At 58.5% G+C, this 94,374-nt stretch carries 83 protein-coding genes and 1 pseudogene; 32 read left to right on the top strand and 52 right to left on the bottom strand.

All coding sequences use genetic code 11. The features are described 5' to 3' along the window. Window positions 1–60: 60 nt before the first annotated feature. Window positions 61–384: a hypothetical protein gene (locus C437_RS12890; RefSeq protein WP_049919787.1), complete on the top strand. Its 324-nt coding sequence runs from the start codon at window positions 61–63 to the stop codon at window positions 382–384. A 117-nt stretch (window positions 385–501) separates the two neighbouring features. Here C437_RS12890 and C437_RS12895 read toward each other — a convergent pair whose 3' ends face one another. The 4 genes from C437_RS12895 to C437_RS20190 form a co-directional block, all read right to left on the bottom strand. Beyond that, the gene (locus C437_RS12895; protein WP_004517403.1) at window positions 502–1,338 is read right to left on the bottom strand and encodes a CPBP family intramembrane glutamic endopeptidase; all 837 of its coding nucleotides are present in this window, start codon (window positions 1,336–1,338) and stop codon (window positions 502–504) included. Window positions 1,339–1,686: 348 nt separating this feature from the next. Further along, window positions 1,687–2,073, bottom strand: a complete 387-nt coding sequence (locus C437_RS12900) for a DoxX family protein (protein WP_049919788.1) — start codon at window positions 2,071–2,073, stop codon at window positions 1,687–1,689. Between the two features lie 75 nt (window positions 2,074–2,148). After that, complete coding sequence (locus tag C437_RS12905; protein WP_004517405.1) at window positions 2,149–2,730, bottom strand: VIT1/CCC1 transporter family protein; 582 nt, start codon at window positions 2,728–2,730, stop codon at window positions 2,149–2,151. Between the two features lie 6 nt (window positions 2,731–2,736). Continuing rightward, window positions 2,737–3,027: a DUF211 domain-containing protein gene (locus C437_RS20190; protein ID WP_004517406.1), complete on the bottom strand. Its 291-nt coding sequence runs from the start codon at window positions 3,025–3,027 to the stop codon at window positions 2,737–2,739. Between the two features lie 353 nt (window positions 3,028–3,380). On the opposite strand from C437_RS20190, the gene C437_RS12915 reads away from it, so the two are divergent. After that, a complete protein-coding gene (locus tag C437_RS12915; protein WP_004517407.1) occupies window positions 3,381–4,277 on the top strand; it encodes a universal stress protein in 897 nt (298 codons plus the stop codon). A gap of 117 nt (window positions 4,278–4,394) precedes the next feature. Continuing rightward, on the top strand, window positions 4,395–5,009 hold the full coding sequence (rdfA, locus tag C437_RS12920; RefSeq protein WP_004517408.1) for a rod-determining factor RdfA: 615 nt from the start codon (window positions 4,395–4,397) through the stop codon (window positions 5,007–5,009). Between the two features lie 75 nt (window positions 5,010–5,084). On the opposite strand, the gene C437_RS21290 is transcribed toward rdfA, so the two are convergent. The 11 genes from C437_RS21290 to C437_RS12970 all read right to left on the bottom strand — a co-directional run bounded on the left by C437_RS21290 (window position 5,085) and on the right by C437_RS12970 (window position 19,410). After that, window positions 5,085–5,363: a DUF7576 family protein gene (locus C437_RS21290; RefSeq protein ID WP_074654928.1), complete on the bottom strand. Its 279-nt coding sequence runs from the start codon at window positions 5,361–5,363 to the stop codon at window positions 5,085–5,087. Window positions 5,364–6,919: 1,556 nt separating this feature from the next. Further along, window positions 6,920–8,353 carry a dihydrolipoyl dehydrogenase gene (lpdA, locus tag C437_RS12925; protein ID WP_004517409.1) on the bottom strand — a complete coding sequence of 478 codons (1,434 nt, stop codon included), beginning with the start codon at window positions 8,351–8,353 and terminating at the stop codon, window positions 6,920–6,922. Then, window positions 8,353–9,873, bottom strand: coding sequence for a dihydrolipoamide acetyltransferase family protein (locus tag C437_RS12930; RefSeq protein ID WP_004517410.1), 1,521 nt, complete (start codon window positions 9,871–9,873; stop codon window positions 8,353–8,355). Before C437_RS12930 ends, lpdA begins: the two co-directional genes overlap by 1 nt. A gap of 1 nt (window position 9,874) precedes the next feature. Continuing rightward, a complete protein-coding gene (locus tag C437_RS12935) occupies window positions 9,875–10,891 on the bottom strand; it encodes an alpha-ketoacid dehydrogenase subunit beta (protein ID WP_004517411.1) in 1,017 nt (338 codons plus the stop codon). After that, window positions 10,888–12,036, bottom strand: coding sequence for a pyruvate dehydrogenase (acetyl-transferring) E1 component subunit alpha (gene pdhA / locus C437_RS12940; protein WP_049919789.1), 1,149 nt, complete (start codon window positions 12,034–12,036; stop codon window positions 10,888–10,890). The genes C437_RS12935 and pdhA overlap by 4 nt, the downstream gene beginning before the upstream one ends. A gap of 682 nt (window positions 12,037–12,718) precedes the next feature. Then, the gene (locus tag C437_RS12945; protein WP_049919790.1) at window positions 12,719–13,423 is read right to left on the bottom strand and encodes an ABC transporter ATP-binding protein; all 705 of its coding nucleotides are present in this window, start codon (window positions 13,421–13,423) and stop codon (window positions 12,719–12,721) included. Beyond that, entirely contained in the window at window positions 13,420–14,247 is an 828-nt protein-coding gene (locus tag C437_RS12950) for an ABC transporter ATP-binding protein (RefSeq protein WP_004517414.1), read from the bottom strand. The genes C437_RS12945 and C437_RS12950 overlap by 4 nt, the downstream gene beginning before the upstream one ends. Then, window positions 14,240–15,547 carry a branched-chain amino acid ABC transporter permease gene (locus C437_RS12955; RefSeq protein ID WP_004517415.1) on the bottom strand — a complete coding sequence of 436 codons (1,308 nt, stop codon included), beginning with the start codon at window positions 15,545–15,547 and terminating at the stop codon, window positions 14,240–14,242. The genes C437_RS12950 and C437_RS12955 overlap by 8 nt, the downstream gene beginning before the upstream one ends. Further along, window positions 15,544–16,641, bottom strand: coding sequence for a branched-chain amino acid ABC transporter permease (locus tag C437_RS12960; RefSeq protein ID WP_004517416.1), 1,098 nt, complete (start codon window positions 16,639–16,641; stop codon window positions 15,544–15,546). The genes C437_RS12955 and C437_RS12960 overlap by 4 nt, the downstream gene beginning before the upstream one ends. Window positions 16,642–16,904: 263 nt before the next feature. Then, window positions 16,905–18,023, bottom strand: a complete 1,119-nt coding sequence (locus C437_RS12965) for a pyridoxal phosphate-dependent aminotransferase (protein WP_004517417.1) — start codon at window positions 18,021–18,023, stop codon at window positions 16,905–16,907. Between the two features lie 187 nt (window positions 18,024–18,210). Then, window positions 18,211–19,410, bottom strand: a complete 1,200-nt coding sequence (locus tag C437_RS12970) for an ABC transporter substrate-binding protein (protein ID WP_049919799.1) — start codon at window positions 19,408–19,410, stop codon at window positions 18,211–18,213. A 1,174-nt stretch (window positions 19,411–20,584) separates the two neighbouring features. Here C437_RS12970 and C437_RS12975 point away from each other — a divergent pair. The 5 genes from C437_RS12975 to C437_RS12995 all read left to right on the top strand — a co-directional run bounded on the left by C437_RS12975 (window position 20,585) and on the right by C437_RS12995 (window position 26,338). Further along, window positions 20,585–22,288, top strand: a complete 1,704-nt coding sequence (locus C437_RS12975; protein WP_004517419.1) for a thiamine pyrophosphate-binding protein — start codon at window positions 20,585–20,587, stop codon at window positions 22,286–22,288. Window positions 22,289–22,349: 61 nt separating this feature from the next. Then, window positions 22,350–23,312: an NAD-dependent epimerase/dehydratase family protein gene (locus tag C437_RS12980; RefSeq protein WP_004517420.1), complete on the top strand. Its 963-nt coding sequence runs from the start codon at window positions 22,350–22,352 to the stop codon at window positions 23,310–23,312. 113 nt (window positions 23,313–23,425) lie between these two features. Then, complete coding sequence (locus C437_RS12985; RefSeq protein ID WP_004517421.1) at window positions 23,426–24,694, top strand: M24 family metallopeptidase; 1,269 nt, start codon at window positions 23,426–23,428, stop codon at window positions 24,692–24,694. A gap of 91 nt (window positions 24,695–24,785) precedes the next feature. After that, window positions 24,786–25,790, top strand: coding sequence for an LLM class flavin-dependent oxidoreductase (locus tag C437_RS12990; RefSeq protein ID WP_004517422.1), 1,005 nt, complete (start codon window positions 24,786–24,788; stop codon window positions 25,788–25,790). Between the two features lie 164 nt (window positions 25,791–25,954). Continuing rightward, window positions 25,955–26,338, top strand: a complete 384-nt coding sequence (locus tag C437_RS12995) for a PaaI family thioesterase (protein ID WP_004517423.1) — start codon at window positions 25,955–25,957, stop codon at window positions 26,336–26,338. A 345-nt stretch (window positions 26,339–26,683) separates the two neighbouring features. Here the strand turns inward: C437_RS12995 and npdG are convergent, their stop codons facing one another. Beyond that, window positions 26,684–27,355 carry an NADPH-dependent F420 reductase gene (gene npdG / locus C437_RS13000; protein WP_004517424.1) on the bottom strand — a complete coding sequence of 224 codons (672 nt, stop codon included), beginning with the start codon at window positions 27,353–27,355 and terminating at the stop codon, window positions 26,684–26,686. Between the two features lie 132 nt (window positions 27,356–27,487). Further along, window positions 27,488–28,849, bottom strand: coding sequence for an NAD-dependent succinate-semialdehyde dehydrogenase (locus tag C437_RS13005; RefSeq protein ID WP_004517425.1), 1,362 nt, complete (start codon window positions 28,847–28,849; stop codon window positions 27,488–27,490). 104 nt (window positions 28,850–28,953) lie between these two features. On the opposite strand from C437_RS13005, the gene C437_RS13010 reads away from it, so the two are divergent. Continuing rightward, entirely contained in the window at window positions 28,954–29,673 is a 720-nt protein-coding gene (locus C437_RS13010) for an EthD domain-containing protein (protein WP_170832141.1), read from the top strand. Between the two features lies 1 nt (window position 29,674). Next, window positions 29,675–30,259, top strand: a complete 585-nt coding sequence (locus C437_RS13015) for an HD domain-containing protein (protein ID WP_004517427.1) — start codon at window positions 29,675–29,677, stop codon at window positions 30,257–30,259. Window positions 30,260–30,811: 552 nt separating this feature from the next. Here C437_RS13015 and C437_RS13020 read toward each other — a convergent pair. The 4 genes from C437_RS13020 to C437_RS13035 all read right to left on the bottom strand — a co-directional run bounded on the left by C437_RS13020 (window position 30,812) and on the right by C437_RS13035 (window position 35,517). Further along, window positions 30,812–31,870 (bottom strand): glucose 1-dehydrogenase, encoded by a 1,059-nt coding sequence (locus C437_RS13020; protein ID WP_004517428.1) that lies wholly within the window; start codon window positions 31,868–31,870, stop codon window positions 30,812–30,814. A gap of 452 nt (window positions 31,871–32,322) precedes the next feature. Continuing rightward, window positions 32,323–33,069 (bottom strand): IclR family transcriptional regulator, encoded by a 747-nt coding sequence (locus tag C437_RS13025; RefSeq protein WP_004517429.1) that lies wholly within the window; start codon window positions 33,067–33,069, stop codon window positions 32,323–32,325. Window positions 33,070–33,123: 54 nt separating this feature from the next. After that, the gene (dgoD, locus tag C437_RS13030; RefSeq protein WP_004517430.1) at window positions 33,124–34,272 is read right to left on the bottom strand and encodes a galactonate dehydratase; all 1,149 of its coding nucleotides are present in this window, start codon (window positions 34,270–34,272) and stop codon (window positions 33,124–33,126) included. A gap of 237 nt (window positions 34,273–34,509) precedes the next feature. After that, a complete protein-coding gene (locus C437_RS13035; RefSeq protein WP_004517431.1) occupies window positions 34,510–35,517 on the bottom strand; it encodes an SIS domain-containing protein in 1,008 nt (335 codons plus the stop codon). Window positions 35,518–35,758: 241 nt separating this feature from the next. Here C437_RS13035 and C437_RS13040 point away from each other — a divergent pair, with 241 nt between their 5' ends. The 4 genes from C437_RS13040 to nagZ all read left to right on the top strand — a co-directional run bounded on the left by C437_RS13040 (window position 35,759) and on the right by nagZ (window position 40,802). Continuing rightward, the gene (locus tag C437_RS13040; protein WP_049919791.1) at window positions 35,759–37,126 is read left to right on the top strand and encodes an extracellular solute-binding protein; all 1,368 of its coding nucleotides are present in this window, start codon (window positions 35,759–35,761) and stop codon (window positions 37,124–37,126) included. A 250-nt stretch (window positions 37,127–37,376) separates the two neighbouring features. After that, a complete protein-coding gene (locus tag C437_RS13045) occupies window positions 37,377–38,237 on the top strand; it encodes a carbohydrate ABC transporter permease (RefSeq protein WP_004517433.1) in 861 nt (286 codons plus the stop codon). Window position 38,238: 1 nt separating this feature from the next. Continuing rightward, window positions 38,239–39,156 (top strand): carbohydrate ABC transporter permease, encoded by a 918-nt coding sequence (locus C437_RS13050; protein WP_049919792.1) that lies wholly within the window; start codon window positions 38,239–38,241, stop codon window positions 39,154–39,156. Between the two features lie 98 nt (window positions 39,157–39,254). Continuing rightward, window positions 39,255–40,802: a beta-N-acetylhexosaminidase gene (gene nagZ, locus C437_RS13055; protein WP_004517435.1), complete on the top strand. Its 1,548-nt coding sequence runs from the start codon at window positions 39,255–39,257 to the stop codon at window positions 40,800–40,802. A 39-nt stretch (window positions 40,803–40,841) separates the two neighbouring features. On the opposite strand, the gene C437_RS13060 is transcribed toward nagZ, so the two are convergent. After that, a complete protein-coding gene (locus C437_RS13060) occupies window positions 40,842–41,546 on the bottom strand; it encodes a PIG-L deacetylase family protein (RefSeq protein ID WP_004517436.1) in 705 nt (234 codons plus the stop codon). 44 nt (window positions 41,547–41,590) lie between these two features. Further along, on the bottom strand, window positions 41,591–42,808 hold the full coding sequence (locus C437_RS13065) for an aminotransferase class V-fold PLP-dependent enzyme (protein WP_049919794.1): 1,218 nt from the start codon (window positions 42,806–42,808) through the stop codon (window positions 41,591–41,593). Between the two features lie 131 nt (window positions 42,809–42,939). On the opposite strand from C437_RS13065, the gene C437_RS13070 reads away from it, so the two are divergent. Beyond that, window positions 42,940–44,070 (top strand): ABC transporter ATP-binding protein, encoded by a 1,131-nt coding sequence (locus C437_RS13070; protein WP_004517438.1) that lies wholly within the window; start codon window positions 42,940–42,942, stop codon window positions 44,068–44,070. Window positions 44,071–45,100: 1,030 nt separating this feature from the next. Next, window positions 45,101–45,853: an IclR family transcriptional regulator gene (locus C437_RS13075; RefSeq protein ID WP_049919795.1), complete on the top strand. Its 753-nt coding sequence runs from the start codon at window positions 45,101–45,103 to the stop codon at window positions 45,851–45,853. Window positions 45,854–46,112: 259 nt separating this feature from the next. Here the strand turns inward: C437_RS13075 and C437_RS13080 are convergent, their stop codons facing one another. From C437_RS13080 to C437_RS13100, 5 genes are all read right to left on the bottom strand, one after another. After that, window positions 46,113–46,835 (bottom strand): ABC transporter ATP-binding protein, encoded by a 723-nt coding sequence (locus C437_RS13080; protein ID WP_004517440.1) that lies wholly within the window; start codon window positions 46,833–46,835, stop codon window positions 46,113–46,115. Continuing rightward, entirely contained in the window at window positions 46,832–47,596 is a 765-nt protein-coding gene (locus C437_RS13085; protein WP_004517441.1) for an ABC transporter ATP-binding protein, read from the bottom strand. The genes C437_RS13080 and C437_RS13085 overlap by 4 nt, the downstream gene beginning before the upstream one ends. After that, entirely contained in the window at window positions 47,589–49,613 is a 2,025-nt protein-coding gene (locus tag C437_RS13090; protein ID WP_004517442.1) for an ABC transporter permease, read from the bottom strand. Before C437_RS13090 ends, C437_RS13085 begins: the two co-directional genes overlap by 8 nt. An 8-nt stretch (window positions 49,614–49,621) precedes the next feature. Further along, entirely contained in the window at window positions 49,622–50,869 is a 1,248-nt protein-coding gene (locus C437_RS13095; RefSeq protein WP_004517443.1) for an ABC transporter substrate-binding protein, read from the bottom strand. A gap of 131 nt (window positions 50,870–51,000) precedes the next feature. Continuing rightward, the gene (locus tag C437_RS13100; protein ID WP_004517444.1) at window positions 51,001–53,850 is read right to left on the bottom strand and encodes a penicillin acylase family protein; all 2,850 of its coding nucleotides are present in this window, start codon (window positions 53,848–53,850) and stop codon (window positions 51,001–51,003) included. 173 nt (window positions 53,851–54,023) lie between these two features. Here C437_RS13100 and C437_RS13105 point away from each other — a divergent pair, with 173 nt between their 5' ends. After that, window positions 54,024–54,494 (top strand): VOC family protein, encoded by a 471-nt coding sequence (locus tag C437_RS13105; protein ID WP_004517445.1) that lies wholly within the window; start codon window positions 54,024–54,026, stop codon window positions 54,492–54,494. A gap of 59 nt (window positions 54,495–54,553) precedes the next feature. On the opposite strand, the gene C437_RS13110 is transcribed toward C437_RS13105, so the two are convergent. Together C437_RS13110 and C437_RS13115 are read right to left on the bottom strand one after the other, a co-directional pair. Beyond that, window positions 54,554–56,605, bottom strand: coding sequence for a primary-amine oxidase (locus C437_RS13110; RefSeq protein WP_004517446.1), 2,052 nt, complete (start codon window positions 56,603–56,605; stop codon window positions 54,554–54,556). A gap of 102 nt (window positions 56,606–56,707) precedes the next feature. Then, a complete protein-coding gene (locus C437_RS13115) occupies window positions 56,708–57,034 on the bottom strand; it encodes an EthD domain-containing protein (protein ID WP_004517447.1) in 327 nt (108 codons plus the stop codon). A 112-nt stretch (window positions 57,035–57,146) separates the two neighbouring features. On the opposite strand from C437_RS13115, the gene C437_RS13120 reads away from it, so the two are divergent. Continuing rightward, complete coding sequence (locus C437_RS13120; RefSeq protein ID WP_004517448.1) at window positions 57,147–57,917, top strand: IclR family transcriptional regulator; 771 nt, start codon at window positions 57,147–57,149, stop codon at window positions 57,915–57,917. Between the two features lie 105 nt (window positions 57,918–58,022). Here the strand turns inward: C437_RS13120 and C437_RS13125 are convergent, their stop codons facing one another. Both C437_RS13125 and C437_RS13130 read right to left on the bottom strand, forming a co-directional pair. Next, the gene (locus tag C437_RS13125) at window positions 58,023–58,835 is read right to left on the bottom strand and encodes an enoyl-CoA hydratase/isomerase family protein (protein WP_004517449.1); all 813 of its coding nucleotides are present in this window, start codon (window positions 58,833–58,835) and stop codon (window positions 58,023–58,025) included. Next, window positions 58,832–59,716, bottom strand: a complete 885-nt coding sequence (locus C437_RS13130) for a 3-hydroxyacyl-CoA dehydrogenase family protein (protein ID WP_004517450.1) — start codon at window positions 59,714–59,716, stop codon at window positions 58,832–58,834. Before C437_RS13130 ends, C437_RS13125 begins: the two co-directional genes overlap by 4 nt. Window positions 59,717–59,814: 98 nt before the next feature. Here C437_RS13130 and C437_RS13135 point away from each other — a divergent pair, with 98 nt between their 5' ends. Next, complete coding sequence (locus C437_RS13135) at window positions 59,815–60,957, top strand: thiolase family protein (RefSeq protein ID WP_004517451.1); 1,143 nt, start codon at window positions 59,815–59,817, stop codon at window positions 60,955–60,957. Window positions 60,958–60,966: 9 nt separating this feature from the next. Here the strand turns inward: C437_RS13135 and C437_RS13140 are convergent, their stop codons facing one another. Both C437_RS13140 and C437_RS13145 read right to left on the bottom strand, forming a co-directional pair. Beyond that, the gene (locus tag C437_RS13140; RefSeq protein WP_004517452.1) at window positions 60,967–62,403 is read right to left on the bottom strand and encodes a zinc ribbon domain-containing protein; all 1,437 of its coding nucleotides are present in this window, start codon (window positions 62,401–62,403) and stop codon (window positions 60,967–60,969) included. Next, window positions 62,400–63,572: a thiolase domain-containing protein gene (locus C437_RS13145; protein ID WP_004517453.1), complete on the bottom strand. Its 1,173-nt coding sequence runs from the start codon at window positions 63,570–63,572 to the stop codon at window positions 62,400–62,402. Before C437_RS13145 ends, C437_RS13140 begins: the two co-directional genes overlap by 4 nt. A gap of 132 nt (window positions 63,573–63,704) precedes the next feature. On the opposite strand from C437_RS13145, the gene paaK reads away from it, so the two are divergent. After that, window positions 63,705–64,994 carry a phenylacetate--CoA ligase PaaK gene (paaK, locus tag C437_RS13150; RefSeq protein ID WP_004517454.1) on the top strand — a complete coding sequence of 430 codons (1,290 nt, stop codon included), beginning with the start codon at window positions 63,705–63,707 and terminating at the stop codon, window positions 64,992–64,994. Window positions 64,995–64,997: 3 nt separating this feature from the next. Here the strand turns inward: paaK and paaI are convergent, their stop codons facing one another. Next, window positions 64,998–65,393, bottom strand: a complete 396-nt coding sequence (paaI, locus tag C437_RS13155) for a hydroxyphenylacetyl-CoA thioesterase PaaI (RefSeq protein WP_004517455.1) — start codon at window positions 65,391–65,393, stop codon at window positions 64,998–65,000. Between the two features lie 101 nt (window positions 65,394–65,494). Here paaI and C437_RS13160 point away from each other — a divergent pair, with 101 nt between their 5' ends. Beyond that, window positions 65,495–65,953 (top strand): MaoC family dehydratase, encoded by a 459-nt coding sequence (locus C437_RS13160; protein WP_004517456.1) that lies wholly within the window; start codon window positions 65,495–65,497, stop codon window positions 65,951–65,953. 147 nt (window positions 65,954–66,100) lie between these two features. After that, window positions 66,101–67,552 carry an aldehyde dehydrogenase family protein gene (locus C437_RS13165; protein ID WP_004517457.1) on the top strand — a complete coding sequence of 484 codons (1,452 nt, stop codon included), beginning with the start codon at window positions 66,101–66,103 and terminating at the stop codon, window positions 67,550–67,552. Between the two features lie 112 nt (window positions 67,553–67,664). On the opposite strand, the gene paaE is transcribed toward C437_RS13165, so the two are convergent. From paaE to paaA, 5 genes are read right to left on the bottom strand one after another with little or no spacing between them, the layout of a single operon-like run. Further along, on the bottom strand, window positions 67,665–67,832 hold the full coding sequence (gene paaE / locus C437_RS20655) for a 1,2-phenylacetyl-CoA epoxidase subunit PaaE (RefSeq protein WP_004517458.1): 168 nt from the start codon (window positions 67,830–67,832) through the stop codon (window positions 67,665–67,667). Further along, entirely contained in the window at window positions 67,829–68,263 is a 435-nt protein-coding gene (gene paaD, locus C437_RS13170; RefSeq protein WP_004517459.1) for a 1,2-phenylacetyl-CoA epoxidase subunit PaaD, read from the bottom strand. Before paaD ends, paaE begins: the two co-directional genes overlap by 4 nt. Next, window positions 68,256–69,089, bottom strand: coding sequence for a 1,2-phenylacetyl-CoA epoxidase subunit PaaC (paaC, locus tag C437_RS13175; RefSeq protein WP_004517460.1), 834 nt, complete (start codon window positions 69,087–69,089; stop codon window positions 68,256–68,258). Before paaC ends, paaD begins: the two co-directional genes overlap by 8 nt. Further along, entirely contained in the window at window positions 69,089–69,616 is a 528-nt protein-coding gene (locus C437_RS13180) for a phenylacetic acid degradation B (RefSeq protein ID WP_004517461.1), read from the bottom strand. The genes paaC and C437_RS13180 overlap by 1 nt, the downstream gene beginning before the upstream one ends. 5 nt (window positions 69,617–69,621) lie before the next feature. Beyond that, window positions 69,622–70,563, bottom strand: coding sequence for a 1,2-phenylacetyl-CoA epoxidase subunit PaaA (gene paaA / locus C437_RS13185; protein ID WP_004517462.1), 942 nt, complete (start codon window positions 70,561–70,563; stop codon window positions 69,622–69,624). Between the two features lie 106 nt (window positions 70,564–70,669). Here paaA and C437_RS13190 point away from each other — a divergent pair, with 106 nt between their 5' ends. Both C437_RS13190 and C437_RS13195 read left to right on the top strand, forming a co-directional pair. Next, complete coding sequence (locus C437_RS13190; protein WP_004517463.1) at window positions 70,670–71,326, top strand: helix-turn-helix domain-containing protein; 657 nt, start codon at window positions 70,670–70,672, stop codon at window positions 71,324–71,326. 59 nt (window positions 71,327–71,385) lie between these two features. Beyond that, window positions 71,386–72,147, top strand: a complete 762-nt coding sequence (locus C437_RS13195) for an enoyl-CoA hydratase/isomerase family protein (RefSeq protein ID WP_049919797.1) — start codon at window positions 71,386–71,388, stop codon at window positions 72,145–72,147. Here the strand turns inward: C437_RS13195 and C437_RS13200 are convergent. Then, window positions 72,144–73,019 carry an amidohydrolase family protein gene (locus C437_RS13200; RefSeq protein WP_004517465.1) on the bottom strand — a complete coding sequence of 292 codons (876 nt, stop codon included), beginning with the start codon at window positions 73,017–73,019 and terminating at the stop codon, window positions 72,144–72,146. The genes C437_RS13195 and C437_RS13200 overlap by 4 nt on opposite strands. Before the next feature lie 216 nt (window positions 73,020–73,235). Between C437_RS13200 and C437_RS13205 the strand changes: the two genes are divergently transcribed. Together C437_RS13205 and C437_RS13210 are read left to right on the top strand one after the other, a co-directional pair. Further along, complete coding sequence (locus C437_RS13205) at window positions 73,236–74,069, top strand: HpcH/HpaI aldolase/citrate lyase family protein (RefSeq protein ID WP_004517466.1); 834 nt, start codon at window positions 73,236–73,238, stop codon at window positions 74,067–74,069. 42 nt (window positions 74,070–74,111) lie between these two features. Continuing rightward, the gene (locus C437_RS13210; RefSeq protein WP_004517467.1) at window positions 74,112–74,834 is read left to right on the top strand and encodes a class I SAM-dependent methyltransferase; all 723 of its coding nucleotides are present in this window, start codon (window positions 74,112–74,114) and stop codon (window positions 74,832–74,834) included. A gap of 41 nt (window positions 74,835–74,875) precedes the next feature. Here C437_RS13210 and C437_RS13215 read toward each other — a convergent pair whose 3' ends face one another. The 8 genes from C437_RS13215 to C437_RS13250 form a co-directional block, all read right to left on the bottom strand. After that, on the bottom strand, window positions 74,876–75,340 hold the full coding sequence (locus C437_RS13215; protein ID WP_004517468.1) for a MaoC family dehydratase: 465 nt from the start codon (window positions 75,338–75,340) through the stop codon (window positions 74,876–74,878). A gap of 3 nt (window positions 75,341–75,343) precedes the next feature. After that, the gene (locus C437_RS13220) at window positions 75,344–77,062 is read right to left on the bottom strand and encodes an acyl-CoA carboxylase subunit beta (protein WP_004517469.1); all 1,719 of its coding nucleotides are present in this window, start codon (window positions 77,060–77,062) and stop codon (window positions 75,344–75,346) included. 2 nt (window positions 77,063–77,064) lie between these two features. Further along, window positions 77,065–78,849 (bottom strand): acetyl/propionyl/methylcrotonyl-CoA carboxylase subunit alpha, encoded by a 1,785-nt coding sequence (locus tag C437_RS13225; RefSeq protein WP_004517470.1) that lies wholly within the window; start codon window positions 78,847–78,849, stop codon window positions 77,065–77,067. Continuing rightward, window positions 78,849–80,015 carry an acyl-CoA dehydrogenase family protein gene (locus tag C437_RS13230; RefSeq protein WP_004517471.1) on the bottom strand — a complete coding sequence of 389 codons (1,167 nt, stop codon included), beginning with the start codon at window positions 80,013–80,015 and terminating at the stop codon, window positions 78,849–78,851. Before C437_RS13230 ends, C437_RS13225 begins: the two co-directional genes overlap by 1 nt. A 45-nt stretch (window positions 80,016–80,060) precedes the next feature. Then, window positions 80,061–81,743 carry an acyl-CoA synthetase gene (locus tag C437_RS13235; protein ID WP_004517472.1) on the bottom strand — a complete coding sequence of 561 codons (1,683 nt, stop codon included), beginning with the start codon at window positions 81,741–81,743 and terminating at the stop codon, window positions 80,061–80,063. Between the two features lie 170 nt (window positions 81,744–81,913). Continuing rightward, entirely contained in the window at window positions 81,914–83,317 is a 1,404-nt protein-coding gene (locus C437_RS13240; RefSeq protein ID WP_004517473.1) for a UbiD family decarboxylase, read from the bottom strand. Continuing rightward, a complete protein-coding gene (locus C437_RS13245; RefSeq protein WP_004517474.1) occupies window positions 83,314–84,819 on the bottom strand; it encodes a UbiD family decarboxylase in 1,506 nt (501 codons plus the stop codon). The genes C437_RS13240 and C437_RS13245 overlap by 4 nt, the downstream gene beginning before the upstream one ends. Window positions 84,820–84,822: 3 nt before the next feature. Continuing rightward, a complete protein-coding gene (locus C437_RS13250; protein WP_004517475.1) occupies window positions 84,823–85,317 on the bottom strand; it encodes a hypothetical protein in 495 nt (164 codons plus the stop codon). Window positions 85,318–86,236: 919 nt separating this feature from the next. Here C437_RS13250 and C437_RS13255 point away from each other — a divergent pair. The 4 genes from C437_RS13255 (at window position 86,237) to C437_RS21240 (ending at window position 91,492) form a co-directional block, all read left to right on the top strand. Next, on the top strand, window positions 86,237–87,424 hold the full coding sequence (locus C437_RS13255; RefSeq protein ID WP_004517476.1) for an orc1/cdc6 family replication initiation protein: 1,188 nt from the start codon (window positions 86,237–86,239) through the stop codon (window positions 87,422–87,424). 219 nt (window positions 87,425–87,643) lie between these two features. Next, a complete protein-coding gene (locus C437_RS13260) occupies window positions 87,644–88,393 on the top strand; it encodes a helix-turn-helix domain-containing protein (RefSeq protein ID WP_004517477.1) in 750 nt (249 codons plus the stop codon). Between the two features lie 60 nt (window positions 88,394–88,453). Beyond that, window positions 88,454–90,874: a heavy metal translocating P-type ATPase gene (locus C437_RS13265; protein WP_049919798.1), complete on the top strand. Its 2,421-nt coding sequence runs from the start codon at window positions 88,454–88,456 to the stop codon at window positions 90,872–90,874. Window positions 90,875–91,084: 210 nt separating this feature from the next. Then, the gene (locus tag C437_RS21240) at window positions 91,085–91,492 is read left to right on the top strand and encodes a DUF7475 family protein (RefSeq protein WP_004517479.1); all 408 of its coding nucleotides are present in this window, start codon (window positions 91,085–91,087) and stop codon (window positions 91,490–91,492) included. Window positions 91,493–91,961: 469 nt separating this feature from the next. On the opposite strand, the gene C437_RS21295 is transcribed toward C437_RS21240, so the two are convergent. The 3 genes and pseudogenes from C437_RS21295 to C437_RS20195 form a co-directional block, all read right to left on the bottom strand. After that, entirely contained in the window at window positions 91,962–92,168 is a 207-nt protein-coding gene (locus C437_RS21295; RefSeq protein ID WP_449271428.1) for a helix-turn-helix domain-containing protein, read from the bottom strand. Between the two features lie 18 nt (window positions 92,169–92,186). Continuing rightward, a pseudogene (locus C437_RS21300) lies at window positions 92,187–92,678 on the bottom strand (helix-turn-helix domain-containing protein); the annotation flags it as partial. A 148-nt stretch (window positions 92,679–92,826) separates the two neighbouring features. Then, window positions 92,827–93,171, bottom strand: coding sequence for a cytochrome ubiquinol oxidase subunit I (locus tag C437_RS20195; protein WP_139175316.1), 345 nt, complete (start codon window positions 93,169–93,171; stop codon window positions 92,827–92,829). Between the two features lie 302 nt (window positions 93,172–93,473). On the opposite strand from C437_RS20195, the gene trxA reads away from it, so the two are divergent. Next, window positions 93,474–93,884 carry a thioredoxin gene (gene trxA / locus C437_RS13285; RefSeq protein WP_004517481.1) on the top strand — a complete coding sequence of 137 codons (411 nt, stop codon included), beginning with the start codon at window positions 93,474–93,476 and terminating at the stop codon, window positions 93,882–93,884. 218 nt (window positions 93,885–94,102) lie between these two features. Further along, entirely contained in the window at window positions 94,103–94,327 is a 225-nt protein-coding gene (locus tag C437_RS13290) for a YgaP family membrane protein (RefSeq protein ID WP_004517482.1), read from the top strand. The last annotated feature ends 47 nt before the right edge of the window (window positions 94,328–94,374 follow it).

A 94,374-nucleotide genomic window follows, 5' to 3' on the forward strand; every position in this document is an offset into this window, starting at 1 on the left:
CCTCAGTTTCGAGCCCCGGAAGTAGACACGTTTTTACTGACCAATTGCGGATTTTGTATCATGGCGGTAGATAACAATCGGTGTGAAAGCGGCTGTGCTGCCACGCTACCCGATGTTGTTCCGTTCAGCCTCTCTCATGTGACACGACAGAGTTGGGAATTAGGCACGCGCTCTGTGCAGGATGAGCAAACGACAGCGCTCGGGAAATGGTCCTATCAGGCCGGGCAGTGGTCCCTGTCACTGTTTGCGGTAACAAGCGAGACCGCCATTATCCGTATCCAGACACCAGTCGGTCGAAAGCGGTATTACGGGGCGATTCAGTCAGAGCTCCACACAGCTATGCAAGAACTCGAAGCGAGCGCAGCCTGGCAGAAAGTGATGTGAGTCCTGACGACACTACGGACCTGTTCCTCTGGAACGGATTCCGTACAGGAAAATGGGTGTCGCCTTGACGAAACTATAGACGAGCCAGTTAGCAGTCGAGTCTGAAAGGTGTACGCATCAGTCAGGCTGGCCGAGCCCTCCCGCCTGTCCTAGCCGCTTCGGCCCCGAATACACGACTACAACGATAGTGGTGGCGACGAGGAACCCGACCATTGCGAGGCTCGCCGGATCAGAGTCAAGAACAGGGAACATTCCATGGGTCCAGTTCCACGAAGTGTGCATGAGAACCACCGGAAGTAGACTGCCGTTCGTGCTGTTGTACACCCAGGTCATGAGCACAGAGAGCAACGTGATAGCGACGGCGAACCCAAGGAATGGATTGTCGTAGTAGATCGTCTCGCTCGGGATGTAGAACAGAGGGAGATGCCAGACTGCCCAGACGAGTCCAACAGCGAGACCTCCGCCGAGTGGCGTAAGCTGTTCTTGGAGCGGATCAAGGAGGTAGCCACGCCACCCGAACTCTTCTTGAACTGGCCCGCCAAGCAGGAGGATCCAGACGAACGCGATGGGGAGAACAAACGGTTGGTCCGCCCAGGGAAACGTCGGTGTCGTCCCGGTAGCGACGGCTACTACGAGGGCGCTGCCGACGAGCACTGGTGGGAACAGCAAGGCGATGAGAACCCAGCGCTTGCGATAGTCGAGTCGGAACGCTCGGACAGCGAGTCGCCGCACTCCCCTGAACCCGTCGGCGTAGACGACGACGAGAAGCGCAGCGACGGTTGGACCGAACGCACCCAAATCCGGCAGGACCTGCACACCCACATCGGCACCCTCTGCGAGAAGGACCTTCAGCCCCCAAAACCCCCACGACCACGCGAACGTCAGGACGAGAAACGTGGCTATGCCGCCGGTGCCGACCTCCCTGGTGTCCGATTTCCCGCTGACTCGTGTCATGTCACTAATAATATATTACACACAGTATAATATGGGTCATCGGTCCTCGCGTGCCGGCAAGTCGGCTATTTACCGGCAGCCAGTGATCCAGTAAGAGGAATAGTTCCACACGATGGCTGCCGAAACTACGCAAATTACTGTTTGTATGGTCTTCAGCAGTGACAGCCGCCGAATCACATGGTTACGTAACGGCTGAAGGCCTATCAGAGATGTTGGTCGTCGGTATCGGGGCTGGGCTGTTGCTTAGATTGTTGGCGACTCTTCTATCTTTCTCGGCTGAAGCGAGTCGCCATTGACGCCAAGCTCGTGACGAACTCGCCGTGGTTGGGCGATGGGCGTTCGCCACGCTCAGTCGGTGTACCAGTACGCCCAGAGAATCAACACGCCCTGAAGCGGCAGCCGCGCCCAGCGGACCAGCGCAGATGGCTGGCCGCCACCCGTTCCATCGATGGTGACCATAGAGACAGCCATGTAGATGTTCGCGGGAAAGATCGCGACGAGCAGTGCAATCGTCGCCCAAGCGGCGTATGAGCGCGTCTGCGGCACCAACAGGCCGAGCCCGACACCGACCTCGGCGACGCCGGACAGATACACCAGCGCAAGCGGCGCCGGCAAAACCGGCGGCACGATCTGGACGTATAGCTCTGGCACGACGAAATGCAATATCCCAACAACATACAGGAGCGCCATCACGTAGCACAACGGTCGTTTGAACTGCCGCAAGCCAACACGCATCTGTCAGTGTGTAGGTCGGGCAGTAGAAAGGAAGTTGGGATTTGGACTCCAGTGGGAAAACAGAGGAGCGGCCTCTCATCCAGGGAGAAAGAGATTGAGGATTGCCACGACTACGCCAGCAAGTCCCATTCGAGCGGCAGCCACGTACCACCGCTGGCCCGAAATCGAACCCATGTAGGCACCGAACGCACCCAACACACCGACGCCCAGGCCGACCGCAATGAGTGCCGCCTCCGTCATCGTGACGACAGTCCCGGCGACAAGGAACGGCGTCAGCGGAATCAGAATCCCGACAAGCGGCCCCAGCCCGCTCATGATGGCGTGAACGAACCGGGCACCGCGCTGGTTCCGCTGTACGCGGGTATCATCAAGATCTGTGAGCATCGCTTGCTCGATACGTCTGATTTCGGCTCGAGTTTCGGCACGTTCGATTTCCCACACGCTCCAGACCGCAGAGGTCCCGAGTCCGACTGCTGCCCCCAGTCCAATTTTGATCACAGTGCCTCCGTCAGAGACCCCCGAAAGGACGGCCCCGACGATGATGCCAATGCTCGTGAGCGTCCCGTCGAAGCCGTTCGAAATGAAGTATCGACGAGAGATTGCAAGGACATCTTCCTTTCCAAGCAGGCGCCTGAAGAACTGTCGAATGGACGCCACAGCGAATCAGCCATCCTGTAACGTCCGTCGATCCGTGACAACGGCGTCACCGCAGGCAACCTGGTCGACGGAGTGTACTGACCCGCCGAGGTTTTCGATCGTCTCATCGATCGCCTCGAAGTCCAGATCGTCGCCTTCGAACGTGAGCTTGACGTTTTGCACTTCCTGATCCAGTTCAATCAGGGACGCTGTTGCTCCATCGACACTCGCAATTTCGGCCAGTTGATCGGTGAACGTCAGTAGCGGTGGGTCGTGTGGTTTCAGGACATCGATAACAAGGCGTCGGACTGCTGCCATATCTCAACACGCGAAGGGTTATGGTAAAAATGTGTGCCAAGACCACTCCGTCAGCGCATCAACTCTATAGAGACCCGACAGCAGTACTGTACATTCTCTATCAGAATAGATGTCAAGAACCGTCAGCAGGCGAGATGTTATTAGATCTCACTGTGTAGTTCGTCGAACAGCGTCTCTGGACTACCATGCATCTGAAACGACAGCGAGCCGAACAGTTTGCTACGCAGACGATGATACAACAGGGGCTCAGAGGCCACAGTCACAACGGGAGGACAAATAGAGCCTTCCACCCACCCCACGACGGTCTCCGTTGCCCAGATAGCTGACCGGGGTTCAACCAAGCGACTACCAGCATGTACGACACCATCCTGTTCCCGACTGACGGGAGCGACGCCGCAGAATCGGTTCTTGAATACGCGCTACAGATCGCAGTCGAGCACGAGGCGACAATCCATATCCTCAACGTCGCTGACACTGGCCACGACAGTGCCACCACGGTTCGTGAAGAAGTCGTCGACGTTCTCGAAACAGAGGGAGAGCGCATTGTGGCAGAAGCCACACAACGCGCGAAGGACAGCGGCGTTCCAGTTGTCTCTGCAGTCCTTCAGGGTGACCCACACAGGACGATAGTCGACTACAGCGAACAGTCCGACAGTGACTGCATCGTCATGCCGACACACGGGCAACGTGGGATCAAGCGAATCCTCCTCGGAAGCGTCACCGAGCGTGTCATCAACACGGCGACAGTGCCCGTCGTTGCGGTCAACCCTGCCAAGGATCGGTCACTCGCGTATCCGCCAAAGCACGTCCTCGTCCCAACGGATGGCAGTCGTGGCGCAGAGCTCGCAGTGACACAGGGGATTGCCGTTGCAAAAGCGACGGGGGCCACACTCCATCTGCTCCACGTTGTCGAGACCGCCGGGCTCGGGCCCGAGACGCGCTCTGGCCGAAAGGAGGGGGAGTTGACTGATCGGGCGAGCGAAATTGTGGCGGAGGCGACCGAGAGGGTCGAGGAAGCGTCGCTTGACTCGGTCACCACAGCCATCGAATACGGTACCCCTTCGAAGGTGATTTGTGACTACATAGACGAGAACGAGGTCGATCTCGCGATGATGGGGACACACGGACGGACGGATTTCAGCAGGTACGTCATGGGTGGTGTCAGCGCCAAAATCGTCCGGACGTCCCCAGTTCCAGTGGTGTGGGTGCGCGAGCCCGACACTGAATCAGATGAGTCGGTCGAGTTGTGAATCTGCCAGCCTATCCTAGAGTACGGGTCACATAACGCTTCTGTGCGTACTGGTCCCCAACGGAACTCTCGATATGCGGGAGTGTTTAGTAACCATAGACACCACGTAAATCGAATCATGACCACAGATGACTCACAGCCCGGAGGGGGGACGAGCAAAGTCGATGCCGTGATTCAGAAATACGATCTTGTCGGGATGGGTGCAGAGCTCGAAAGTCGGTGGGTTGGCGACGAGGGCGAAGAGCAAAGTACCCGCGACCTTGCTGACTATTTCAATCAGTCAGTGCTCGAATCGGCCATCGAAGGGACTGACGCTCCGACACTAAGTGGCGATATCCAACAGGTCTATCAGTCACTCAGTGAAGATGACGCCGACGCCCCGATCATACGCTCTCGCCTCGAACAGAGCGGCGTCGATATCGAATCTGTGATGGCTGACTTTATCTCCCACCAGACAGTGTATCGCTACCTCACGAACGACCGTGGCGCGGTCAGACCTGAGCAGACGCCCGGAGAGCGGAAAAAAAGCGCTATTGACAGAATACAGCGCCTCCGGGGGCGAACCACCGCTGTAACAAGACAAACTATCGAGAGTCTAGAAAAAAACGACGCCATCTCGGCAGGCGAGTTCAACATCATCAACGAACTGCAGGTGCTGTGTGAGGACTGTGGCCGTAGCTACGATATTGTCGCGTTTCTGGAACAAGATGGCTGCGACTGTCAGTCCGCATAACGGTATCTGTACGTATTATCACAGACAGCCCGGACAGCAGTCCCGTAAGCACACCTGTTCCACGACGGACAGCAGTCAGCCGAGCCTCGGGAACCGGTCGGACTTACAGTCGACACTGCAGAACGCGTATTCCGTGACGTTACCGGAATTATCTCTGGTAGTCACATTTCGATACTGGACGTTTTCACCGATCGGTGCTCCACAGTGATCGCAGTGTCGCGTTGCAATCGAGTTAACCACGACCCTGATAGATTGGCTCTCAACGCTTTCGGGGACTGCACTTCGCGCTTGGTCCGCGTTTGCGATATCTGCTGGTTGTTGGCTACGATGCTCCTGCGTGTTTTGTGCGTTCATGATGTTGCTGAGTGTGATTTGTCGTTGGTGTCATAGCGCTTCGTAGGGTGGGTCGTCTCGACCCGAAAACCGTCGGCTGGTGCTCTGGAGACCAGCCAAGACTGACGTTTTCCACCTGTGTGCCGGCGTTTGCCCGCACTGTGATGGTCTACGTCAGTTTAAAATGTAAAAAATGTAAAACTAGATAGAGAGCAATCCGCACCGATCAAGTGCCGGGACAGCGGGCTTGCCTTCCAAGCCGTACGGTTAACGCCCGGGTTCATGCAAGTATCTTTAATGGATGTACACTTAACGATTCTGTGAGTGATATTCACACTCACCAATTACCTGCGTCTGTAAGCGACCCCCTCTCAGTAGCGGAATTGCTGTATACTAACCAAATGATTAAATACGACAGTTAATCATATAGATGTATGATACCGGGTTCTCGGACGACAGAAGCGTCCCAGAGAACGAGAGATGCAGTGGCTGTAGAGACTGATTATACGTTTTAATCCGACATATCCGGTGGCCCACCATACCCTGGGCAGTAACCCGGAATCGGTGGTAAACGTCGGGAAGCCGTCCATCGCTACGCCGGAGATGTGTTCCAGTAAAACGAGCCCTCCACCTGTCAACAACGAATCGATACAAACGATGAAGGGAGAAACTGAGGCAGAGCAGCCACTAGCAACCGGTCGTTGCAGCATGAATACTAGCAGCAACACAGCCGCTGCCGAGCTGATTATTCAAAACAAGTCAACGCGAGTCTTGGTTGGCGGGTCACCGAGCTACCGCTGTGACTACTGTGGACAGGTAATCAGCGAGCGGATGAGATACAGTGGAGTTACGATACGAGACTCGGCCGGAAATATAACGGAGCATTTCTTCTGCGAAGAGGAGTGTATGATATCTCAGTATCCCGACATTTAACATATATGTTTAGATCGATATCAGCACAAGCCCTATATATACAAAGCTATCGAACACAATATGATATCTTCATATTTTAGCTGACGCTGTGGAAAGCCAAATAGCAGTACATCTAGGAGTATAAAACAATATCTGAGTATTTGGCTGAGATAAAAGCTTGGGTATATGTATATTACCCGTTTTGTTTGGACACTCACTTTATTTTCTCGTTCTGAAGAGTTGTCTGATATATAAATATTCTCAGTGTATTAATATGCAACAGTACAGAATAAGGGATGGGTTTAGGTGTTTCCACAATCCATGCCACCACATGACATACTATAATGGAAGTAAGGGTATCCTGTACAAAGAACTGCCAACAGACGCACCGAGACCTGAAAAAGAAGAAGACAACAAACTGAGCACCAGTGACGGTGGCGCAACGCAAACGGTCGCAAACGACTGACTCTGGTTCATAGCCGGTGTCCGCCGGCGAACCTATATACAGTCGGTATGATGAAAGGGCAACGTAGAGTCCTCTCAGTGACTATCTGCTCTGAAGTTGCAGTTTTGAATTAGCAGACAATACCATATCGGCCATAATTGGGTGGAGGCTTTCGCAGTTTGGTCGTAAATAAAGAGACGGATGTCTCAATGTGGTTCAGTTAGTTTTGTCTGTGTATCGCCTTTCCTCTTGCACTCTGTGCGGCTTCCATTATCGATTCACTTAATGTTGGATGCGTATGGACAGTGGACCCGATGTCCTGGAGCTTAGCACCCATTTCGATCATTGCTGCGATTTCTGCAATCAATTCGGCTGCCTCCGGCCCGACAATCTGTGCACCGATTACACGTTCAGTTTCTTTTGCAGCGACGATTCGGACAAAGCCGTCCGTCCGGTTTGCGGTTAGTGCTCGTCCAGATGCCTGAAACTGGAACTCACCGGTGAGCGGTGCGACACCTTCATTTGCTGCTTCCGCTGCCGTCAGCCCCACAGTTCCGATTTCCGGATCGGTAAACACGGCAGCCGGGAGTGCCTGATAGTCGACCGCAGCGGGTTCACCAGCAATGACTTCCGCTGCAACCTCTCCTTCTTTCGATCCCTTGTGCGCGAGCATCGGTTCACCCGCAACGTCACCGACCGCGAAAATGTGCTCCTTGTTTGTCCGGCACCTGCTATCTGTTGGAATGAACCCCTGAGAACTGGTTTCGACGCCAGCGGCGTCGATACTGAGGGTGTCAGTCACCGGGCGCCTGCCGACGGCAACAAGTATTCTGTCAGCGGTGAGTTCTATATCGCTATCATGTGCCGCCTCTTCCGTGGGGACAGCAGTCAGAACGGCCTCATCGCCCGACTCCACCCAGCTGTCCGCAGTGTACCCGAAATGGAAATCCACACCGATGTCCTCCGCTCGCTGCCTGACTATCGAGGCGATGTCTTCCTGATAGCTGGGAAGCGCCTGTCCGAGCATCTCAATAACCGAGACGTCGCTCCCAAGTCGGCTAAAGACAGTCGCTAGCTCCATGCCGATGTATCCAGCTCCGACGATTGCGAGTTCGTCTGGCACTGTGTCGAAGTTCAGAGCGCCATCTGACGAGACAATACGCTCATCATCGAAGTCGAACCCCGGAATTGCAACCGGTCTGGATCCCGTCGCGATGATGCAGCGTTCGAATTTCAGCGATTCAGACCCCTGTCCTTCACCCTGGTGGACGATTCTGACCTTGTTTTCGTCGGCAAATTCGGCAGTCCCTCTCAGCAGGTTCACACCAGTTGCCGTACACAGTTGCTCGATACCGCTCGTTAACTGGTCGACGACGCCGTCTTTCCAGCTCATCATCTCGTCGAGTGCGACCGTTGGGTCCGCGTAAATCCCCAGTTCCTCCGCGTTGCCGGCCTCTGATGCCAGTTTTGAACCGTGTATCAGCGCCTTAGAGGGGATACAGCCTCGGTTGAGACAGGCTCCCCCGTACTCTCCCTTTTCAACGAGCGTGACATCGAGGTCAAGCTGTGCAGCGCGGATTGCGGCGACGTATCCGCCGGGACCCGCACCAATAACCAGTACGTCAGTCGACGTAGTTACATCTCCGACGACCATTATTCTAGTAGTAGCAGGTTTGGATTTCGCAGGTATTTCTGTACGGAGTTCGTGAACTGTGCAGCGTCTGCACCATCAAGCACCCGATGGTCGAACGACAACGATAGTGTCATAATATGTCGAGGTTCTATCGTCTCTTCACCATCAGCTTCGACGACCCGTGGCTTCTTCTTGATTGCACCCAGTGCCAAAATAGCGCTCTCCGGCTGATTGATTATCGGGGTGCCGTACTCCCCGCCGATTCCGCCGATGTTCGAGATGGTAAATGTCCCATCACGCATTTCCGCCGGCGAAAGACGCCGTTCTCTGGCTTTCTGGGTCTTTTCGTTGGTTTCCGAGGCAACTTCGAACAGGTCTTTCTTATCGACGTCCTTGACAACGGGAACTAACAGCCCAGCATCAGTTGCCGTTGCGACGCCGATATTGTAGTACTGTTTCTCGACAATCTCTTCGTTTGCTTCGTCGAGGGAGGCGTTTACCTGTGGGTTCTTTTTGAGGGCCGCGGCACATGCTTTCATAACGAACGGCATATACGTCAGTCGAGTACCGTGCTCCTCGGCCTCCTGTTTGAGGGTCGAGCGAGCGTCGACCAGAGCGGTAACATCAACCTCGTCCTGATGGGTGACGTGTGGAGCCGTGTATTTCGACGACGTCATCGCCGATCCAATCGTTTGCCTGATCCCGTTGTATGGCTTCCGAGATTCCGGGCGCGCTGGATCGTCTGTTGCTGCGCCCTCGGCTAGCGCTTCTCCATCCGTTTTCTGTGCCTGCTGTTGTGCCTTTGCGTACTCCTGGACCGCTTCCAGCGTGACAAACGGTTCGCCGTCCTTTTGTTCGTCGGTGGGGACGGTATCGAGATCTATTCCTGCCTCCGCTGCAATATGCCTGGCTTTCGGGACGGCAACGGTCGTTTCCCGGTCTGCTGTGTCGCCAGTCTGTGCCGGACTGACAGACTGCGCCGAGGCCGCCTCCCGGTTTCGTTGCGTCGGGGCAGCGGTCTGTTGAGTTGAACGGTCCTGAGTCGCGGGGTCCGCTCCCGCGTGCGCGCGAACATCGGATTTGGTTATCCGTCCCGAAGACGAGTCCGCGATACTGGAAATATCGACGCCCAGCGAGCGGGCAAGACGACGCACAGACGGCGAGGCGGGGATGTGGACGCGCTGTGTCACTTCCGGGTCTGACTGCGTATCGCTGGCTGGCTGTGCTGTGGCTCCGATAGTGGATTGCTGGCTGGTGTCCGCAGTGGTGTTGTCTGTCGACGCTGTTTCAGCTCCGTCTTCATCCTCAACCCGAAAGACAATGATCACATCACCGACTGGGACGGTCTCACCTTCACCAGCACGGAGTTCTTCGACAACGCCGTCGACGGGTGATGGAACATCAACGACGGCTTTGTCGGTCTCGACTTCCGCTACCGGCTGGTCCTCCGAAACAGAGTCGCCCGGCTCGACACGCCAGCGTAGCAGTTCGCCCTCAGCGACGCCTTCACCGACATCGGGTAGTTCGAATTCGCGCACCATGTTAGAAATCGACTGTTTCGCGGATTCCGTCCTGAATACGGACGGCCTGTGGCAGATAGTAATCCTCCAGCGAATGGAGTGGCATGGGGGCATCGAAGCCGGCGATTCGTTTGATTGGCGCTTCCTGATGTACGAGCGCTTCTTCCTGAATTGTCGTTGCGATTTCCGCTCCTAATCCGCCAGTCTTCGGTGCTTCGTGAACAATCGCGGCTCTTCCGGTCTTTTTGAATGAGTCAGTGATCGTCTCTATGTCGAGTGGGGACAGAGTCCGCAAATCGATGATTTCGGCATCGATGCCATGTGATTGGCTGAGATTCTCCGCGGCGATCAGGGCAGGCCGAGTCATTGCCCCCCAGGTATAGACTGAGATGTCGGTCCCCTCCCGCCGGACAGCAGCCTCACTCAGGGACACTTCATACGGCTTCGTTGGGACATCCTCACGAAAGGCGCGGTAGATCAACTTCGGCTCCAGGAAGATGACTGGATCCGGGTCGTGGATGGACGCCGCCAGCAGTCCCTTTGCATCGTAGGGCGTGCTTGGCGAGACGACCTTGAGGCCGGGCTCGTGCACGAAGAACGCTTCCTTCGACTCGGAGTGGTGTTCTGGGGCCCGGATACCACCGCCGTACGGAGCCCGTATCACCATCGGCACCGAATACTGGCCCTGACTACGGCTCCGGAGGCGGGCAGCGTGACTGACAATCTGGTCGAAGGCAGGGTACATGAAGCCCATGAACTGCATCTCGGGAACAGGCTTCATCCCGGTCTGAGCGAGTCCGATCGAAGCCCCGATGATTCCGGCTTCTGCCAGTGGCGTGTCGATGACGCGGTCTTCGCCGAACTCTTCGTAGAGCTGGTCGGTTGCTCTGAAAACACCGCCGTTCTTGCCGACGTCTTCGCCCAAGACGACGACGTTGTCGTCCTGTGCCATTTCAGTGTACAACCCGTCCTGTATCGCCTCCACGAGAGTGAGACGCTGGGCATTTTGCCCAGTCTGCGTGCTGGCTGTCGAGCTCATTCCAGCACCTCCGAGAACGCACCGTCATCGTACTTCTCACGCAGCCGGTTCAGTTCGTCCCGCTGTTCTTCGAGTCGCGCTGGAACCTCGTCGTACACGTGCTCAACGATATTGTCCGGACTCGTCTCCGTCTGCTCCGCCGTTTCTATCGCTTCACTAACCTCTTGTTCGATTCGGTCTTGGATCTCACTTTCGAGAGCTGAATCGAGAATGCCCTCGTTGTAGAGATACTTTTCAATCCGGTCCACAGGGTCACGGTCTCGCCAGGCTTCTTCCTCCGATTCGTCTCTGTAAACGGACGGGTCATCCGCGGTAGTGTGTGCACCAAAGCGATACTGAACGGACTCGATGAGCGTCGGCCGTCGCTCACCGGGATCTGGATTCCGGGCTTTTTCGAGTGCCTCACTGGCGACCTTGTAGACCGCAAGCGGGTCCAACCCGTCGACTCGCACGCCGTCGATGCCATATGCCTGTGCCTTTTCAGCGATTGTTTCGCTCGCGGTCTGTTGCTCTCGGGGGACCGAAATCGCCCATTGGTTGTTGTTACAGACGAATACAGCAGGGACATCGAACACCCCAGCGAAGTTCAGCCCTTCGTGGAAGTCTCCTTCGGAGGTCGCACCATCACCGAGGTGACACAGGACGGCCGTATCCGTTTTTCCCTGTAGCTTGTGTCCCCAAGCCATTCCCATGGCCTGTGGGACTTGGGTTGCAATCGGTATGTACTCCGGCATCACGTTGACGTCTTCCGGAATTGCGTATCCTTCCCGATAACCCCGCAGTGGCTCGAAGAGGGATTCCAGTTCCATCCCGTGGGCGTACTTCGCCGCGTGCTCTCTGTAGGTCGGGAACAACCAGTCTTGTTCGGCAAGCGCCAAGCTCGTGGCGACCTGTGACCCCTCCTGTCCGGTCATTGGTGCGTACGTTGCCAGTCGTCCCTGTCGCTGAAAGCTAATCGCCCGCTGGTCAAAGTGACGAGCGAGCTTGATAGTCTCATACAGCTCAAGTAACTGCCTATCTGAGAGAGGTGGGACAGAGGCCTGCGGTAGTACGTTGCCTTCAGCATCCAGTACCTGTACCAGGTCCGAATCTTGTCTGACGGGCGCTGGCAAGTCCGTGTTTCCTGCTTCGTTTTTCATGTTCATTGTTTTCGATGATGTTTTCGTATTCGACAGACGCTCCCTCGACAGACCCTGATGACCCGAACAGCCGCTGGTTACGGCTCCCCGAGCGAGTTCAAGGCTGGCGTTTTCCACCGGACCACAGGGACCACCTGTGCGCCAGCGGTCTACGCCAGTTTAAATGTCGAAAATCGAAAAGATGTAGCTGTGGCGGAGGGCAGTGCCCAATCCATTAATTGCCGGGACAGCTGACCTGCAGGGCAGGCGGTAGGGTTCGAGCCCGGGTGCATATGTGGAGTCTGACATGGTAGATACTTATTGTTTGTGCGGCACTCGTTCACACGACACAGTGGCTATCCCGGTGTGAACGGTGATGTGTGTCGGCACAGAGCGGCGTGGATGTGGCGGCAAATGTAATTTTATTGATGTTTGCAGCCATGGCTACAATTTGTGAGAGTATCGGTACAACCGTCATGCAGACACTCTTACCGACGGTACGATAGTGCAAGCAGTTGTCTGGAACGAGGCGTGTAAAATGACTGCCACCTAGATGGAGGCAGGCCGGCAGCGTCCAAATGTGTTCGCCAATTATGCGGCCCATCGAAGAGTCAACGACATATGCAGACGCAACAGCCCGTGGAGTAATTCGTGTGGGAGTATGCCTGTGACAAAACACAGCCACCAAGCCAGTGTCGGGATACAGGAGCTACCCGCCGAGAAAATCCTCGCGGACCTGTTGGTCGTTGAGGAGTGCCTCACCGCTGTCTTCGTGTCGGTTCTGCCCCTGTACAAGTACATAGCCGCGGTCACACCGGCGCAATGCCTCTTTGGCGTTTTGTTCGACGAGGAGAACTGCGGTACCGGCGTCGTTAATCTCATCAATCCGGTCAAACATCTCATCGACGAGATCCGGTGCGAGGCCTGCGCTGGGCTCGTCGAGCAGTAACAGGTCGGGATCAAGCATGAGCGCACGGCCCATCGCCAGCATCTGTTGTTGCCCCCCTGACAGTGTCCCTGCTTTCTGCTCCGACCGGGATTCCAGTATCGGGAACCGGTCGTAAACCGCCTGTAACCGTTCCTCCGGGAACTGGTCCAGCGTGTATGCACCCATCTTGAGGTTCTCGGTGACCGTCAGCGGCTCGAACACGTTGTTGCTCTGGGGAACAAAGCTCAAACCGTACGAGATTATCTCTTCCGGTTGTTCACCGGCGATGTCCTGCTCACCGAATACGATTTTCCCACCCATGTACGTCGTCAGTCCGAACACTGATTTCATCACAGTGGATTTGCCTGCACCATTCGGGCCGACGATGGTGATGTACTCACCCTGTCCGACCTCCATGTCGACATCTGTGAGAATCTGCAGATCACCGTAGCCGGCGTCCAGTTGCTGCACTGATAGTAAGCTCATATTGTCACCTCTTCTCCGAGGTATGCATCGAGTACTTTATCATTGTTTTTCACTGTGTCCGGTTGGCCCTCTGTGAGAACACTCCCCTGGTGCATCACGATGACCGTATCGCAGTTATTCATAATGACGTCCATGTCGTGTTCGACGAAGAGGAAGGTGTAGCCCTGCTCTTTGAGCGTATGCAACCGGTCAATGAGTTTCTCCTCAAGCGTTGGGTTGACTCCTGCAAGCGGTTCATCTAGCAACACCATCTCGGGATCGGTCATGAGCACACGCGCCATCTCCAGCAGCTTCCGTTGGCCCCCTGAGAGATTGCCGGCGGATTCGTGCGCGACGTGTTCTATCTCGAACAGTTCAAGCATTTCCCAGGCCTGTTTTCGGAGCGCCTTCTCCTGCTCGACGACCTGTGTTCTGGCTCGCGGGAGGACCGCCCGCCAGATTGCTTCGCCGACCTGGTTCTGTGGTGCCAGCATCAGATTTTCCAGCACGGTCATCTCCGAGAGCTCCCGTGCTATCTGGAAGGTCCGTACGAGACCCTGGTTTGCAACCTGATCTGACCGATACCCCGTTATCTCCGTGTCGTTGAACTCGACTGCGCCCCCGTCCGGGCGTTGCACACCGGTAATGAGGTCGAACGTCGTCGACTTGCCTGCACCATTCGGACCAATCAGGCCAGTGATCGACCCCTTTTCGACGTGGAAAGAGACGTCAGCGACGGCGGTAATACCACCAAACGTCTTTCGCAGGTTCTTCACTGTGAGTATCTGCTCTTGCTGTCCGTTCTGGGTCTGGTCCCTCTGTGCTGATTGTACGTTCTTACTCATAGTCGTCCTCGCGAGTTTCCCGTTGCGAGAGGTCAACGCTTGATGCGATTGCTTTTCGGTGACCGAGCAGGCCATCCGGATGCCGTTGCATAAGATACACCAGAACGATACCTAGCAGCATAAGCCGGAGCGCAGAGATGCTCACGTCCTGCACGGAATACGCCAGTAACGGTATGACATCACCGGAGCCTAACTCGACGATGGCCGCGACAAGCGTATCGGGAGCATTGCTGAGCTGGAGGGACTCCGCTACGACCCGGCGGATAAACGAAGGGCCTTCGAAGAGCAGACTCGCGAATAGAGCACCGCCGACAATACTCCCCGTTGGCGAGCCAGTCCCGCCGATAAACAGCGCAATGAAGATGTAAAACGTCTGTATCGGTTTGAACATCCGTGGTGAGGCATACCCCCCAGAGAGACGCCAGAGGATAGCAATCAGGCCCATGAGCGCACAGCCAAGCGCGAACGTCTTGATCTTGAACAGGCGCGTATCCTTCCCCAGCGCCTGCGTGACCTGCTGGTCCTCGCGAATACTCTTGAGGACGCGTCCGAAAGGTGACTTCCCGATGCGAACCATCAGCCAGTACAGGAGGCCAAGACAGAGGCATAACACGACCACGTACGCCCAGCCGATGACTAGCGTCTCCTCAATTCCCAGCGGTTCCACGGCGCTGAATATCGCCGCCCCGAGAGCGTTGGGTGCTGGGGCTGTTGCGGCCGGGTCCGTGTAAAAGAGAATCCGGATCGGATTCGATGGCAAGGACAGCCCCGTTGCGCCGCCCGTCCCGAATGCAACACCGGCGATGCGGGTGTTTGCGAACTCCGGCGCACGGAGTGTGAGGCGGACGATTTCCGAGAATGCGACAGTGACGATTGCAAGATAATCGGCACGGAGTCGGATCGCAGGTAACGCAGCGAGGCCACCGATGAGTCCAGTCACGAGTATTGCACCCAGAATCGCAACCGGGAGTGGTAGCCCAAAGCCAGGCGGACTGGCCGTCACCGGAGCGGTCAGTATCCCCATCGTGTACACACCGATTGCCATGAACCCTGCTGCACCGAGATTGAACAGGCCCGCGTATCCCCACTGGAGGTTCAGCGCGAGCGCCAACATGGCATAGATCGCTGAAAGGAAGGCGACACGGCGGAGCGTGTTGACCGTGCCATTCAGCTGGAACCCAAGGACGACGCTGAAAAGCGCGTACAACCCCCCGATAGCGAGGGCAAGAGCGATAAGCAGGCGCACGTCATTGTTGCCGAGCCAACCCTCAGCCCGCGCCTGAATAGAGCCTGTACTCATGCCGTCGTCCTCCCGCTGAACAGCCCCGACGGACGCACGAGCAGCATGACGATCATGAGAACGAACGCCGCAGCCAGGAGGAAGCTGGCTGGAATCCAGACGAGCGCGAGTCGGCTCGCGATGCCGAGAATGACACCGCCGACCATTGCGCCGTAAATCGAACCGACACCGCCGAGGATGACCGCTGCGAACACCAGTAGCAGCAGGTCCCACCCCATTGTTACTGTGAGCGTCCCCTGCTGTAATGCGATAAGAAAGCCTGCACACCCGGTAAGCCCGCCGCCGATACCCCACGTGAGTTTGACGACGCGCTCTGTGGGGATGCCCGTGACTTTTGCGAGGTCTTTGTTCGCAGCCATTGCACGCATCGCCGTACCGATTTTAGTGTACTGGAGCAGAACGTGGGTGGCAAGCATCAGGAGTGCGGCGACGAGGACCAGCGTAATCTGGTGCCCGCCAAAGGTGACGCCTCCAAGAGTAAACTGGGGGACGTTCCCGCCTGTCAGTCCGCGGCTGTCGGTCAGGAACGAAAAGGTGAGGAAGTTACGAAGGAACAGTGCGACACCGACGCTAGCAATCATCAGCGTCACACCGTCGGCGCTACGCATCGGCTTGAAAACGATTCGATCCAGCAAAAGCGAAAGGGCGGCTGTCAGGACCGCAGCGACCAGTAGGCCAGCCAGCAGGGCCAGTGGGGTATTGACGACGTTTATTCCAAGCTCGTTCGAACCGACCGCGATTGGGCCGCCGATGAGGACGAGCGCTTCAACGGAGAAGTCACCCAGCCCGGCAATCAGAAACGCCGTCGCCCACCCGGCGAACGCACCGCTCGTAATCAGGTCGCCGTGGGCAAAGTTCGCGAAATTGAGGATGCTGTATGTCATCGAGAGGCCGACGCCGGCCAGTCCAAGCGACATCCCAAGCACCAGTCCGTTCCAGAGATAACTCACGAGATCTGTGGCGGTAATTGTTCCAGTTCCTAGCTGTCGAAAGATATCGAAGACGAGAAACACGCCGATAACCGCGAATACAACGAGTACTGGGCGGTTATACACTATATTCTGTCCACGGCTGTAGTAGTCTCGTGCCGCCATATTTCTGTGCTCTGTACCCAGTGTTAAAAATCTTGATGTAAAATTGTCATAGAATCCGGGAGAACCGAAGACGCACACCAATTTCGTGCTAGTATCACACAGGGCAACATTCCACAAGTATGGGCCATCATATGTGAATCGGACAGGTTTTCTCTTGCAGGTGCCGATAACGAGATTATACCCCGTCACGGACCCGGACCCGCGACGAGAGATATGAGCCCACCTATCCGAAAGCACAGTCAAGCACGAATCTCAGTGGTACCCTACAGCGAATTCGTGACCGTTCGCATCACTTCCAGCGCCGATTTCAGTTCAGTTGTGCTTGTGGCATACGAAATGCGTGCTTGCCCACTTCCACTCGGCCCAAACGCCTCGCCAGGGACCACGATGACATCGTTGTCCAGCATCTTCTGGGTCCACCCTTCCGGGACGTGAGGCATCGCGTAGAACGCCCCCTTGGGGACCGGCGTGTCAAGGCCGATATCCTCCAGCCCATCGAGAAGGACGTTTCGTCGCTCCTCAAAGGCCGACACCATCTCTCGAACCGGTTCCTGTGGGCCAGTCAGCGCCGCTTTAGCTGCGTACTGTGAGGGAGCACTGGCGCACGCCTGCACGTACTGGTGGACTCGAAGCATCCGCTCGATTCGCTCCGAACTGGCCGCCACCCACCCGAGCCGCCACCCTGTCATCGAGTACGTTTTCGAGCACGCACTGGCCTGAATGACCCTGTCGGAGCTAGCGAACTCCGCCGGCGAATGGTGCTCACCATCGAAGACAATCTTCTCGTACACCTCGTCGGAGAGGCAGATGATCTCGTGCTCGTCCGCTATCCGCGCGAACTCTGCCATATCCCGTTTCGATTGCACTGCGCCGGTGGGGTTCGCTGGACTGTTAACGATAAACAGCGACGTGTTGTCCGTGATGGCATCCTCGACAGCAGCGGGGTCAAGGGTCAGGTCGTCTCTGAGCTCGACCCGCTTGGGTTCGCCGCCGGCAAGTAGTACCAGTTGTTCGTAGGCCAGAAACCCGGGGTCGGGGCAGATCACTTCGTCACCTGACTGGACGTGGGCCTCGATTGCGACGTGGATTGCCTCGCTTGCGCCGGCAGTGGCGATGATATTTTCGGGCGGTATGTCCTGCCCGTTATCGGTGGCGTAGCGTTCACTGATGGCCTCTCTGAGTTCTGGAATCCCCTTGTTGGACGTGTATGAATCACCCATCCCATCCTGAATCGCATTCATCGCTGCCTCCCGGGCGTGTTCTGGAGTGGGGAAATCAGGCTGACCGAGACCCAGATTTATTGCGTCTTCGCCTGCCGCCTCGAAGACTTCTCGGATACCACTGATATCCATCTCTTCGACGCGTGCTGCGTACTGAGACATCAGTTCAACCATATAATGGTATTTGATTATAGTCTTTTGGTTGTGTGATACTGTCTATCTTGACGGCCTTGCCACACAGTATGTTGAATAGTATCTACCTGAGTCATGGCGATGTCACAAGCTCTTCCCGGATGGCCGTCTCTGAAAGGGACGCAACTGGGAGTGAGAAAGCCCAATGGTGTTCTCGTTACACTTCGACCTGCTCGATGTTCTCTGTGCCGTTCGCTGTGTACCTGAAGTAGTTGTACACGGCGCTGGCGAGGTCACCATTCTCGTCGAACTCGACTGGGCCTGAGACGCCCTGATAATTGATTTCGTTCCCGTCGGCCGCCAGTGAAACACCAGCGCCCAGATTTTCAGGTCCGACCGCTTCGCCACCAGAGTCTGTGACCGCTCGCATTTGATCGCGGATTGCAGTCCCATCATCTTCACCCGCTGCCGCGCGTGCCAGCATGAGGACTGCCGCCGCATCAAACGACTGCTGATTGAACGGCCCCGGTGCAGAGCCATACTCCTCCTCGTATGCCGATCTGAAGTACTCGATCCCTGGACCGGCCGATGACGGATTGGTCCCGCGGACGTTTGTCATATCGTGTCCCACGTTCCCGGGTAAGTCATCGGCCCTGAGGCCGTCCGGGACCAGAATGTCCATGTCCGCTCTGTTGAAGTTCTCGTAGAAGTTCCGGAAGATCTTGGTCCCGCTCTCGGGGTAGCCAATAATCACGAGCGTCTCCGGGTCACCGTCAAGGGCGTTTTGCAACTGTGATGTGTATGAGGATCGACCCGCCGAGTACGAGACCTGATTTAGAACCTCACCACCGTACTCCGACTCAAACGTCTTGGTGAATCCGTTCGACAGACCGTTCCCGTACGCGTTGTTGAGAAAGAGGATAGCTGCACTCTCTTTCTCACGCCGTTCGGCCGCTATCTGTGCCAGCAGCGACCCCTGTAGCTTGTCTGTCGGCGGCGTTCGGTACACAAAATCGTTGTCTTCGAGCGAGGCGACATCAGGCGACGTCGCCGATGGTGAGCACATCACCGCCTGATTTGGAATCGCGACGTTCTCGGCGACCTGCAGTGTCACTGACGACGCTAGCCCCCCACAAATCATCGGATACCCGCCGTTTATCAGAGCTTCTGCGCCACTCACGCCTCGGCTCGGTTTGGTCTCCGTATTCTCGAACTGCGTATCGACTGAGAACCCGTTGTCCGCGTCCTGGACCTGCTTTACAGCTAGTTCTGCTGCATCCCGAATCGCAGGACCCACCTCGGACAGACCGCCTGTTACTCCCATTAGGATACCCATGCTGATGGTGTTCTCGCTGCCACCACCATCTGCCGAACAGCCTGCAAGGCCGACAGCGCCTGCGGCACCAATGCTCTTCATGACAGTTCGACGGCTGACTGTGTCGTGCATCGCAACACTCCCCATGACACAATCTTTCGTGATAAACGTTATTATGAGCCGTAGCAGTTCTGCCCAGAGAAGAAACGGGCCTTGCGAGGGGCTGAGTCAGGCACAGACAGCGCTCGGGCTGTTCCGAGTGGCTACTGTATTGGACGGGCCGCGGACGATTCTGTCTGGTACCAAGCGTACAGATACTCGGAAAGCTCTCGTCTGAAGTACCGCCTTTTCCATACTGTCATGTCCGTGGCGCGTCAGCGTCGATACTCGTTCGAACCTTACGAACGGTGTCGGAGGCAGGTGTCACACACAGTTCATGTCCTCTACAGTGTGATTCTGACCCTCACTGGCACGGATACTCGTGACACGGATTCTGATCCTTCCGTGCAATCACTTGCGGTTGACTGCGCTCTATACCGGGCGTGCAGAACGCTTCTCGTATCGGTGCTCAGTCTCGGATCGGCGATTTCCTGTCATCCCCGCTCGGATAGGGGACCGTCCGGGCGGGTCCGGTATATAAACATCTTGTAGTGTGTACGGGTTCGAACTAGTAGAACAGACAAGCAACCACGTTCGCTGTGACCTCGAAGAACGAGTGGCTCTACCCCGGGCAAAGACAGTTCGTTGACCTATATAATCAATCTGTGGTGAGAGTACAGAAAGAGTCTACGTGCCCATATTGTTACACACATATGCTTGTAACACTGTCCATGATTGTCGGGTGGGTGCTGTTACAACAGTACCGCTGTAATCAGCCGATGGCTGTGTCCAGCGATATGGGAGACAGGCGTCCGACGCAACGGATTCAATCGAACGTAGAACCGCGTTCCCGGCGATTAATACAATTTGTCCGTGTACGCTCGATAACTCTATATCATATATGTTGAAATATATTCTGTCCAAGTTAGCAGAACACCGCTTTTAGAGAGAAACGGGAAGCACAGGCCACAAAGTGACTGATTGTGTGAGATTCCGGTACTGCTGGCTGATCGAATTACTTGAACAACGTAACAAGCCAGCTGGTTTCGAATGACCCCGAGTGTCCGGCTCCCCACTCATGACTGCTGCAACGTTGCACCCCAAACTCTATATCTTGGGAGTTACCCACAGTGGGACGTAGCGCACCAATCGAGAATGACACCCAAATGTACTACTCATGACTGAAACAGGAAAGCGCCTTGTCGAAGAACTGGACGAGCAAGGCGTCGAGTACGTCTTCGGATACCCCGGTGGTCGTGCTATCGAGATTCTCGATCACGTACCGGACGCCGACGTCGAGATGGTCCGACCACGCGATGAGCGCGAAGCCAGCGTCATGGCCGAGATGCACGGCCGACTTACCGGCAATCCCGGGGTCCTCGCGGGACAGGGACCCTGGATCGGGAGCCTCGGTGCAATCGGCCAGATGGAAGGAAAGCTCGCTTCGTCACCGATGGTCGTTATTACCGAGGCCAGCGAGCGCGGCGACTATTCCACGCTTGCGCCGTACCAGCAGGCCCGCGGTGACTACGGTGGGCTTGACCTTCCGTCAGCGCTCGATGCCTACACCAAAGAAAACTGGTTCCCGCGCTCTCCGACGGAGACGGTACGGAGCCTCCAGCTCGCGTTCAAACACGCGACAGCCGGCCGGCCCGGCCCAACAGCGATAATCCTCGACGGCGACGCCGTCACCGAGGAGGTGCCCGAAGATCCGATTCCGCCGGTCTGGGACGGCCACGATCAGGTGCAAAACTGGGACTCGCGACCTACCGGCGAGGATGTCGAGACGGCGATTGCCGCACTTACCGACGCCGAGCGGCCGGTCATCATCTCCGGCAACGGCGTTCACGCCGCCGACGCCTACGACCACCTCGAAACTGTGGCAGAAGCGACTGATGCCGTCGTCACTACCTCCTATCTGGGCAAGTCGACGTTCCCCGAAACCCACGAACTGGCTGCAGGCGTTATCGGCTCATTCGGGCACGAAGGGGCAAATCAGGTCGTCAGCGAAGCAGACGTCCTTCTCGTCGTGGGCTGTCGGATGAACCCGATGGATACGAACTGGCAGTCCCCGGAGTTCATCCGGCCCGACGAACAGACCATCATCCATGCTGATATCGACACACGCAACGCTGGCTGGGTCTATCCCGCAGATGTTGCACTCATCGGTGATGCCGCACAGAGTCTCGACGACCTGGCGGCGAACCTCCCAGAGAGTGCTGGAAACGACTGGGCACGCGACCGTGCGGCCGCAGCGCAGGAGTCGTTTTACGCCCCCAGATGCGAGTCAGATGCGTCGCCGATCAAGCCACAGCGTGCGGTCAAAGAAATCGAGGCTGTCGTTGATTCGGAAACGATTGTGACCGCCGACTCCGGCAACAACCGGTTCTGGTTGCTGAACTACCTCCAGACACCGGACACCGGGACCTACTACGGCAGCGGTGGCGTTGGCGCGATGGGGTGGGCAACGCCGGCAGCAGTGTCAGCCGCCATCACGACAGAGAAGGATGTCATCGCCGTCGCCGGCGACGGTGGCTTCACGATGACAATGACCAGTGTGGAGACGGCCGTCGAGAACGACGTCGCGCCCACGTTCGTCGTCCTCAACGACACCAGCCTGGGGATGGTTCGGCAGATGCAACACGAAGACGGTGACATCGCTGGCGTCGAGTTCCACGACACCGACTTCGTGAAAGCGGCCGAGGCGTTCGGCGCTGAAGCGACGCGTGCCGTGACACCCGCTGAACTCGAAGACGCACTCGCCGACGGGACCAGCGCCGACGTCCCGTTCGTCATCGACGTTCGCATCGACCGTGACGAAGAGATGGTCGAGACCCTTCAGTCGTCGTTCTACAAAGAAGTCGGCGGGCTCCACGAATGAGGTCCACGACACGGTGTCGCAAAGAATATAAATCAGCCACGGAACACACATTGATATAACAATGACAGATACGACAGTGCTCGTCACTGGCGGAACCGGCTTCCTCGGCTCGTATGTGGTCGAGGACCTCATCGAACACGGCCACGACGTCGTCGCCTACGACCTCTCGACGGACGACCATATCCTCTCGGAGTTGGGTGTCGCCGACGACGTGACCATCCGGCGCGGTGACGTTTCGGAGGCGACAGACGTGATTCGTGCTGTCAAAGAGACCGGGACGACACATATCGTTCACCTTGCAGCACTCCTGACGAACACAGCACGGGACAACCCGCGGGCCGGTCTCGATGTCAACATCAAAGGGACGAACAACGTCTTCGAGGCCGCACGTACCCTCGACGACCAGATCGAGCGCGTCGCCTGGGCCTCCAGCGCCGCGGTGTACGCGCCGCCGCACAACTACGCTGCCGAGTACGTCGACGAGAGCGAACTCGTCTATCCCGACACGCTCTATGGCGCGACCAAAGAGTACAACGAACATCAGGCCCGGGTCTACCACGAGGACTACGGCGTTGACCACGTCGGGCTGCGTCCGACAGTCGCGTACGGCCCCTACCGAGAAACCGGAGGGTCGGCATTCCTTGCAAACATCATCGAAAAGCCGGCACTCGGCGAACCGTTCAGCGTCGAGTACGGTGATCAGGTGATCGACTGGCAACACGCACGCGATATCGCACAGGCGTTCCGGAAAGCCACGTTCGTCGACGAGGAATCGCTCAGCCAGCGTATCTACAACGTCCGCGGCGTCCTCGCGACGATTCGTGAAGCCGCCAACGCTGTCCGGGAGATCGTCCCGGACGCCGATCTCGATGTGTCCGACGAAGGCGAACTCCCGTGGACTCAGAATCTCGATATGACTGCTGCGCAGGACGACCTCGGCTACGAGGTCGAGTACGGCCTCGAAGCCGGGTTCCGGTCATACATCAACACACTCCGGGACGAGAACGGCCTCGAACCGCTCTGAGACACGAGTCCCGCCGGCGGAGCGTAGTGCATCTTGTGGGTTGGCCCGTTTTTCGCTCAGTGCTCCAGAGTGACCCCAGTGTTTGATTAGGGACCTCGCTGTACGCATAGGTGATGTACGAGCGCGACTTCATGGAAGGAACGCGTGGCACCATGGCCGTCGACTGGGAAGAGCGAATCGACGTTCAGCGGATGCGGCGCGAGCGCAAAGAACGAGCCCTCGACCGACTGCAGGACTCAGGACTGGGGTCGATGCTGCTGATCAATGACCCAAACGTTCGGTACGTCACTGGGCTGGCGATGACCGGGGGGAGCGGGGCAGACCACTACACGCTCTTGACCGAAGACGGCGACGTGGTCCACTGGGACACTGCTGACCACGCATCAAACCAGCGGTTCAACTGTCCCTGGCTTGATGACATTCGGTATGCCTGTCCGGGACTCGGAAACGTTCCCCGGGCGTCAGGCAGCGCCTCCGCGCGTGACTGGCTCAAAGACAAGATGGCCGAGACAGTGTACACCGCCATGGAGGAGTACGGCGTCGACCGGGAGCCGATGGGCATCGACGTGGGGAACGGGACGCTCATCGAGAAGTTCGAAAACCGCGGCGTCGATGTCGACACCAGTGCGGCGACTGATATCATGCTCGACGCGCGGAAGATCAAAACCCGCGACGAGGTCGAGTGTCTGCGACAGGTCGCTGCAATCTGTGAGGCAGGCTTCCAGAAGATTACAGAGAGTGCAAAACCGGGCAAGCGGGAATCGGAAGTCTGGGGCGATGCAGTCGGCGAACTCTGGGGCCACGGCGCAATGGCCCAGGGCGGGTACGTGACCTCCGGTCCGAACACCTGGCCGAAACACCAGGCGAACACGACAGACCGAATGATTCGACCGAACGACCTCGTCTACGCAGATTTCTACAACATCGGCTATCTCGGCTATCGCTCCTGTTACTACCGCACGTTCAGCATGGGCGAACCGACGCAGGCACAGAAAGACGCCTACGAAAAAGCGCGTGACGACCTCTACGACGTCCTCGAACGGATCAAGCCGGGGGCCACGACCGACGAAATCTGCAAGGGGTTCCCCGACAGGGACAGCGAGCATATGGACTGGTACGACGCAGACGAGTTCTGGCAGATGACGACCAACCACTGGGCGCACGGACTGGGGCTGCAGCTGTATGAAACGCCGCTCATCTGGCGCGGACTCTCGCCGGACCACCCGATCGAAATCGAGGAGGGCATGACGATGGCTGTCGAGACAATGCAACCCGCGGAGCGGCAGGGCGTCCGCGTCGAGGAGATGGTTGTCGTCCGCGAGAACGGCGTGGAAATCCTCAGTGAGTGGCCCGTTTCGGAGATCACTCGGATCGACTACTGAGCTGACGGGCGAGCACCGCGGCCGGGCTCATGTACTGTTCGGTTGCCACTGCGTCACTAGCATTAAGTCGGTCGCGCCGTAACAGGAATTTATGCAACTGGGAACAGGCCTGTTTACCTGTCAGCAGCGCCCGGACGACGACCGCGAAACCAGCGAGATTTACGACGAAATGCTCGAACTGGGTGAGGTGATTGACAACGCAGGGCTCGATAGCGCCTGGGTCTCAGAGCATCACTTCCTCGACGACGACTATCTGTCGGGCGTCACACCGGCGCTTGGCGCGTTAGCTGCAGTCACCGAAAACATCGAAATCGGGTCCTGTATCGCACTCGCGCCGCTGTATGACTCAGTCCGGCTCGCCGAAGATATCGCAACAGTGGATCAGATCTCCGGTGGCCGAACGACGCTCGGCCTGGCAATCGGGTCCAACGTCTCCGAGTTTGACGCCTTCGGGATTCCCGACGACGAACGGGCCGAACGACTAGCCGACACGGTTGATACGCTTCGCGGTGCCTGGTCTGACGGGCCGCTTGCTTACGACCCGGAGTTCCACAACATCTCGTCGGACATCACTGTGACACCGAAGCCCGCACACGACGTTCCGCTCATGCTCGGTGGGGCGTCGCGGCCTGCCGTCCGGCGGGCCGCCCGGACCGCTGACGCGTGGTGCGCCCCGTCGTCGCTGTCAGTCGATGGCGTCCGCAAGCGTGTCGAGGACATCCGTAACGTCCGTGACGACGAGGATATCGAGGGCGATTTCCAGGTGTATGTCCTTCAGCACGGGTTCGTCGGTGACTCCCGTGAGGACGCATGGGAGCAGATGCGTGACGGCTACCTCTACATCCAGCGCCGGTACGAGGAGATATTCTCCGGCGAGACGGTTGCGGAACTGGATGAAGACCGCAAACAGGAGCTCAAGGAACAGGCTATCTTCGGGACACCAGAACAGGTCGCGGCTGAGCTGGAGACGTACCGGGAGGCGCTGGGCGATGACATTCACTTCATCTTCCGGACGTATCATCCCGGAGCCGGAACGCAGGAGATGGCCGAGTGCATCCGGCGGCTGGGTGAAGAGGTGCGGCCGATGGTCAAATAGGGGCTGACACGCCGTGTCGGTGACTGCTGCGACGCCAGACGCAGTCCGGCCGGAAACGGTCTCGACAGGGCGGGGGCAAGCGATTCTCTGACCGTCGCCCGTGGGTTTCGGACCCGGGGAACACCAATACTTATTTCCCCAGGTGAAGAACCGAATTGATGAGTATGGACATCGAAGCATTCTTCGAGAACATGCCGTTTGCCGACCTGCTCGATATCGAGATAACCACCGTCGATAACGGGCACGCCGAAGGCCACATCGAAATGCGCGAGGAACTGTCCTGGAACGAGGAGCAGATAATGGCCCACGGCGGCGTGACGTTCACCCTTGCCGACACTGTTGGTGGGGCCGCTCTCGTATCCCTCGTCGAACAGCCGGTGCCGACCATCGATATGCGTATCGATTACCTCGAAGCCGGAACAGGTGATCTCCGAGCGGAAGCGGACGTGGTTCGCAACGGCGGTGACGTCGGCGTCGTCAATGTCGAAGTGTACGCCGAGGATGGTGCACAGGTCGCGGATGCACGCGGCGTCTACAAGACCGGGTAGCCCGACTGCGGCAACTGCACAGGTGCCACGCACTGCCACAGTCGACGGTCCCGGTGTCAGACCGACGCAAGACAATCGAGGAGGGACACGACGAACCGACCGGGACGTTACGGGAGTCGGGACAGTACTTGGCAAGCCGGTCCGTCCGCGTCGACGCCGGTGTGTCGACTCACCCCCGGAAACCCAGTCACCAAAAGCCGTTCGGCGAATCGTTCAGAGCGTCCACGAGGGCACAGAACTGCGGGCCTGCCCAAGACTGTGCAGCAACAGACAAAAGCAAGAGCGCAATTGACCGCACGACGAGACGATTTGAACTGTGGCGAAGAGTGGAGGCGTTGCCGGCGTTTAGTTGAAAGTCACACCGACATCGTGCATCCCCTCGTTGTATCGGGCGATGTTTATCAGCAGTGGCGTCAGACTCTCCACTTCCGCGGCGTTCGAAAGCGGCCCAGCAGGAATCGGTCGGACGCCCGCGAGGTCAGCAGTCAGCGTCACGACCCGTTCACTAACCGCCGGGTCGTCCGCGACGACCAGCGTATCCACATCGAGCGTGGCCTCTAGGTCCGCCAGCCGGTCCGCTGCGAGATTGTGGAACGCGCCCGCGACTGGAACCGAATCAGGGGCCCGCTCTGCGACGAACTCGGTAACGCTGCCCGTCGACGGTGGTCGGTAGTGAAGTCCATCCTCGTCGCCGCTCATCCCGACAGCAGGGCTAATAAGCAGTTGGTCCGAAAGCACGTCATCCGCAGTCAGTGCTTCAACTGTATCGCCGACGTGATGTGGTGGAATGGCCAGAATAACCACGTCTGCACCCGCCGCGGCACTACTGTTGTCTGCCCCGTTGATTGCACTCTCGATACCATGAGCAGAAAGCTGCTCTTCGTACGCCCTCGCTCGCTCACTGGCTTTTGCAGCGTCCCGTGAGCCGACCGTAATCGTATGCTCTGTATCGGAGGCAAACCGCATCGCAAGTCCTTCGCCAATATCACCAGTACCGCCCAGTATGGCTAACTCCATGCACTCGCATAACGCCCCTTGAGATAAGAAGCTTTGTTCTGTCACGCGAACGCTGGCTCCCGTAGCTGCTGCCAGCAGACAAGAGCCGAACGCGGCAGCAATAGCGGACTGTGCAGTTGTAACCGCGGACGGTTATTCGGTCCAGACCGTCTTTTTGTTGACGAACTCTTTGATTCCCATCTCCGAGAGTTCACGGCCGTAGCCGGCGTCTTTGATGCCGCCGAACGGAACTCGCGGGTCTGATTTGGTCATCTCGTTGATGTAGACACAGCCCGCCGAGATGTCTCGTGCCAGACGCTGGCCGCGTTCCCGGTCTGCTGTCCAGAGGCTCGCACCCAGCCCGAAGCGGGTGTCGTTTGCGACTGTGATCGCTTCGTCGGCATCGGCGACCTCATAGACGGTCGCCACTGGTCCAAACGTCTCCTCGGTGTCAGCGGGGCACCCTGAGGGGACAGCAGTCAGTACTGTCGGCGGGTAGAACGCACCAGTCCGGTCAAGCGGCTCGCCCCCAGTCAACAGCGTGGCACCGGCGTCGACGCTGGCCTGTACCTGCTCGTGGAGTTCGGCCATGAGATCAGGGTCGGCCTGCGGGCCGACATCGGTTTCTTCGGACATCGGATCGCCGACGGTGAGGTCTTCGAAGGCAGCGACGAGCCGGTCAACGTACTCCTCATAGACATCTGTGTGAACGATAAATCGCTTGGCGGCGATACAGGATTGGCCGCCATTTAGTGTCCGAGCTTGTACCCCAGTCTCGAGGGCCGCGTCGAGGTCTGCGTCATCAAGGACAATAAACGGATCAGATCCACCCAGTTCCAGCACGGTCTTTTTCAGATGCTTGCCGGCCGTTTCGGCGACGGCACGGCCAGCCGGGCCACTTCCGGTCAGCGTCGCCGCGCGGACACGGTCGTCTGCGAGAATGCCGTCGACATCACTTGATCCGACCAGCAGCGTTTGGAACGCGCCCTCGGGATACCCCGCTTCGGCAAACACTTCTTCGAGCGCGAGCGCACACCCGGGGACGTTTGAGGCGTGTTTGAGGAGGCCCACGTTCCCAGCAGTGAGATAGGGCGCGGCAAAGCGAATGACCTGCCAGAACGGATAGTTCCAGGGCATCACTGCAAGCACTGGCCCGAGCGGGTCGTGGACCGTCTTTACTTCCGTTCCCGGCGGACTGGGGTGGTGTTCATCGGAGAGATACTTGTGTGCGTATTCGGCGTAATGGTCACACGCCCAGGCACACTTTTCCACTTCAGCGATGGCTTGCGTGATTGGTTTACCCATCTCCCGGGTCATCAGTTCAGCGTACCGCTGTTTGTTCTCCCGTAGAACCTCACCGGCGTTTACAAGTAACTGCTCTCGTTCGCGCAACGGAACGTCACGCCATTCCTCAAACGTCGACGTGGCACGGTCTAGCTTTCGCTCGACTGTGTCATCATCATCAGGCTCGTACACGTGTAGCCGCTCGCCCGTAGCGGGATTGACTGCCTCCATATCGATTCAGTCTTCGGCGTCACGGATACATTAATCTTTACTGACCCAAGTTTTCTGACAGTTGACAGCGTTAGCTTTTATACTCATAGGTCAGAAACATGTTGATGATGTACAAGCACGTAGCCCTGTTAGTCAGACAGAGCGGCATGTCTCACGAGGAGTTCGTCGACTACTGGCAGACCAACCACACGCCAATCGCGAAGGATATCGAGGGCGTCGTCCGCTACCAGCAGGTCCTTCCAACAGAGCCAGCACACGCTGAATTCGATGGGCTAGCAGAGCTGTACTTCGAGACACTTGACGATCTGCACGAGGCGCTTGGCAGTCCCGGCTCCCGGGACTATGACCCAACGAAAGAGGTCGCCACAGAGGCCCGCGAGGACGTGAATAACTTCCTTGCTGTCGAGGAACGGCCGCGTATCATCGGTGAAGAGATCGTCCAGAAAGACGAGGTTGGCGGTGACACTGATGGCCTCTACAAGCACTCGGCGTTTCTCGTCCGACAGGACGACATGACACACGAGGAGTTCATCGACTACTGGCAGACCAACCACACTCCAATTGCCCGCGAAATCGAGGGCGTCGTCAAGTACAATACGGTCATCCCCACTGATCCCGAAAACGCCGAGTTCGACGGTGTCGCTGAGCTCTACTTTGACGACCTCGAGAAGCTATACGACGCGCTCGGCAGCGAGGGGTCCCGAGATTACGCTCCCGACAGAGGGAAAGCGAAAGCGGCCCGCGAGGATGTAGATAACTTCTTGGCTATCGACGAGCGCCCCCGGTTTATTGGCCAGGAACAGCTCGTCAAGGACGAGGGGTAGTATGCCTGACTACGAGGCGCAGGTCACGCAGGCGTTCCCGGAACTCGACTACATCACGTCGGACGATCTCCGCAGCGAAGTCATCGAGGCGTGGACACTCGCACTTGATCGGGGTGGCTGGCGCGACATCACAGATGTTCCCTACGCCTGGAACATCCACGAAGTGAACAACGTCAGGCACGTCCGCGGTGTCACCAGAATCGCACGAGAAACTGCTATCGAACAACGGGAGTTCCACGGTGCAGACCCCGATATCGACGTCATCGTGGCGGCGACGTTACTGCACGATGTCGGAAAGTGCTATGAGTACGTCGACTTTGTCGAGGACGAGATGCTAATCGATCCAGAGCCCAAGTATGCAAGCGAAGAAGTCCCACACTCTCTGTCAGGCTATGCACTTGCTCACGAGGTCGGGTGTCCACTGGCTGTCCAGCGGGCGATTCCCCACTTTATCGGCGAGATCCCGACACGGACGTTGGAAGCCGAACTCGTCAAAAGTGCAAACTCCGCGTCCTCGAACGCGATTACACAGTCCACGATGGGGATTACGCTTCAGGAGTGGGTCGATGAATACTCACAGACGTAGCCGGTAGCAGGAGCGACAGCGGTCCCTGCCGAGGAGTCGACCGATGAATTAGTACTCCGGCGATTACCGGTCGTCGTGGTGCTATCCAAGGCCTTCCAGAGTTCACTGGTAGCTGCAAGTTCGAACAAGCGAGGGTCCCGCCGCTCGCAGATCAAGGCGGTCGAGCGTCACGGCGTAGCGTATCAGCTGCCCGTAACAATAAATCGAGACCACAGTGTCAATCCTCGAAAGCGTTCTCAGGAATCGACGAGGCGATAGGCGTGCCCTCAGCGGTGATACTGTCGACCGCTTCGAGCGGACTCTGATGGACAGCGGTATGTGAATGCTGCGTACGCATGCGGTTTTGAGATGTTCGATTACGCTTTCCTTGCTCAGCGGAGATCAATAGCTAAACCTATCGCAGGTATATCCAAAAAGTGATCGCTCAGCATATAGGTAGCTCTACGACAGCTATTCACGTCCAGAAGGTAACTGAAATAATTATTAATAGAGAAATGTGGTTGGGATACCAGTATTTGTGTCAAATATGAATCTATAACGGCTTGACCTGATTTATACCCTGAAATCTACGTACGATTTGATAGTATCCGGTGTATCTTCAAATGCATCCGCAAACTCCGACACCGGGCACTGGGTCGTCATGATAGACGGAAGGAACCAGTCCGGATATTCTGCCAACGTGTCACGGGCACGTTGGTAATGCCGGATATTCGAATTTACGCTCCCGAGCAACGCTTTGTTCTGGAGAACCAACTGCCTGTGGAGGGCCCCACCATTGACGGAGAATTCCCAGTCGTCGGGGATACCGAGAAGCACTCCGACCCCGTTTGCATCGAGTGCCTCTATTGTTGAGAACGCGTGTTTTGCGTGCCCCGTCGCCTCGAAAACCAGGTCCATCGGCTCGTAAACTGTGGGGATCTCATCCACAGCCGTCTGCTGAGAATTGATGTACGTGGCCCCCAGTTCCTCGATAATGTCGATGGTCGGATCTGGTCTTTCACGGCGGCCGAGACAGTACGTTCGCTCACACTGATCTGCAAGCATCGCCAACGTCAGTAGGCCTAACGGTCCGTTTCCAAGGACAAGTCCGGCAGAATCCTGCCACTCGAAGGTCGACCGTGAGCGCTGTGCCAACTCGAGTGCCTTTTCTGCATTGCTGATCGGTTCGACCAGAAAGCCGACGTCCGCCAGCGATTCTGGGAGTGAAACGAGAAACGATGCAGGTGTGGTGAAGTACTCGGACATATAGCCGTGCGCCCCCGAAATTCCCCGTTCCACATACTCACCGGGGGGTGCCATATCTGGCTCGTTATTCTCGAAAAACCTGCTCGGTGTGTTTGCGGGCCGCCGGACTGTGGGGACAACAATATCTCCTTCATTCAGTGCGGTCCCGTTTGGAGACTCGACGACACCGACGGCCTCGTGGCCAAGTATCTGGTAATCGCTGCCCTCAGGAAACGCATCGTGTGATCCAGATAACACCTCAAAGTCCGTTCCGTCGATACCAACCCGGAGAGTCTTCACGAGCACTTCTCCCTCGTCCGGTTCCGGACGCTCGATATCAATCAGCTCTGGGCGAGTCTCTCCCTGCTTGACGGCGATTGCATGCATTGTTCTACGTGTCCCCTAACTGGAGTCCACCACGCATCGACATTTGAATGTTTCGACCAGTAGCCAGCGGCTCTCTATGCAGTTTCGCATTGTGAAAAGCTACCGGTGGTGGAACCATGATGAGCGATAGGAGCGAGCAGAAAAGCGGGTCGAAGGAAAGTCGTCACAGCGCCCCTGTACCACGAGATGTGCAGGTCAGGAAATAATCAGGTCCATATGCGCAGTTCTCCATAACAAGTGTACTGTTGTTATAGTTCGTGTCAAGTAATTCATTATATTTTCGCTTAAAGAAATACTCTATCTCGAATGAAAGTTTTAATTGATATTTGTATTAGCTCCGCTGAAATCAGCGTCGATCAGAGACACTCCCAACTGAGCGAGCCGTACTGAGCATTGCCGATTACACGTTGTCCTGAGGCCGCACCTATGTACAGGAGTAACTATCGGTCGGCTCAGATCTGCTCCGCATTGAGTTGCCTGACGGCACTAAGGATCATTCCTGGGACATCCTCCTGTAGCCGCTTCCCGCTCAGTCGCTCAGCATGTCCCGCTACGTACACAGCTGCAGTTGTGGACTGGTCCTGAATCGGGACCGCGACGCAGTTTACGTCTGGATACTGCTCACGGCGCTCGAACGCAATACCTCGGTCCCGGATATTATCGAGTTCGGCAATGAGTGTCTCGCGGTCCGTAATCGTGTTTTCGGTCAGTGCAGGCAGCCCAGTATGGTCTAAAATGGTAGTAACCTCCTCCGATTCGGTTGCTGCGAGGATTGCTTTTCCCGGAGCACTGCAGTGAAAACAAGGGGAGTTTACGTGTCTCGGTGAGTCGTCGACGGCGGTATGATAGACATCGGCGATTTGCTTTTCGTGCTTGATAACCAGCCCGGCCGACTCGCCAGTTGTCGCGGAAATCTGGTCAATCTGTGGTTTTGTGTCCTGATAGACTGATGTCTGTGACTTAACGTGTTCGCCGATATCGGCGAACTGCACCGTAAGCTGATAGTCGCCTGTGCTCTTTGTAACGTAGCCCGACTGCAACAGCGTGTTCAGATGTTTGTATGTCGTACTCCGAGTGTAGCCGAGTTGCTCTGCCACCGCTGAGACGCCACGCGGCCCGTCGGCGTCTCTGAGCACCTCAACAATGGCAAGCGTCTTCATCGGCGCCGAAAGTGTCGCTGTCTCGGTATCGTTTGGCATACGATACCCACACTCGTCCACAGTTTAAGTTTTTTTACTATTGTGAAACGACGGCTACCAGTCGGCGACGCTCCCATCTTCGTGCCGCCATATCGGGTTATGCCAGTCGAGATCGGCTTCTGACTTCTCCCGAACCACGTCCAGTGCGACATCGATACCCAGTCCCGGGCCGTCAAGCGTCTTCAGGTAGCCGTCGTCGAACGCGAACGGATTCGAATTCAGCAGATCATGCGCGGGGCTGGTCGTCTCAGAGTGAACGTCGAACCCCTGATCCTGTACTAACAGATTCGGGACGACTGTATCGACCTGAATCGACGCAGCCAGTGCAATTGGACCCAGTGGGCAGTTCGGCGCAATAGCGACATCGTGTGATTCAGCCATGTTCGCCAGTTTGACCATCTCTGAGATACCGCCTGCGTGAGAGACATCGGGCTGAATCACATCAATTGCCCCGGTTTTGAGGAGGTCTTTGTAATCCCATCTCGAGTACAACCGCTCGCCTGCTGCGATGGGTGCGTGGGTCTGAGCGGCAATGTTCGGTAGGTGTTCGATGTTCTCGGGGAGTACTGGCTCTTCAATGAACATCGGCTCGACGGATTCCAGGCGGTTGGTAAGAGTCTTCGCCATCGATTTTGATACTCGACCCCTGAAATCGATCCCGAGATCTACCCGGTCGTCAACCGCCGCTCGAACGTGCTGAATTCGTTCTGTGATCTCATCAAGCGACGCCCTCGTTTCGATGAATCGCGTCTGGTTCGTTGCATCCATTTTGAGCGCGGTGTAGCCAGCCTCAGCTAACCGCGTCGCTTCTGCAGCGACATCCTCTGGCCGGTCACCGCCGATCCATTTGTACACTCGCACTTTGTCTCGACTTTTGCCACCCAGCAGTTCGTACACGGGTGCACCGAAGTGTTTCCCCTTGATATCCCAGAGTGCTTGATTGATGCCAGCAATCGCAGACATCAGTATCGGCCCCCCGCGATAGAATCCGCCACGGTACAGCGCTTGCCAGTGGTCCTCAATTCTAAACGGGTCCTTCCCGATGAGGTACTGGTCCAGCATCTCCTCGACTGCCGCTCGAACTGTCTTAGCCCTGCCCTCGATGACAGGCTCACCCCAGCCCAGAAGTCCGGTGCTGGTTTCTAGTTTCAGGAAGACCCAGCGGGGAGGGATTTCGAACAGTTCGTATCCGGTGATTTGCATACTGCTGCGTCGTATCCGGAGGGTGATTAACCTTCATCATCTAATCAGCATAATTCTGTGCCGGCCGGGTCTGGATATCGGTTGTGTATATATATATCATAATTTCCGACATCGGTGGTGGAGATCTACATACTTGGGATGCTAGAGAGCGGAGAATATGGAATAGGCCAAGGATGAGTGCGTAGCACTCGGTGTCAGGTGCTGTGTGTCGTGCGCTGGGATAGTCGATGCAGTCCACTACCCCAGTGCACTCCATTCAACGTGTTTCGAGAGTTCCGGTGGATCATCTGGATTGTATCCTTTCTTGACGGCCGTCTTGTACGTGAGCGACTGCAGAATCTTTAACGGCACTATCGGGTGGTCTGGTGAATGAGTGGGGAGTTCAATTGAGATGTCTCCATCATAATCGCTCGCCGGCCGCTTCAGGACAATTGTGGTGACTCTGGCGTCACGTAGTTTTGAGACGACCTCACTGGTCAAGGATGACTTCGACTCTTGGGTGGCGATGACGAGCGCCGGCTCACCGGCGGCATTTGCGATGGGGCCGTGGCTGATTTCGGGTGTCGGGAGTGGTGTCGTATGCAACAGTGCACCTTCACCGAACTTCGTCGCGGCCTCGCCTGCAAGCCCATATTCGATCCCCTGTCCGAGAGTGTAGAGTGTCTCGGCCTCTGCAAGGACACCGACTGCTGCCTGGAAATCCTGATCGATAACGGTCCGGCATGTGCGTTGTAGCTCGCTCGGTGGGTGCTCACTATGTCTGCTTTCCAGCAGCGAGAACGTCAGCATCAACGCGGCGTCGACTGTTTTGGTGGCAAGGACTGCCTTTTCGGTCCCTGCCGGCGTGACAAGGACCTCGTCCACGACTGAGCCTAGCGTCGACTCCTCGCTGTTTGTGATACCAATAACGATCGCACCACAGTCTTTTGCTCGCCGAGCGGCTGTCACAGTTTCAGTTGTCTCGCCGGACTGGGAGTAGGCGATGACAGCCGTTCGCTCAGTAATCGGCGGACCGGCGAACAGGTACTCTGACGCGGCGTATGCAGTCGCATCGATGTCACTCTGGAACGCCGCATACTGACCGATCACACCGGTCCAGTATGAGGACCCACAGCCGATGAAGTGGACCCGGTCAGCGTCTGCAATACGCATCCGTGGTTCAGAAATGGCATCTGGGCTCAGCTCGAAATCATGTAGCTGGTCGATACCCGAACGAATCTCATTGTACACTGCGTGTGTGGTCATATTTTGATGTTCATGGGACCGCACCGTAGTCAGTTGTTTCAACGACAACGCTGGCAGAGGCACTCCCGGTAGCCGGTACTTGTCCGACGGTAGCTTCTCTGCGAGCACTTAGATTACTGATTGATTATAGTGGGATATAAACTATACGGTAGGTGTTCCCGATGGTACGTTGCAAGCAGTATCAAGAACATTATCCTAAACAATTAATTATATATACTACATGCGGCGTTGGTGATAGCATATGCCAGACAGTAGTGTGCGGAGTGGCAAGCGACGTCGTTTCATCAAAAGCGCCGGAGCGGCAACGGTGACGCTGCTTGCAGGTTGTGGAGGCAGTGAAAGTTCGGAGAGTACCCCCGGAGATGGGGGAGGTGACGAGAGCGGGGCAAGTACTGGGGCGCAATCGAACAAGATAACCACCCTCACAGTCCGCCACTTCGTCAATGATCACATCGAGACGTTCTATAAGAAACACAATCCGATACTGAAGAAAGAACACGGGATCAACGTGGATTTCGAGACGATGGGCTGGGGCGTCGCTCGCAAGAAGCAAAACAACAGTATCTCCACCAGGACCGGTCCGGATGTCGAGGAGATCGCATCAACGTGGATGCCACAACAGGTCAATTCCGACGGCTGGATGGACCTCGAAGCGGCCGGCGTCTCGCTACCGACCGACGAGATCTACGATTCGCCGCTTCAGATAGGCAAGTTCGACGGTGTCCGTGCCGGATTCCCCTGGTTCTGGGGACCCCGTGGGCACATTTATTATAAGTCGCTCTTCAAAGAGGCTGGTATCGACGGCCCGCCATCGACCTGGGATGAACTCGTGAATGATGCGACAAAGTACAATAAGCAGGCTGAGAAGTGGGAACAGGAGGGGTACAACACGAGATATCTGTTTGGCATTCCCGGTGCGAACAACTGGGCAGTTGTCCAGTACTATATGATGCTCATCTGGCAAAACGGTGGGAGCGTGATTGACGGGTCCAAGGCGACGTTTGACAGTGACGCGGCGGTGGAGGCGCTGAATTTCTACAAGGATCTGTCCACAGCGCACGGGGCATCTCCACAGGCGTCAGTCGAGTGGAACGGTGTTGCACGGAACAACGCGTTTAGCAGCAAGCGCATCGCCTCTACGTGGCAGGGGCTCAGGGTCGCCAACAATATCGACGCCGAACTCGGCGTCGGTAGACCACCTGCCGGTCCCCGAGGAGAGTCCTCAACCTTCTTCGGAGTGAATCTCATGGGCATCCATCCGTGGACAAACAAGAAAAGCGAAGCCGCGACGTTCATCGAGTATCTGATGCAGCCGGAAGTCAACGCGGAACTCGCGAAAGGGTCTGGCTTCTTGCCGACAATCAAGAGTAGCTTCGAGCAAGAGGCCTTTCAGGGTGAGCTGTATCAGTCCTTCAGTGAAGACGTGCTGAACAATACAAACGCCAAGACAGCGCCGCAGGTGGTAGGATGGGGTGATGTCTCCGGAGCGATCAAAGGGGCTGTCACGAAGGTGCTCACGAAGGCAGCAACAGACTCTTGGTCCGACGGTGATAGCCGGAAGGCACTCCAACAGGCTGCGATGCAGGCAGAGAACGCTCTCCAGAGCTGAATCTCGACGGCGGGTCGGTCCGCTGTGTGACGCCGTTCAGCCAGTCAGATACCTTTCTATTCTGTACCGATACAGCGGTACGCCGCTGCCGTGCAGAACGGTTAAATACATAGCATAATAATCGATTGGTATGCTCCTGTCCGCGTACCAGCGAGTCAGACGTCGGCTCCCAGCAGTTCATATCCCGTACGTGAGCTCATTACCAGCAAGCCAGCGGTTCGGGCTCAAGCTCATTGCTCCGGCCCTGGCAATGATGCTGCTCGTTCACGGGATTCCCGTCATTCTGGGGTTCGTTATGAGCTTCTATGAGTTCCCATCGCTCAGATATACCGACTGGTTCCGTCCCGAGACGTTCGTCGGACTTGCCCACTTCATGAAGGTCTTCCAGAAAGACACGATCTATGGTGCACAGTTCTGGAACTCGCTCAAGGTCACAGTTCTGTATACGGTTGGTTCGGTGATAGGGACGTACGTTCTTGGACTCGTCACCGCGCTCACTCTGGATAAGCAATTTCGGGGCAAGCTCGTAGCGAGGACCGTAATTCTGCTTCCGTACGTGACGCCGGTTGTCGTCACGCTTCTTACCTGGCGGATGATGTTCCGAAGCGATACCGGGGTCATCAACGCCTTACTCCGACAGGCCGGACTCATCGAGGGGTCCCTGTTCTGGCTGCTGGGCCCAAACTCGCTGTATGCGATAATTATCGCGAACGTCTGGCGGAACTTCCCGTATGCGGCAATCATGTTGTACGCTGGACTGCAGTCGATTCCTGAACAGTTGTACGAGGCTGCCGAGATAGATGGAGCCGGTCGATGGGGGAAACTTCGGTATGTCACACTGCCACAGTTGAAGCCCGTCTCTGCCGTCATTCTACTGCTGTTGATCCTCTGGACCTTCATCAACTTCCCCGTCCCGTACATTCTGCTGGGCGGGTCACCAAGTGAGTCAGGGAACGTACTGATGTTACTCATTTACTCCTTTGGGTTCAAGCAGAGTGCGTACGGAATCGGGTCCGCACTCAGCGCGATGCTGTTCCTGTTCTCGATGACCATCGCATACGTCTATTACAAGCGCGTTGTGGCGTCAAGCTACGACGGAGGTACTATCTGAGATGCTTAGTTCGCTCATGGCTGCTGTTGGGTCAGAGAAGACACTCGTCCCTGACGAAATGCGACTCACTGCGGACGGTAAAGAGCTCGTGTACCAGCTGCTCTGGCGCTCCGTGCTCATCCTGATTCTGATATTCGCGATATTCCCCGTCTGGATGATGTTCACGACATCGTTCAAAACCCGCACTGAAGTGCTACAGCTCGGGCTCGACATACTTCCGACAGACCCCTATGTCCAGAACTACTTCCTGATGTTCCAGCGATTCCCGCTTGTCGATTACTACGTTAACAGCCTGATCATTTCGAGTGTGACAACGGTCCTCTCGCTGCTTATCGGTGGACTGGCTGCCTACTCGTTGTCGCGGTATGAGTTCCCCGGCAAGGAGAAGTTCGAGATGGGAGCACTCGCAACCCAGATGATTCCGGGCGTACTCATCCTCATCCCGATGTTCCTGTTGTTCATCTTCATGGACCAGTCCCTGAACATTCCGATGAAAGATACGTACCATGGCATGATATTCCTCTATACGACGTTCACCGTCCCGTTCACCATCTGGATGCTGCGTGGGTACTTCGACGCGATTCCGACCGCACTGGAGGAAGCCGCACGAATCGACGGCTGTACACGGACACAGGCCCTGTTCCGCGTCGTAATGCCGCTTGCAGCACCGGGCCTGGCCGCTACTGGAATGTTCGTGTTCCTGCTCGCATTCAATGAGGTGCTTTTCGCGTCAGTGCTGGCGACTGACAGCGTCACGCCGTTCTCCATCGGGATTCAGAACTTCCAGCAGCAGGATCAGACGATGTGGGGCCAGATGATGGCTGCCTCGACACTCGCCGCGGTGCCATTGCTCGCGATCTTCGTTGTGTTCCAGCGGCAGATCGTTTCTGGGCTAACATCCGGGAGCGTCAAACAGTAACCTCGGACAGATTTTTGTGGTGGTTCGCGGCCGCAGACGTAGTTTTATATCCCCAGCACATCGGATGTTGTTATATGCAGGCGCAGACGGTAGCGAGTATGCCAGTAGCACAGAAAGTCGGCCAGTTATTCATGGCTGGCTTTGATGGCTCCGAGCCGACTGATGGGGTGTTGGAACTGATTCGTGAGTACAACCTCGGAAACATCATTTACTTCGCCAGAAACATCACGTCGCCAACACAGGTGGCAACACTCTCAGCGGAGTTACAGTCGGAAGCCACAGCAGTTGGCGCTGGTCTTCCGCTGTTCGTCGCCACCGATCAAGAGGGGGGCGTCGTCTCACGTCTCAACTGGGGCACGCAACTGCCGAGTCAGATGCTCATTGGGGCCTGTGATGACGACGTGATGGCCCGGAGGGCAGGTGCGACCGTCGGGCGAGAGTTACGGAGTCTCGGGATCAATCTGAACCTCGCGCCGGTCCTCGATGTCAACAACAACCCAGACAACCCCGTAATCGGTGTCAGATCCTTCGGGGAAGATCCAGAGCGTGTGGCCACGCTGGGCACAGCCATGGCTCAGGGCCTCCAGTCTGTGGGTGTCACAGCCTGTGGAAAGCATTTTCCCGGCCATGGCGACACAGCAGTCGATTCACATCTCGATCTGCCGGTAGTTGCCCACGAGCGGTCCAGACTGGAACGCATCGAGTTCGCACCGTTCAAAGCAGCAATACAGAGCGGCATCGACGCGATTATGACAACACATGTCGCATTTCCGGCCATAACCGGCAGCAAAGAGCTGCCGGCGACGATGTCGTCAGCTGTGCAGACAGCACTTCTTCGCAAGCAGTTAGGATTTGATGGGGTACTCGTTACGGACTGTCTTGAGATGGATGCGATTGCTGAAGGCGTCGGCCCCGCCGAAGGGGCTGTCCGTGCAATCGAGGCGGGGTGTGACATAATCACTGTTTCGCATACACTTGAGCGACAGCGGGCGGCGATTGAGGCCGTGCTTTCGGCCGTTCGGTCGGGGCGGCTTACCGAGGAACGAATCGACCGGTCGCTGTATCGCATCCGGCGTTGTAAACAGCGACGGCTGGGTGAATCTGAGACTGTCGAAGTGCCGGAGTGGCGTCGCTGTGCGACCGCGTCGAAACAGCTCGCAGCTGAAATCGCGGACTGTGGGATAACACTCGTCAGAGATGACAGCGAGACACTACCGTTCGATACGTCACGTCCGCTACACGTGGTCAGCTTTGCCGGGACGCGAGGGTCGCCCGCTGAGGACGAGCGTTACGACCCAGAGGTGGTCTCTACTGCGCTCAGAGAGGTCGGCTTCGAGGTTACGACACAGATTATAACTGGGGACGATCCAATCAGTATTGAGGCAAAAAACGAACAGATGATAGCTGTCAGTTACGATGCACGGGCTACCGAGTCACGAGCAGAGGCACTCCAGAGTCTCAGTCAGCATCACGACCAGTTGGCTGTCCTTGCTGTGCGGAACCCATATGATCTCTCTATCTGTCCGGATACGGTTACGTTTTTGACGACGTACGACTATTCGCCAGGCGCAATTCAAGCGGCGGCAAAAACACTGGCAGGGAACGTCGAACCAACGGGGACGCTGCCGGTCACGGTTCCAGAATGAGGGGTTTACACCGACAGTGTTCGGGCGGTCGCCGGAACGCTATCCGAGAAATTCCTGTGCGGACTCATGTAACGGGACGAACCCCTCCGCGCTCCGGGCACCAGCCTGCTTACCGAACACGAGGTTCTCAGCGCGAAGTCCGTCGATGAGGTTGTCGAACTCAGCATCGATGCCGCCGTGTTCGACAAGGAACTCCACCTGTGACTCGTGTTTCCTGATCGCTGTGACCTTTTGCTCGAGATACCCATCGATATCGATGAACAGGGATGGGGTAAACTCCGATGTCGGCTTGCCGAAGTAGTAGATATTATCGGGGTCACAGGGCTCGAAATCCGTCTCAACGAGGGGTAGCGAAGCCATGTAGTACGCGTCGGTAACTAACCGTGACGTCGCTCGGTGGTCTGGATGTAGATCGTCTTTATAATGCGTGAGGATGATATCTGGGTCATACGCCCGGATGACATCCACCATCTCGAATCGGTTCTCAAGGGAGTAAGTGACACGTCCGTCTCTGAACCCGAGAAACGCGACTTCTGACGCGCCCAACACTGCACCGGAGGCGCGAGCCTCCTGTTCACGGACGCTCGCGACCGCTTCCCGTGAGTCCGTTCGCAGCCCGCCGTATTCGCCGCGGGTCATGTGTACAATACTGACCTCGTCGCCACGTTCAGCGTGCTTTGCTATCGTACCGCCACAGAAGACATCTGCGTCGTCTGGGTGAGCAACTACTACGAGGACATCCATGGTATGCTATAGTATTGTAAGTTATTATTTATATTTTTTCTTTATTACAGATGGGTGAGCAGGCGGTCGATGACGTACGCAGCACCGTCTTCATCAAGACACATCGGGTTGAGAACAATCGCTCCCTCGTCGATACGGTCCTCACCGACATATACGCGGGGATCATCACGCTGTAGTTCCGCTACCAACGCAGCTGCTGAGAGAGTGGATTGTGAGTGGCTTATGTCCACAATGACCCGGGGAGCAACACTCTGCTCACCGCCGGCGACAACTGTGGTCGCCACGCCCGCTGCCTCGAGTTGGCTCGCCATGCTCTGGGCGAGATCCTCCCACTCGGCAACCAGTGCTTCCTGATCCTCCTCAATGAATAGGTCCAGCGCGCGAATGAGGCCGACAAGTTCCTCTTTGCCGACCTTGAGTGACCGTCCGATTCCCTGTCTGGGAACCCCGTCGAATCGGTCCGTATGGATAAGCGAACTGGGTGGGTTCCACACCCGGCGGTCGACGTGCATATCCTGATGCTGCACAGCGATTGAGCGGATGTACCGGCGTTTACCGGCGACGATACCTGTCGTCTGTGGGCCGCGAATCCCTTTGCCACCACTGAACACGACCATGTCTGCTCCCTGCTCGATGAAACGAGAGAGGTTCGCAATGGGAGGCACCTCTGCGGCAGCGTCGACAATCACAGGAATGTCGTGTCGGTGTGCAATCTCTGTGACAGTCGAGAGTTCGGGCTGTGTGTATGCTTTCTGGACATACGCAACCCCAGCAGTGTTTCCGTCGATGGCGCTTTCGATTTCCCAGGGTTCCACGTTTGTTGCGCCGGTGCCGAGATGGTAATCGTTTGTTCCGACATCGACGATATTTGCGCCAGCCGCTCGCAGCGCGTGGTCGTATCCTGTCCGGTGAGTTCGAGGCATCACGATGTCGTTTGGCGCGTCTGTCGGATGGGGTAACTCCGACATCGTCTTCGGGTCGTCCCCTGCAATCGCAGCGGCTGCGGCCAACAACAGGCCGGCTTCAGCACCCGGCGAAACGTATCCGGCTTCCGACCCAGCGATTTCAGCGATTTGTTCTGACGCCCGTGCCTCTAACTCACTCAACTGGACGAATTCCTTGGCAGCGGCACGCATAGCTTCCGCAGCTTCCTCTCGGATGAGGCTGCCGCCAATTCGCGTTTTTGTGCCCGCTGCGTTGATGACCGGCGTGACACCGAGCTGACGATACACCGACTCTGACTCTGTTGTAGATGGAACCATAGTTGTACGCTTGTCATTCCCGCTAGCGCTATATACGAACTCGAACTCCCTCCAAGTATATGAAAGATTCCCATCTATGATCGAATAACACAAACTATTATATATCTCTGTAGAACAATAACAGGTATCCCATGGCACAGTTAGAGCTTGATGGCCTTGTCAAGACATTCTCCGACGGAAGTGATGAGGTCGTCGCTGTCGATACGGTGAATATGTCGCTGAATGACGGTGAGTTCCTGGTACTGGTCGGCCCATCCGGGTGTGGGAAATCCACGACCTTGCGGATGGTTGCCGGGCTTGAGACGGCAACTGAGGGTGATATTTTGATCGGTGATGAGTCTGTTATTGGCAAGGAGCCCCGTGAACGTGACATCGCAATGGTGTTTCAGAACTACGCGCTCTATCCACATATGACCGCAAAGGAGAATATGTCGTTTGGGTTGAAGATGACGACAGATCTGGATACAGAAGCGATTGAACAGCGCGTAGCTGAGACAGCCGAGATGATGGGAATCAAGGACCTGCTTGATGACCCACCAAAGGAGCTGTCTGGTGGCCAGCAACAGCGAGTAGCTCTTGGGCGGGCAATCGTTCGGGACCCGGCAGTGTTCCTGATGGACGAGCCGCTGAGCAATCTGGACGCCAAACTCCGGACAAAAATGCGGACCGAACTAAAGCGCCTCCAGAACGAACTCGACGTTACGACTATCTATGTCACCCATGATCAGACAGAGGCCATGACGATGGGCGACCGTATCGCTATTCTCGACGACGGAGTGTTACAGCAGGTTGGTACACCACTGGAGTGTTATCACCGTCCAGCCAATCGGTTTGTCGCCGGGTTTATCGGGTCGCCCTCGATGAACTTCATCCAAGCCGCCGTCGAGGACGGGTCGCTAGTGCATCGGGAATTTACTTACGCGCTGTCTGCCGAGACCGCCGCCCAGCTTGACGGGTACGAGGACGTCGTTCTCGGTGTGCGGCCTGAAGATATTCAGCTCAGCACCGCGACGGGGCCAGAGCAGACAGTTACCGCGACTGTCGACGTCGTCGAGCCGCTCGGGGACCTGTTTCATGTGTACGTGACGATTGACGGAAAGCAGTATACGGTTACTGTCGAGGATGGGGCAGACCTCAGAAATGGACTCACAGTCGGACTGAAGTTCCCAGAAGACACGATCCACCTCTTTGATTCGGCCACCGGCACCGCGATCAAAAACAGTGAAACGAAAATCGACGAAGAAAGTCCAGTTGCAGCCTGACTTTTCACAGTCTGTACCGATTGGGAGGACGTGAGTCACGAAGACGAGCAGTGGTTGCTGGTGACAGTGACGACTGAAGGGTGCGCAGTCGAATCCCAGAGACAGAACTACCGACCGTATGCGCTGATAGATGCTTCCACAGCATTCAATATTCGCTTTCTGCGGGCAAGTTCGAGAGTTTATTTCGTAATGTGACACTCATACGGACAGCCTTCAGGAGTCGGTAGCAGGCCGGAGTCGCTTGCCAGCCGAACTGCTATGAGTGGGAGGCGTCAAGATTACAACCATCAACTGTTTCGTAATACGATATCGGCGACAATTCAGATAACAGGCGTACAAACATTACCGGAGTGGGCAACTTGTCCTGCCACTCTTACTAAACGCGCAAGCGCAGCAGAGAACCAGACCCAACCCTGACTGGTATTCAACAGGTATGAACAGCTTTCAGTGTAGTCCAGATTGTTTCGTGACAAGTACAGAGTTCCCAAACCACAGACGACCAACCACAATATAACAGACGTACATATGTTAGTATTGCCAGTATCGACCCGAAAGTCGCCGATAACAGGAGCGGTATTTGATTGAACTACCACCGGAAGCGTCTGCGCTTGTCCACGGAGAGTGCTGAACCCAAACAGGGCAGGTCGAAGTGGACCGGACCACCGTGGCAGGACTAGTCGCAATTAGCGACGGTATCCTCGCTATGCTTTCATCACATTTCGTCGGCCAAGACTGGATTCAACTCTATTGAACGCAATAGTAGACCGTAAAGATACCAGCGTGCGGTAGCTGACCGACCGGAACGAAACCGCCGGGACCGGGCCGCACTACTCCGTTTTTTCATCGCGGCACAGCAGTAGCGGACACGTGGGCCGGAAAGTGGACGCACAGGTGATTGTCGAGTCCTGTGTTAGTGTAGCATGATATGATCGACCCAACAGCGATTGGACGACACCGGGCAGAACAACTTACGGGCAATGAATTCAGTCTGATTGAACAATTTTATAAACATTTAGCCGAATATACGCGTATGACAGGACAAGGCCCGATAGAGTCCGCCGAGAGAGTACTGGACATTATTGAGGCACTGAAAACAGAGCAGGCGCTCGGCGTCACCGAGTTGGCAGAGCGGGTGGGGATGCCCAAGAGCACGGTCCACGTCCACCTCTCAACTCTCAAGAGCCGAGGCTACGTCGTTCAGGACCAGAACAAGGCGTATCGGCTGAGTTTGCGGTTTCTGGACGTTGGGATGAAAGTCCGTGAGCGACAGGAAATGTATCAGGAGGTTAGGCCGAAACTGAATGAGATAGCTGCCGAAACTGACGAAAAGGCATGGTGGATCGTCGAAGAGAACGGAAAGGCGGTCTTTTTAGCAAAGTCACTCGGCAGTCGAGCGATTCAGACAAACTCACAGATCGGCCAGTACACCGAACTGTACAGGCTCGCTGGTGGCATGGCAATCCTCTCAGTGTTGCCGAAACACCGACGGGAGACAATCCTCGAAAGCTACGACTATCCCCTCCCCGACGGTCGAAACAGAGCGGAGCTCGAAGCAGAACTCAACGAGATTCAGGACCGCGGCGTCGCCTACGGTATTGACCAGTTCCTCGAAGGCGTAGCCGGTGTTGGTGCACCACTGGTAGATAACGCCGGCAACACGTACGGTGCTATCAGTGTTTCGGGACCAGCGAACCGACTGGATTCGGAACGCATCGAAAACGAGCTGACCGGACTTATTCGTGGGATATCCGGCGAGCTGCAGGTGAATCTCTCCTATCAGTAGTTCGACTGACTCGAACACCGCTTATCTCGGCGAGACACCCGTGATACCGTTTGAATCACGTACAACAGGGCTCTGGACGGATAATATCTGGTTCAATAGAGTAGAACGAATCGTGTGAAACGTACACATCCGAATCAGCGCTATCACTCAGTGTATGGACCTCAAACAGTGGTCGGGGGACACTGTAGCGAACGGGACCACTGTACCAGACAGTCGTATAGCCGAGGGTTGAGTCGTTGTCTGGCGATTATGACGAGAGTCAATCAGTGACGCCGACGCCGAGATGCTGGTCAAGCACCTCCTCGTTGTCCTGAATCTCTGCCGCAGTTCCCTCGTGGACGATCTTGCCCTTTTCGAGGATGTACGTATACTGTGAGACCTCCAGTGCAACCGGGATGTTCTGCTCAACGACCAGTACTGTGATACCCTGATCGTTCAACTCAAGGATAAGGTCCTCTATCTGTCGGACGACATAGGGTGCGAGCCCTTCCGTCGGTTCGTCAAGCAACAACAAATCCGGGTCAGCAGTCAGGGCACGACCGACCGCAAGCATCTGTTGTTCACCACCTGAGAGGACCGAGCCGTCCTTGTGTTCTCGCTCCGCGAGGTTCTCGAACATATCCAGTACATCGTCAACTGACGGCCCAGCAGGTGATTCAGCACCAATCTCACCCATTCTGATGTTCTCCCGGACAGTCAGTTCGGGAAAGATACGTCGTTCTTCGGGAACGAACCCGATACCGCTCCGGATCGTCGCCTCTGAATTACGTGTCGTGATGTCCTCACCGTTGAACGTGATTGACCCACCAGTCGGAGTGATATTGCCGACGATTGAACGGAGCGTCGTCGTCTTGCCGACCCCGTTGCGGCCGACCAGCGACACGACACTCCCCCGTTCGACGTCCATTGAGACGCCCTGTAGCACCTCAGTCATGCCGTACCCGGCCCGGACATCTTTGAGAGACAGTAGCGGATCAGTCATTCTCGAACACCACCGAGGTACGCATCACGGACGTCCTCGTTGTTTGCAATCTCTTCGGGTGTTCCGCTTGCGAGTTCTTCGCCGCGGGTGAGGACGGTAATCCGGTCCGAAACACGCATCACGAGGTCAATGTCGTGTTCAATAAGCATCAGGGACTGGTCTGCAAGAACAGTGTCGATAAGATTCATTGTGGCCTGTGTTTCTTCGCTACTCATTCCGGCGGTCGGTTCATCGAGCATGACGAGGTCGGGATCTGTCGCCAACACGAGCCCCAGTTCGAGTCGTCGCTGGTCGCCGTAGGCCAGGGCTTCTGCGTGCTCGTCAGCCCGATCTTGGAGACCAATCTGGTCCAGCACTGTCTCAGTTTGCTCGGAAATCTCCTCAAAGCTGTTCTTGTTACGGAACAGCGCCTCGCCCGGGTTGATCCCCTCGCTATGGACGGACTGGGCTGCCAGACGCACGTTTTCCCGAACACTGAGGCCGCCGAACACATTCGTGATCTGGAACGAGCGCCCCAATCCACGGCCAACTCGTTCGTGTGGAGCAACGTCAGTGATATCCTCACCTTTGAAGCGGACGACTCCCGCTGACGGTGACAGCGCGCCAGTGATGAGATTAAACGTCGTTGTCTTCCCGGCCCCGTTTGGCCCGATGACACTCCTGAACTCACCATCTGCAACCGACAACGACACGTCGTCGACGGCGGTCAGTTTGCCGAACCGTTTCGTCAGTCCGTCTGTTTCGAGGACAGTCTCAGTCATCGCTTCTCACTTCCGTCTCATCCATGTCAACAGCACCGTCCGCGTTGTTGGCCGTCTCCAGTCGCTGTGCAACAAGAGACGGAATCGATACGATACCGCGTGGGACGAACAGCACGAATAGAATAAACAGTGTTCCAATGATAAGCCGCCACTGGTCGGTGTACGACGAGAGGAATTCTTCAGCCCCGAAGAAGACACCAGAGCCAATCATGGGACCGTACAGTGTGCCCATCCCACCGAACAGCGCAATGACAATGACCTCACCAGAGTGGATCCAGTTGAGTGTCTGGTCCGGTGAGATGATGACAGTCGACGGACTGACAGCGAGAAGCCCGCCGGCCAGTCCAGCCATACCGCCGCTGATGACAAACGCTCGGCGCTTGTATCTGTTGACGTCGTACCCGATGAACTCCGCTCGCTCTTCGCTTTCCCGGATCGACTGCAGGACACTGCCAAACGGCGCGTTCATCATGCGGCGAGCGAACAGGAGCGAGAGCACGGCAATTAGCAGGGCGAGATAGTAGAACACGAACTGCTGTCCGACCTCGTACCCCAGAAGGCCGAACTCGATGTTCGAGAGTGCCGCTCCGACGCCGCCGAGTCCAAGGAACGCTTCGAAGCCGAGCAAGCCGTCGCTCCCGCCGGTGAAGTCGAACTTGAACACGGCACTGTAGAGCAACTCCGCGAACGCCAGCGTAATCATTGCGAAGTACACGCCGGAGACGCGAATCGAGAGGCTTCCGACGATCCAGGCCAGGATTGCACAGAGGAGAATAGCCCCGAGTAACACGACAAAAACCGACTGCGAGTAGTGCAACATCACGAGCGCAGCGGTGTATGCACCGACGCCGTAGAACATCGTGTGCCCGAGCGGCACCAGTCCGGCGTATCCCATCACGATATCCAGACTCAGGGCGAAAATGGCCCAGATGAGGATCTCATTGAGGACGACAAGGTAGTACTGATCGCCCATGAGCAGAATCGCCACTGGCGCGACTGCGAGTGCGACCACGGCGATTCCGCCGAGCCGGACCCGTGTGCTGTCTGCCAGTATCCCGCCGTAGCCGCCGACGAGAAGCTCACCTTCGCCCTCTGATTCCTCACCCCGTGTTCCAAACAGCCCTTGCGGTTTGACGAGCAACACTGCGATCATAAGCAGGTACACGGTCAGCCCTTCGAGATTGGGAACACTCAGCGTTGTATCACCGAACGTGGCAAGGACACTCCCACTGTAGGCCCGCATCAGCGTCTGGACGACGCCGACGAGCAATCCACCGAAGACGGCCCCTCTGAAACTACCGAGGCCACCGAGAACGACAACGACGAACGCCGGAATGATGACGCTGTTTCCCATCCCGGTGTTCACGTTCTGGTAGCCGCCAAGGACGATTCCGGCGACGGCAGCCAGTGCCGCACCGACGCCAAAGACCAGTGTGTAGTACTGGTCGATATCAATACCGACGTTGCGGACCATCTCACGGTCCTGAGACCCGGCACGGATGATCATCCCGTACTTTGTCCGGTTCAGTAGGTACCACGTCACGACTGCAAGCAACGCCGCAAAGGCGATCATGAAGTAGTTGTACACGGACACCTGGACGCCCAGTATGGACACTGGTTGGCTCAGATACGCGGGGACAGCTAGCTGTCGTTGCTGTGTCCCCCAGATCAGACGGATGCCGTCGTTGATGACGAGTACGAGCCCGAACGTCAGAAGAATATGATACAGCGGGTCCCGGCCATACAACGGTCGGACAGTCGTTCGCTCGATAGCGGCACCGATGAGACCGACGACGACCGGTGCGACCACTATTGCGACCCAGAATCCAATCCCAGCACCGAACGGCGCGATGATGCTCAGGGAGAGATACGCACCGAGTGCGAACAGTTCGCCATGGGAGAAGTTGATTACGTCCATTACGCCGAAGATGACTGACAGCCCGGCGGCTAGCAGGACGTAAACCATCCCCAGGGTGAGGCCATTCAGCAGTTGTTCTATGAAGTCGGCAGCGACCATTGTGCTACCTACATCTCACAACCGAGGTCACTGGCCGGTGGCAGCGTCTCCGACCCCGGGACCTGCTCGAGCAATTCGACATCCGCTGTATCACCGTCGCCCTCGACGAGCTCAGCCATCCACGTTGGGTTCGTGGCCTGATGGTCGCTCTCTCGAAGCGTAATGTCTCCCAGGACTGTCGTGAACGTGCCGCCCTCAAGTGCGTCTCGGACATCTGCCGGTTCGGTACTCCCAGCTTTGTTCATTCCTTTCGCCATCAACCGCATCGAGTCGTAGCCGACACGGGCGAAGTTGCCTGGCTCTCTGTCGTTTTCGCTGGCGTAGGCCTCAACGAATGCCGGATTGTCACCGGTGTCGAGCGAGGGGTCGTACCGAGCGCCGCCGAAGGTACCGACACTGTTTGCGCCGGTTCCAGCACGGACACTCTGGAACGTCTGGGTCGGACCGACAACAGCCATCTGGTCGGTGAGGCCCTGATCCGCGGCCTGGTTGGTGAAGTTCACCAGGTCACCGCCGGTCATCCCCAGAACGACCACGTCAGCGTCAGAGTTGCTGATCTGCGTGATGAACGAGCCGTAGTTACTGGCACCCAGCTCGGACGTTGATGTCCCGACCTCAGTGTAGTCGTCGCTGGCGGCCTCCATGCGCCTGCTGGTGCGGTTGTACACCGAGTCGCCGTACGCGTAGTCCGCATAGTGGAACCAGACGTTGCTCCCCAGATTATTGACTGAGTAGGCAGATATGGCCTCGGCAATCTGTGCAGTGTTCGTTTCGAAGCGGAACACCCACTCGTTGCAGGCAGACCCAGTGATCGGGACTGCTGCGCCGCCGGGGAAGTAGATGTGCTCCGACTGAGCGGCGAAGTCGTTCAGCCCGAGTGCAACGGAGCTGGAAATCGCACCGAACACGAACTCCGCCCCCTCTTCCTGAACAACGCGCTGTGCCTCGGACTGTGCGGCTCCGGCCTCGGTCTCCGTGTCGCCCGTCACCAGCTCGAACTCGAAGTCGTAGTTGTCGTTGTTGTTGATTTCCGTTACGGCGAGCTCAGCCCCAGTTCGCTGGCCCGGCCCGAGAGAGCTGAAGGGGCCGGTCATCGGGTTCAGGCTCGCAACGGTCACAGCACCGTCGCCGCCTGTGGACCCGCCCTGACAGCCAGCGAGGCCAAGCGCGCCGACCGCGCCGGCGGCGGCGAGGAACTGTCTCCGTGAACGGTCGATGCCCGCACTACTGTCTGATGAAGTACCTTCGCTCGACATAGGTTCATTATCTATTGTTAAGCAAATCGTATTAAAGCCTTGCCCCATGTCGGCGTGTCGCTCGCTGTCCGCACCCTTCAGGCTCAGCAGTATCGCGTCTCACCGCTTCTGTTCCGTACCCGCCGTCGTGGCTAGCGAGCCGTGTCGTCCTGTCTGTACAGCCACGCCAGCGCAGTCCCGAGTACTGCGGACACCCCGGTCAGTGTCGTGAATCCGGGGCCACTGGCGTCCGTTCCGGTATTCACCGCCGTCGCTGTGTCCGCGCGCTCTGTCTCAGCAGTCGTCGCCGCCGTACTCGTCACGGTGCTCTCGTCTGTCTCAGTGCCCTCACTCGTCAGCGTGTCATCGGTGCCACCGTCAGACGGACTCACTGCCCTCATCAGCGTCCGTGTTGCCGTTGTTGCAGACTCGATATCTGCGTCGGCGAACAACAACTGTTTGTACTCGAAATTCTCGAACATCGCCAGCTGGTCGTCGTAGTGTTCGCCGGTCGTGTCGTCTGGAGCAACGTAGCCGTCGTTGCCGGGCGGGAGAATGTTCTCTGCCTGCGGGTCGTCACTAAGCTGGACGAGGTGATTCTCGGTCCCGCGGTTCATCAGCGCCGTGTTCCCCGCGGACGTGACACCGATAGGCATCCCGAACAGCGCGAGGTTGTCGAACTCGTGAAGTGCTGCCGCACGCCGCCAAGTTCTCGGGTCGCCGTCGTATCGCTCGGCGAGTTCGTCCACGGCGGTCCGGAACGCGCTGACCAGCGCATCTGTGATGTCGCCGTCAGCATACTCGGCCTGCGTCGACAGTGCTGTCTCCGCTGAGTTGAGGACTCGCATCAGGGTGCCGCGGCCGTAGTCGTAGCCGAGGAAGTACGACGCCGGACCGTATGCGCTCCCGAACGTCTCGCTGAAGACTTCCTCTAAAATATACGGGAACGTTGCATCCCAGATGGTGTACCCGGCAGAGTGGCGTCCCTCGTTGTCTTCGCCGTCAGCCTGTGCAAAGTGGTCCCACGAGGCCAGTTCGTCGCGTGCTTGCTGTTCGGTGTCGGAGAGGTCTGCGTCCGCAAGCGCATCAAGCAAATGGTCTTTGTACCGAATTGAACGCAGATCAGTAAAGGAGATATCGTAGATAACAGTCTTCAGGAAGTCGTAATCGACTGCCCCCTCCTGTGCTAACCGCTGCTCGACCAGATTGATGATCCGTTGCACGCGGTGGTCGGTCGACCACGAGTAGCTCAGGTCGCCGTTGTTCCACTCCGGAGCGGGTTTGTTGTTCCACTGGGCCGAGTAGCCCGGGTCGGGGTTGATGGCGTAGGGCACGTCGCCATCAGCCGCACGCAGGTAATCCTCAGCTGTCAGTTCGTACTGCGTCCCGTCAGCGGGGAGCCGTGTATCCCAGTCGACCGATTCACTGTCCGGATACCGACCCAGATGAACGTACGCGATGTCACCGTCTTTGTCTGCCCACATGAAATTCAGCGCGTAGTCACAGCGCTGTGCTGACTCCCGGAACTCCTCGGCGTCCGTCGCAAACTGACATTCGTAGTAGGCCCGCCAACAGTTCATATGCCGGCCGGCGTATGACTTCGTCTGTGCCAGTGCTTCCCCGCTGTCAGGATCCCACTGTGTCACAACGCCGTGGCGAGTGAACCGTTCAGTGTAGGTTACGTCCTCGCCGTCGGCGACAGTGATTGTCCGCTCAGCCGTTTCGACCTCGTACTCCGCACCCTGAAAGGTGTACGTGTCCGGACCCGACGAGTTGGTCGTGATCGACTCCGTGAACATCTGGATGCAGTTGTCGATCCCGGCGGTCGAGGTCATTGCCCCGTTTCGGTTGTGGCCGAACATGATGAACGGATACCCGGCAACCGTGACACCAGCGACGTCGAAATCCGGGCCGTGCAGGCTCGCCTCGTACATTATCGAGGGTGTGTTGAACCCCATCTGTGGCCCGCCCATCAGTAACGCATCGCCACTGGACGTGATATCACCCTGAACAGCGAGGGCGTTGCTGCCGTATTTGATCGGGAGGCCCAGGCTATCGAGCCCGGAGGCGAGCGTTCGCATCCGATCCATCTCTGCCTCGTGCATCCCCTCAGCGTCAGTTGGGGGCGCGTAGTCCCCGCCAGTCACAACATTGCTCGGTGTTACGGACGGGCCGCTTGCGCCACGGGTCACCCTGCGTGTCTCCTGTCCCCCGGCCACGTCGGGTGTCGGCCCTGTTCCCACATCAGTATAGGAAGGGGAGTAGCCATCCGACGGCTGGACCGTCGAGGTCGGGCAACCAGGGTCGTCGCCCCACTGCAGGTCCTCGAACAGCTCCATCGCACGCTGTTCACTACCGGTCTCCTTCGTGAGTGCGTCGAGAACTGTCGCGCTGAGCGTCTCGAGCTGGAAGCCGCTGAAATACGCCATGCTGGCGACGAACATTCCAGCAGCGTCTGTCGTAGTAAACTCCTCGGGCTCGAACCCGTGCTCCTGAAACGCCCGGTGGAATTCCAGCTCCTCGCTCTCACGGACCTCGGTAATGTACCGATTGATGCCGTCTGTAAACGCCTGCAGGACCGCTCGCTGGGCCGCCGTCAGCTGTTCGGCGGCCTGCTCGTCGAGTGACGGCTCGCCGGCCGTGTTGCGCCGCGCCTCGATATCGAACTGGACCCAGTCAGTGTCCTCATCACCCGCACCGAGGACTGCCGCGACAGTCCCATCATAGTACCGCCGGTACAGTTCTAGCTGATAGAGTCGGTCTGCTGCTGTTGCGTATCCGAACCCATAGAACGCCGGCGCGCGGCTGTCAGCGTCACGCGCGTAGATGTGGGGAACGCCGTGGTCGTCCCGTCGTATCGTAACCGTGACATCGTCTTCCTGCGCGTACGCCAACTCCGTCTCGACGGCACCGATGCCGGTCATGCCGGTCACCGCCGCGCCTGTCTTCAGAAGCGTTCGTCGCGAGAGATGCTGCCACGAGTGCTGGTGCTGTGCTGGCATCCCGTAGGTGACAGTCTGGATATGTAATAAATATTTGGAGATATTTTTCGTGAAGGAGGATGTGTGCCTGCGCAAATCCCGTTCTGGGACCCAAGTCACGCTGAACCGGGCAGAATACCGACGCTCAGCACCCGACCCAAGCATATAATTGGGAGCCTCCCACAGTCCTCGCTATGTCACAGGAGACACCGGTCCGTGTCGACCATATCGGAATCGCTGTCGAGGACATCGCCGACGCTGAGCCGTTCCTGTTCACACTCGGCTGTCGGAAACTCATCGAAGAGTCCGTCGACGGCCGGTTTCGCTGGGCGCAGTACGACTTCGACCGGGACGCGTCGCGGCTCGAACTTATCGCACCGGAAGCACCGGACACGTTCCTCACATCGTATCTCGACGACCACGGCCCGGGACTACACCATGTCACGCTCGAAGTGGCATCTGTTGATGCAGTGACAGCGGTCATAGAGCACAATGGATACAGCGTCGTCGACTACCGCGAATATCAGGACTGGACTGAGGCGTTTGTGTCCCCCTCGAACCCGACCGGGGCGCTGTTTCAACTGTTCGAGTATCACGACAGCTACGATGCTGACCGGCCACCTGCCGGGCAGCTCTACGTCGATGGCAGCCGACTCGATGGCTGACAGCTGCAGCGGTTCGCTCTCGGGAAACGCGTCAGGCGAGAACAACAGGTAGTGCGCTCTCAGTCGTCGTCAGCAGCCTCGCCCCTGCTTTCCGGCGTCTCGTCGTCGAACTCATCGCGTGAAGGGACGGTGTGGCCTTCGTTGATAACGTGCTCGGGCGGTACGTCAAGGGCTTCCGACTGGCCGAAGAAGTTGTCAGGGGTTAGCTTGAGATTGGCCATCTGTACCGGCAACACCGGCCAGTCCTCCGGTCGCGTAACGTGGTTTTTCCCGAGCGTGTACCAGACGACGAGGTCTTCATCGGTGAGGTCGCGGTCCGCCTCGGTCCAGACCGGGAGCCCCGCGGGGCCTTCAGCCTGATTCGGGTAGTCGCCGGCGGGGAACATCTCGTTCTCGTCGTGTGGGGTAACCCAGAGATGGTTCTTGACGAAGCCGGAGCGCCGAATGACGCTACTGTCGTCCTGCTGGGCGGCTTTGACGTTCTCGTGGGGTTCGATACGGTACCCGACCTCGTTGTCCAGGCGGTTCGTCTCGGTTGGGTTCGTGACTTTCCAGTAGCGCCCGTCGAGCGGGTTGATAAGCCGCTGTGCCTCCTGTTCACTCTCTAACTGACGCTCTTCCGCGTAGAAGGCGTTGCCACCCGGGTTGGGTGTTTCCGCCGATGGGTCCGCGTGCGGACTGAAACCTTGCGGCCCACTCGGCACCGTCTGGTTCTCGACTTCGTAGACGTTGTTCTCGGTCCCGTCGATGTCGAAGTCCAGTCGGAAATTGAAGAAGTGCTGGTGAATTGGGGCTTTCAGCTGAGGTGCGACTAGCTCAGAATAGCCTTTGACGTCCTTGTTTTTCGGTGCCGCGGAGACGTTATCGATGCCAGTCAGGCGTACCTGCACCTGCACGGAGCCGTCCTGATAGAAGTACCAGTAGAAGCCGTAGTCGTAGTTGCCGACAGCGGCGATGAACGAGACGACAAGGCGACGGTTACGGCGGGATTCGGCGCTCTCGGTGCGCCAGTCGGAACGTTCCCACAGCAAACCGTAGTCTTCTTCGTGCATACAGATAGCGTTGGGGAGGACATTGACAGCACCGTCCATCGTGTTCATCACCGCATCGAAGTAATGCATATAGCCCAGACAGTCACACCGCTTCTCCAGGGACTTCGCCATCCGGCCGATGTTGTACTCGCCGGCGTCCATGGCGTTTTTGAACCGGTCGTTCTGATCAGGCGTCCCGTATGGGACGGACATTTCAGCAAGCGATGCCCGGTGCAGAATCTTGCGGAACTCCCCGTCATCGTTGTAGCCGACGTTGTGCAAGACGAGCCCCTCACGCTGGGTCCACCCGACCCGGAACTCCCAGTTTTGCCACTCGACCCTGTGACCGGACACGTCGAACGACGGCCCGTCCGGCTGCACAACGTCGTACGGTTTCAGGTCGTCCCGCAGGTCAATGTCCGCCTCGCGATATGCCATCTCCTCGGGTGGCAGCGGGTGGTCTTCATCCGGCGGCCCGTTATCCACGACCTCGACGACAGACATCTCGTCTAAGTCGACGTAGACGTGCAGGCCGGTAACTGGCTTGGCGTAGCCCTCGTCGCCGTCATCCGCACTCGGTCGTACGTACGTCAGACCGTGAGCAAGCCGACGGTCGCGGTCGATGTGTTCGGGAATGAAGTCGTACCCGACCGACCACGGGTCAACCATGGCTCGCTCGGTGTCCACAACACCCCGGTCCTCGAGAGCGGCCTGCCACTCCTCGTGTGCTTTCACCGTCTGTTCACACTCGATGAACTCCTCGATAGCGATGGAGGGCTGTGCGCCTTCGATGTGCTCGACCGAACTGATCTCCTCAGCTTCGAGCGAAACGGTTGCTTCGTACGTCTTCCGCTCTGGGCTGTCGCGGATGACCGCGAAGGCCTGCCGTTCGATCTCCCGCCCATGTTCCTCGTGGGCAGTGATGGCGTCTTTCGACGGTTCATCGAGTTCGATTTTGACGATGCGTGCGCCATCAGTGAACTCACTCGTACTGGTCAGGAGGTCACCTGCGAGTTCAATCTCGTCCGGAGTGAGCGGGTCGAGTGGGTGACCGACCTGTTCTTTGGGTTCGGTTGCCATGCCTGTGATTATCTGTGTAACAGAATTATTAGTATTTTACTATTTATACACAGGTTACACTATGAGGGGTGAGAGTGCTACAGAGGCGAGAACGGGACTGTCTCAGTCGGCTCTCTCGTCTAACTGGACCGTCTCCTCGACAATAAGCCGGGGACCGGCCTCCAGATCGATGAACTCAGCCGCGTCGGCCTGCACCCGCTCGGCGAGGTCGGAATCGAACGCCTCGCTGAGTGCGTCCATGTCCTCGAAATAGAGTTCGAGCACGCCGTCGTAGGCCGCTCGCTCCGGGTCTGTCGGCACAGATGTCACGTAGCGTTGCAGTCCCGGCAGATCCTTCGCCAGCTCCGAGTGGTCGCCTTGCCATCGGTCGGCGAACTCCTCGTGAGTGTAGCCATCTCTCCGGACGAGCAAATCGACGATTTTTGTCATGCGTACACCACGTCGACTCGGAGTGGCTTTTAGCTGCCGGTCTGACAGGGCCGCCACTGATTCAAGCTACTCGAACAAAACACTTGTAAGCCGATTAGTCATGTGTGTACGTATGGCAATCCCGCCCGCTGTCAACAGGCCGGTCGGAACAATCGAGAGAGCAATCGAGATCATGGAGTATCTCAAAGCGCACGACACGGCCACGGTGTCTGAAATGACAGCCCACCTCGACTGTGCGAAGAGTACAACGCACAGATATATGAAGACACTCGCGGCCAATAGCCTCCTCGTCGAGGACGACAACGAGTATCAGCTCGGGATCCGCTTTCTGGACTACGGCGAAGTGGCGCGGAACAAGTACCGGCTCTACGACGAGGCGAAGCCGAGAGTCGACGAACTTGCAGAGGAGACTGAGGAGAAAATCTGGTGTGCAGTTGAAGAGCACGGCCGCAGCGTCCACATCTACGGCGCGCAGGGCAAACACTCGGTACAGACGTACGCCCGGGTCGGCCACCGGAACTATCTCCACCAGCACGCCGCAGGGAAGGCGATACTCGCACACCTTCCGGATAGCCAGATCACAGAAACAATCGACAGACATGGCCTGCCCGGCCGGACGCCACAGACCATTACCGACAGGGACGAGCTCTGGGAGGAAATCGAGGCGATACGTGACCGCGGCTACGCGTTCAACTTTCAGGAGTCTGTGGAGGGACTGCACGCGGTCGGTGCGCCGATTACGGACGAAAACGATACTGCCATCGGGGCGATCAGCGTCTCCGGCCCGGCAAGCCGACTTGAGGGCACGATTCTCCGGGACGAACTGCCGACGCTGCTACTGGGCGTCGTCAACGAGATCGGGATAAACATGGCCCATCCGTAAGGCCGGCGGCGCGGTTCTAGCGGAGCAACGGGACGTTTTCGAGCTGTGTTTCGCTGGGCATGGCCGCAACCGAGCGGGGTTCCCCGTTCCGGGGACAAGGCACGCTCACTCGCTGGCCCACTTCGGCTCTCTGTCTTCGAGGAACGCGTCGATTCCTTCGTCCTTGTCGCCAGTTGCGAACAGCTGTGCGAACAGTTCAGCCTCGTACTCGATGCCGGCTTCGAGGTCCATGCGGGAACTGGCACGGACGGCTTTCTTTGCGAGTTCGAGTGCTGCGGGACTTTTCTCGGCAATCGACGACGCTATGTCGTAGACCCGCTCGTCGAAGGAGTCGTCGTCGTGGACCTCGTCGACGAGGCCGATGTCGGCGGCCTCCGTCGCGTCGATGAGTTCGCCGGTGAGTATCAGCCGCATCGCGTGGCCTTCCCCGACCAGACGCGGCAATCGCTGTGTGCCGCCACCGCCGGGCATGATGCCGAGGTTGATCTCCGGCTGGCCGAACTTCGCGTCCGTGTGCGCGATCCGGATGTCGGCCGCCTGAATCAGCTCACAGCCGCCGCCGAGTGCGTGCCCGTTGATGCGAGCGATGACCGGCATCGGACACTCGTCGACGTGTTCGTAGACCCGGGGCCGCTTACTCGCCTCCCGTTGCTCCAGCATATCCCGCTCGCGGAGTTCTGTCACGTCCGCACCGGCAACGAATGCGCCGGTGTCTGCCGCGCCAGTCAACACGACAGCACGGACGCCACTGTCTGGGATTGCGTCGAAGACCTGTTTGAACTCCGACCGCAACTGGCTGTTGAGCGCGTTTCGGGCCTCCGGCCGGTGCAACTCGACAGTGGCGACGTTCTCGACGCGGTCGCCGACGCTCACCGAAACCGTTTCACAGTCCGCCGCGGCGTCGGCGAGGTCCGTCATGCGTCCCCCCAGTCGCCGCTGGTGCCGACGATGTCGCCATCCTCCCAGACGTAGAACCCCTCGCCGGATTTCCTGCCGAGTTTGCCCGCACGGACCTTCCGTTTCAGAATCTGTGGCGGGCGGAACCGTTCACCGAGTTCCGCACGCAGGTATTCGAGGATGTCGAGTCGGACGTCGAGACCGACGACGTCGCCGAGTTCGATCGGTCCCATCGGGTGATTGTAGCCGAGTTCCATGGCGGTATCGATGTCCCCCGGTGTTGCAACGCCCTCCTGTACCATCCGCATCGCTTCGACGCCCAGCGAGACACCGAGCCGGGAGGAGGCAAAGCCCGGTGCATCAGCCACCTCCACCGGTGTCTTATCGATCCCGTGCACGAACTCCCGAGCACGCGAGACCGTCTCGGTACTCGTCTGTTCCGCGACGACGATCTCGACGAGTGCCATGATGTGTACCGGATTGAAGAAGTGGAGGCCGATAGCTCGTTCCGGGTAGTCAAGAGCGCTCGCTATCTCAGTCAGTGACAGCGAGGAGGTGTTTGAAGCGATCAGCGTCGCCGGGTCGACGTGGGATTCGACCTCGGTGAGCGTCTCGTGTTTGATCTCCATGTCCTCGGGGACTGCTTCCAGAACAAGATCTGCCCCGGTCACGGCCTCCTCCAGCGACGTTGTTCCAGTGAGGCGGTTTAGCGTTGCCTCGGCCGTGGACTCACTCACTTTCTCCCGGGCGATACCCTCTTGCAGATTCGACTCAATGGCGGCCAGGCCGTCATCGACGATATCCGCCTCAATATCGCGGAGAGAGACGTCGTGACCGGCCATTGCCGACACTTGAGCGATACCGTGGCCCATGGTACCGGCGCCTAGAATGGCTACGTGCATCATTTCTCAGCACAGTAGCAAAGGATAAAAACGTTGCTTGCATCTCACCCCAGCGTGACCTGTATTTATTACAGCGGCCACGATAGGAGTCGGTGAGGATGACTGCTTCCGACTCGCAAGCCGTTGTTGTCGACGCCGTACGGACGCCACAGGTGCCGAAGGATGGCGCACTGGCCGGGACACATCCCGAAGACCTCGTCACCACGGTGCTTGCTGCACTCGGTGACCGGACCGGTGTCCCGGCCACCGAGTGGGACGACTTCCGACTCGGGTGTGCAAACCAAGAGGCAGCGCAGGGCCGAAACCTCGCCCGGCAGTCGATACTCGCCGGCGGGTTCCCTGAAACGGTGCCCGGAGCGACAACAACCCGATTGTGTGGGTCGTCGCTGACAACACTTGTTGACGCCGCTCGCGCCATCGAGACGGGTGACGGTGAAGTGTATCCGGTCGCCGGCGTCGAGCACATGAGTACCGTCCCCTTCTCGGACTGGCTCCATCCGGCTATCGAACAGCGGTACGACCCCGACAGGCTGCCGATGGGACAGACGGCCGAAACCATCGCCCGTAACCACGATATCAGCCGTAAAGCCCAGGATGAGTTCGCGGTGCGGTCACACGAGCGTGCGGTCACGGCGATGGAAGACGGCCGGTTCGACGCAGAGACCGTGCCAGTCCACGCCGACGAGACAGCGGTCGAGAGCGACAAAACACCGCGAGCAGACACGTCAGCCGAGCAGTTGAGCGAACTCCCGACGGTGTTCCGCGACGACGAGGCAGCGACGGTCACGCCGGGGAACGCATCACCGCTGACCGACGGCGCGGCCGGGATGCTCGTCACCTCGGCAGCGTACGCAGACCAGCACGGTCTAGACATTCTTGGGCGGGTCAAGACGCGCGCTGTCGCCGGTGTCGATCCGCTGGTCATGGGTCGGGGACCGATCCCGGCGACGCGTACCGCGCTAGACGACGCCGGCCTGACAATCGGTGATATCGACCTCGTGGAGCTCAACGAGGCCTTTGCCGCGCAGAGCCTTCACTGTAAGCGCGAGCTGAAGATTCCAGACAGCCGGCTCAACGTCAACGGTGGGGCCATCGCGCTCGGCCATCCCCTTGGCTGTTCGGGGGCACGAATCACGACAACGTTACTCCACGAGATGCAGCGGCAGGACGCGACGCATGGTCTGGCGACGATGTGTGTTGGCTTCGGTCAGGGCGTCGCGGTTGTGTTCGAGCGTCTCTGATCGTGGCGGCTACCGGCGCTGGCTGGCGACCTGCGCTTTGAAGCCGTATCTGATGACCCCCTCCTGCGTGTAGATGCGCCGCGTCGTCAGCACGACAGGTGTGTCGATGGTGACCTCGTCGGTTGTATCGAGCACCTGTGCGGGGACGCTCACGGTCTGCTCGCCAGATGGGCCATCAAGCGCGACGATAGCGCTATCGAACTCGCCGCTGCTGGACTGCTGCGCGACGAACTCCGGCGGTGCACCGCCCTGTTCGATCGTCGTTACTGCCGCAACTGTCCCTGTCCCGGGCAGTTCGACAGCCTCGAAATCACCGGTGCGCTCGTGACAGTCGTTGCAGGCCCCGGTCGGCGGGAAATTCAACGCGCCACAGGCAACACACCGGCCGGCGACGAGTCGGTGACGTTGCGGAATCGTCCGCTGCCAGGACGGGACACTGACGTACGCTCCGCCACCCTCTGGTTCGTCGCGCGTAATCTCGCCACGCCGCCTGAGGTACTCGGCATAGGACAGCGAGACAGCACCATCAAGCGCAGTTTCGACCGGAACAGGACCAGTGGCGACGAACAGCGTCGCACTTGCTCCGCTTCCGTACGCGGCGATCAACACACGCTCGGCGTCGTCCGCGAACGCTGTTGCCGCTCCAAGGAATGCACTTGCCGCGCCGGTATCCCCGAGCGTACTGACTGTGTCCGCGGCAGCGATGGTCTCTGCGTCGACCCCGAGTGCACCAGTCGCCCGATAGGGGAGTTTTCCGTCCGGAGACTGAACTGCTGCCGCATCGAGGTCATCTATCGGCACGGCCAGTCGTTCCGCCGCACTGCCGAGCGTGGTGATAAACGCCTCACGGTCGTACTGCGTCACGCCAAGACCGGTCGTCCGGTCGTCCCCGCCCGTTCTGAACCGTGTTCCGGGGTACGCCTCCGTGTGTGACGCCCGGTCAACGACGGCTCCGGGACCGTCATCATCGACAACGAGCGCAACACTCCCGGCACCGGCGGCGTGTTCGACCTCGCTGTCAGGATCGCCCCGCGGACAGTCGCTGACGATGACGAGACCGATGCCGTCTCCGAACGGGCCGCCGTCCATGGTTGCGTCCAGTGCTTGCGCCCCGGTGTGTGTGGAGCCGGTCATCGTCTGGGTCTTGGCATCATCAGGGACGTTGAGAATACTGCAGAGTCGCGCCGCAAGGTCCTCTTCCGCCATCGGCGGTGTCGTCGTCGCAAAGGCCAGGTGCGCGACATCCGTGCCGGACGCGTCGGCCGCAGTTAGCGCACGACGGGCTGCTTCGACACCCATCGTGACCGCGTCCTCGTCGGCGTCGGGGACCGCCTTCGCATCGATTCCCGCTGCATCGAATCGGCCCCAAGCAGCTTCGAACTCCGCGGCGTCGATCCGTAGGCGAGGCGCGTACGCACCGATGGCCGCGAGCCCCGACGCGGTCATCGTGCGGCCTCCCGTTCGAGGATATGAACAACGGCACTACCGCCGCTTCCCCCCACATTGTGAGTCAGCCCGTACTTCGGGGCCGCTAGCTGTCGGTCCGCGGCGCGACCGGTGAGCTGTTTGAACGCCTCGACAATCTGGCCGGCCCCAGTTGCGCCGATAGGGTGACCCTTCGATTTCAGTCCGCCGGAGAGATTGACCGGCATGGCTCCGTCAGCTTCGGTCGTTCCCTGTTCCAGCAACTGTGGGGCCTCGCCGCGGTCACAGAAGCCGAGGTCCTCGTAGGCAAGCAGTTCGGCAATCGTGAAGCAGTCGTGTACCTCAGCGAAGTCGAGGTCGTCTGGGACGACGCCAGCACGATCATAGGCCGTGGTTGCAGCGGCTTCCGATGCAGAGACCGCGGTGTAGCTGTCTCGCTGGAAGAGCCCGACCCGGTCGCTGGCTGCGCCGACTCCGGCGACCCGAATTGGGTCGTCAGTGTACTGCTCAACGACATCCGCACTGGCGACGAGAGCAACGGCTGCGCCGTCGGAGGTTGGACAGCAGTGATAGAGGTTCAACGGGTCCGCGACAACGGGTGCGCTGGCGGCGTCTTCTAAGGAGCACTCAAAGCCCAGATGGGCCTTCGGATTTTTTGCGCCGTTCCGGTGGTTCTTGACCGCTACCATCGAGAGATGCTCCTCGCTTGCCTCGTATTCCCGTAGATACGCGCTTGCCATCTGTGCGTAGACGCCCGAAAACGTCGTCCCGGTCAGCCGTTCCCACTCTGTTTCGCCGGAGACGCCGAGCCAGTACTTCGTCACGTCGCTGCTCATGTCTGTCATGACTTCGACGCCGCCAGCCAGCGCCACGTCGGCCATCCCGCTTTTGACGGCCTGCACTGCCTGACGGACGGCGTAGCCAGACGCGGCACAGGCATTTTCGACGCGCACGCTGGGGATGCCGTGCAGTCCGGCGTGTTCGGTTGCTGCCGGTCCCGAGAGACCGAGTTGTCGACCGCCCACACCGAGTGAGCCGACGACCGCCTCATCTATCGCATCCGTATCGATGCCGTGGTCGACACTGTCGACGGCTTCGCTGACTGCGTGGTCGAACAGTGATCTATAACTCTCTTCGGGCATCGAGCCAAACGGCGTTTGCCCGGCGCCGATGATATACGCGTCCCGCATACATAGAACTCTGAAGGTACTGAAAAATAGCTTTGCATCACTTGCCGATAGTCGCACAGCACGTACGCAACTGGCAGCGGAGTGACCAATCCCAAACCATTTTATCACTCTCATTCCATTCTATCATTGACGATGGTGTACAAGCCACTGGAGGCGTCTGACCGTACGGAGCTGCGTGCGTTACAAACTGACCGATTACAGGGGATTGTCGCACACGCCTACGAGAACGTCCCGTTTTACCGGGAAAAGCTCGACGAGGCGGGCGTCTCGCCCGACGATATCCAGAGCATCGACGACATCGCAAAGTTGCCGATGACGACAAAAGAGGATTTCCGCGACGAGTACCCCGACGGCCTGTTCGCCGTAGACGATGAAAACGTTGCCCGCATCCACGCGTCATCTGGGACGACCGGCAAACCCAAAATCGTCTCGTACACGGATGACGACCTCGACACGTGGAGTGAAGTTGTCGCACGTTCGCTGGCTGCGAGCGGTACCGAAGCGGGCGACACCGTCCAGAACGCATACGGGTACGGGTTGTTCACCGGCGGGTTGGGGCTCCACTACGGAACTGAGGAATTGGGGGCTTCGGTTATTCCCATTGGGAGCGGCCAGACACAGCGACAGGTCGAGCTAATGACCGACCTAGAGAGCGATGTGTTCACGTGCACTCCGTCGTATGCACTCTACCTCGCCGAAACAGCCGAGGAGATGGGCCACGACCCCAGAGAGCTGCCGATTTCGACGATTATCTTCGGAGCCGAACCGTGTACCGATCCGATGCGGGCGGAGATTGAAGAGCGACTGGGCGTCGACGGCATCGATATTTACGGACTCTCGGAGATCATCGGTCCCGGTGTCTCGTGTGAATGCCACGAGGCGCAGGACGGGCTCCATATCTGGGAGGACCACTTCTACCCGGAGGTCATCGATCCACACACGAAAGAGCCAGTCGAGGAAGGCGAGGAGGGTGAGCTCGTCCTCACGACACTCACGAAAGAAGCGTTGCCGGTCTTCCGGTACCGGACCGGTGATCTCACGACGCTGAACTACGACGAGTGTGCGTGTGGACGGACGATGGTACGGATGGACAACGTCACCGGTCGGACCGACGACCTCCTTATCGTCCGCGGTGTGAACCTCTACCCCAGCGAGATCGAACACGCTGTGCTGGACATCGACGGCGTCGCTCCGCATTACCGGATTGACCTCTACGAAGAGGATAACCTCGACGTTCTAGAACTCACCATCGAACGGACTGCGGAGCAAGGCCCGGGCAACGAAGCACTTGAAGACGAAATCATCGAGCGTCTGGAAAACGTACTCGCGTTCACCCCAGACGAACTCGAACTCGTTGCGCCCGGAAGCATCGAGCGAACGCAGGTCGGGAAGGTAAAGCGCGTCTACGACCACCGTGATTAGCTGTCAGGGCCGGTAGACTCGTCCACGAAACGTCGCGATGCGCTCGTCGTCCTGTGCAGTTACCGTGATTTCGTACTCTGCGGTACTGTCCGCGAGATGCGTCTCTTCAGCGACCGCAGACAGCGTTTCACCGGTGTCGACGGCGTCTAGGTACGAGATGTTCGTCTCCAGTGCAACCGCCGCCTCGCCATGTGAGTTCGACGCCGCGGCGAACGCTGCGTCGGCGAGTGAGTAGATTGCCCCGCCATGGGGTGTCCCATGAAAGTTCAACAGGTCCTCGGTAATCGTCAGCTCAGTCTGGGCGTACCCCGAATCAAGTTCGACCAGGTCAATGCCGAGGGTTTCGCAGTACGCGTCCGATTCAATACGCTCTCTGACTTCGTCAGCGACACCGGACATACGGCCTGTGATTCCGTCAGGAATACTAAATATATACCGGTCACTGCCAGTGCTGTCAGGGAAGCGTAAAAATATAAATGGCTGCTATTAGATGACAAACTATGGCGTACAGCTACGAGCCACACCACTTCGAGGACTTCGAAGCGGGTCAGGAGTTTATCAGCGTCGGCCGGACAGTCACCGAGTCAGATTTCGTCATGCACTCTGCCCTGTCGGGAGACTGGACAGAGCTGCATACGAACAAGGAATACGCGGAAGAACAGGAGTTCGGTGAGCGAATCGCACACGGTCCAATGACGTTCGTGCAGGCGACCGGCTTCGTCTATCGGACCGGCATCGTCGAACGGACCGCATTCGCGTTTCTCGGGATGAACTACATGGACCTCCCGAACCCGGTTCACATCGGTGATACGCTCCAGTTAGAGATCGTCGTTGACAAAACCAAAGAGGTCGGGCGCGACGACGCCGGATTAGTCGTCCTCGACACCGAAATGGAAAATCAGGACGGGACCGTCGTCTTCGAGGGCGATATGAAGTTCCTCATAAAGAAACGCGAGTGAGTCAGCTGACGTGTCAGAAAGCGATGCATCGATAGCGGGTAGTCCCTCGATTGTGCGACTTGGAGTTCGAGGATAGCGCTCCCGCCAGCCAAACGTTAATAATCAATAATAACAACTAAGACGCCGCGCACTCCCTCTGTTATTGCAATGGAGTACACCGGTCCGACAGACCTGTATATCGGTGGAGAATGGCGAGAAGCGACCAACGGCGACAGCATTGCAACGGAGGACCCAGCAACTGAACGGACTTACGCAACAGTACAGAAAGCCGAGGCGTCCGATATCGATGCGGCGGTGCAGGCAGCACAGGCGGCCGTCGCAGACGGTTCAGAGTGGGCGACGATGGACCCGGGAACGCGCCGGGCGAAGCTCCATTCCATGGCCGACGCCATCGAGGCGATGAAAGACGAACTTTCCATGGTTGAATCCCACGACAACGGGAAAACGCCGTTCGAAGCCGGGCTGGAGATCGACATGGTCACCGATACGTTCCGCCACTACGCCGGGTGGACGGACAAGATCCGCGGTGACGAAATCCCCGTCGAAGACGGCCGGCTCAACTACACCGTTCGTGAGCCAGTCGGTGTGACCGCACACATCGCGCCGTGGAACTACCCGTTCCAGCTCGCCGGCCGCGGCGTGGCACCGGCACTGGCAGCGGGGAACAGCGTTATCCTCAAACCGTCCGCCATGACGCCGCTGTCGGCACTGTATTACGCGAAAGCCGCAGAAAAAGCGGGTCTTCCGGACGGTGTCGTCAACGTCGTTCCCGGGAAGGGATCCGAGGCTGGTGACGCACTCACCGGGCACGAGGGCGTCGACCACGTCACTTTCACCGGGAGTACGGGTGTCGGAAAGACCGTCCAGCGCACCGCTGCCGACGCAGTCGCCGACGTGACGCTCGAACTCGGCGGGAAAGGCCCGGCCGTTGTGTTCCCGGACGCGGACCTCGATGCCGCCGCCCGCGGCATCCAGTACGGAATCTTCATGAACGCCGGGCAGATGTGCTGGGCGAACTCGCGTATTGTCGTCCACGAAGACGTCTACGACGAGATGGTCTCCCGAATGGCTGAAATCGCTGAAAACATCCCACTCGGCGGCGGCATCGACGACGATGGCCAGATGGGACCAGTCGTCAGCGCGGGCCAGCAACAGGAGATTCTCGACTACATCGAGACCGGCAAGCAGGAAGGAGCAACTGTCGTGGCCGGCGGCGGCGTTCCTGCAGACAGAGATACCGGTCACTTCGTCGAGCCGACCGTCTTTGCCGACGTGGACAACGAGATGACGATTGCACAGGAGGAGATTTTCGGTCCCGTTCTCACCGCAATCGAAGTTAGCGACGAAGAAGCGGCCGTCGAGGTCGCGAACGACTCACCGTTTGGCCTCACCGCCTGTGTCTGGACGAACGACCTGACTCGCGCACACACCGTCACAGACAGGCTTGACTACGGGATGGTGATGGTCAACGAGACGCCCAACACCTGGCCACAGACCCCCTTTGGTGGCACGAAACAGAGCGGCCACGGCCGCGCACAGGGTGAGCAGGCCATCGAGAGCTACACAGAGGTCAAAAACGTCCACATCAACCTTGGCTGAATCTCCCACCGACGAGTCGTGGGCGGACCGCCAGTAACAGTTGCATGGATAGAACCGCTGCTCTGTTTCACAGTATGGACCCTCGAAGGCAGCTCTAACGAGTAAGACCTGCTTACTCGAACTTCTTGAACTGCTGTAAGCACTCGTTGCAGTAATGAATCGACTGGCACCGCGATGGCCCGCGTGGGTGTTTCCGCTCGGTGTCGGTCGAGTTACAGTACGGGCACTCAGCGCCCGTCTGTTCGCCGCTGGTCGTGACGCTGGGGTCTGGTTCACTCATCCGTCGAAACTCATTCCGAAGTCCCGCAGCGCTTCTTTGCCCTGGTCTGTGACCAGATCAATCGACCAGTCCGGAGACCAGACAAGGCGGATCGAAGCGGTCTCGATTCCGTCGACGCTCTCGGCGGCCGCCTCGACTTCATCGAGGATGATCTCGCGCGCCGGACAGCCGCTGTAGGTGAGCGTCATGTCGACTGTAACGTCGCCGTCGGACACGTCGAGCCCGTATATGAGCCCCAGATCGACAATACTGACTGGCATCTCCGGGTCCTCGACCTGATACAGGGCCGCCCACACATCACGCTCAATGCCGTCAGCATCCTCGCCCGTGGCTGGCACGTCGTCCGCTGCGTGGTCTTTCGTCTCGTAGTCGGTATACGAGCACGCAGTGGCATCAGCGTCCCCGCGTGGCCGGTCGTAGTCACTACTCATCGTCGTCCGCCATTATCAGCGTCGCTTTGTCACGCCCCAGATTTCGGTAACTGGCAGTCATTTCGTCGTGGAGGTCATGCCAGTGGTCAGTGTGTTCGTTATCCCGGCCTGCCGGCGTTGCAGGGGTAGCGTCGGTCGGCACGTCGAACCCAAGTCCAGTCAGGAACGAGTCGACGCGTGTCTCCCATTCGGTACGCATCTCGTCGAGGGTCATCGTTCGGATGCCCAGTCGTTCGATGTCGTTCTCTACGTCGCCGACAGGTTCGAACAATGTGAGGGCATACGGATAGAGCTCATCGATAGCCGCCTGAACGCGTTCGCCGGCTTCGTCGTCCAGTGCCATCCGGTCCAGCCAGCTTTCGGCGTGTTCAAGATGATAGCCTTCCTCGCCCTGAATACGACTTGTTCTGTTCCGGATGATCTCGTACGATGAGTTCTCAAGCGCGGAGAGGCGGATGTCTTCGGCAACGTCGTAGAAGTACGCTCTGACGATGGCGTCGGCCCAGTCACCTTCCGCGAACGGTAACTCGACGAGCGTGCTGTGCTGGAAGTCGCTGGGGTCGCTCTCGTAGATGAGCGACTCCTCGGAATAGCCGAGTTGCTGCACTGCGTCGTACCACAGTCGTGCGTGCCCCAGTTCGTCCTGTGCGTTGTTCGAAATCGAGAGGTCCGATTCAAGCGTCGGCGCACGCACCTGCCAGAAGGTGTAGCGTTCAGCCTGAATGAACTCGTCATCAGCAAGTCGGAGCAGCTGTGCCTCGACTGCGCGCTGTTCTTCCTCGGAGAGGTCGGCTGGACCGCCGAGGTCGGATTCCGTTGTTGCCATTAGATCTCACCTCGCTGTTTTTCCGCTTCGATCTGCTCAGACTCGGAGGCTTCGACCTCCTCAGCGGCCGGATTGACGTTGTACGTCTGTGCGAACCGGTAGGACTTGTTGGTCGTCCCACCGAAGCTCACGTCATCCTCGGTGACTTCGCCGATGTACTGGTGCTGTACGACCCAGAGACTGTTGGGGTCGTCATCGGTGAACGCCGCAATCGCCGCCTGTTCTGCCTCAGTGGTGCTATCGGCTTCGACATCACCGCAGTGCGTGTGATACCCGCCGGGCTGGTCCTGCCGGAAGACAGCCCACGGTGCCCCGGCGCTGTCCCCGACCTCTTCGTGTCCCTCTGCGTCAGGGTCGACCTGTGTGATTTTCTCCTGTGGGGCAACCCAGAGCGCGTGGGTCGGCTTCCGCCGTCCGTGCTGGATGACAGAGAACTGCTTTGCCATCTCTCGGTCGGGGGCGTGGACGTCCCGGCAGTGAACGAAATCTGCGTCCGGACTCTGTTGTCGGAATACTTCCCAGATCATTGTTCTCAGTCCGCTGCCTGTGACTGCGGGCCGCTGTTCGTGGTCGTCTGGTCGTCCATCATGTCGCGGACCCACTGCACCGCTTCCTGCGCCTGCCGGCGACCGCTGATCTGTTCGATGCTGCCGTCGTATTCGTTCTGTGAGACAGTGAAGAACTCGTCCCAGTCGAGGTCGTCTTCGACGACCTCGTAGGTCCCGTCACCGTTGTCCCTGATGCGTGGCTCATCAGGCATCTCCAGTCCGTATTTCTTGGCTTTCGGGATGTACGTGTTCAGGAACGCGTTCCGAAGTTCGTCGTTCGTACACGTCTTCAGCCCGACCTCCGCGGCGAAGTCGTGATGGGTGCTCTGGTCGTCGGTCGGGCCGAAGAACTGCAGGATTCGGGGCCACCACTCTTCGAAGGCCTCCTGCACCATGCGCTGTTCCTTCCGGGACCCGTTCATCAGTTCGCGGAGAATCGACTCACCGTGCTTGACGTGCATCCCCTCTTCGAAGCAGATCTTGTCCATCGCGTGGGCGTATGGCTCCCAGCTGGACTTTTTCAGGGTCGCCTGGCGGCGCATTGCGGCCCCATCGACGAAGAAAGCGATCATCGGCGTCTCGACGTAGCTCTCCATCGGATAATGGAAGCAGTTCAGGAACTTTCCGTCCCCGTTTGCCAGGTCGTCAAGCATCTCTTCACGGGTCTTGATTCCGAGCGACTCCGCCGCTCGGTAGAGCATCTGCCCGTGACCGATTTCGTCCTGCACCTTCGCGCTGAAGGCCATCTTTCGCTCGATACTCGGTGCTTTTCTGATGAAGGGCCGTTCGAGGAACGCCCCCATGATTTCGCTGTTGGCGTGGAACTCGAGCATCCGCGTCGCTGCCTTCCGATACTCTTCGGGGAGGTCGTCTTTCGGACTGAATTCCCGGGGTCCGGCGCGGGCTTTGGTTTCGTCGACGTTCATATCTATCCTATAGATTGTGAGGAATTATCTTACTAATTTGCCCCTATATAGACGGGTTTTATAAGTATATCCGCACTTATACGAGGTAATGATAGAGGAGTGTCTCATGGTCGAGTTTCGCATCGAGGGCGACGACTGCCCGCTGGCGGATGCGAGCAGTGCCACGGGGACATCCATCGAGGCGGCCCCGCCTCTCCTCCGAGATGATCATAACGTATTGTTGCGGTTCAGCACTCGGGGGGGTGAGGAGCTCAGTGACTACCTCGACGGCGACGACCGGATCCGCTATCTCTACCAGTCAGTTACCGACGGTCGGTACAATTACCGGTGTCTGTCGCTCCAGCAGTGTGTTGTACATAAACTCATCAGCGCGGGTTTCATGGTTGAGTCACTGACGTATCGGGACGGAAACGCAATCTTAGCTGGCGCTGTAGTGGGCCACGACATTCTCCAGACGGTCATGGAGACGGCCGGTGAAACTGTCGGCGTGAAACTACAGCGCGTGTACGCACTGCGTGCAACAGAGGACGCGTCTATCGCACAGCAGTGGGACCTGACCCCAGCACAGGCGGAAAGTCTCCGCTACGCGGTCGAGATGGGTTACTTCGTCGTCCCACGACAGACCACCGCTAGTGAAGTCGCCGCCGAGCTCGGTATCAGTAAGTCCGCGTTCCTCGAACGACTCCACCGCGCACAGCACTCGCTTTTCACACAGCTGTTCGGCGATGCCGACGGAGGCCGTCCGGGCGACAGCAAAGAGTGACACGAACTGCTGTCCGAGCGACGACGGACAGTAAAGTGCCCGGGCGTGTGAGTACGACCATGCGCGTTGAAGACGGCGCTGTTCGACGGATCGTATTCGACCGTCCCGATGTCAAAAACGCGATGACCGGGGCGGTCGCAGCTGAGCTCGCTGATGCGCTCGCTGACCTCGACCCGGCGACGCACGACGCCATCCTCCTCACCGGCGACGGCGATGCGTTCAGTGCCGGCGGGGATATCGAGGCGATGAGCGAGCGCGAGGAATCGACACCGGAAGCCTACGAGCGAGTCCGGACGACACTGGGCCGGGTGGCAAGCAATATCCTCGCAGCCCCGGTGCCTGTCGTCGCGAAAGTCAACGGCGATGCAGTCGGTGCCGGGCTGTCGCTCGTGGCTGTCGCTGATTTCGCGTACGCCGCCCAGTCCGCCCGGTTCGGTGCGTCGTTCATCAGCGTCGGCCTCGTGCCGGATATGGGCGCGACCGCGATACTCCCCCGGCTCATCGGGCTCAGGAAAACAAAAGAGCTCGCGTTCACCGGGAAGCTGATCGACGCCGAGGCCGCCGCCGAGATGGACCTGATCAACGAGGCGGTCGAACCGGCCGAACTCGATGCGCGGACGGCCGACCTGCTGGAAACGCTTCGGGCACAACCGACGGCGAACCTCGGGCTGGCGAAGGAGGCGATTCACGACAACATCGGCCAGTCCCTGCAATCCGGGCTGCGCCGAGAGGCACGCATCCAGTCACTGGCGTACGATACGCCGGCTCATTCACGTGGTGTCGAGGCGTTTCTGGACGGACGCACCCCGGATTTCGACTAGCGGTCGAAAAAGTCCTGGGCGTTTTCGAACAGAATCTTCCGCTGGACATCGGTGTCAAAGTCGGTGTCGCGAGCGAACGATTCGAGCCACGTTTCGGGGTCAATCATCGGATAATCGGTGCCGAACATCACCTTGTCTTTGAGGACTGTGCCGGCGTAATGAAGTACTTGGTCGTCGATATACTTCGGCACCCAGCCCGAGAGGTCCATGTAGACGTTGCCCTTCTGCTGGCAGATCGCCAACTGTTCTTTCTCCCAGGGGAAGGCGGGATGGGCGATAAGGATGTCGAGGTCCGGATGGGCGGCGGCCACGTCGTCGATAAGCATCGGATTGCCGTATTTGACTTTCAGGCCCCGGCCGCCGGCGCTACAGGCACCCAGTGTCGAGTTCCCGCCGTGGAAGACGACGGGAACGCCGAGGTCTTCGATAGTACTCCAGAGATGGTCGTGGCGTTCGTCCGAGGGGTCAAAGCCCTGTGCGATCTGCTGGAACTTGAACCCCGAGAGGTCCAGGTCCTCGACGCACCGGACCGCCTCCTGCACGCAGTCGTCTTTCAACGGGTCGACGCTTCCGAAGCCAACGAAGAAGTCGGGATACTCGTCCCGGACCTCGGCGACGTAGTCGTTGGGGACGGGCGGGTTCCCGGTGTTCGTCTCCGCGTCCCAGCCAAGCAGGACAGCGCCACCGACACCTGCCTCGTGGTACTCCGCGAGCATCTCTTCGTAGTCCCACGTCTCCAAGTCAGTCCCAAAGCGGTCGGCGGCGTCTTGCATCATTTCGCCGCCGGCGTCGTGGAGGAACTCACTGGTCGGCTGATGCGCGTGCGTGTCGAATAGTTGCCTGTCGGCGACGCCGGGGAGGTCGGTTGTCACAGAGGGAGCTTTTACCCAATATCATAAAAATCCATGCCTGTTTGTACTGTGCAGAATACCGCCGGAGTGAACGCGTACTCGTGACACCACCAGCTGAGTCGAGAAGCGCCGCTGCTGACAGCGACAGACAGAGGGCTCGTCAGTAGCACGGTCACCCCCGGTATGGCCGGGCGTCTATCCCCTACCATCTTACTACTGGGGGGTGAAGCCACCGCCATGGTTCGTCGCAGTGTGCTGTTCGCACCGGGTGACAACGCGGAGTTGATGCGGAAAGCGGCTGGTGGCGACGCTGACGTGGTCGTTTTCGACCTCGAAGACGCGGTTGCACCGGCTGATAAAGAACAGGCGCGTAAATCTGTGCAGTCAGTACTCTCGGCTGTCAGTTCGGACAGCCACATCTGCGTTCGCATCAATCCCGTCGGAGTCAGTGCCACAGCCGACCTCGCTGCGATACTGACGGACGCCGGGCCTGACAGCGTGATGTTACCGAAGGCCGGGTCCGCCGAGGACATCGAAGCACTGGAACGGCTCCTCAGAGAACACGATACGGACCTCCCAGTGCTTGCGCTGGTCGAATCAGCCGCCGGCGTCCTCAACGCGGCAGAGATTGCAGCCGCCGATGCCACTGATGCCCTCCTGTTCGGGGCCGAGGACCTGGCGGCCGACATCGGTGCGAGTCGGACCAGCGACGGACGGGAGGTGCTCTATGCGCGCCAGCGAGTCGTCGTCGCGGCCAGCGCCGCCGGAGTCGATGCAATCGATACGATTTACCCAGACTACGGCGATTTAGACGGCCTCCGCGAAGCGACTGAGTTTGCTGCCCAGCTGGGGTACGACGGGAAAATGGCGATCCATCCGGATCAGGTCCCGGTCATCAACGACGCGTTCACACCGAGTGACGAGGATATCGCCTGGGCCGAACGCGTCGTCACGGCCGCCGATGAGACAGATGCCGGCGTTTTTGAGGTCGACGGGGAGATGATCGACGCACCGCTTATCGCACAGGCAGAACGTGTCCTCGAACGCGCTCGCGAAGCAGGTCAACGGTAGCCAACGGCAACACCTATCTGAGACTCGACTGTGCTGTCGTGTATGAAAGACGTCGTCCGGCGGAATTTCGATGCCAGCGTCGACGCCTATACGACGTACGAGCGACGGACTAATCGCTTCACCTCGCTCGCTCGTCTGCTCGCTGCTGAGATGGGCGCGCGGACTGACGGCGGACTCGGGACAGTCCTCGATGCAGGTGCTGGAACAGGCGTAAGCACGCGTGTGTTCACCGAGACGGCAGCGGACACTATTGCGCTCGATATCAGTCGCGCGATGCTGCGCGAAATCGACTCTACTGCCCGTCTGCAAGCCGATTTCGACCACCTCCCGCTCAGTGGCCAGTCTGTCGACGGGGTGGCGTTTACCGCCTCGCTCTTTCTGGTCCCTGACCCAGCGGCCGCGGTACGGGAAGCCGCCAGAGTCCTCCGCCCGAACGGCGTGGTGGGTGCTGTTGCACCGCTGGGTTGGTTTTATCCTGACGGAACCGACGTGTTCGAACAGTTCGAGCGTGCGTCACGCTCCCCGGCTGACACATCGGCGCTCGAAGGCGCCCTTGCAGGTGAGTTCTCGACGACAACAGGCACATGGCAGTTTTCGACGACTGCCGAAAACATCCGACTGTTCCACGCGATTCCCGCGATGGCCGCACGGCTCTATCCGAAACTCGAGACGGAGAGACGAGTGCGGCACGCCAGCGAACTCCTCAGCGCTCTCGACGGCACGTTCGAGCAACGATGGCGCTGGATCGTCGGTGTGCCGGAATAGCTTACTGGAAGCCGCGGTTCGTCGGTCGACCGGTCACAGCATCACTCGGCGTGGTTCCGTTTCAGCGACAACACGGTGCGGTCGAACTCACAGACGAGGACGTCGTCCGAATCTGTGAGTTTGAACACCTCGACGTGCATCGTAACGATACCGCGGTCACCGTCACTGGTCTCGCGTTTGTCAGTCACGGTCGATTGTACGCGGATCGTGTCGCCGTGAAACACCGGGTTCGGGTGCTCGACACTGTCGTAGGACAGGTTCGCGACGATAGTGCCGTCGGTCGTCTCTGGGATGGTCAGCCCGACAGCAACACTCATCGTGTAGAGGCCGTTGACCAGTCGCTCGCCGAACTCCGTCTCGGCCGCGAACTCGGCGTCGAGATGGAGCGGCTGCTGGTTCATCGTCATATCACAGAACTGCTGATTGTCGCGCTCGCTGATCGTGCGGCGCTTCTCGTGTTCGATGGTCTCGCCGACCTCGAACTCCTCGTAGTAGCGTCCTGTCATAGCTCAGAGAACGGTTCCGTGTTTCTTGTCCGGGAGGTCCTTTTCCACAGTCTCGTAGAACGCAAACCGGTTTGTCAGTTCTGTTCTGAGGTCGCTCGGCGGGACGATGTCGTCGATGACGACCTCGCTTGCCATTCGATGAATGTCGATATCCTCGCGGTAGGCCTCGCGGAGTTCCTGCTCCTTTTGCTGTCGTTCGTCCTCGTCGTCGATCTCGGAGAGCTTGCGAGCGTAGACAGCGTTGATAGCCGCTTCGGGACCCATAATCGCGATTTCCCCGCTCGGAAGGCCGATTGTCGATTCGGGGTCGTACGCGGGGCCAGACATCGCGTAGATGCCCGCGCCGTAAGCTTTCCTGACTACGACTGACTGCTTGGGCACTGTCGCCGAGGACGTGGCATAGATCATCTTCTTGCCCTGTTCGAGGATGCCCTCCTTCTCGACGCCAGACCCGGCCATGAACCCCGGCGTGTCACAGAGGTACAACAGCGGGATGTTGTAGGCGTCACAGGTCCAGATGAACTGAGCGGCTTTCTCCGCCGCGTCCGGGAAGATAGCCCCGGCGCGCTGGGCCGGCTGGTTAGCAATGACTCCGATAGGGCGGCCGTCTATCCGAGCAAACGACGTGATGATCTCCTTGCCGTACTCGGGCCGGAGTTCGAGCGTCGACCCGGCGTCGACGACCCGCTCGATCACGTCGAACATATCGTAGCCTTTGTTGGGCTTGTCCGGGACGACGGCGTCGATGCCTTCCGGCGAGCGCTTTGGAGCTGTCCCGCTTGTCTGTGGCGGGTCTTCATCGGCGTTATCGGGCAGATAGCTGATGAGTTGCGCGACGAGTTCCCGGGCGTGTTCTTCATCGTCAGCAATGAGATCCGCGCTTCCGGAGTGCTGTGCGTGGACGGCAGGGCCGCCGAGGTCTTCGAGGCTGATCTCTTCGCCGGTGACCATTTCGACCATCCGGGGACTGGCGATAGCCATGGCGCTCATGTCCCGAACCATGACCGTGAAATCCGCGAAAACTGGCGTGTAGGCCGCGCCAGCGATACACGGCCCATAGAGGACACATATCTGCGGGACCCGCCCCGAAAGCATCGAGTGGTTGTAGTAGAACTTCCCGATACCCTCGCGGTTGGCGAAAAAGCCCGTTTGCTGGTCGATACGGCCCCCTGAGGAGTCCATCAGGTACAGCACCGGACGCCCGGTTTTCAGCGCCCGCTGTTGCATCCGGAGGAACTTCTCGACGCCCTTTGCGGCCATGCTGCCGCGTTTGACCGTGTAGTCGTTGGCCATGAAATGCAGGTCACGGCCCTCGAACTCCGCGGCTCCCGTGATGAGCCCGTCAGCCGGGAGGTGGTCGTCGGCGTCGAATTCCGCGAACGTCCCGTCCTCGAAGAGGAAATCGTCGCCAAACCACAGGTCGATACGGTCACGAACGAACAGCTTACCCTCCTCAGGCAACTGCTCTTTGTACTTTTTGGGCCCGCCTTCGTGGATCTCTTCAATCTCCTTACGGAGGGCCTCCTCACGTTCGGTCGGCCCGAGGTCGTCGTCGACCTGTTCCGTGGATTCGTCCCGGTGGGCGTCGTCGTACGTGGCACTGCCGACCGCTTCGCCGCTGTCGACAACGAGGGTAATGTCGTCCTCGAAGTGTGTCGCCAGTGCCTCGGCAATGGCCTGTGCTTCCGATTCGGTCGCGTCGTCTGAAATTCTGACTTGCATGCTTACTCCTCCAGTACAACTAGGGTGTCACCCATGTCTACGGAATCGCCCTCCGCAATCGGGACGGACGCGACAGTGCCGCCCGTGGATGCCACAACGTCGTTTTCCATTTTCATCGCCTCCAGCACGCAGACGACATCGCCCGCAACGATATCGTCGCCGGGCGCGACTTCGGTCGAGAGGATAGTTCCCTGCATCTCGGCCGTAATCGCGCCCGACGTGGTCACGTCTACCGTGCCGCCACTGGCTGAGTTGCCACGTGAAGCGTCACTACCGGAGCCGCTACTGGCGTTGCCATCACGGGAGACGCGGGGTAATCCGTCCGTGACGACGACATCGAAGCGCTTCCCGTCGACTTCGACAGCGATTTCCTCCGCCGCGGCTGACGAGGCATCGCCGCCGATATCGTCGGTTCCCCATTGTGCGACAGCAGCATCGAGGGCATCATCGGCGAGTTCCTGATCGAGGTATTTCGTCGTGTGCGTCCCGGCGCGGAAGGTGTCATCGTCCAGCATCAACCGATGGAACGGAATGGTCGTATGGAGCCCCTCGACGGTGAAATGCTCGAGAGCACGCTTCGACCGGGCCAGACAGTGGTCCCGGTCCTCGCCAGCGACGATGAGCTTCGCGATCATCGAGTCGTAGTCGCCCCCGATGTCGTCGCCCTGTGACACTGCATGGTCGAGCCGCACACCGATGCTGCTGGGCGGCGCGTACGTCGTCAGCGGTCCCGGTGTCGGCGTGAAGTCTTCTGCCGGGTTCTCCGCGTTGATCCGGTACTCGACGGCGTGGCCGTCTATCGACACGTCGTCCTGTGTGAAATCCAGTTGCTCGCCTGCGGCCACCCGGAGCTGCCAGCGAACGATGTCGATGCCCGTCACAGCCTCGGTGACGGTGTGTTCGACCTGAATGCGGGTGTTCACCTCCATGAAGTAGAACTCCCCGTCCTCGACGAGGAACTCCACCGTGCCGGCGTTCGTGTACCCGGCTTCGCTGACACCGCGTCTGGCGGCCTCGCCGATTTCCGCACGCAGGTCAGCGTCGAGTGCCGGGCTCGGGGCCTCCTCGATGACCTTCTGGTGGCGACGCTGGAGCGAGCAGTCGCGCTCACCGAGGTGGCGGACGGTGCCGTGTTCGTCCGCAAGCACCTGCACCTCGATGTGTTTCGGAGCTTCGAGGTACTTTTCGACATACACCGAATCATTACCGAAGTAGGCTTCGCCCTCGCGCTTTGCGCTTTTGAGTGCGTCTTCGACCTCGGCCTCGCTCCGGACAATCTTCATGCCCCGACCGCCACCGCCACCCTCGGCTTTTATTGCGATAGGGTAGCCGTACTCGGCCCCCAGTTCGCGCACTTCGTCCGGATCACTGACCAGATCCGTCGTGCCAGGGACGACTGGGACACCAGCCTCCTGCATCACCGTCCGGGCTTTCGTCTTTTCACCCAGCGTCTCCATCGCGTCGCTCGGCGGGCCGACCCAGGTGATACCGTCGGTAGCCTCAACGCGGCTGGCGAACGCGGCGTTTTCGGCGAGGAAGCCGTACCCGGGATGGATCGCGTCGGCCCCGGCTCGCTCAGCGACATCGAGGATCGCTGTCTGGTCGAGGTACGACTCGCTTGCAGGTGCCGGACCGACGTTGTACGCGTCGTCGGCGTACTCGACGTGGCCGGCGTTGCGGTCGGCGTCGCTGTAGACGGCGACCGTCTCGATACCCAGCTCTTCACACGCAGCCATCACACGAACCGCGATTTCGCCGCGGTTTGCGACAAGGACTTTCTCGAACATCAGTAGGATCTTGGGAAGCCGAGGTGCTGCCCGATGTGGTTGTACGCCATCTGCTGGGAGACCGGGGCCAGCCGCGTCAGGTTGATTTCACGCCACCACCGCTCGATGTCGTATTCCTTCGCGTAGCCCCAGCCGCCGAAGGCCTGCATCGATTGCTTGACCGCTTCGATACCGGCACTGACGGCCGTCGCCTTCGCGACGTTTGTCTCGTACCCACACTCCTCGCCCTGATCGTAGAGCCAGGACGCCTTCTCGCGCATGAGGGCCGCCGTTTCCATGCGGGCGTACGCCTTTGTGATCGGGAACGAGACCGCCTGATGGCTCCCGATAGGCGCATCGAACACCTCCCGGTCGCTGGCGTACTCGATAGCAGTGTCGGCGGCTAGCTTGCCGATGCCGGTCCCGGCGGCCGCGAAGCCGATGCGTTCCGGGTTCAGCATATCGACGAGGGTCCACCAGCCGTTGTCTTCCTCGCCCAGCAGGTTCTCCTCGGGGACCCGGACGTCCTCGATGAAGACCTCACAGGACTTCGAGTAGTTGATTCCGTGTTTGGGAATCGGTGACACGTCGATGCCGGGGTCGTCCATATCGACGATAAACAGGCTTATGCCGTCGGTCCCGCGCTCGACCTCGTCGCGTGGGGTCGTGCGCGTGACGAGGATCATGTTATCAGCCCGGTCCGCGAAGGTGATCCACGCCTTGTTCCCGTCCAGAACGTACTCGTCGCCGTCTTTCTCGGCGCGGGTCGCGACATTCAGCGTGTTTGTGCCGGCTTCGGGCTCTGTAATCCCGATGGAGAAGTTTCGCTTGCCGTTGGCGATGTCGGGTAGATAGGTCTGTTTCTGCTCTTCTGTCCCGTTCTCGTTGATGCCGACGGCGGCCATGCCGGCGGTGAGCACCAGATACCAGGTGCCCGCCATGCCACAGCCCTCGGCACAGAGCGTCTCCATGACCAGCCCCATCTCCTGTATGCCCATCCCAGCCCCTTCGTACTCCGGCGGGACCAGCAAGCCATGGAAGCCGGCCGCGGCCAGTTCGTCCCAGAACTCCTGTCCGAACTCGCCTGCTTCCTCTTTCTCGCGCCAGTACTCCGGTCCGTACTCGGCCGCCACGTCCGCGGCGGTCGACCGAATCATCGAACGCTCCTCGGTGGATTCGAAATTCATTGGTGTTGTGTCTGTGTTATCGCTCGTGATGCTTGATACCTTATGTCAGGATTCGACTTCAGCTTCTGCTTCGGCGTCGTCGTGAAGCTCGGTTCGTCGAATCTTCCCGGTCACGGTCTTTGGCAAATCCTCACGGAACTCGATCTCCCGCGGGTACTCGTGTGCTGAGAGCTCTTCTTTCACGTAGCTCTGGATATCTTCTTTGAGGGGGTCGGACGGCTGCGCGTCCTCGCTTGGCACGACGTATGCCTTGACGATGTTCCCCCGCGCTTCGTGTGGTTTGGGGACGACGGCCGCCTCAGCGACCGCTTCGTGTTCGCCCAGCGAACTTTCGACCTCGAACGGCCCGATACGGTACCCGGAGGAAAGGATCACGTCGTCTGCCCGTCCTTCGAACCAGAAGTACCCGTCCTCGTCTTTGTGTGCTAAATCGCCCGAGAGATACCATGTCCCGTCTGGACCGTCGATGAACGCCCGCTGTGTCTTCTCGGGCTTGTTCCAGAACTCGGCAAAGAAACACGGGTAGTCGCCCCGCTGTGCGATCTCGCCCGTTTCGCCGGGGTCCAGAACCGCCCCGCTCTGTGGGTCGACGATGTCGGCTTCGATTCCGGGGAGTGGTTTGCCCATCGACCCGGGCCGGAGCTCCATCGTTGGATAGTTGTTGATGATCATGTTCCCGGTCTCAGTCTGGCCGTACGTGTCCAGAATCGTGACACCGAGTTCGTCTTCCCCCCACTCGACGACGCCAGCACTGAGCGGTTCGCCGATAGAAAGCGCGTGGCGCAGATCGAGGTCGACGTCAGCAAGGACCTCCTCGTTCTCCCGGAGCATCCGGTACGCCGTCGGGACCGAGAACAGGACGCTGATCGGGTATTCGTCGAGCAGGGCGGCCCACTCGTCGGTGTCGAACTCGCCCTCGTAGGTGAACAGCGATGCCCCCCAGAACCATGCGCCGAGCGTGTTGATGGCCCCGGTCAGCCAGCCGAGGTCGCCGGTCGACCAGTACAGGTCGCCGTCCTGGAGGTCCACGGCGTACTTCTGTGTTGCCGCGACGCCGGCGATCCAGCGCTGTTTGTGGAGGACGCCTTTGGCCAGCCCGGTCGTCCCTGAGGTGTAGTACAGTAGCGCGTCGTCTTCCCCGCTGGTCTCAGCGACTTCGTACGACGTACTCGCGCCGTCGAGCGCGGTATTGAACACCACGTCGTCAGCGGGTGCGCCGCCTCCGCGGTCAACGGTGATTACGTGTTCGACCGCCGGGGCCTCGTCCAGCGCGTCTTCGACCGTGTCTCGATTGTCGGTCGTGGTGACGACCACCTCTGCGTCGCAGTCGTCCAGTCGGTACGAGATGCCGTCGGGGCCGAACCGCTCGTTGACGTTTCCCCAGACAGCGCCGTGTTTGAGCGTTCCGACCAGCGCCACGTAGTGCTCCGGAATCCGGGGCATATACGAGAAGACTCGGTCACCCTGCGCAACGCCGAGGTCGTCGAGGACGTTAGCAAACTGACTTGAGCGGTCAGCGAGCTCCCAGAACGTCATTTTCGACAGCTCTCCGTCGGTGCCGACCTGATAGAGGGCGACCTGTCCCCGGTCGGTCGCATGTCGGTCGGCGACTTCGTGCCCGATGTTCAAGTTGTCCGGTGCGTCCCAGTCCGCTTCCGCGAAGATATCGTCCCAGGAGAACTCGTGCCGTGCCGCGTCGTAGTCAGGGAGGTTGTGGCTGGTCGCCATACACCGCTCGGAATACCGGATTTCGGTATAATTGTATCGGTTGCTTTTCCCGAATAATGTATTAAATGTATTTTATTTTATGTTCCTACATAGGTATTATTTGGTTGCTGTATGGCGTAAACAGAACTGATTACAACATATTCGATAATATATACATGTGAGAGACATATTCAACGGGGCGATTCGTTTTCACTCGTTTCTCCGGGAGCGGTTCCGGGTTCGTCCCACAGGACACGAGCTACGTCGCGAACGCTACTTGGGAAGGAGTTCTCGAACGTGACCCGCGGCGCGATGTACGTTTCCTTCCAGCGTGGGTCCCACGCCGCATTCACGTACAGACGCGAGCCGGTTTCGTTGTCCCGTCGATAGTGAGGCCGTGTCGCGGCCGGTGCATCCGGTTCACTGAATGTCCAGTCGCGAGCCGGGTGAGACTTCAGCCAGACGTCGGCCAGGACACGGCCGAAATCCTGTGGCGGAACGTCTTTATCCACGATAACCACCGTGTCGAAAAGCGATGAGAACGAAAAGAGGATATTCGCGAGTTGCCACTCGAAGCCGCCGTAAAGTATGTCACTGGCCACGAAACAGATTCCGAGTTCGGCCTCTGCCGGCAGCATCACCCATTCCACTGGCGAGATACCCCAGTAGTTGTTGAGCCGGTGATACAGCGTTGCGGCGGTCGCAAGCCCTGTGAGCTGGATATCATCTGCGAGCGGGCAGCCGACCGGAGAGATGGGGATGACCGGGGAGTCAGTAGTGCGCACGGACTCGACCGACAGCGAGAGCGGCCCGCTTGCAACGACATGCTCCCAGCCCTCCCGGCGGTCGGAGCGGAAGTCAGGCTGGCGGTCCACAACCGTCGTCTCCATGACGATTTCTGTCGCGCTCGGGACGAGTCCGCCGTTGGTCGGGACGAGCGGAACGGTTCCGGTCACCCCACAGGACTGGATCGGCGTGGCAGTTTGTTCAGTGACAGCAAGCAGGTATGCCGTCGTCATCGCCGCTGGGGGCACGCCGAGCGCTATCGCCATCGTTGTTCCGTCAGCAACAAGCGACGACAACGCATCCGGGACGCGAACTCTGAGCGTCTCGCCGCCTACGACTGAGCCGTGGACCGGTGCCCAGTGTGTGCCGTCAGCGGGCGAGACCGATGCAACACCGAGGGTCACTGCCGGCCACGTCTCAGTTTCGCCCTGCGGGAACTGCAGGTCCTGTACGTCGGTATCCGTCCCTGAGGCTGCCTGGCCTGTGTACGTCGGCTCGGGATTCTCGCCGGCCGGACCGAGGTCACCGATTGTCTCTAGCAGGTCAACGAGCGTGGCGTTCGGGTCACGTCCGAGCCCGAGCGACAGCCGTGACCACGGCCGAGCCTCGCGATGCTGTGTCTGGTCTGGACCGCTGAACACACCGCTGACTAGATCTATACCCGTGGGTCGCTGGAACCGAAGCGCCGGTCCACTTGCACGCAACGCCTCCGCCGCAAGCACGTCGACTGGGACCTCGAATGGGCCGTCGAGTCGGACGAGGTCATCGTCGCCAGCAAGTCCACGGACGTACTGGCCGAACGGAATCACTGTGATTTCTCCTCCCGCTCGTCGAGTCGGGCAAATCGCGCAGCGTCCAGTCCCGCCTCGACCAGCCGTTCCTGCGCCCGCTTTCGTGTTTCTGTGGTCGCCGCCGTATCCGTCGCATCACCGTCAGTCGTCGCGTCGATGTAGGCTTTGGCCGTCTTCGCCTTCGAAGTCCCTACGTCCGCACTGCCTTTCTCGTCAGGCGTCTGGTAGATGTTGAGCGGTACTTTCGGCATCCGCTCGACACCGAACTGGTGGAAGTCGGCGTCCGGATCGGCCTCAAGCGCGATAGCTGTCAGGACTGCCCGCGGGTCGAGCGGGTCGACAGCAGCGTCGACAAATACGAAAAAGTCGATGTGGAGCATCCCCCACGTCGTGAAAATAAAGTTCGCCAGTTCGTGGAGGTACCCCGGATACGGTCGGTCCGTTGCGATGACCCAGACGGTACGGGACGTGAATTGCCACGGGACCGCCATCGCAACGTCGAATCCAGCGGCTCGAAGCCCAACAGTTGCGTCAGGACCAGCTGCGACGAGCCGGAGCGTACTGGTCGAGTTCTGCCCGTATCCGACACCGCTCCCCTCGACGCAAAACGGTATCCGCGGTTGGTGCCGGTGAGTGATCGCATCGACCTCGAACACCGGCATAGAGCGACGCGGGCCGTTCATGTAGCCGAAGTAGTCCCCAAACGGCCCCTCATCGAGGCGGTCGTTGGGTCGAACATGCCCTTCGAGGACTAGCTCGGCCGTCGCCGGGACGTACAGGTCATTGGTTTCACACTGGACGAGGTCTACAGGCGCGTCTTTCAGGCCGCCCGCGAAGGCCGCTTCGCTTCGCCCTGTCGGAATCCACATATCTGCAGTACTCTCAACGGTGGGTTCGGAGCCGATAACCACCGCAACCGGCATCGGTTCCCCCCGTGGCTCGTAGTCGTAGTAGTACCGGTTCGGAACCTGCTCACCGGCCAGTAACAGTAGACTGGCTCGGGAGTCGTCGTGGATCATCATGCGATGGCTCGACCAGGTTCCCCACTCCGTGTCGGGATCCGGTGCGACGATGGTGTGGTGGTTCGAGTACCGCCCTCCATCGCCCTCGTGAATGTAAGGCCACGGGAACGACAGGAGGTCGACCTCGTTCCCTGTCCGCACTGTTTCTTTACACGGGGCCCGGTGACTCGCGACAGTTCGAGGGGATTTCGGGGCGTTGAGACGATCAATCACTCGGTCATAGTACGTACGGCCTGAGAGGCCATCTTGGAGTCCCAGCGCTTGAGCGAAGTGATCCCAGGGACGAGTCTGAGGGCCGCGATACGGGTCGCCAACCAGTTTCGACTCCGTCTCAATGCCCGCGATAGAGGCGAATACAGGGATTGGTCCGTCGCGGATGTTGGCAAGCATCGTTGCTGCACTCGCTTCAAGATCCCACGACACCGGCCGGTCAAAGGTCCGGAGCCAGCCAGCCGTGTCGAGCAAATCGAGATACTCCCGGAGCGAATTGACGGACATGTGTCACTCCTGTGTGTCGAGTACGCGCCTGAGTGGGTCGTCATCGAGTTCGCGACGGACCTCTGCGTAGGCGTCAAGGAGGGCCGGTCGTTCCGTGGCGAGGTGGTCGAACGTGATCTCGCGAAGCGCATCGGCCGTTGAGTCGTACTCGTCGGTCTCGACGAGATACTGCAAGAGTACTTTCAGATCGTCGGACCGGGTATTGAGGATATTTGACGCCGTCTCCTGTTCGGCCGCCAGATTGGCTACAAGCTCCTGATCGATACCGGTCGCGTCAGTCTCATCAAGCAATTCGACGTATCTGGTCTCACTGACGCTCTCGTGTGGTCCGGCGACGATTGTTAGCGGTTCCGGATCAGTGAGTTCAGCAGGATCCTTAGCAATCCGAACGCGCGCCTCGAAAATACGTTTCGTTTGTGCATCTGTGATCTGCAGTGTGGTTTCGGCCTGTGCCTCCTCAGGGAGATGGTCTGCTGACGTTATGTAGTGGCTCGACATTACCTGCCCTCAGTTGGATTGCTGATGTTCTTAGCAACCTCTTGTTCCAGTGGCATATATGTACCGTCGTGGAGTGATTGTTATATTGGTTCGCACGTCGCGGTCACGACCCGAGTGAAGTAAGATCGTGGATCGCTGCCCCGACAGCTGCAACTGGCGTTGCTTCACACCCCCACCCCACTGCTTCCGCTGTTAGGAGAAAAATAGACGGCACCATCCCCATGGGAGGGGGTGTTTTGCTATTTTGTGATAACGGTCTACGGTTATGGTTTCTTGCCGATGCACTTGAAGTTATTCACTAGAGAAAAGAATGTTGGCGGACGTAACTCGAGTTGGGTCACCACCTGCTGCTAGTGCTAACAGCGGAAGCAGTGGGGTGGGGGTCCCTTGAATCTCTGTATGTTGCATTTCAAATAGTCCCGTACCCTCCAACAGATTCTGTTCTGATGAGTCACCGTGAGACCACTAGAACCGGTTTCCGATTTCCATAGCGTAGTTTAGGCAGTGGAAATGCACCCTCTCGGTGGCAAAACACGTCGCACTTGGCCCGTGTAAACTGGAAAGTCTCGTACCACTCGGTCCGCACAGACTGAAGAAGCGGTGGACCGTGTCACCCCCCACTCTCGTTTTTGTCGAACTAACAGCGGAAGTGGTGGGGTGGGTGTGTCACTCTGCTACCGCCATCCCACTACCTACCCACCCAGGGTTAACCAGTCCAGTTCCTCACAGAATGCACTACCCCGGCGTCACCTCGGCACCATCCTAACAGCGGAAACGGTGGGGTGGGGGAGTACTGTGGTCGCAACCACACATTTCATCTAACAGCGGAAGCAGTGGGGTCAGTCATTTATATACCTAACCGAACAGCGGAAGCAGCGGAACCAAAGGTTAAGAGAGTCGGTGTTGCAACTACATACAAATGAGCGATATTACGTTCTCGCCAACATCCGCGATATTCGAACAGCGCGAGGCGCTGCTCGAAGAGTGGACTCCCGAGGAGCTTGTTGGACGCGACGAGGAACTCCAGAAGTATCACGCTGCTCTTCAGCCAGTCATCAACAACGAAACCCCGTCGAATATCTTCCTGTACGGGAAAAGCGGAGTTGGGAAGACTGCTGCCACCCGATACCTTCTCTCCGCTCTGGAGCGTGATGCAGCAGATGTCGACGGACTGGACCTCAGCACGGTCGAAGTCAACTGTGACGGACTCAATTCGAGCTATCAGGCCGCGGTCGCGATCGTCAACACACTCCGTGATCCAGCGAATCAAATCTCAAACACTGGATATCCACAGGCTTCGGTGTATCAGTTCCTTTTCGACGCACTCGATGATCTGGGCGGGACGGTACTCATCGTTCTCGACGAAGTCGACCACATTGAGGATGATTCGCTGCTGTACAAACTCCCCCGTGCCAGATCAAACGGTGACATCTCCGAAGCGAAACTGGGCGTTATCGGTATCTCGAACGATCTCGATTTCCGCAACCAACTGTCCTCGAAAGTCCGGTCGAGTCTCTGTGAAAAGGAGGTGTCGTTCTCGGCTTACAACGCCAACGAGTTGCAACTTGTTCTGAAACAGCGCGAGGCCGTCGCGTTTCAGAATGACGTCCTTGATGACGGCGTCATAGAAATGTGTGCTGCGTACGGGGCGAAAGACTCCGGGGACGCCCGCCAGGCGCTGGACCTGTTGCTTGAGGCCGGCGACCTTGCCCGAGAGTATGACGATGAACTCGTAACTGAGCACCACGTCCGCGAAGCCCGGCAGCGGCTTCAAACTGATCAGGTCGTTGAAGGCATCCGTAACTACTCCGATCACGGGCAACTCGTTCTCTATGCACTCACCGGGCTCGCCGAAGACGGCGACACTCCAGCCCGGACACGAGATATCTTGGGGGCGTATCAGGAGCTAGCACGTGAGGAGGGGCTGGACCCGGTTTCAGAGCGGTCAGTTCGTGACTATCTCGGTGAACTCACCCAACTCGGAATCGTGTCCTCAACGGAGTACAATCGGGGGAAAGGCGGTGGTAAGTACAAGGAATTCGAGTTAGAACAGTCCATCAGCTCGATCAAAACAGGTCTGTCAGAACTCCTGAAAAAAAGCCCGTGACCCCACCGGTTCCGCTGTTAGTCACCCCACTGATTCCGCTGTTAGACGGCAAGTCGGACTGTGTGCCGGTCCGGACAGCGATGGTCTGGCTGTTTCGGCGAAGCAGACGGGGAGCAACGAATGCAGGGCCTGTCCTATACCGATGACTGACGCTGATTCTCGACAACGCTGAGTGGCATCGTCCCGACGCGTTTTATCATACCGCATCTTACAGTACGTATGCGTGAACTTGTTTTCGCTCTCGACTACGAACCGGGCTGCAACACGGTTGCGGACGCTCTCGCCGAGCACCCTGCGGCTCGTGTCCGCTCACTGTCGTTGCACGCCACTGCTGACCGCCTCTGGCGCGTCGACCACGTTACCGGAACCCACGAAGCCCTCGATGCCATCGAGGACGCCTTTCTGACAAGTGACTACTACGCCGACTGCCTCGCCACCGAGGACTGCGGTGCCACCCAGACCACTCGCGTCCTCGACCGAGCCGACAACACGCTTGTCCTCTACTCTGACTGGGAGCGCACTCCCGCCTGTGACTCGGTTCCCCATATCGCCCAGGACAATTTGGGCGACGGTGTGCTATTCGAGACGCGCCACGAGGGGCGTCACTACACGTGGCGGCTCATACACTCCGGCGAGGGTGACGTGGCAGCGTTCTTTGACGACCTCGCTGGGGCCGTCGGCGAAAGTGCCGGGATGGAGGTACTCCGCACTGCGGATACAACAGCCTCGATGCGGGGATCCAACGGGACACAGAGTTCCCCGTCCCCGGAGCAAGAGGCTGCACTCCGGGCTGCTGTCGAGCACGGGTACTACGAGTCACCCCGGGAGGTTGACGTCGCCGAGTTAGCCGAACACCTCGATGTCCCACGGTCGACGCTCACCTACAGATTGCGTCGGGCTGAGGAACAACTGGCAAAACAGTACGTCGCAGGCAGGCTCGTGACCGACGAGGCTTCGATCTCACGCTGACATCTGATTTGGAATATTCCAACAAACTCTTATCGAACTCACGCGCCCATGATGAACTAGATGACAGAGAATCTGGATCCGACGGATCGGGCGAGTGGGGGTAATCAGCAACAGGCGCTGACTGTCCGCCTTACAGTCCCGGAAATGGATTGTCCCTCCTGTGCGCAGAAAGTCGACAAAAGCCTCCAGCGCGTCGCTGGCGTCGTCGACACCACGCTTCAGCCGACCACTGGTACAGCCAGTGTCACGTACGATTCTGAACGTACCAGCGAGGCAGATCTGGTCACGGCGATTGAGGCTGCCGGCTACGAGGTCATCGGAGGCCCGGACTCCGACGGCGATGAGCAAGCGGAGATGGGTAACGGCGTCGACATCGCGCCGCCCTCGAAGGTCTGGACGAGTCCACGCGCGAAGAAGACGTGGATCGGCGCGGCGCTTGTCACGTTCGGTCTCCTGTTCGAATTTCTTCTGACGGCACAGAACGTCACGGTGGCAAGCGTTCTCGGCTATCCGCTGCACGCCGCCGACGTACTGTTTCTCGGGGCCGTCGCCGCCAGCGGTGTCCCCGTCGTCCGCAGCGGCTACTACTCCGCGACGAACCGGAGTCTGGATATCGACCTGCTCATGGGGACTGCCATCATCGCTGCGACCGGTATCGGCTACTTCGTCGAGGCCGCGACGCTTGCCGTCCTGTTCAGCATCGCCGAGTTGCTCGAAGATTACGCCATGGACAGGGCACGGGACTCCTTGCGCGAATTGATGGAGCTATCACCGGATGAGGCCACCGTCATGCGCGACGGCGAGGAAGTGACGGTGTCCGCCGACAAGGTGGAGATCGGTGAGACCGTGGCCGTCCGTCCCGGTGACAAGATCCCACTCGACGGGACGGTCGTCGAGGGGGAGAGCGCAGTCGACCAGTCACCGATCACCGGCGAGAGTGTGCCCGTCGACAAGGCCGTTGGCGATGACGTGTACGCCGGCGCAATCAACGAAGGAGGGTACCTCGAAGTGGCAGTCACGTCGACTGCGGGCGACTCGACGCTTTCGCGAATCATCAAGCTGGTGCAGGGCGCACAGGCGAAAAAAACCGAAACAGAGCAGTTTGTCGACCGGTTTTCGGGCTACTACACGCCAGTCGGCCTCGGGCTAGCGATTCTGACCGCCGCTATCCCGCCACTGGTTATCGCCGATCCAGTGTCGGTGACAGCAGCCGGGTATGGACTTCTCTTCACCGGCGACTGGCAGACGTGGTTCATCCGCGGACTCACGCTGTTAGTGATTGCCTGTCCCTGTGCGTTCGTCATCTCGACGCCCGTCTCGGTGGTCTCGGGTATCACCAGTGCCGCCAAGAACGGTGTCCTGATCAAGGGCGGGACACACCTCGAAGCGATGGGCGGTATCGACGCCGTCGCCGTCGACAAGACTGGCACGCTCACGAAGGGCGAACTCGCCGTCACCGATGTCGTCCCTGCTGGCGACACCGACGCGGCGACGCTCCTCCGCCGTGCCGCCGGACTGGAGCGACGCAGCGAGCATCCGATTGCGACGGCGATTATCACCCATGCCGACGAGGGAGGTGTAGATGACCTGCCAGATCTGACGGGCTTCGAGAGTCTCACCGGAAAGGGCATCCGCGGGGAGATCGACGGCGAGACGTACTACGCGGGTAAGCCCGCACTCTTCGAAGAGCTGGGCTTCGATCTCTCGCGTACTCGTCGCGAGACAGCCGGTGTCTCCGGGAGCGGAGCGACCGGGGGCCGGGCAGACCATCGGTCTGACGGCGGCGTCGTGCCCGAAGAGACAGCTGTGTCCGACACCGGAGCGTTCGCCGAGGACGCACTCGCCGCACTGGAGCGTGAGGGTAAGACAGTCGTTATGGTCGGAACGGATTCGGAGCTGCTGGGTGCCATCGCCATCGCCGATGAAGTACGTCCAACTTCGAAACAGGCTGTTCAGCGCTTACAGGACCTCGGTGTCGAGCGTGTTGTGATGCTGACCGGCGACAACGAGGGCACCGCCCGTGCTATCGCCGACACGGTCGGCGTTGACGAGTATCGCGCAGAACTCCTGCCAGACGAGAAGGTCGATGCAGTCGAGGAGCTGCAGGCGGCGTATGGCGAGGTAGCGATGGTCGGCGACGGGATCAACGACGCCCCAGCACTCGCCACCGCGGACGTCGGCATCGCGATGGGCGCTGCCGGCACCGACACCGCGCTGGAAACGGCGGATATCGCACTGATGGGTGACGACATCGGGAAGCTCCCTTACCTGTACCAGCTGTCACACACTGCCACCGACGTGATTCGGCAGAACATCTGGGTGAGTCTCGGCGCGAAGCTCCTGCTTGCACTGGGCGTCCCACTGGGGCTTGTAAGCGTCGCGCTCGCGGTTGTGGTCGGTGACATGGGGATGAGTCTCGGTGTCACCGGAAACGCGATGCGGCTATCTCGAATCAAGCCTGACCGGTTCTCTGACGCCTGACGTTTCGCCACCTCTTGGCACTCGCTACCAGTCCCGTTCTCAGGCAGGGCTGCACTACCCACGAGCACAGCATCTCCGAAGCACAAACTGCGTTCCTGACTAGTTCTGGGACCGTACACTGTCTCCTCCATGCGGCAGTTGCTGTTGTCCTATCTCACACTGGTGGGACGCTCACGTGGATTTAAGATGCCACAGTGACAATTCTGCATTATGGTTGCTCAGTCGACACAACGGTCGGACCGGTTTTTTACACTCCCATCGCATCCGGTGGGGTACCTCGCAATCGTAGCCACGCTTACCACTGCTAGCATCCACTTACTGCTTGGGCCACGCGTCATGGGCTTCAGTCAGACACTAGGGACCCTGTTCATCCTGAATGGGCTTGGGTTTCTTGGCGGGATCGTCCTGTATAGTAGCCGGTACTGGCGACCCGAGCTGTTTCTCGTCGCAGCGGGATACGCTAGTGTCACTATTCTTGCACTGTTTGTGTTCCAAGGTTTCAGCCTTGAGGCGTTCTATATGCAGGGGAACCTGAATCCCTTGGCTGTCGTTTCGAAGATTGCTGAGGCTATCCTCGCCCTCTGTGCCATCTACTTATACAGAACGTCAGCTCCCTGAGAAGGTTCTACTGACCGTGTACAGGAGGAGAAGCGGTTCAAGGACACACAGATAACCGTAAGGTGTCCGACGAATCTGTGTGTCTATCCCGACCCATCGATCGGTTCAGAGATGGAGTGACGTTCGTCGCCGCAACCGAGTGCCACTGTATCTCTGATTTGAGGGTCAGGTACATGCGACGGATATCATGTTAATCACTGTCGAACCTGAGCGTACCAGAAATCAGTGCCGTCGATGGTAAGCGTAATCACACCACTGCCCCAGCTCTGGATACACCACTGTTCCGAGTAACATACTCCCAGACCGCGACCAGAGTTTACTGGAAATGGTGTGTAGAAAAGGTAGAACGCTACAACCGTGAGTTGGCTTGCGCGCATACGAACGGTTCGAAGACCGCAAATGCCGGCGATATAATCTGGGAAAATATCAAGGCCGAAACAGGAACGACATCAGCGTATCACTCACGGCGTCACAGTGTCGACATATACGCTTCGACGAGTGCCGCCTCGGCTTGACGCAGCCTGTACGAGACCGTCGAACGCGGCCAGTCAAGTTCTGCTGCAATATCGTCGAGGGTCGTCTCGCGTGGCGTCTCGTAGTAGCCCTTCCCAGCAGCTAGTTCGAGTACCCGGCTCTGTTCCGGCCGAACTGAAACCGAGCCAAACAGGGTGAGCAGCGGACCAGTCGCGTCGCGTACGTGGTTGAAGTGAAAAGAGAGCCCGTCCTGAAGGACGCCACCCAGTGTATCATACAGCATACCGACTTTCTTATCATCCTCCATGAGGATGCGCCAGCGCTCGGTGTTGCCCTGCCTGATAATTTCGAAGAGGAGTGCGCCGTTGATATACCGGTTCGTGATCGTCGGCACCGAGTCACAGTGGACAAGATCCTCGAAGTAACTGTAGACAAGAGTACGCCGGGAGCCGTTTTCGAGCACGTCACTGTAGTGGCGGCCGCCGCAGGGGCGGTCACTGATACTCAACTGATTGTACGCCGAGTCTGTCAACAGCGCCGTCGCGTCTTCGACGACAGAAGTAGCGCCCGTTATTCAGTCCAGCCGCCAGATTTGCGCGTTCCCCATCGAACAGAGGAACGTTGTCGAACGGGCGTCCGGTGTCGCGATGAACAGATCCATTAGCTCGTCCACGCCATCGTCGTACCGGATCTCGAAGACAAACTCCCGCATCTCTTTTGTTTTGTGTGTGGATCGTACAGTCAATTTCGGTTCGGGGTGTTTACGAGGAGGCAACCAGATGGCGGCTACGCTGGCACTATCGCCTCACACGCTTGTCGCATGACAAGGCAAAATACAGGCCTTCACGGGTACAATAGAGCTATATGAGCAACACTACCGCTGATGATTCTCTTCCGTGGTTCGTCAAAGTTGTTATCGCGATAACACTGTTGATAATCCTCTTCATCATCGGTATCGATCTGTTAACGTTCGCTGAAGCTTGGTAGCGGTGTACGTAGCTTCCAGTCTGAACGACGAAGGAGATGGTGAATATCTTGATCCAGAAGCAGCGCAACTGTTCGCATCTCGGCTCATCTGTCCGGATGTCCTCCCACGTGAAGTAGATGAAAAACGGGGCCAGTCCCATGCTCGTCACGGGAAAGCTGCTGTAGACAATCGCCGTGGCTGCGAACTGGAGCTGACTTGCGATTACCGGGTCGATTATAGTTTACACCCCCCGCGGGGCCCTCATACGTCTGAAGTAGCCGAGCCGAAGCCTTAATTTCGCTTTCGTCGTCGGGCTGGTTCGGTACTGGGATCGAATCGGGCGCTAGTTCCGAGTGACCAGCCGTGGGTCTGCACTGTGTAGTTTAAAGCCAGCGTCCGGGGAGCTTGTCTTTCACTGTGAGTGTGCTGTCGGAAGCTGGAGGTCGGCCCGGATTCGGGCAGTGGGCCTCCGAGCGGAACAGATAGTATTGTGCGTTATCCGCAAAACAAATAAACGCCCCGAGTACATACTGAACAGTGATGACCGACGAGCTAGCAGAGATCCGACAGAAGAAGCTCGAAGAACTCCGAAACGGAGAGCGAGGAACCGCGGCTGAGAACCGGAGCAACGAGTCGCCGGACGACCCAGTCCACGTCCACGGGGCTCAGGAACTACAGAACACCGTCGATGATGGGGTCGTCCTCGTGGACTTCTACGCCGAGTGGTGTGGCCCATGCAAGCAGCTCGAACCCGTCGTCGAGCGTATCGCGGCTAGCACCGCTGCAACCGTAGCGAAAGTCGATATCGACGCGAACCAACAGGCAGCAGCCACATACGGCATCCGTAGCGTGCCGACGCTGTTGCTGTTCGCCGATGGAGAGCCGGTCGAGCGCCTGGTGGGGATGCAACAGGAGCCACAGCTCCGGTCGCTCATCGAGAGCTACGCCTGATCCCGTCAGCTGTGACAGCCCAGTTCGATACCGCAGTGAAACCACAATGGATGTACTGATAGATTCACGCCTCAATCGCCAGCAGAAGACCGCTAATCGGCTTGGCAGTCTGGGTGGTATGGCTGCTGAACGCTGGTGATGATCTGTGATTCCAGAGCTGCTATTGTTTATATTGTACAATCGAAACGTTATTGTCCTCTGAGGACGAAATGTGATCTATGGAGCGTAACGTCGGTTCGACGGACAAGACTGCCAGAATCCTTATCGGTGCCCTCGCGGGGGTAGTATCGCTTGGCATCCTCGCCAGCGCCGTTCCGCTGCCGGTGATACTTGCGCCCGTGCTCGGGCTAGCCTCAGTGTTGCTGCTCGTCACTGGCGTCACCGGATTTTGCGGGCTGTACGGACTCCTGGGTATCGACACCTGTGCTGTCGACACCCGGTGAACAGTCGGGCTCGTATCCGTTTCACAGCGGCCAGCAACTGATTCTTT

Source organism: Haloarcula vallismortis ATCC 29715, assembly GCF_000337775.1.
Classification (GTDB): Archaea; Halobacteriota; Halobacteria; order Halobacteriales; family Haloarculaceae; genus Haloarcula; species Haloarcula vallismortis.

What these genes read in the sequence shown, in the direction of transcription:
- C437_RS12890 (WP_049919787.1), top strand. Translation starts at nt 61, where the DNA reads ATGGCGGTAGATAACAATCGGTGTGAAAGCGGCTGTGCTGCCACGCTA.
- C437_RS12895 (WP_004517403.1), bottom strand. Translation starts at nt 1,338, where the DNA reads ATGACACGAGTCAGCGGGAAATCGGACACCAGGGAGGTCGGCACCGGC.
- C437_RS12900 (WP_049919788.1), bottom strand. Translation starts at nt 2,073, where the DNA reads ATGCGTGTTGGCTTGCGGCAGTTCAAACGACCGTTGTGCTACGTGATG.
- C437_RS20190 (WP_004517406.1), bottom strand. Translation starts at nt 3,027, where the DNA reads ATGGCAGCAGTCCGACGCCTTGTTATCGATGTCCTGAAACCACACGAC.
- C437_RS12915 (WP_004517407.1), top strand. Translation starts at nt 3,381, where the DNA reads ATGTACGACACCATCCTGTTCCCGACTGACGGGAGCGACGCCGCAGAA.
- rdfA (WP_004517408.1), top strand. Translation starts at nt 4,395, where the DNA reads ATGACCACAGATGACTCACAGCCCGGAGGGGGGACGAGCAAAGTCGAT.
- C437_RS21290 (WP_074654928.1), bottom strand. Translation starts at nt 5,363, where the DNA reads ATGAACGCACAAAACACGCAGGAGCATCGTAGCCAACAACCAGCAGAT.
- lpdA (WP_004517409.1), bottom strand. Translation starts at nt 8,353, where the DNA reads ATGGTCGTCGGAGATGTAACTACGTCGACTGACGTACTGGTTATTGGT.
- C437_RS12930 (WP_004517410.1), bottom strand. Translation starts at nt 9,873, where the DNA reads ATGGTGCGCGAATTCGAACTACCCGATGTCGGTGAAGGCGTCGCTGAG.
- C437_RS12935 (WP_004517411.1), bottom strand. Translation starts at nt 10,891, where the DNA reads ATGAGCTCGACAGCCAGCACGCAGACTGGGCAAAATGCCCAGCGTCTC.
- pdhA (WP_049919789.1), bottom strand. Translation starts at nt 12,036, where the DNA reads ATGAACATGAAAAACGAAGCAGGAAACACGGACTTGCCAGCGCCCGTC.
- C437_RS12945 (WP_049919790.1), bottom strand. Translation starts at nt 13,423, where the DNA reads ATGAGCTTACTATCAGTGCAGCAACTGGACGCCGGCTACGGTGATCTG.
- C437_RS12950 (WP_004517414.1), bottom strand. Translation starts at nt 14,247, where the DNA reads ATGAGTAAGAACGTACAATCAGCACAGAGGGACCAGACCCAGAACGGA.
- C437_RS12955 (WP_004517415.1), bottom strand. Translation starts at nt 15,547, where the DNA reads ATGAGTACAGGCTCTATTCAGGCGCGGGCTGAGGGTTGGCTCGGCAAC.
- C437_RS12960 (WP_004517416.1), bottom strand. Translation starts at nt 16,641, where the DNA reads ATGGCGGCACGAGACTACTACAGCCGTGGACAGAATATAGTGTATAAC.
- C437_RS12965 (WP_004517417.1), bottom strand. Translation starts at nt 18,023, where the DNA reads ATGTCTCAGTACGCAGCACGCGTCGAAGAGATGGATATCAGTGGTATC.
- C437_RS12970 (WP_049919799.1), bottom strand. Translation starts at nt 19,410, where the DNA reads ATGAAGAGCATTGGTGCCGCAGGCGCTGTCGGCCTTGCAGGCTGTTCG.
- C437_RS12975 (WP_004517419.1), top strand. Translation starts at nt 20,585, where the DNA reads ATGACTGAAACAGGAAAGCGCCTTGTCGAAGAACTGGACGAGCAAGGC.
- C437_RS12980 (WP_004517420.1), top strand. Translation starts at nt 22,350, where the DNA reads ATGACAGATACGACAGTGCTCGTCACTGGCGGAACCGGCTTCCTCGGC.
- C437_RS12985 (WP_004517421.1), top strand. Translation starts at nt 23,426, where the DNA reads ATGTACGAGCGCGACTTCATGGAAGGAACGCGTGGCACCATGGCCGTC.
- C437_RS12990 (WP_004517422.1), top strand. Translation starts at nt 24,786, where the DNA reads ATGCAACTGGGAACAGGCCTGTTTACCTGTCAGCAGCGCCCGGACGAC.
- C437_RS12995 (WP_004517423.1), top strand. Translation starts at nt 25,955, where the DNA reads ATGGACATCGAAGCATTCTTCGAGAACATGCCGTTTGCCGACCTGCTC.
- npdG (WP_004517424.1), bottom strand. Translation starts at nt 27,355, where the DNA reads ATGGAGTTAGCCATACTGGGCGGTACTGGTGATATTGGCGAAGGACTT.
- C437_RS13005 (WP_004517425.1), bottom strand. Translation starts at nt 28,849, where the DNA reads ATGGAGGCAGTCAATCCCGCTACGGGCGAGCGGCTACACGTGTACGAG.
- C437_RS13010 (WP_170832141.1), top strand. Translation starts at nt 28,954, where the DNA reads ATGATGTACAAGCACGTAGCCCTGTTAGTCAGACAGAGCGGCATGTCT.
- C437_RS13015 (WP_004517427.1), top strand. Translation starts at nt 29,675, where the DNA reads ATGCCTGACTACGAGGCGCAGGTCACGCAGGCGTTCCCGGAACTCGAC.
- C437_RS13020 (WP_004517428.1), bottom strand. Translation starts at nt 31,870, where the DNA reads ATGCATGCAATCGCCGTCAAGCAGGGAGAGACTCGCCCAGAGCTGATT.
- C437_RS13025 (WP_004517429.1), bottom strand. Translation starts at nt 33,069, where the DNA reads ATGCCAAACGATACCGAGACAGCGACACTTTCGGCGCCGATGAAGACG.
- dgoD (WP_004517430.1), bottom strand. Translation starts at nt 34,272, where the DNA reads ATGCAAATCACCGGATACGAACTGTTCGAAATCCCTCCCCGCTGGGTC.
- C437_RS13035 (WP_004517431.1), bottom strand. Translation starts at nt 35,517, where the DNA reads ATGACCACACACGCAGTGTACAATGAGATTCGTTCGGGTATCGACCAG.
- C437_RS13040 (WP_049919791.1), top strand. Translation starts at nt 35,759, where the DNA reads ATGCCAGACAGTAGTGTGCGGAGTGGCAAGCGACGTCGTTTCATCAAA.
- C437_RS13045 (WP_004517433.1), top strand. Translation starts at nt 37,377, where the DNA reads ATGATGCTGCTCGTTCACGGGATTCCCGTCATTCTGGGGTTCGTTATG.
- C437_RS13050 (WP_049919792.1), top strand. Translation starts at nt 38,239, where the DNA reads ATGCTTAGTTCGCTCATGGCTGCTGTTGGGTCAGAGAAGACACTCGTC.
- nagZ (WP_004517435.1), top strand. Translation starts at nt 39,255, where the DNA reads ATGCCAGTAGCACAGAAAGTCGGCCAGTTATTCATGGCTGGCTTTGAT.
- C437_RS13060 (WP_004517436.1), bottom strand. Translation starts at nt 41,546, where the DNA reads ATGGATGTCCTCGTAGTAGTTGCTCACCCAGACGACGCAGATGTCTTC.
- C437_RS13065 (WP_049919794.1), bottom strand. Translation starts at nt 42,808, where the DNA reads ATGGTTCCATCTACAACAGAGTCAGAGTCGGTGTATCGTCAGCTCGGT.
- C437_RS13070 (WP_004517438.1), top strand. Translation starts at nt 42,940, where the DNA reads ATGGCACAGTTAGAGCTTGATGGCCTTGTCAAGACATTCTCCGACGGA.
- C437_RS13075 (WP_049919795.1), top strand. Translation starts at nt 45,101, where the DNA reads ATGACAGGACAAGGCCCGATAGAGTCCGCCGAGAGAGTACTGGACATT.
- C437_RS13080 (WP_004517440.1), bottom strand. Translation starts at nt 46,835, where the DNA reads ATGACTGATCCGCTACTGTCTCTCAAAGATGTCCGGGCCGGGTACGGC.
- C437_RS13085 (WP_004517441.1), bottom strand. Translation starts at nt 47,596, where the DNA reads ATGACTGAGACTGTCCTCGAAACAGACGGACTGACGAAACGGTTCGGC.
- C437_RS13090 (WP_004517442.1), bottom strand. Translation starts at nt 49,613, where the DNA reads ATGGTCGCTGCCGACTTCATAGAACAACTGCTGAATGGCCTCACCCTG.
- C437_RS13095 (WP_004517443.1), bottom strand. Translation starts at nt 50,869, where the DNA reads ATGTCGAGCGAAGGTACTTCATCAGACAGTAGTGCGGGCATCGACCGT.
- C437_RS13100 (WP_004517444.1), bottom strand. Translation starts at nt 53,850, where the DNA reads ATGCCAGCACAGCACCAGCACTCGTGGCAGCATCTCTCGCGACGAACG.
- C437_RS13105 (WP_004517445.1), top strand. Translation starts at nt 54,024, where the DNA reads ATGTCACAGGAGACACCGGTCCGTGTCGACCATATCGGAATCGCTGTC.
- C437_RS13110 (WP_004517446.1), bottom strand. Translation starts at nt 56,605, where the DNA reads ATGGCAACCGAACCCAAAGAACAGGTCGGTCACCCACTCGACCCGCTC.
- C437_RS13115 (WP_004517447.1), bottom strand. Translation starts at nt 57,034, where the DNA reads ATGACAAAAATCGTCGATTTGCTCGTCCGGAGAGATGGCTACACTCAC.
- C437_RS13120 (WP_004517448.1), top strand. Translation starts at nt 57,147, where the DNA reads ATGGCAATCCCGCCCGCTGTCAACAGGCCGGTCGGAACAATCGAGAGA.
- C437_RS13125 (WP_004517449.1), bottom strand. Translation starts at nt 58,835, where the DNA reads ATGACGGACCTCGCCGACGCCGCGGCGGACTGTGAAACGGTTTCGGTG.
- C437_RS13130 (WP_004517450.1), bottom strand. Translation starts at nt 59,716, where the DNA reads ATGCACGTAGCCATTCTAGGCGCCGGTACCATGGGCCACGGTATCGCT.
- C437_RS13135 (WP_004517451.1), top strand. Translation starts at nt 59,815, where the DNA reads ATGACTGCTTCCGACTCGCAAGCCGTTGTTGTCGACGCCGTACGGACG.
- C437_RS13140 (WP_004517452.1), bottom strand. Translation starts at nt 62,403, where the DNA reads ATGACCGCGTCGGGGCTCGCGGCCATCGGTGCGTACGCGCCTCGCCTA.
- C437_RS13145 (WP_004517453.1), bottom strand. Translation starts at nt 63,572, where the DNA reads ATGCGGGACGCGTATATCATCGGCGCCGGGCAAACGCCGTTTGGCTCG.
- paaK (WP_004517454.1), top strand. Translation starts at nt 63,705, where the DNA reads ATGGTGTACAAGCCACTGGAGGCGTCTGACCGTACGGAGCTGCGTGCG.
- paaI (WP_004517455.1), bottom strand. Translation starts at nt 65,393, where the DNA reads ATGTCCGGTGTCGCTGACGAAGTCAGAGAGCGTATTGAATCGGACGCG.
- C437_RS13160 (WP_004517456.1), top strand. Translation starts at nt 65,495, where the DNA reads ATGGCGTACAGCTACGAGCCACACCACTTCGAGGACTTCGAAGCGGGT.
- C437_RS13165 (WP_004517457.1), top strand. Translation starts at nt 66,101, where the DNA reads ATGGAGTACACCGGTCCGACAGACCTGTATATCGGTGGAGAATGGCGA.
- paaE (WP_004517458.1), bottom strand. Translation starts at nt 67,832, where the DNA reads ATGAGTGAACCAGACCCCAGCGTCACGACCAGCGGCGAACAGACGGGC.
- paaD (WP_004517459.1), bottom strand. Translation starts at nt 68,263, where the DNA reads ATGAGTAGTGACTACGACCGGCCACGCGGGGACGCTGATGCCACTGCG.
- paaC (WP_004517460.1), bottom strand. Translation starts at nt 69,089, where the DNA reads ATGGCAACAACGGAATCCGACCTCGGCGGTCCAGCCGACCTCTCCGAG.
- C437_RS13180 (WP_004517461.1), bottom strand. Translation starts at nt 69,616, where the DNA reads ATGATCTGGGAAGTATTCCGACAACAGAGTCCGGACGCAGATTTCGTT.
- paaA (WP_004517462.1), bottom strand. Translation starts at nt 70,563, where the DNA reads ATGAACGTCGACGAAACCAAAGCCCGCGCCGGACCCCGGGAATTCAGT.
- C437_RS13190 (WP_004517463.1), top strand. Translation starts at nt 70,670, where the DNA reads ATGGTCGAGTTTCGCATCGAGGGCGACGACTGCCCGCTGGCGGATGCG.
- C437_RS13195 (WP_049919797.1), top strand. Translation starts at nt 71,386, where the DNA reads ATGCGCGTTGAAGACGGCGCTGTTCGACGGATCGTATTCGACCGTCCC.
- C437_RS13205 (WP_004517466.1), top strand. Translation starts at nt 73,236, where the DNA reads ATGGTTCGTCGCAGTGTGCTGTTCGCACCGGGTGACAACGCGGAGTTG.
- C437_RS13210 (WP_004517467.1), top strand. Translation starts at nt 74,112, where the DNA reads ATGAAAGACGTCGTCCGGCGGAATTTCGATGCCAGCGTCGACGCCTAT.
- C437_RS13215 (WP_004517468.1), bottom strand. Translation starts at nt 75,340, where the DNA reads ATGACAGGACGCTACTACGAGGAGTTCGAGGTCGGCGAGACCATCGAA.
- C437_RS13220 (WP_004517469.1), bottom strand. Translation starts at nt 77,062, where the DNA reads ATGCAAGTCAGAATTTCAGACGACGCGACCGAATCGGAAGCACAGGCC.
- C437_RS13225 (WP_004517470.1), bottom strand. Translation starts at nt 78,849, where the DNA reads ATGTTCGAGAAAGTCCTTGTCGCAAACCGCGGCGAAATCGCGGTTCGT.
- C437_RS13230 (WP_004517471.1), bottom strand. Translation starts at nt 80,015, where the DNA reads ATGAATTTCGAATCCACCGAGGAGCGTTCGATGATTCGGTCGACCGCC.
- C437_RS13235 (WP_004517472.1), bottom strand. Translation starts at nt 81,743, where the DNA reads ATGGCGACCAGCCACAACCTCCCTGACTACGACGCGGCACGGCACGAG.
- C437_RS13245 (WP_004517474.1), bottom strand. Translation starts at nt 84,819, where the DNA reads ATGTCCGTCAATTCGCTCCGGGAGTATCTCGATTTGCTCGACACGGCT.
- C437_RS13250 (WP_004517475.1), bottom strand. Translation starts at nt 85,317, where the DNA reads ATGTCGAGCCACTACATAACGTCAGCAGACCATCTCCCTGAGGAGGCA.
- C437_RS13255 (WP_004517476.1), top strand. Translation starts at nt 86,237, where the DNA reads ATGAGCGATATTACGTTCTCGCCAACATCCGCGATATTCGAACAGCGC.
- C437_RS13260 (WP_004517477.1), top strand. Translation starts at nt 87,644, where the DNA reads ATGCGTGAACTTGTTTTCGCTCTCGACTACGAACCGGGCTGCAACACG.
- C437_RS13265 (WP_049919798.1), top strand. Translation starts at nt 88,454, where the DNA reads ATGACAGAGAATCTGGATCCGACGGATCGGGCGAGTGGGGGTAATCAG.
- C437_RS21240 (WP_004517479.1), top strand. Translation starts at nt 91,085, where the DNA reads ATGGTTGCTCAGTCGACACAACGGTCGGACCGGTTTTTTACACTCCCA.
- trxA (WP_004517481.1), top strand. Translation starts at nt 93,474, where the DNA reads ATGACCGACGAGCTAGCAGAGATCCGACAGAAGAAGCTCGAAGAACTC.
- C437_RS13290 (WP_004517482.1), top strand. Translation starts at nt 94,103, where the DNA reads ATGGAGCGTAACGTCGGTTCGACGGACAAGACTGCCAGAATCCTTATC.